This window comes from Pseudoduganella dura (assembly GCF_009727155.1).
GTDB lineage: Bacteria > Pseudomonadota > Gammaproteobacteria > Burkholderiales > Burkholderiaceae_D > Rugamonas > Rugamonas dura.
On the sequence record NZ_WNWM01000002.1, the window covers coordinates 6720345 to 6835687 of the forward strand.

The window sequence follows — 115343 nt, forward strand, 5'->3', positions numbered from 1 at the left end:
GTTCCACGATATTCGCGAGCAGCCCGAATTCGACGCCTGCCTGGCGCCCGACAGCTACGAAACCTCGCAACTGCTGGCCGAACGGCTGCTGGCCGCCGGCTCCACCGGCATCATCTACCCCAGCGTGCGGCACGCCAGCGGCACCAATCTCGCCTGCTTCCGGCCGGCGCTGGTCGGCAACGTTCGCAAAGGCCAGGTGTATCGGTTAACATGGCAGGGCAGCCCGACACCGGCTGTCGAACCCCGATCCATGTAGATATTGAACAGCAATGCAACTCAATCCTGATAAAGATACCGAACTGCGCCAGAAGGTCAACCGCGAGACCGCGCGCCTGCCGTGGAGCGAACTGACGCGCCACTTCGCCTCGGGCAACGTGGTGTGGATCGCGGACGAGCTCGATCTCGTGGAAGTGGCCGTGCGCATCGCCCACGACGACAAGGCCAGCGTGGGCCAGTGGATGGCCGCCGGCCAGATCGCCAAGGTTTCGGACCGGCAGGCGCAGGAATGGCTGGAAACCGATGCCTTGCTGTGGGCCAGCGTGGTGAGCCCGTTCATCCTCGTGCAGCAGCAGAAGAAACTGCACTGATACCGCAGCATTGACCCGGAGGGCGATCCCGATGCTGGCAGCACTCGATGCCCACCTGGCGGACGCCCGCCCCCGCCCGCTGCGGCCGGTCCACCGCCCGCTCGTCGAATTGCTCTACTTCGGCATCAAGGAAGCCCGGGCGTGCCTGTTTGCCGGCCTGTTTTTCCTGGCGATGTTCTGCGTGCCCCGCGCCGGGCTGTTCGGCATTCCCCGCTACGATGTGCTGCTGGCCGTGGCCCTGGGCATCCAGGCGTGGATGCTCGCCGCCCGCCTGGAAACGTGGGACGAAGTGAAAGCCGTCGGCCTGTTCCACGCGGTCGGCTTCGCGCTCGAAGTATTCAAGACGCACGTCGGCTCGTGGAGCTACCCGGACGCGGGCTACACCAAGCTGTTCGGCGTGCCGCTGTTCTCCGGCTTCATGTACGCGGCGATCGGCAGCTACATCATCCAGGCCTGGCGCCTGCTCGACCTGCGCATCCGCCACCATCCGCCGCACCCGATGGCGGCCGCGATCGCCGTCCTGATCTACGTGAATTTCTACACGCACCATTACATCGGCGACTACCGCTGGTACCTGGCCGCCTGCGCGCTGGGCCTGTATGCGCGCACCACGGTGATCTTCCGCCCGCTGGACCGCGACCGCCGCATGCCGCTGCTGCTGGGCTTCGTGCTGACCGGCTTCTTCATCTGGCTGGCCGAGAACCTCGGCACGCTGATGGGCGTGTGGCGCTACCCGAACCAGCTGGGCGCCTGGTCGGTCGTACACGTCAGCAAATGGAGCGCCTGGTCCCTGCTGGTGATCATGACGTTCACGATCGTGGCCAATCTGAAGCACGTGAAAGCGCGGGTGCACGTGCCGGCATAGCAGGATCCTGGACAGCCGCCTGTTCAGGGACAACGATTCAGAGGCAACGATTCACGGGCCGGCCTGGTGTTTCAGCGCATGCGCGGCCTCTTTCAGCAGTGCGTTGGCCTGCTCGCCATCGCCCCGGCGACGCGCCAGTTCCGCAAGCTGCTGCAGCGCGGCCGGATGGCCAAGGCCGGCGGCACGCTCGAGCCAGGCGCGCGCCGCCACCAGGTCGACGGCACCGCCCTCGCCTTCGGCCTGCAGGTTCGCCAGCACGAACATCGCCTCCGGGATGCCGCCCGACGCGGCCTGTTCGAGCCAGCGGCGGGCGGCGGCGCTGTCGGGGGCGGTGCCCTTGCCGTTGCGGACCATCAGCCCGGCCCGGTAGGCGGCATCGGCATCGCCTTCGCGGGCGGCGGCACTGAAAGCGGCCAGGGCCGGCGGCCAGCCCGACGCCGGGCCATGCAGCGCCAGCCGCGCCGCGGCCAGATCGGCGGCCAGGTCGGTCGCGAACGACGGCGCAGCGGCGAACAGGATGCCCGCCAGCGCGAACGCATGGCGCTTCATCGCGCCAGGTCGATCGCGTACAGCGCGAAACCCTTGCCGCCGCCGTCGTCGCCGCGCAGTTCGCGCACGTTCGCCAGCCCGGCCTCGCGCGCCAGCGCTTCCTTGCCCGGCGCGGCACGGAACACCACCGGCCCCTTCGTCGTCACCGGCGCGAAACGCCAGCTGCGGCTGGCGCCGTTGGCCGCGCGGGTCAGCTGCCCCTGCCTGCGGATGTATTCGATCAGCACATCGCGGTTGTTGTCCGGCGCGGCCACGACGGTGCTGCTGCCGTCCAGGCCCGGGAACGCCCCGCCGCCGCTGGCGCGGTAGTTATTGGTCGCGACGAGGAATTCCTGCGCGGGATCGAGCGCGGCGCCGCGGAACCGCAGGTTCCGGATCCGCTTGCCGGGTGGCTGCGTGATGTCGATCTCGTAGCGCAGCTCGTCGCTGGAGGGCACGTCGAAGTTATAGCCGGGGAAGCCGGCATTCACGAGTTCCTGCGGCTCCGCGCGCCGCGGATCGATCGTGTTGAAGCGCCCCGCCGCCTTTTCCAGCCACGCCTTCAGGCCGGCGCCGCTGACCTTCACGCCGTACAGCGCGTTCGGATACAGGTACAGGTCGGCGGCATTGTTCAGCGCGATGCCGCCGGCCTGCACGTCCGTGTAGTCGGTCACGCCGGCCGACCCCGTCTTGAACGGCGACGAAACGGACAACACTGGCAATTGCGCATAGTGCGGCAGGTTCGCCTTCACGTAATCGCGCAGGTAGGCCGCCTGCGCCTGGTTGACGACCTGGATCGCGCTGACGTCGCCCACGTCCGCGAAGTACGTGGACATGCGGAAAGCGGTCTTGCCGATCGCCGTTTTCACGTAACGGATCGTCGCCTCGTGCTCGGCCCGGACCAGCGGCGCGATGGCCGGGTCGCCTGGCACGATGTCGGGCCCGGCCTGGATCGGCCGTGCTTCGACCGCGGTGCGCGTCTTGTCGACCACCCAGGCCTTGCCGTTCCACGCCAGCGAAAGGCCGATCACGCCCAGGTGCTTGCCCCACAGGCCCGCCATCACGGTGGGCACGCCGTGCACCAGGCCTTTCGCCTTGTCCACGCCCGGCAGGTCGAACTGCGGCACGGCACTCGCCGCGTTCGGGAACACCTGGTGCGAATGGCCGATCAGCATCGCGTCGATGCCCGGCACCTGGGCAAGGTGCCAGCTGCCGTTCTCCATCGTCGGCGAGTAAGGGGCGGCATCGAGGCCGCCGTGCGAGATCGCCACCACGAGGTCGGCCCCCCTGGCGCGCATTTCCGGCACGTAGCGCTGCGCCGTTTCGCGCACGCCTTCCGTGGTGACCTTGCCTTCGAGCCAGCGCTTGTCCCATATGAGGATGGTCGGCGGCGTGAAACCGATGATGCCCACGCGCAGCGTCACCGGCACCTGCCGGCCATCCGGCGCGGTCGCGGTGATGCGCTTGTCGATGATCGCGTACGGCGCGAACAGGGGCCGGCCCGACTTCGCGCTGAGCACGTTCGCCAGCACCTGCGGGAACTTCGGCCCGGCGCACCGCTTTGCCGCGTCGACGCCTTCGACATCGAAGCGGCTGCCCGATACCTGGTTCAGGAAAGCGAGGCCGTAATTAAAATCGTGGTTGCCGATGCCGGTGCCGTCGTAGCCCAGCGCGTTGAACGCCTTGTACATCGCCAGCGTTTCGCCGCAATCGAGCGGCTGCACGACCGCCTGGTAGTCCGACAGCGCGGTACCCTGGATCGTGTCGCCGTTATCGAGCAGCACATTGTTCGGGAACTGGGCGCGGGCCCGCGCGATCAGCGTGGCGGTGCGTTCCAGGCCCAGCGACGGTTCGGGGGCGAGCTTGTAATAGTCGTAGCTGACGACATTGCCGTGCAGGTCGGTCGTTTCAAGCACGGCAAACGAGGCCTGCGTGCCGGCCGGGATAGCCTGGGGACGGGCGTGCGGATCAGCTTGAGAAACAGCTTGAGAATCAGCTTGAGAATCGGCGCCAGGCAACGCGGCGCAGCCGGCCAGCAATACCGGCAGGCAGATCAGGACTGGAGTTTTCATGAACGGGCAACGGGACGAAGACGCGCCATCATACGCAACACCCTGCCCTTCGGACAACACCTTGGAAGCCTGCAGGGGCAATGCATCGGGCCGATAGGCCGGTACGGCACACAGGGACCGCGGATGATCCTGGCGATTGTATTTTTAGTAATATCATGTCTCGATTGACCGGTTCCCGATATCGCCTTTCATCAGATACTGCAACCCGCAATGAAAATCCCCGATCGACTCAGCACAGCCGCCGGCCGCGCGGTGATCGCCGCCGTGCTGGCGGCGCTCGTCCCGCCCCACGGTACCGCGCGGGCGCAGGCCGTGCCGGTGGCGGTGAACCAGCCGGCCACGGTGTCGGCCCCGGTGGTGCCGGGCGCGACGGCGCTCGAGCTCCCGTTTGCCGTGGCCGGCGCCGACGGTGTGCGCATCGAGCTGATCGTGCCGGTCGACGGCGCCACGATGACACTGGTCGATCCGGCCGGCAACGTGGCCGTGGCACCCGGCGACCGGCGCGTGACATTCCGCCCCGGCGCGCGGAACACACCGCCGCTGCCGGGCGGCGTGTTCGAGGTCGCCGAACTGCCGGACCCGGCGGATGGCACATGGACGATCCGCCTGGTCTTCCCCGCCGCCGTGCAAAAAACCGTGGCGCTGGGCACGATCTTCGCGCGCTCGCGTTATGCGGTCGGCGTGACGGTGGAGCGCGACACGCTGCTCGTCGGCGAAGATGTGTCGCTGGGCCTGCTGGTGCTCGACGACGGCCAGCCGATCACCGGGCTGTTCCCGACCATCGCGGTCGCCGGCGGCGCGCCGCGGCGGGCTGCCGACGATGGCCGGGGCGGCGATGGCAAAGCCGGTGACGGCGTGTACAGCATCGATCACACGTTCACGGCGCCGGGCGGCTACACGGTAACCGGCAAGGTGCAGTTCGCCACGCCGAAAGGCACGATCCGCCGCACCGCGGCCGCGCAGGTGAAGGCCGTGGCGCCGCTGCTGGACAATGCCCGCATCGCACTCGCCACCCGGCAAGGAGCCGACGGCTGCGTGGCCGCGCTGCAGGTGGACTTCGACTTCAACGTGCGCAAGGCGGCACGCTATGCCACGCTGATCCGGCTGACGGCGCCGAACGGCAAGTCGATCGACGTGCGCAAGTCGGCCGACTTCGGCGTCGGCACCGGCACGGCCACGGCCGCATACAAGGCCGCCGACATCCGCCGCAGGCTGGGCGTGGACGGCCCCTACTCCGTGGCGCTGGTCGACGCGCTGGAACTGGGCGAGGACGCATTCACGCTGGCCTACCGCAAGCGCGCCGCGGGCACGTTCGACGCCAGCCTCGCGCAGCTGTGCGCCGATGCGATCGCGCGGCAGCCGCGATGACGTGCCGTCGCCATATGCCCGCCCGGGCTGCCGTCATCACGGCGATTTACTTCCTGCTCGCCATCGGCGCGGTCCGGGCGTTCGCGCTCGGGCTGCCCGGCTGGCTCGAAACGGCACTGTCGGCACTGGCGGCGCCGGCCGTCATCCTGCTGCTAGCGTGGAATCCACTGCTGGCGCCGTTGGGCCTTACCGCCGGGGAAGCGGTGGTCGCGCCCACCCTGCTGCCCTGCCTGGCAATCGTCGCCCTGTATGCGGCGGTGGTGTGGGCGGTGGCGCGCGCGCTGCAGCGTCGCGGACCGCCGAAATGACTCAATTCGATCGATTGCAAGGTAACTGAACAATCGAGAGCACCCCATGATAAGGTTATCGATAAGACACGGCCTGTTGCGGTTTGTCGACAAACAATATCAACCAATGGGGCAACACGATGATACTGAAACGAATCCTGGGCACCGCCGCCGCCGCAGCGACACTCCTGTGGACCTGCGCGGCGAACGCGACACTGTACAATTTCACCCTCGGTGGCGACTACTCGGCGACCTGGCAGCTCGACTCCCACAGGACCCCGGACCTGATCATTCCCGGCCTGGGCTTCACCTATGCCGACGTGGTCGGCACGTACGCGAACGCGGTCGGCGATCTGGCCGATGTCAGCTTCTTCCATGGCGGATTCGGCGGCGGCCTGAGCCTCGAGGATTATTACGGCGGCACGTACCTGGTGGTTACCGACGGCCCGCAGATCTACAGCGGTACCGAGGACAGCCCGGTATATGTCGCCGGCAGCTGGACCCTGAGTGAATACCAGAGCACGGGCAGCTATACGCTGACCGTCTCGGCAGTGCCGGAACCGGCAACGTACGGCATGCTGCTTGCCGGCGTGGGCCTGGTCGGCATCACGCTGCGCCGCCGGCGTTCCAGCTGATCCGGCTCGTCAATATCCGACCCGATCCGCGTAGCCGAAAATCCGCGTGCCGTAATCCCCGCCCCACTGGTACGTGTACCGGCTCTCGGCCCCGATCTTCATGATGTCGTACTGCTTGCCCACGCCGGGCGGACGATCGGTCGGCAGGCGGCCGCTGAAGAAGCCCCTGTCGGTGGCCAGGTCATAGAAGCGGTACCAGGCGGTGACGCCGGGCCGGTGGACGAAGGGATTCGCACACGCCGGCCGCGTGGCGGCGGGATCGAATGCCGTGTCTTTCATCTGCACCGCACCGCGCCGGTACCATGCGATGCCGGACCTGGCCGCGCCGGCCACCGCCGGCGTCTGCGGCCGGCTCATCAGGAATGCGATGATCAACACGGATTCCTGGCCGCTTTTCGATGGCAATTCGTACGACCGCCCCGTTGCGGGCGCGTAGGTGACCGGATCGTGCTGGGCGCACCAGACCGTCTTGACGCCATCCTGCACGATCTGGGCTTTCAGGATGAAGTCGACCGCCCTGTCGATCGCCGCATGCATGCGTTCGCGCTGCGCCGTCGTGAAAAAATCGCCGGCGAACGGTGCTTTTCGACCGGCAGCGTCGTCGAGCAGTTTCAGCACGCGGATCATCGCGTTGTCGTTGAAGGTAACCAGGTTCGAGTACAGGGTGCCGGTGCGCGCCGGATACACCTGGGGAAAACCACCCGACGGGTACTGCATCGCCAGCAGGAATTCGAGCGCCTTGCGGGCGCTGTAGCGATAGGCCGGGTTGCCGCTGCGGCCGTAGACGTCGGCCAGCACCAGGATCTCGGCCACGGTGGCGCCATTGTCGATGGTGCCCAGCTCCACGCCGTCCGCACCCGACCAGCCGGAGCGCGGCGCCACGCCGTCCCACTTCGCCTGGTACCATGCGGGCATCTTGTAGAAGCCGCCATGCGGCATCTGCCAGGAAACGATGTTGTCCGCCAGTGCCTTGTCGTCGTCGAGCGCGGCAGCCGGGTCGCGGTTGCGGCTGAGCCAGCGCTTGTACGAATCGAGCGCCGTGCCGATCGGGTTGCGCTGCTGCGAAAGCATCGGGGCCGGCGGTTCCACGGCCGGCAAGGCGGTACAGCCGGCGGTCGCCAGAGCCAGTGTGGACAACGTGATGAGGCAATCTCTTCTCTGCATGGGCATCCCGGGGTGGTCGAACCCATTCGAACGGGTTACAGCGATTCTAGTTAATCGTTTAACTCGCGTAAATACGCGAACCGCGCGTGGGCCTGGCCGGCCGGTCGATTGGGAAATTTCGCAAGCGCGGTTGTTGATTCTGGTGGCGCTGTCATCCCTAAATCGGTGAACCAATCGAACCAGGCACTGTCTTACTCCTTGTTGAGATAACTCATGCAAACGAGGAGCGACCATGGACCCCGCTGGCTTTGTCGGACTGTTTCAAGCACTTACTCAAGAGCCGTTAAGCGATCAACAGGTAGTCAACCTGCAGGAGTGGCTCACTGTGTTGTCGTCGCATGCCGATTGCCTCGGCCTCATCGCACAGGCGGCCGGCCAATATCCTTGTCCGCATTGCGGATGCCCGCGGCATCACCGCTGCGGCCAGGCCAATGGCCTGCAACGGTATCGCTGCATGGGATGCAACCGCAGCTACAACGCACTGACTGGCACGCCGCTGGCACGGTTGCGGCATCGCGACAAATGGCTGTCGTATCTGCAGTGCCTGCTCGACTCGCGCACCGTGCGCGACGCCGCCCGGCACGTCGCCGTGGCCCGCTCGACGAGCTTCAGATGGCGTCACCGTTTTATCGCCGGGGTGCGCCGCGAGCGCCCTGCGCAGTTGTCAGGCGTCGTCGAAGCAGATGAGACCTATCTGCTGGAATTGCAAAAGGGTTCACGGCAGTTGAACCGCCCTGCGCGGCGGCGCGGCGGCAAGGCGGCACGCCCTGGCATCAGCCGCGAACTGGACTGCATCCTCGTGGCCCGCGACCGCGGCAGGACGACACACGAATTCGTTACCGGCCGCGGGCCCGTCAGTGCCAGACAGTTGGCGCTGCACCTATTGCCTGTATTGAGTCGTGACGTGCTGCTGATCAGTGACGGCGCAAGGGCCTATGGGGCATTCGCCCGAGCGGCCCATGTCACACACGAAGCCATCAACGTACGGGCCGGTATCTGCGCCCGGCGTGCGATCCACCTGAACAACGTCAACGGCTGGCACAGCCGCTTCAAGACCTGGTTGCGCCGCTTTCACGGCGTGGCGAGCCGCTATCTGGCCAACTACACCGGCTGGCAACGCGTGCTCGATGCTGCCGAACGAACCCTGCCGGCTCATTGGCTGCGAGCCAGTGTCGCCGAAAACGGTCGCTAGAGACCAGCCTGCCAGAAAAGTTCCGTGCCTCGATGCATTGCATAGTTACCGCGAACAGCGCCATTCTGGTAGTGGCGGTGGGTCCAGCCCGGTTCGGCGGCCGGCAGCGATTCGCCATGGGCCTCGTAGGGTATAATCCGAGGTTTGATCGCCCTCAATAGAGACAGAAAAATTATGGAAGCAGAACGCATCAATTCCCTCGCCGCCCAGCTCGCTGACCTGACGGCCCGCGAGAACGAACTTCGGAGGTATCTTTGACTTCGATGTGAAGTCGGAGAAACTGGAACAACTGAACGCCGAACTCGAAGACGCAGCGGTCTGGAACGACCCTAAAAAAGCCCAGGACATGGGCCGCGAAAAGAAAGCCCTCGAAGCCATCGTCGACACGCTGACGAAGGCGCGGAGCGACCTGGGCGACATGGCCGAGCTGTTCGAGATGGGCAAGGAAGAAGCCGACGACGAGACGCTCGAATCGGTCATCGCCGACACCGCCGAAATCGCCAAGGTCATCGAAGGCCTGGAATTCCGCCGGATGTTCAACAACCCGATGGACCCGAACAACTGCTTCGTCGACATCCAGGCCGGTGCCGGCGGTACCGAGGCCCAGGACTGGGCGTCGATGCTGCTGCGCCAGTACGTGCGCTATTGCGAACGCAAGGGCTTCAAGGTCGAGGTGATGGAACAGTCCGACGGCGAGGTGGCCGGCATCAAGACCGCCACGCTGAAGGTCGAGGGCGACTACGCCTACGGCCACCTGCGCACCGAAACCGGCGTGCACCGCCTGGTGCGCAAGTCGCCGTTCGACAGCGCCAACGGCCGCCACACGTCGTTCACGTCGCTGTTCGTCTACCCCGAGGTGGACGACTCGATCGAGATCGAGATCAACCCGGCCGACCTGCGCATCGACACGTACCGCGCTTCCGGTGCCGGCGGCCAGCACATCAACAAGACCGACTCCGCGGTGCGCCTGACGCACGCGCCGTCCGGCATTGTCGTGCAGTGCCAGAACGACCGCTCGCAGCACCGCAACAAGGCCGAGGCAATGGAAATGCTGAAAGCCAAGCTGTACGAAGCCGAGCTGCGCAAGCGCATGAGCGAGCAGCAGAAGCTCGAGGATTCGAAGACCGACGTGGGCTGGGGCCACCAGATCCGTTCCTACGTGCTGGACCAGTCGCGCATCAAGGACCTGCGGACCGGCTTCGAGACGGGCGCCACGAAGAACGTGCTGGACGGCGACCTGGACGATTTCATCGCCGCTTCCCTCAAGCAGGGTGTCTGACCGATGACGAGCCCGAATCCCCGCGCCTTCATCTTCGACATGGATGGCACGATCGTCGACAACATGGCGTTCCACACGAAGTCGTGGGTCGCCTTCTTCGAGCGGCGCGGCCACGAGATCGACCCGGACGATTTCTTCCGGGCGACCGCCGGCCGCCAGGGCCATGAAATCATGCGCACCTACCTCGGCAGCGAGCTGACGAACGAAGCCACGGCACTGCTCGACGCCGAGAAGGAAGAGCTGTACCGCGAGCTGTATGCGCCGCACCTGGAAACGGTGGCCGGCTTCGACCAGTTCATCGAAACCGCGCAGGAGCAGGATGTGCGCCTGGCCGTGGCCACGGCCGCGCCGCCGGCCAACATCGTGTTCACGCTCGATGGCCTCGACCTGCGCCGCCACTTCGACGCGGTCGTCGGCGCCGGCGACGTGGCCCGCGGCAAGCCGAATCCGGACGTGTTCCTGCTTGCGGCCGAGCGCTGCGGCACCGCGCCCGAGCACTGCATCGTGTTCGAGGATGCGCCGCTGGGCGTGGAAGCGGCGCGCCGCGCCGGCATGCGCGCCGTGGTGCTGACCACCACGCTGCCGGCCGAGGCGTTCGCCGAATTCGACAACGTGATCTGCGTCGCACGCGACTTCTCCGAGCTCGACATCGAAGCGCTGTTCGCCGGCCGTCCCGCTGCCACCAACAACATTCAACAAGCACAGTAATCATGACGATCGAAAACCAAGCGGAAACCCAGGACCAGGTACCGGGCCAGGACGACAACAAGATCATCGCCGAGCGCCGCGCCAAGCTCGCCGCGATCCGCGAACAGGGCATCGCCTTCCCGAACGACTTCCGCCCCGAGCACAAGGCGGCCGACCTGGCCGAGCGGTATGCCGGCAAGACGCGCGAGGAACTGGAAGCCGAACCGGTGGCCGTGGTGCTGGCCGGCCGCATGATGCTCAAGCGCGAAGCCGGCAAGAAGGCCGCGTTCGCGACGCTGCAGGATTCATCCGGCAAGGCCTGCGACGGCCGCATCCAGATCTACGCGACGCTGGACGCGACGGGCGAAGCGGCGATGGAAGCGCTGCGCACCTACGACCTGGGCGACATCCTGGGCGTGAAAGGCACGCTGTTCAAGACCAAGACCGATGAACTGACCATCAAGGTCTCCGAGCTGCGCCTGATCACCAAGTCGCTGCGCCCGCTGCCGGACAAGTTCCACGGCCTGGCCGACCAGGAAACCAAGTACCGCCAGCGCTACGTGGACCTGATCATGAACGAGGACACGCGCCGCACGTTCAAGGCCCGCACCGCCGCCATCTCGTCGATCCGCCGCTTCATGCAGGACAACGAGTTCATGGAAGTGGAAACGCCGATGCTGCACACCATCCCTGGCGGCGCGGCGGCGAAACCGTTCATCACGCACCACAACGCGCTGGACATGCAGATGTTCCTGCGCATCGCGCCGGAGCTGTACCTGAAGCGCCTGGTCGTGGGCGGCTTCGACCGCGTGTTCGAGATCAACCGCAACTTCCGCAACGAGGGCGTGTCGATCCGTCACAATCCCGAGTTCACGATGATGGAGTTCTACGCGGCGTACACGGACTACCAGTGGATCATGAACTTCACCGAAGCCGTGATCCGCCAGGCCGCCACCGACGCGCATGGCTCGGCCGTGCTGACCTACGGCGGCCGCGAGCTGGACCTGTCGAAGCCGTTCCACCGCCTGACGATCGTCGGTGCGATCAACAAGTTCGCGCCGCATTACACGAACGAGCAGCTGGACGATGCCGAGTTCATCAAGGCCGAACTGAAGAAGTTCGGCGTGAAGCCGCACGCGCACTCGGGCCTGGGCGCGCTGCAGCTGGCGCTGTTCGAGGAAACCGCCGAGGCGCAGCTGTGGGAGCCGACGTTCATCATCGATTACCCGGAAGAAGTGTCGCCGCTGGCGCGCGCATCGGACACCCGCAAGGGCATCACCGAGCGCTTCGAGCTGTTCATGGTGGGCCGCGAAATCGCCAACGGCTTCTCCGAGCTGAACGACGCGGAAGACCAGTCGGCCCGTTTCCTGGCCCAGGTAGCCGCCAAGGAAGCCGGCGACGATGAAGCGATGTTCTACGACGCCGACTACATCCGCGCGCTGGAATACGGCATGCCACCGGCCGGCGGCTGCGGCATCGGCATCGACCGCCTGATCATGCTGCTCACCGACTCGCCGAACATCCGCGACGTGCTGCTGTTCCCGCATCTGCGCAAGGAAGACTGAGCGGCTACTTCGCCTTCTCTGAAAAAAAGCGCGGTTTACACCGCGCTTTTTTTGCTTAGGGCCGAGCTCGTATCACATCGGTGCCAGGCACCGGGATGCCATGGACGGGCTCGTGTCACATTGGTGCCAGGCACCGGGCTGCCATTAGGCACCGGGCTGCCATTACCTTGAAAACCATTCCCCTCCCTATCGATTTTCACAATGATTGTGAAAACGTTTTCAGTTATTCTCCTGTCAGCTCGATAACAGGCAATAACAGGAGACCGGAAGTGACGAACCAATCGCGCCGCGGCGCATTCAAGACTCTTCTCGCAGGCGCCGGCGCGGTTGCCCTGCCCGCGGCACCGGGACCGGCGCTGGCCCAGTCGGCCCCGACACCGCGGACCGCCGCGGCGTCGACCTCGGCCCGCGGCATCGAAGGCCGGCGCAAGGCCGACCTGGGCGATGGCACGTACATCAACCCGATCATCTCGGGCGACCATCCGGACCCCACGATCCTGAAGGATGGCGAGAATTACTACATGACGTTCTCGTCGTTCTTTTCCTATCCCGGCATCGTGATCTGGCATTCGACGGACCTGGTGAACTGGGCGCCCGTCGGCCCGGCGTTGAAAAAACCGCTGGGCACGATCTGGGCGCTGGACCTGTGCAAGCACGACGGCCGCTACTTCATCTATATTCCGGCGGCCCCGGACGGCAATACCTGGTCGATCTACGCGATCTGGGCCGACCGCATCGAGGGGCCGTGGAGCGATCCGGTCGACCTGAAGATCGCGGGCTGCATCGATCCCGGCCACATCGTGGGCGAGGACGGCCGGCGCTACCTGTTCGTCAACGGCATCCGCAAGATCCGGCTCGCCGACGACGGCCTGGCCACGGACGGCAAGCTGGAAGACGCCTACAAGCCGTGGCGTTATCCGGAAGACTGGGTAACGGAAAACTTCGCGCCGGAAGGCCCGAAACTGCTGCGCCACGGCGGCTGGTTCTATCTCGTGACCGCGGTGGGCGGCACCGCCGGTCCCGTGACCGGCCACATGGTCATCGCGGCGCGTTCGAAGTCGGTCCACGGCCCGTGGGAGCACTGCCCGCACAACCCGCTGGTGCGTACCGTCAGCACCACCGAGCCATGGTGGTCGCGCGGCCACGCCACGCCCGTCGAAGGCCCGGCCGGCGACTGGTGGCTGGTGTACCACGGCTACGAAAATGGCTACCGCACGCTGGGCCGGCAGACGCTGCTCGAACCGATGGAGTGGACGGCCGACGGCTGGTTCCGGGCCAAAGGGGGCGATCTGTCGAAGCCGTTGCCGAAGCCGCGCGGCAAGGACGGGCGGCCGATCAAGGCGGGCCCGAACGGCCAGCCCTTGTCCGACGATTTCACGCGCGACCGGTTCGGGGTGCAGTGGAGCTTCCACGATCCGGCGCCGGACGAAATGCGCCGCGTGCAGTATGTGGGACCCGGCCTGCGGATCGCCGGCAAGGGTTCCTCGCCGGCCGACAGCGCGCCGCTGACCTGCGGCGTGGGGGACCGTTCATACCAGGCGGAACTGGCCCTCGAACTGGAAGGCGATGCGGAGGCCGGCCTGCTGCTGTTCTATAACCACAAGGCGTTCGTCGGCGTCGGCTTCACGCCTGGTTCGATCAAGACGTTCGAGTATGCCGAGGAGCAGCCGTGGATGCGCATCAAGCGCACCACGAAGAGCGTGCGCGTGCGCCTGACCAACATCGAGAACGTGGTCACGTTCCACTACTCGTACGATGGTGGAAGGAGCTGGCTGCTGCACGGCCTGCGGATGGAAGTCTCGGGAATCCACCACAATGTGTTCGGTGGATTCCTGAGTCTCAAGGTGGGGATCTACAGCGCGGGCAAGGGTTTTGTCACGCTGCGCGACTTCAGTTATCACGCGCTGTAGCGGATACCGGTGCCGGCTGCAGCGGTTTCGGCACCATCCACCGGCTTCGGCGCTGAAAACCGGTCGGTCCGCCGCAGCGGTCCGACGTCATGGGCGCCGCCGGTGCTGTTTGAAGATGCCGGCCTTTAAATCACCACGCGATAGCAAGGCACATACGCCTTGCCCGGCAACTTCATCCGGCTCTGCGCCACGAACGATGCCAGCAGCCGGTCCATCGGTTCCATGATCGTCGCGTCGCCGTGGATCTCGAAGTTGCCGTGCGCTTCGATGGCGCGGATGCCGTCGGCCTTCACGTTGCCGGCCACCACGCCGGAGAACGCGCGCCGCAGGTGCGCCGCCAGCGCGTGCACCGGCTGGTTCTTGTGCAGCTTCAGGTTGCGCATGTTCTCGTGCGTGGGCGCGAAGGGGCGCTGGAATTCCTCGTCGATGTGCAATGCCCAGTTGAAGTAGTAGGCGTCGCTGCGGGCCTTGCGGTACTCGCGCACCTGCTTGATCCCTTCCTGCATCTCGCGCGCCACCGATTCCGGGTCGTCCACGATGATCTTGTAGCGCTGCTGGGCCGCTTCGCCGAGCGTGAGGCCGATGAATTCGTTGATCTGCGCGAAGTAGTCGCGCGACGAAGCGGGCCCCGTGAAGATCAGCGGGAATGGAATTTCCGCGTTGTCCGGGTGCAGCAGGATGCCGAGGATGTACAGGATTTCTTCCGCCGTGCCGGCGCCGCCCGGGAACACGATGATGCCGTGGCCGGTGCGCACGAACGCTTCCAGGCGCTTTTCGATATCCGGCATGATCACCAGGTCGTTGACGATCGGGTTCGGCGACTCGGCGGCGATGATGCCGGGTTCCGTGATGCCCAGGTAGCGGCCGTTGGTGAAACGCTGCTTGGCGTGGCCGATCGTGGCGCCCTTCATCGGGCCCTTCATCGCGCCAGGGCCGCAGCCGGTGCAGATATCGAGCGCGCGCAGGCCGAGCTGGTAGCCCACTTCCTTCGAATAATTGTATTCGGCGCGGTTGATCGAATGGCCGCCCCAGCACACCACGAGATTCGGGTTGGTCTGCGGCCGCAGCACGTTCGCGTTGCGCAGGATGTGGAACACCGCATCGGTGATGCCTTCCGTGCTGGCCAGGTCGAACTTGGGGTTGTCCGTCACTTCGTTGCTGACGAAGACGATATCGCGCAGCACCGCGAACAGGTGTTCGTGGATCCCCTTGATCATCTTGCCGTCGACGAAGGCGATGGCCGGCGCGCCCTTGATCTCGAGCTTGATGCCGCGCTCGCGCTGCAGGATATTGATATCGAACGACTGGTAGCGGTCCAGCAGTTCCTTGCCGTCGTCGATGGTGCTGCCGCAATTGAGCACGGCCAGCGCGCATTGGCGGAAGGTCTTGTACAGTCCCCCCTTGCCGCTATCGAGCAGCTTCACCACTTCCGCTTTCGACAGTACTTCGAGTTTGCCTTCCGGAGAAATCAGTGTATCGACAAAGCCTTGTTCCATGATGCGACCATCCTTTAATTAATTATTCCGTAGTGCCCCCGTACGCCTGCCAATATACGACATCGGCGCGATACGGGTAATGCAATCTTTACAAACGGACCACATTGGTGCGTCGCACCACATGAATCGGTCGACAATTTGCAGGGGTACATTACAATGGCGACTTTTTTTCCAGGAGATGCCGCATGAGCGGATCAAGCAAGGCAGTTGACACGGCCATCCCCGAATTCAAGCAGATATTAGGGCATCCCGCTCCGCTCTGGATGCTCTTCATGACCGAATTCTGGGAGCGCTTCGCGTTCTACGGCATTCGCTGGGCACTGGTGCTGTACATCGTGGCGCAGTTCCACGGCGGCGCCTCGTCCGGGGAAGCCGACGCGAACCTCACCTACGGTTCCTACCTCGCGCTGGTGTATGCCGCGGCGCTGTTCGGCGGCTACGTGGCCGACCGTGTGCTCGGTTACCAGCGTTCGATCCTCGTCGGCGCCACGTTCATGGCCGCCGGCCTGTTCATGATCGCGCTGCCCGACCCCACGCTGTTCAAGGTCGGCCTGGCCACGATCATCACCGGTAACGGCCTGTTCAAGCCGAATATCTCGACGATGGTCGGCAAGCTGTACTCGGTCGCCGACTCGCGGCGCGACAGCGGCTTCACGATCTTCTACATGGGCATCAACGCCGGCGCGTTCATCGCCCCGATCCTCACGCAATACCTGGCCCAGTACGTATTCAATACCGGCGACACGCCGGCGTACAAGGTGGTGTTCATCGCGTCCGGCATCGGCATGCTGGTCTCGCTGGTGTGGTTCTACATCGGCCGCGCCCAGCTCAAGGGCATCGGCATGCCCGAGCCGCAGGCGCAAGGCGTGGCCCGCGTGGTATACGTGGTGCTCGGCGCGCTGCTCGTGATCCCCGTCGTCTACGCGCTGCTGGCCGTGGGCGCGCAGCAGCTGCAGGGCGTGCTGACCGTGCTGTTCATCCTGCTGGCGGTGATGCTGCTGGTCGAGGGCTACCGCAACGGCCCGGTCGCGCGCGATAAAGTATGGGCGATGATGATCATCTTCGCGTTCAACATCCTGTTCTGGATGTTCTTCGAGCAGGCCGGCAGTTCGTTCACGTTCCTGGCCGAGAACATCGTCAACCGCACCTTCGGCGACTGGACCTTCCCGACCGCGTGGTTCCAGAGCGTGAACTCGATCGCCATCATCACCTGCGCGCCGATCATCGCGGCGATCTGGATCTTCAGCGCCCGGCGCAACGTCGAGCCGTCCATTCCGCGCAAGTTCGGCCTCGGCCTGATCTTCAACGGCCTGGCGTTCCTGCTGCTGGTGTTCGCGCTGCAGACGATGGTCGTCGACGGCAAGATCCCGTTCTGGACGCTGTTCATGGTCTACGTGATCCAGTCCATCGGCGAGCTGTGCCTGTCGCCGATCGGCCTGTCGATGGTGACGAAACTGGCGCCGACCCGCCTGGTGGGCCTGGGCATGGGCGGCTGGTTCCTGTCGACCGGCATCGGCAACAACCTGTCCGGCATCTTCGCCTCGCACGTGTCCGGCGAGTCGGGCATGTCGGTGGCGTCGGCGCTGTCGGGCTACAACTTCGGCTTCTGGTCGCTGGTCATCGGCGGCGCCATCCTGTTCCTGCTGGCACCGCTGATCCAGAAACTGATGCACGGCGTGAAGTGATCGCGCTGTACGCGTGACGAGACGGCGGCCCTGGGCCGCCGTTTTACCTGGTGCCGTCCTTACTTCGGCGCCAGCGGATGCGCCCGCAGCCAGGCATCCAGCACCGCCGCCGCATCCGCCGGCAAATGCAGCCCCAGCTTCGTGCGCCGCCACAGGATATCCTCCGCCGTCACCGCCCATTCGTGGCGCCGCAGGTAGGCCAGTTCCGCCTCGTACAACCCCGGCAGCACCTGTTCCCCCATGTCCGGCAGCGCGGCGCGCCCCTGCAGCAGCGAATGGATCCGCGTGCCGTAGGCCCTGGCGTAGCGGGCGATCAGCGCGCAGTCCAGCCAGTCGTAGTGCACCTGCAGCCGCGAGCGCCACCCGTCGAATTCGAGCACCGAGCGGCCTTGCGGCTCCGCGCCGAACAGGTCGCCGCCGGGCAGGCAGGTGCCGGCCGTCCACGCACCGGCGCGGTGCCCGAGCGCCTTGCAGACCAGGTCCGCGCCCTCCTCGGCCAGCTTGCGGTAAGTGGTCAGCTTGCCGCCGAACACGGTCAGCAGCGGCGCGAGCCGCTGTGCCGGCGCTTCGTCCAGCTGCAGCCGGTAATCGCGCGTCACGGCGCTGGCCTTGGCCGATGCATCGTCCAGCAGCGGGCGCACGCCCGCGTAGCTCCACACCACATCGGCAGGCTGGACCGGGGCGCTGAAATAATGGCTGGCCACGCCGCACAGGTAGCCGATCTCGTCCTCGTCGATCGCCACCGCGCCGGGGTCGCCGGTGTATTCCACGTCGGTGGTACCGATCAGCGTGAACTCCCCCTCGTAGGGAATGGCGAAGACGATGCGGCCGTCGTCGTGCTGGAACAGGTAGGCGTCGTCGTGTTCGAACAGCCGCCGCACCACGATATGGCTGCCCTTCACCAGGCGCAGATGGGCCGACGCAGGCCGGTGCAGCGCGCCGTCCAGGAACGACGCGGCCCACGGCCCGGCCGCGTTGACGATGCAGCGCGCGCTGATCTGCTTGTGCGTGCCGTCGGGCTTGCGCAGCGTCACACGCCATACGCCGTCTTCCCTGCGCACCTGCGTGCAGGCGGTGCGCGTGAGGATGCAGGCCCCCTTCTGCGCCGCGTCCACGGCGTTCAGCACCACCAGGCGTGCATCGTCGACCCAGCCGTCCGAATAGACGAACGCCTGCTCCAGCGCAGGTTTCAGCGCGCGCCCGGCCGGGTGGCCCGACAGCACGATGCTTTCCGACGCCGGCAGCAGCTCGCGCCGCGCCAGCCGGTCGTACAGGAACAGGCCGGCGCGGATCAGCAGCGCCGGGCGCTGGCCCGTCTGCGGCATCACGAAGCGCAGCGGCCGCATGATGTGAGGCGCTGCGCGCAACAGCACCTCGCGCTCGGCCAGCGCCTTGCGCACCAGGCCGAATTCATAATGCTCCAGGTAGCGCAGGCCGCCGTGGATCAGCTTCGTGGAAGCGGACGACGTGTGCGCGGCCAGGTCGTCGCGTTCGCACAGCGCCACGCACAGACCGCGGCCCGCCACGTCACGGGCGATGCCCGCGCCATTGATGCCGCCACCGACCACCAACACGTCGCAATCGACGTCCTGCCTTGCCGCTGTCATTGGATTCCCCACTCGCTGTAGTTGGCCTTGATATTTCCATGAAGATACGGCTATGAAGATACGATATCAAGGGTTGTCTGTGCAAGGAGGAAAAAGCGGGCGTTTCCCTGCCCGGTTCAGCCACCCTCTCCGTGCCCCTTGCGCTTTTTGACCGTATCGGACTGCTCCTGGGCCGGCTTGATGGCCGGCGGCGGCGCGACCGGCAGCGGAAAACCGAGGAATACCATCACCAGCAGTACCGGCAGCAGGAGGTAGAACAGCGGACGCCGCCAGTTCAGTTTGGACTTGAGCATGATCCTTACCTCGGCACACATGGCGGTTTTTCAAGACCCGGGTGGCATCGCGGGGCAACAGTGTGGTACCCGGGCCACGAACGGCAGCCCGGATGCGCTGGTCTATAATGGCCCGCGCCCAACCCTGCAACCGTGGAAACCAAGTCTTGAGCAATCTTCCTTCCTGGCTGAACCGCCGCAACGCCGTGTTCGGCCTGATCGCCGCCGCTGCCGCCGGTCTTCTCGCCACTCTCGCCCTGCTGGGCTATCTGTTCCTGATCGTGCGGCCGCGCCTGCCCGCGCTCGACGCCGTGATCGACTACAAGCCGAAGATACCGCTGCGCGTGTACACCGCCGACAAGGTGCTGATCGGCGAATTCGGCGAGGAGCACCGCGATTTCGTGCCGGTGAAACAGATTCCGGACATGATGAAGAAAGCCGTGCTCGCGATCGAGGACACGCGCTTCTACGAACACGGCGGCGTGGACTGGCTGCGCGTGCCGGGCTCGATCAAGTCCAACCTGTCGGGCAGCTTCCGCCAGGGCGGATCGACGATCTCGATGCAGGTTGCCCGCAACTTCTACCTGACGCGCGAGAAGGTCATTTCCCGCAAGCTCAACGAAGTGATGCTGGCCTACAAGATCGAGGATGCGCTGTCGAAGGACGACATCCTCGAGCTGTACATGAACCAGATCTACCTGGGCCAGCGCACGTTCGGATTCGGCGCGGCCGCGCAGACCTACTTCGACAAGCCGCTGAAGGAGCTGTCCATCGCGGAAATCGCCATGCTGGCCGGTTTGCCCAAGAATCCGGCGCGCCACAACCCGATCACCAATTTCAAGCGCGCCAAGGTACGCCAGCAGGTCGTGCTGCGCCGGCTGCTCGACGTGGGCTACATCACCGACGCCCAGTATGAAAAAGCCCGCAACGAAACGCTGCGCATCAGCCGCAAGGGCCAGCAATTCGATACCCATGCCGAATACGTGGCCGAACTGGCGCGCCAGGCCGCCTACGACGAATACAAGGAAGAGACCTATACGCGCGGCATCGTGGTGCGCACCACGATCCTGAGCGCCGACCAGGATGCGGCCTATGAGGCGGTGCGCCGCAACGTCATCGCCTACGACCAGCGGCACGGGTACCGCGGGCCCGAGGCATTCATCATGCTGCCGGAAGATGACGCGGAACGCGAGGAGGAGATCGACCGCGCGCTGTCGGCCCGGCCGGCCAGCGACGGCCTGATCCCGGCGGTCGTGCTGTCGGCCAGCACCCGCGAAGTGCGCGCCGAAACGGCCGACGGCGACGACGTGACGATCACCGGCGACGGCCTGAAGCTGGCCGCATCGGCGCTGTCGTCGAAGGCGAAAGAAGGGGTGCGCATCCGTCCCGGCGCGGTAATCCGCGTGGCGAAAGGCAAAAGGAACTGGGCGATCACGCAGGTGCCGCAGGTGGCGGCGGCATTCGTGTCGATCGACCCGGTCAGCGGCGCCTACCGCTCCCTGGTCGGCGGCTTCGACTACAACCTGCAGAAATTCAACCACGTATCGCAGGCGTGGCGCCAGCCCGGTTCGGCCATCAAGCCGTTCGTCTATTCGGCGGCGGTCGAAAAGGGTTACGGCCCGGCCACGCTGATCGGCGACGTACCGCTCGAACTGCCCGGCGGCGCCAACGGCGAGCCGTGGCGCCCGCAGAACGACGACTTCGTGTTCGACGGCCCGATCTCGATGCGCGTGTCGCTGGCCAAGTCGAAGAACGTGCCTTCGGTGCGCATCCTGCGCGCCGTCACGGTGCCGTATGCGCACGACTTCCTGGGCCGCTTCGGTCTCGACCTGACGCGCCATCCGGAAAACCTGACGATGGCGCTGGGCACCGGCGCCGTCACGCCGCTGCAGATGGCCCGTGCCTACGCCGTGTTCGCGAACGGCGGCTACCGCGTGCAGCCCTACCTGATCGCCAGCGTCGAGGACGCGAACGGCAATGTGCTGCGTGCCGCGAAACGGCCGGCCCAGCCGGACGAATCGGCCCGCGTGCTCGACGCGCGCAACGCCTTCATCATGGACAGCATGCTGCACGAAGTGGCGCGCACCGGCACCGGCGCGGCGGCGGTGCAGCGGATCGGCCGACCCGACATCGCCGGCAAGACCGGCACCACCAGCGATGCGTTCGACGGCTGGTTCGGCGGCTACGGCGGCGGCATCGTGGCCGTGGCGTGGATGGGCTACGACGAGCCGAAGTCGCTGGGCGGCCGCGAATTCGGCTCCACGCTGGCGCTGCCGATCTGGATCGACTACATGCGCACCGCGCTGGCCGGGCGACCCATCGTCGAGCGGCCGGTACCCGAGGGTGTGGTGCAGGTGAACGACGACTGGGTGTATGAAGAATATGCGAACGATCCGGCCGTGCGCACGATCGACATCGAACCGGGCATGCCCGATGGCGCGGACCCGATTGATCCGGCCGACGCCGCGGAGCCGGCGCCGCCCGAGCCGGCGCCGTCACCCTATGTAAACTGACGTATCGATCTTCACCACGGGAGTCATCTTGGGCAGCTGGAAGCAGTTATCGCCGTCGCAGTACCACGCGCTCGGCATGGGCGTCGCATTCGGCATGACCGACGTGGGCATGGTACGCGTCTCGAACCAGGACAATTTTCATATAGCTCCCGAACTCGGCCTGCTGGCCGTGGCCGACGGCATGGGCGGCCACGCGGGCGGCGAGATCGCCAGCGCCGACGCCATCACGCTGCTGTGCGGCTTCATCGCCGCCGCATCCGCCCGGGATGGCGCCTTCGATCCCGCCGCCGACCCCGATGCCACGTGGGCCGGCGCCACGACGAAAGCCATGGTCACCGTGCACGACGCCGTCGCATTCGCCAACGCGCGGATCTACGAAGCCAATGTCGCGCGCAACCGGGCCGACGGCATGGGCATGGGCACGACGCTGACCGGCATGTGGCAGCCCGCGCCACACGGCCCGGCCTTCATCTTCCACGTCGGCGACAGCCGGCTGTATTGCTGGCGCGGCGGCAAGCTGGAACAGCTGACCCGCGACCAGACGCTGTACCAGCAGGCGCTCGACGTGGGCGCACCGGGGCCGCTGCCGCCGCGCAACCTGCTGTTGCAGGCGATCGGCCCGACCGCCGCCGTCGACCCGCAGCTGACGGCGCGGGTGCTGGCGCCGGGCGATGTCTACCTGCTGTGCAGCGACGGCCTGTACGGCGATTCGGACGAGGCCGCGATCGCGGCGATCGTTTCCCGCGCCCGCGACGACAATCTCGATGCCTGCTGCGCCGAGCTCGTGGCGATGGCCAGGCGCGACGGCGGCCGGGACAACATTACCGCGCTGCTGCTGCGCTGCCGCGCCGGATAGTCCCGCCCGCGAGAACCGGCGGTACCAGCGCAGCCACAACGTGCGGCCGGTCATGAAAAATCTGTTGTCCGCGGCATTGCAACGGTGTCAGAATCGTTCAAGGTTATTGCTTTTGGACACTACCAAAGCGATAGCATGGCACCGCGCCAGCGTGCGGAAACGCGCCGGCCGCCACGGGTCGCGCCTCGACGCGCGCCGCATATCTGCCTTGAAATCCGATCAATACCACGATGGGGGCATGTCATGGCGACGGTTTCATCATCTGAAGGCGCGGCCGTTCCCAGCCGGACGGTATTGCTTTGGCTGGCAGCGCTGCTGGTCGCCTGGCTGTCCGGGATCGAACCGACGTGGCGCAAGGTACACGACGTGGCAGGCCGTTTCGCGACCGTCAACCTGCAACGCCAGGAGGCCGACCGACAGGTCGCGGCAGCGCAAAACCTGGTGGAAGCGGAAAAAGTGGCGCTGCTCGAACTGGAATCGTTCGAGCGGGCGTACCCCACCCCGGAGAGGCGCGATGCGGAACGTGCAACGCTGTACAGGGGCTTCGTGAAAACCTGGGATATCTTCGGCGGCGGCAGGCTGGCCGAATCGTGCAACCCGGCCAGGCCATGCCAGTGCCGGCTGCCGCCGAAAGTGGCCGGCGACATCCGGGAGGTGACTGTCCACATCCCGAACCTGGCGGGCGCCACAAGCGCGATAAAGCGTGCAAGGGCGATTGCCGGCAGCAACCTGGAGAGCGCGTTCGACCGGCTCCACAATTTCTGTGTTGCCGAAATCCGGCTCGACCAAAAAACCGACAGGAAGCAGCAGGTTCTCCGCGAGCGCCAGGCGGAGATACTGAAAGACGGCGAGGCCGCCTACAGGATCGCGTTGGCCGATGCCAGGACACACGCGGCGAAGCTGGTCACGGACGCCGATGTCAGCTTCGAACTGCTGGGACTGAAATTCCGGGCGACACCGCTGCTCGCGCCGGTTCTCTGGGGCGGATTCGCCATTGCATGGCTCATCGCCGCCCGGAGCGAAGCCGTTGCGGCCTGGACAACGCCAGCCGCCGGGAACGAGCAGGCGCGTCACCGCGCCGGCGGCGTATTCGCGCCCCTCGCCGTGCTGGCATGGGCGATGCTCTTGCGGGTTGCATGGACAGGCATCGCGATCACGGCATACCAGGGCGCAATGACATGGCGGGCACTGGCCGCCATTGCCCTGTGCCTGCTGCTGCTGGCCGGCGCATGGCTCGTCACCCTGCTGCTTTCCATGTCTTTCACGCCAGGTACCGCCGCCGTGCAGCCGGCCGCCGGGGCAAAGCCGGCGATTTTCGCATTCCTGGCGGGCGCAGGGGCATGCGCCGTCGCCTTCTGGCTGCCAGGCCATGTTCTGCGAGCGGCCCATGGCGCATTGCCGATAGTCGTCGTGATCGGAAGCGTGCCTCTGCTGCTTGCCACGCAGTCATGGCTGCGCGGGCTGCCGGCCGGTACGGCCCAGGGCATCACGGGGCGGCGCGCCGTACTGGGCGGCGCCATCGCCGCGGGTCTCGCGGGCATCTTCTGGATGGTGCACGGCAGTACCCCTGCGCAGGCGAATGCAAGGCGCGAGCCCCGCTTCCCGCGCCGGAAAGCGAGTGCGCCAACACTGAAACGGCCCGGGTTCTACCGGAAGGCCGAGGCAAGGACCGGTGCCGCGGTGCTGCATTATGTCAACGGGCAGGGACGAAGCGGAAAAGGCGGCGCGATTCCCAGGCAGCTCTCCGCTTCGGCGGTGCCGCCGTACAAATGGCTGCGCGGCGCGAAAGGCGCCGATTTTCCGTCATGGCTCGTCGACGTGGCGGATCCGGAAAGCCCCGCCAGCGAACGCGCGACGCTGGCCGGAACGGAAAGGGCTGCCTTGTCGACCGCGTCCTGGGCCTTCGAGCAGGCGGCCTTGCGCCTGCTGGCGAAGGATGGCAACCGGCAGGCCCGAGTGTTGCCGGCGTGCGAACTTCTGTTGAACGGCATCCGCCACGATATCGCTTTCAAGCATCGCCATAGCAAGCTGCGCAAGAGAAGTTCGCCAAGTTTCCGCCTGTACGATCTTGCGGCCGGACTGGCGGTCAGATATGATCATCCGCAGGTCCTGCAAGAGCTTACCTTGCGCATCGAACAGGCCGGCCATGCCCTCCTCTTCCGGTCTCGCATCAGGAAATGGGAAGATCGGGGCAGTTCGTGGCACCGGCGCTGGCGCAAGCGCAATGTCCCAATTACCTGGCATTCCGATCAAACGGCAACGGTCTTCTAACGTAAAGATATCCCCCCAGGGGAAGACGAGGGTTCGAATCCCTCCCGACGCCACCCAACGCAGGCACCGGCGCACACTCGGCGGCGGCCCCGGCGGTACGCGCCTGACGGACGACGCCGCAGCGGTGCATCGACTATAATATTGCCTTGCCGCGCCCCTGCGGCCTTCGTTACAGTCAGCCTCCCTGCCGCATGCCTTTCGACCTGACAAAAGCTCTCCCCAAACCCGGCAACCGTTTCGCGCTACCCGCGCTGTACGGTTCTTCCGACGCCTATGCGCTCGCACAGGCGGCGCTCCAGCTGAAAAGCCAGGGCCGCATGCTGGCCATCGTGGTGGCGCAGGCCAGCGACGGCCAGCGCCTGCTCGACGAGATTCCGTGGTTCGCGCCCGAGCTGCGCTGCCACCTGCTGCCCGACTGGGAAACGCTGCCGTACGACGCGTTCTCGCCGCACCAGGACCTGGTGTCCGAACGCCTGGCCACGCTGCACGAGATCCGCAGCGGCCAGTGCGACGTGATGCTGGTGCCGGCCACGTCCGCGCTGGTGCGCATGGCGCCGCCGTCGTTCCTGGCGGCGTACACGTTCTTCTTCAAGAAGGGCGAATCGCTCGACGAGGCGAAGCTGAAGGCCCAGCTCACATTGGCCGGCTATACGCACGTGACCCAGGTGATGTCGCCCGGCGAATATTCGGTACGGGGCGGCCTGATCGACCTGTTCCCGATGGGTTCCGCGCTGCCCTACCGGCTGGACCTGTTCGGCGACACCATCGAAACCATCCGCACGTTCGACGCCGATACGCAGCGCTCGCTGTACCCGGTGAACGAGGTGCGGCTGCTGCCGGGCCGCGAATTCCCGATGGACGAGGCGGCGCGCACCACGTTCCGCAACCGCTGGCGCGAGACATTCGAAGGCGACCCTTCCCGCTCGGTGGTCTACAAGGACATCAAGAGCGGTATCGCTTCGGCCGGCATCGAGTATTACCTGCCGCTGTTCTTCGAAGAGACGGCCACGCTGTTCGACTACCTGCCCGATGGCGCGGACAGCGCCGCGCTGGCGCTGGTGGGCGATATCGACGGCGCGATCCGCCGTTTCTGGAACGATACCGAGAGCCGCTACAAGTTCCTGAAAGCGGACCGCGAGCGCCCGATCCTGCCGCCGGAAGCGATCTTCCTGCGCGACGAGGCATTCTTCACGCTGGCAAAGGCCCATGCGCGGCTCACGATCGGCAAGAGCCCCGACGGCGAGCCGTCCGAACTGTCGGCGCCGATCCCGAACGTGGCCGTCAATCGCCACCTGGACGATCCGCTGGCTAACCTGCGCGCCTACGCGCTGCGCCCGGACCTGCGCGTGATGATCTGCGCCGATTCGAACGGGCGCCGCGAAACGCTGCAGCAGTACTTTGCCGAGTTCGACCTGCATCCCGCGCTGGTCGACGGCTATGCGGGATTCATCGCGTCGCACGACCGCTTCGTGCTGGGCGTGGCGCCGTTGCAGGCCGGCTTCGAACTGCGCGCCGGCGAGACGCTGGTGTTCGTCACGGAAACCGAGCTGTACGCCGGCTCCGGGCGCCGCGTGGGCAAGAAGAAGCAGGAAGCCGTCACGCAGGTCGAGTCGATGGTGCGCGACCTGTCGGAGCTGAAGATCGGCGACCCGGTGGTGCACATCAACCACGGCATCGGCCGCTACATGGGCCTGATCAGCATGGACCTGGGCGAAGGCGAGACCGAGTTCCTGCACCTGGAATACGCGAAGGACACCAAGCTGTACGTGCCCGTGTCGCAGCTGCACGTGATCTCGCGCTACTCCGGCAGCGCGCCGGAAGACGCGCCGCTGCATTCGCTCGGTTCCGGCCAGTGGGACAAGGCCAAGCGCAAGGCGGCCGAGCAGGTGCGCGACACCGCGGCCGAGCTGCTGAACCTGTATGCGCGGCGCGCGGCGCGCCAGGGCCACGCGTTCGAATATTCGTCGAACGACTACGAACGCTTCGCCGAAAGCTTCGGCTTCGACGAGACGCCCGACCAGGCCGCCGCGATCCTGAACGTGATGCGCGACATGACTTCGGGCAAACCGATGGACCGCCTGGTGTGCGGCGACGTGGGCTTCGGCAAGACGGAGGTGGCGCTGCGCGCCGCGTTCATCGCAGTCATGGGCGGGCGCCAGGTGGCGATCCTGGCGCCGACCACGCTGCTGGCCGAGCAGCATGCGCAAACGTTCGCCGACCGCTTCGCCGACTGGCCCGTGAAGATCGCGGAAATGTCGCGTTTCCGCACCGGCAAGGAGATCGCCAACGCGATCAAGGGCATGGCCGACGGCACGCTCGATATCGTGATCGGCACCCACAAGCTGCTGTCCGAGGACGTGAAATTCACGCGCCTGGGCCTGGTCATCATCGACGAGGAACACCGCTTCGGCGTGCGCCAGAAGGAAGCGCTGAAGTCCCTGCGCGCCGAGGTCGACGTGCTGACGCTGACGGCCACGCCGATTCCCCGCACACTGGGCATGGCTCTGGAAGGCCTGCGCGATTTTTCCGTGATCGCCACCGCGCCGCAAAAGCGCCTGGCCATCAAGACCTTCGTGCGCAGCGAAGGCGAATCGATCATCCGCGAAGCCATCCTGCGCGAACTGAAGCGCGGCGGGCAGGTATATTTCCTGCACAACGAGGTCGACACGATCCAGAACCGGCTGGCGCAGCTGACGGAGCTGGTGCCGGAAGCGCGCATCGCCGTGGCGCACGGCCAGATGCACGAGCGCGACCTGGAAAAGGTGATGCGCGACTTCGTGGCGCAGCGCTACAACATCCTGCTGTGCACGACGATCATCGAAACCGGCATCGACGTGCCCACGGCAAACACGATCATCATGCACCGGGCCGACAAGTTCGGCCTGGCGCAGCTGCACCAATTGCGCGGCCGCGTGGGCCGCTCGCACCACCAGGCCTATGCCTACCTGCTGGTGAGCGACCTGCAATCGCTGTCGAAACAGGCGCAGCGCCGGCTCGACGCGATCCAGCAGATGGAAGAACTGGGCAGCGGCTTCTACCTGGCCATGCACGACCTGGAAATCCGCGGTGCCGGCGAGGTGCTGGGCGAAAGCCAGTCCGGCGAGATGCTGGAAGTGGGCTTCCAGCTCTATACCGACATGCTGAACGAAGCGGTACGCGCGCTGAAGGCCGGCAAGGAGCCGGACCTGGCGGCGCCGCTGGCCACCACCACCGAGATCAACCTGCACGTGCCGGCACTGCTGCCGGCCGATTTCTGCGGCGACGTGCACGAGCGCCTGTCGATCTACAAGCGCCTGGCCAACTGCACGTCGCAGGAAGCGATCGACGGCCTGCAGGAAGAACTGATCGACCGCTTCGGCAAGCTGCCGGAGCCGGCCAAGGCGCTGATCGAGACGCACCGGCTGCGAATTTCCGCAAAGACGGTCGGCATTGTTAAAATCGATGCCCATGGAGAGGCAGCGAACCTGCAATTCATGCCGCAACCGCCCATCGACCCGATGCGCATCATCACCCTGATCCAGAAGCACAAGCACATCAAGCTGAACGGGCAGGACAAACTGAAGATCACCGCGAACATGCCGGACCTGGCCGCACGCGTCGCGCAGATCAAGACCGCCATCAAACAACTGACAGCCTGATGAACCAAGTACAAGACATCACGATGAACCTCGTCCTGCAGGGCCTGGACGACTGCTACCCCCGCCTCGAGCGCATCGCCGCCCTGGCGGCGCCGAAGCGCATCGCGCGCGTTTCCGATACCGCGCTGCGCTGCGAAGGCATCAGCTTTTCGCCCGCGCTGCGCCAGACGATCGAAGTGGCCGCCCACGCGGCCAAGCTGGACGCGACCTACATGATGGGCTCGCAGCACCTGGCCGACTACAAACTGGTGGCGATGGACATGGATTCCACGCTGATCACGATCGAATGCATCGACGAGATCGCCGACATGCAGGGCCTGAAACCGCAGGTCGCGGCGATCACCGAGGCGGCGATGCGCGGCGAACTCGATTTCGCCGAAAGCCTGCGCCGCCGCGTGGCGCTGCTCGAAGGGCTCGATGCCTCGGCGCTGCAGCGCGTGTTCGAGGAACGCCTGCGCCTGTCGCCGGGCGCCGAACGCATGCTGCGGGCCGTGCAGGTGGCCGGCCTGAAAACGCTGCTGGTCTCCGGCGGCTTCACCTACTTCACCGATCGCCTGAAACCCCTGCTCGGCCTCGACTTCACGCGCGCCAACGTGCTGGAAATCGTCGACGGCAAGCTCACCGGCAAGGTGCTGGGCGACATCGTCGACGCCGAGGCCAAGCGCGCCACCGTCGAGCAGGTATGCGCCACGCTGGGCATCTCGCCGAACGAGGCGATCGTGATGGGCGACGGCGCCAACGACCTGAAGATGATGGGCATCGCCGGCATGTCGGTGGCCTTCCGCGCCAAGCCCGTGGTGCGCGAGCAGGCCACCGTGGCACTGAACTACGTGGGGCTGGACGGCATCCTGAACCTGCTCGGCTGAATGCAAACAGCCGCCGCCGGCCCCTCTCCCGGCCGGTGGATTACTGCACCACGCCGTTTTCCCGCAGCCGCGCGATGTCGGCCACCGTCATGCCCAGCTGCGCCAGCACGGTATCCGTGTGCTCGCCCAGCGCGGGGCCCTGCCAGCGTACCGCGCCCGGCGTCTCGGACAACTTCGGCACGATGCCGGGCATGGCCACCTCCACGCCGTCGGGGAGCCGGTGGCGCAGGATCATGTCGCGCGCCTGGTAGTGCGGATCGGCGACGATGTCGGCCACCGAGTAGATGCGGCCGGCCGGCACCGCGGCCGTTTCCAGTTCCGCCAGAACGTGTTCGATCGGATGGCGCGACGTCCACCCGGCGATTGCCGCGTCGATCAGCGTGGCCTGGGCGGCGCGGCCGTCGTTCTGCGCGAATTGCGGATCGTCGGCCAGGTCCTGCCGGCCGATCACCGCCATCAGGCGCCTGTAGATCGGATTGCTGTTGCCGGCGATGACCACGTAGGCGCCGTCGCGCGTGGGATAGGAATTCGACGGCGCGATGCCCGGCAATGCCCCGCCGCTGCGCTCGCGCACGTGGCCCAGCAGGTCGTACTCGGGCACCAGGCTTTCCATCAGGTTGAACACGCTCTCGACGAGCGACACGTCGACCACCTGGCCGTCGCCCTGCCCCGTCTTCACGCGCAGGACCGACATCAGCGCGCCCATCACCGCGTGCAGCGACGCGAGCGAATCGCCGAGGCTGACGCCCACGCGGGCCGGCACGCCGCCCGGTTCGCCCGTGGTGTAGCGGATGCCGCCCATCGCCTCGCCGATCGCCCCGAAGCCGGGGCGGTCCTTGTAGGGGCCGGTCTGGCCGTAGCCGGAAATGCGCACCATCGTCAGCTTCGGATTGAGCGCATGCAGCACGTCCCAGCCCAGGCCCAGCTTTTCCAGCGCGCCCGGCTTCATGTTTTCGATCAGCACGTCCGCACCGGCGGCCAGCTCCTTGACGATCGCGATGCCTTCCGGGCTTTTCAGGTTCAGCGCCACCGAACGCTTGTTGCGCGACTGCAGGTACCACCACAGCGATGTGCCATTGTGCAGCTTGCGCCATTTGCGGATCGGGTCGCCGTCGCCGGGCGCCTCGATCTTGACCACATCGGCGCCGAATTCGGCCATCAGCCGCGCCGCGAACGGCGCCGCGATCAGCGCGCCGATCTCGATCACCTTGATGCCTGCCAGGGGTCCGCTCGTTTTCTCTTCCACTTGTGTTCTCCTCCACTTGTTTTTCCAGGTCGTGGGAGGATAGACAACGGCGGCGGTTCCGTCCAGCAGCAAGCTTGCCTAGCCCAGCAATTGCGGATTGCGCTGCCAGCAGGCGAACGTGAGCGCGCTGGCGAAGGTGACCCAGCCGAGGTAAGGCAGCAGCATCGCGCCGGCGAGGCGGTGCACCTTCCAGAACGCGATCGTGGTCGCAAGGATGAGTGCCCACAGCAGCAGCACCTCGGCGAATGCGGCGGCACCCATGTGCCAGCCGAAGAACAGCCAGCTCCACAGGGCGTTGGCGGCCAGTTGCACGAGATACAGGCCGAGCGTGCGCGGCGCGGTCGAGAAGCCGCGCACGCGCCATACCTGCCATGCCGCGATCGCCATCAGCAGGTACAGCACGGTCCACGCGGGGCCGAACACGCCGGCCGGCGGCGCCCAGTCCGGCTTGTTCAGCGCGGCGTAGAATTGCGGCGCATCGCGCGAGGCCCAGGCGCCCAGCGCCGCGGCGGCGAACGTGACGAGCAGCCAGCCGGCCAGGCTCTTGATGTTGACGGCAAGGCGGTGTGTATTCATGGAAGAAGTGCGCTGTTGAGAGAATGCCAACTGTAGCAGGCGCGCCGCGTGCGCGTCGCACGGGCGCGCGGCAGGTCTATAATCGAGGGCATGATCCGCTCCAGCCTCGCCCTCGTTTACATGGTGCTTGCCGTGCATGCCAACGCCGCCCCTGCCACTGCCGCCGCTCCCGCCGCCGACCTGAAGGCCGGCGCGGCGGCATTCAGGGCCTGCGCTTCGTGCCACCAGGTCGGCCCGGCCGCGCGCGGCGCGTTCGGGCCGCACCTGAACGGCCTGTTCGGCCGCCGCGCCGGGAGCACGCAATATGCCTATTCCGCGGCGATGAAGAAATCGCCGGTTGTCTGGAACGACAGGACGCTGGCCGCGTTCCTGCGCGATCCGGACGATGTCGTGCCGGGCACGAAGATGCGCCTCTGGGGTTATTCCGACGAGCGCAAGATCGCCAACCTGCTAGCCTACCTGCGTCAATACCAATAATCATGCCGACCACGATCACGCACCGCCGCACCCGCATCGTTACCCTCGATACCGGCGAGGAGCCGGGTTCCCATTGCCGCCCGGGCGACATCGCCATCCAGCAGGTCGAAGGCGGCTGGACCTTGTGGTTCGTCGGCGACGACGGCAGCATCGAAGGCTACGACGAGCCCTATCCATCGGAGAAGGAAGCGCTGTGGTCGGCCAAGGCCGCCGCCGAGTACAGCGCCAGCGACCAGTCGTAGGCCGGCGGCAGCGCGCCGTGCACCGAACTTGGCAAAATTGCTATAGACTGTGCCTTCCTTTCATACATGGAGTGCACGATGGCTCAGGATCTGGTTCTCGATAACCGCACCGACTCGGCCAAGAGCTGGGCTCAGTGGCTGTACGTGGCGCATGGCCTCAGCGTGCTGTTTACTCTCGGCGCGCTGTCGTTCATTCCGCTGATCTTCAATTACGTGAAACGCCCGGAAACGGACGGCACATTCGTCCACAGCCATCACGGCTGGCAGATCCGCTCGTTCTGGTGGTACATGGTGTGGATGGCGGTGGGCTGGATTCTCGTGTTCACGATCGTCGGCCTGCTGTTCGCGTGGATCGTGTTCGCCGGCGCCTGGCTGTGGAAGGCCTACCGGCTGATCCGCGGCTTCATCGCGCTGAACAACAACGAGCCGATCTGACGACACGCTGACGCCGATCTGATCGGTCCACAGGGAGCCGCGGCCGCGGCTCCCCGCTCTTCCGCAGCACCCTTTTACAGCAGCCTTCTACAGCACCCGCAGGAACGCCACCAGGTCGGCCTTCTCGCCATCCGTCAGCTTCGTTTCCAGCACGAGGTTGAAGAACTCCACCGTGTCTTCCAGCGTGATCAGGCGCCCGTCGTGCAGGTATGGCGGCGATTCCTTGATGCCGCGCAGCGGGAAGGTCTTGATCTTGCCATCGCCCACCGCCTTCATGCCATTCACCATCTGGACCTTGTAGAACCGTTCCGTCTTCAGGTCGTGCATCAGGTTGTCCGTGTAGTACGGCGCCGCGTGGCACGTGACGCACTGGCCCTTGCCGTTGAAGACCGCCTCGCCGCGCAGCTCCTGCGCCGTGGCCTTCTTCGGATCGAGCTTGCCCAGCACGTTCAGCTTCGGTGCCGGCGGGAAGTCCAGCAGCGCCTGGAACTCGCCCATGAACTGCACCTGGCTGCCCCGTTCGAGCACGTTGACGCCCTTCTTCGTGGCGATCACCGGATCGCCGTCGAAATAGGCGGCGCGCTGTTCGAACTCGGTGAAATCCTCCACGGTCTTCAGCGCGCGCTGCGAACCGAACAGGCGCTGCACGTTCACGCCGCGCAGCGTGGGCGTTTCGATCCGGTGCCGCAGTTCCTGAGGCCGGATATCGCCGACCAGGTGCGTGGACCCGTTGGTGTGGCCGTTGGCGTGGCAGTCGAAGCACGTGACGCCACGGCTGGGCCGCACCGAGCGCCGGTCTTCCGTCTGGTTGAACTGCTGCTGCGGGAACGGCGTGAGCAGCAGGCGCAGGCCCTCAATCTGTTTCGGATTGAGGATGCCATTGAAGATCGCGTAAAAATTGTCGATGGTCAGCAGCTGGCCCTTCGACACGTCGCCCATTTCCGGGTGCGTGGTAAGGAAGATCGGCGCCGGGAACTCGGGCAGGATGTGGTCCGGCAGGTCGAAGCCCAGGTCGAAGCGGTTCAGGTCGCGCGCCTCCTGGCGCAGGATCTCGTCGATGTGGAACTGCGGGAACAGCATGCCGCCTTCGGGATGGTTCGGGTGCGACAGCGGCAGGAAGCCGGCCGGATACAGCCCCTTCGCCTTGATATCGTCGGGGCTCATGCCGGCCAGCTGTTGCCAGCTGACGCCCGTCGGCAGCTTCACGCGCACGCCCTCCTGCACGGGCTTGCCGCGGAACATCGTCACGCCCGCCGCGGGACGGTTGGCGAGGTCGTAGCGCTGCGCCAGCAAGTCCTGCTGGCGCCGCTCGATGGCGGGCCGAGCCGCCTTCATGCGTTCCAGCGTGACGTTGAAAGGCTCGGTGATGTCGACCTTCGAATAGCTGGTCGGCGCCTGCGGAGGAGATGGCGGCGGCTTGGGCCTGGCATCCTGCGTCCACACCAGGGCCGGGATCAGCGCGATCGCGGCGGCAAGCGCACTCCTGACGAACAGCTTCGAAGCATTCATCACTCCTCCTTTGTTGTTGTGTAAAAGGGGCTCAGCAATCTCCTGTGTTCATTAAAGCAGTCGGCAACGTCAATTTAAAGGATGGGAACGATTGAATTGATTGATCGCCGGGATAGGCGCGGGCTAAGAGCGCGGTTCAGAGCAGCGCCAGCGCCGCCTCGATGTCGGCGATCAGGTCCGCCGGGTCTTCGAGCCCGATATTGAAGCGCACCAGGATGCCGGCATCCGGCCAGCCGCGGCGCATGCCCTGGATGCGGTACGGCACGCACAGGCTGTTCGGCCCGCCCCAGCTGTAGCCGATCTTGAACAGCTTCAGCGCGTCGACGAACCGGTCGGTCTGCTCCTCGGTATGGCGGGCGTCGAACAGCACAGAGAACAGGCCGCCGGCGCCGGTGAAGTCGCGCTTCCAGATCTCGTGGCCCGGGCAATCCTCGAACGCCGGGTGCAGCACCTTCGTGATTTCCGGCCGCGTCTTCAGCCACGCGGCCACCCTGCGCGCGCCGGCGTCGTGCGCGTCGAAGCGCAGCTTCATCGTCGGCAGGCCGCGCATCACCAGGTAGGCATCGTCGGCGCCGACGCCGTAGCCGAGCCGCATGTGCGACAGCGACAGGCGCTCGTGCAGCTTGTCGTCGCGGCTGATGACAGCGCCCATCAGCACGTCCGCGCCGCCGGACTGGTATTTCGTCAGCGCCTGCACGACGATATCGACGCCGAGGTCGAACGCGCGCAGCGCGATGCCGGCGGACCAGGTGTTGTCCAGCGCGACGACCACGCCCTTCGCCTTCGCCGCCGCGCAGATCGCCGGCAGGTCAGGCACTTCCATCGACACGGAACCCGGCGCCTCGGTCCAGATGAGCTTCGTGTTCGGCCCGATCAGCGCCGCGATGCCGGCGCCCACCAGCGGATCGTAGTAGCGCGCGGTGATGCCCATCGCATCCTGCAGCCAGTTGCCCAGCACGCGGTTGGGGTTGTACACGTTATCGGGCAGCAGCACGTCGTCGCCGGTCTTGAGCAGCGCCAGGTCGACCATCGCGATCGCGGCCAGGCCCGACGGCGCCAGCAGGCAATCCTTGCCGTCCTCGATCTGCGCCAGGCGCGCCTCCAGCGTAAACGTGGTGGGCGTGCCGTGCAGGCCATAGGTGTACGCGCTCTTGTCTTTCCAGTTACCGGAACGCAGCGCCGCCACGTTGGGGAACAGCACCGTCGAGGCATGATGGATGGCGGGCGGGAACGCGCCGAAGCCTGCCGGCGGCTGGTAATCGGCGTGGATCAGCGAGGTCTGCGGGGATTTTTTGGTCGTCATGAATGGGCTCAACTCCAACTGCGCGGGAATAAAAAAAGGCGGACCGCATGGTCCGCCCTTCATTGTAGCCGCTGGCTCGTTGCAGCCTGCGTTCAGCCGGTCAGCCGGAAGCGCCCCCTATCGGGTTACGCTTCCCCCCACAGGTCGTGCGCATCGGCGCGGGTGATCCCGACATCGTAGAACTGCCCGACCGCCAGCTTTTTATTCGGCTCGAACGGCTTCTTGACATGCACCACGCCATCGATTTCCGGCGCATCGGCGGCCGAGCGGCCGATCGCGCCCGTCGGGGTCAGCTCGTCGATCAGCACGCGGACCGTCTTGCCGATCTTGGCCTTCAGGCGCGCCTTCGAAATCTCCTCCTGCAGCAGCATCACGCGGCCGCGGCGCTCTTCGCGCAGCTCTTCCGGGACCGGGTTGGCGATCTCGTTGGCGGTCGCGCCTTCCACCGGCGAGTAGGCGAAGCAGCCCAGCCGGTCGATCTGCGCTTCCTTCAGGAAGTCCAGCAGGTATTCGAACTCGGCTTCCGTCTCGCCCGGGAAGCCGGCGATGAAGGTCGAGCGGATCGTCAGGTCGGGGTTCATCTGGCGCCACTTCAGGATGCGTTCCAGGTTCTTCTCGCCGGAGGCCGGGCGCTTCATCCGCTTCAGCACTTCCGGATGCGCGTGCTGCATCGGGATGTCGAGGTAAGGCAGGATGTGGCCGCCGCTCATCATCGGGATGATTTCATCCACGTGCGGGTAGGGATACACGTAATGCAGGCGCACCCAGGCGCCGTACTGCGCGGCCAGCTGGCCCAGCGCCTCGGTCAGCTGCGTCATGTGCGTCTTGACCGGGCGGCCGTTCCAGAAGCCGGAGCGGAACTTCACGTCGATGCCGTAGGCCGACGTGTCCTGCGAAATCACCAGCAGTTCCTTGACGCCGGCCTTGAACAGGTTTTCCGCCTCGATCATCAGTTCGCCGATCGGGCGCGACACCAGGTCGCCGCGCATCGACGGGATGATGCAGAACGAGCAGCGGTGGTTGCAGCCCTCGGAAATCTTCAGGTAGGCGTAGTGCTTCGGCGTGAGCTTCACGCCCTGCGGCGGCAACAGGTCGATGAACGGCTCGTGCGGTTTCGGCAGGTGCGTGTGCACCTGCGCCATCACCTCGCCCACCGCGTGCGGGCCGGTCACGGCCAGCACCTTCGGGTGGATTTTCTGGATCAGGTCGCTGCCATCGGTATCCTTCTTGGCGCCCAGGCAGCCGGTGACGATGACCTTGCCGTTCTCGGCCAGTGCTTCGCCGATCGCATCGAGCGATTCCTGCACGGCGGCATCGATGAAGCCGCAGGTATTGACGATCACGAGATCGGCGCCGGCGTACGACTTGGCGGTCTCGTACCCTTCGGCGCGCAGTTGCGTGAGGATCTGTTCGGAATCGACCAGCGCCTTCGGGCAGCCGAGCGAGACAAAGCCCACTTTCGGTGCTGGCGATCCATCGGCGGGCTTGGTAAGACGGGAAAGTGGCTGAGATTGCATGTTTTAACAACGAATGTCGGGACCAATCGGCTATTTTACCTGATGTGGGCTGCATGCGATATGGGCAGTGCATGGAAGAACCGGTGTCCGACACCATGAATGGTGTCCGGCACCACATCTTCCGGCTGCGGCATGCCTGTTACAGCCACTGGTCAGAGCCGCAGGGTGGTGGCCTCGTCGAACAGCGAGATGTGGTCGGGCCGTAGCGTGAACGCGCCGCCGGGGCGGCCGTCGGGGACGATGGCGGCCACTTCGCGGCCGTGGAAGCCGTGCCACAGCACGCGGTGGGCACCCATCGCCTCGACCAGCGTGACCGGTGCGCGGCAAGCGCCGTCGGCGCGCACGTCGACATCTTCCGGCCGCACGCCGAGCACCACGCGCCGGCCCTCCGCAGGCGCCTGGCGGAACGGGTAACGGGAGACATCGAGCGCCAGGTGATCGTTGCGGAACCACACGCCGTCCGAGCAATCGAGCCTGCCATGGAACAGGTTCATGCCCGGCGAGCCGAGGAACGTGGCGACGAACAGGTTTTCCGGCGCGCGATAGACCGCGTCCGGCGTGTCGAACTGCTGGATCGCGCCGCCCTTCATGACGGCCATGCGGTCGGCCAGCGTCATCGCCTCGACCTGGTCGTGCGTCACGTAGATCATCGTCGCGCCCAGCCGCGCATGCAGGTGCTTCAGTTCGCGCCGCAGCTCGGTGCGCAGCTGGGCGTCGAGGTTCGACAGCGGCTCGTCGAACAGGAACACGTCGGCCTCGCGCACGATCGCGCGCCCGATCGCCACCCGCTGGCGCTGGCCGCCGGACAGCTCGCCCGGCTTGCGCCCGAGCAGCGGCCCGAGTTGCAGCATCTCGGCCGCCCGTGCAACGCGCCGCGCGATTTCCGCCTTCGGCGTGCCGTTGATGCGCAGCCCGAACGACATGTTCGCTTCCACGTTCATGGTCGGATACAGCGCATACGACTGAAACACCAGCGCGATGCCGCGGTCCTTCGGGTCGGCGTACGTCATGTCGCGGCCACCGATACGGATGCTGCCGGCCGACGCGTCGTTCAGGCCGGCGATGCTGTGCAGCAGCGTGGACTTGCCGCAGCCGGAAGGCCCCAGCAGCACGACGAATTCTCCGGCACCGACATCGAGGTCGAGCGAATCGATCACGTTGCTGGCGCCCAGGCGGATCTGCAGGTTGCGGATGGAAACGTTGGCCATGGAGTGCTTATCCCTTTACTGCGCCGCTGGCGATGCCGCGCACGAACCAGCGGCCGGAGAAGAAATACAGCGCGAGCGGTACCAGCGAAGTGAGCAGCGTGGCGGCCATGTTCACGTTGTACAGGCGCTCGCCGGTCGTGGTGTTGATGATGTTGTTCAGCTGGACCGTCATCGGCAGGTTGTCCGATCCCGCGAACACGAGGCCGAGCAGGAAATCGTTCCAGATGTTGGTCACCTGCATGATCGCGGCCACCGCCATCACAGGCGCCGACATGGGCAGCATCAGCGAATAAAAGATGCGCCAGAAGCCGCCGCCATCGATCCGCGCGGCCATGAACAGTTCCTGCGGCAGCGCCGCGTAGTAATTGCGGAACAGCAGCGTCATCATCGGCATGCCGAACACCAGGTGCACGAGGACGATGCCCGGCAGCGAACTGTACAGGCCAGCCGCCGCCAGTGCCCGCACCAGGGGATACAGCAGCACCTGCCCGGGAACGAAGGCGCCGATCATCAGCACCGCGAACAGCGCGTTGGCGCCACGCGGCCGCCAGAACGACAGCGCATAGCCGTTGACGGCGCCGATCGCGATCGACAGCAGCACGCTGGGCACGGTGATCTTCACCGAGTTCCAGAAGCCGCCGCGGATGCCTTCGCATTCGAGCCCCGTGCATGCCGCCTGCCAGGCGTTGCGCCATGGCTCGAACGTCGGCGCCAGCGGCAGCGCGAAGATGTTGCCGAGGCGGATTTCCGCCATCGGCTTCACCGACGTCACGAGCATCACGTAAAGCGGCACCAGGAAGAACAGCGCCGCCGTCAGCAGGAACGCGTAGATGCCGAGACGCGCCGGCGTGAGCAGCGGCTTGCGCGGTCGCACCCTGGCGGCCGGCGGCAGCACCGCCAGGTCGCAGTCCCGCTTCACCCGCCGCTCCGTTGCAGCGCCCTGCTGCGGGCATAACAGAACGGCGCGACGATGGCCAGCACCGTCAGCAGCAGCACGATCGACGCGGCCGACGCCAGGCCCACGTTGGCGCGGCCGAACAGGTAATCCATGATGAACTTGGCGGGCACCTCGCTGGCCGTGCCGGGGCCGCCCTGGGTCATGGCCACCACGGCGTCGAACAGCTTCACCACCATCACGAACAGCAGGATGAACGCGGTCGACAGCGACGGCCACAGCATCGGCAGCACGATCGACAGGTAGACGCGCCACTTCGGGATGCCGTCGATGCGCGCCGCCTTCCAAAGTTCGGCGTCGATGCCGCGCAGGCCGGACAGCAGCAGCGCCATCACCAGCCCCGAGGCCTGCCACACGGTGGCGATGACGACCGTGTACAGCACGGTTTCCTGCCGCACGATCCAGTCGAACGTGAAGCCGCCGAAGCCCAGCCGCCGCGCCACGCCCTGGATGCCCAGTTCGGGGTTCAGTATCCATTGCCACACCAGGCCCGTGGCCACGAACGACATCGCATACGGATACAGGAACACCGTGCGCAGCGCGCCTTCGCCGGCCACCTGCTGGTCGATGAACACGGCCAGCAGGAAGCCGAGCACCAGGCAGGCGGCGATGAACAGCAGGGCATAGACGGCCAGGTTCTGCAGCGACAGCAGCCAGCGCGCATTGCGGAACAGGCGCTCGTACTGGCCCAGGCCGACGAAGTCGCCGGTCGGGAAGATCCGCGCCGACGACAGCGATACGCGCGCCGTCCACAGGAACGTCAGCACATAGGCGCCCAGCGCGGTGAGCGCCATCGGCAGCAGGGCAAGATACGCCGGGAAGGACGCCAACCCGCACGCCGCGCGGCCGCGCCGCCGGCGCGCCGCTACCACGTGTTGTCCTTCATCGCCTGTGCGAACGCCTGTTGCGCGCGCTCCGGCGTGTCGTCGCGGTTCCAGTAGTTCGTCAGCACGTCCTGCAGCGCCCCGTTCAGATCCGGGTCGAGCAGCATCTCGGTATTGGGCAGTTGACGCGACTTGTCGGCCATGATTTCGATGCCCTTCCTGGCGCACAGGTCCAGCTTCGACATGTCCACGTCGGGCCGGATCGGAATCGAGCCCTTGCGCGCGCTGAACTCGGCCTGCGGGCCGGGCGCAGTCATCACGGTGGCCAGCAGCTTCTGCGCCCGCACCACGTGGGGCTTGCCGGTCTTCGGGAACACGAACGCGTCGCCGGCGACCACGTAGGGCGCCTTCGGCCCGAAGCCGGGAAAGCAGCCGAATTCCCGGCCGGCCACCTGCCCCGCCGTCGTGAACTCGCCCTTGGCCCAGTCGCCCATGATCTGCACGCCGGCCCGCCCGGACACCACCAGCGCCGTCGCATCGTTCCAGTTGCGGCCCGGCGCGCCGGGGTCGGTGTAGGCCCGCAGGCGCCTGAATTTCACCAGAACGTCGCGAAATGCCGGCGAGTGCACGGCCCGCACGTCGCGGTCGCGATAGATCTTCAGGTACAGCGCCGGCCCGCCCACGAGCGCGAACACGGCGTCGAACAGGATCTTTTCCTGCCACACCTGGCCGCCGAATGCGAGCGGTATCAGGCCAGCCCGCTTCAACAGGTCGAGGTGCTGCATGAACTCGTCGAACGTGGCCGGTTCGGCCTTGATGCCGGCCCTGGCGAAGGCCGCCTTCGAGTAGAAGAACCAGGCCGGCATGTGGATATCGACCGGCGCGGCATAGTAATGGCCGTCGACCTTGATGGCGTCGATGATCGTGCGCGGCAGGATATTGTCCCAGTTGCCGCGCGCGGCCACGTCGTCGAGGTTGTTCAGCAGGCCCTGGTCGACGATGTCGCGAAACTGCCTGGAAGTGTTGAACTGCGCGGCCACGGGGGCGTTGCCGCCGACGATGCGGTTGATCGTCGAGGCGCGCGACTGGTCGGCGCCGGCCACCGCCTGGTCGATCCACTGGCCGCCGGCCCGGTTGAACGCGTCGGCGAACTGGCGGATCGCGGCCGACTCGCCGCCGGACGTCCACCAGTGCGACACGGTCGCCTTCAGCGGCGCCGGCACCGGTGCGGCCGCCCGCGCGGGTCCCGCCAGCGTCAGCGCCAGCACCGCCCCCGCGACGGTGCCTGTCGTTGCCTTGCTCATCTTGTCTCCGTGGCGCCTGGGGTGCCTTATTGGTATGTGTTCATGATAAGTGAAACGGGCTCGTCGGCAGAAAAGTTTGCGGGGACCGGTGCAAATTTTCCGCCCGTGGGCAGGATCGCGACCGGCGCCGCAGCGTGTCGCGCGGCGATTGGAATCGATTCCATTTATTGTTGCCAATAGTATCAGCAGCGCAAATGCAGCGTCAACGTGATTGTGCCGGGCGCAACGAGCGCGGGAACGGCATGGCGGCGCATGGGAACATCGTGACGGATGCGAAAACCGGTGTCCGACACCCGGGGGGTGTCCGACACCAGTGTTCATGGTGCGGCGGTGGGAGATCGGTACATCGCAGCGCCACGGCAGGAAACGGCCGGGACGCAAGGCGGCGCAGGCGAACGCCCGCGCCGGTGGCTTACTTCTTGTCGGTGGGCGTGGTGACCGGCGGCACCACGAACGGGAAGGCGCCGAACAGGTTCTTGCTCTGGTTTTGCATCTGTTCCTGCATCTGCACGAACAGGCTCTTGCTCTGGTCGATATAGTTGTTCATCATGCCCTGCATGATCGGGGCCTGCACGTTCATGAACTGGGTCCACATTTCGGGGCTGAACGTCTTGCCGTCGTAATTGGTGGCGCTGGTGGTCAGGCGGCGCTGGATGTCGGTGAACGCCTGGACATTCTTTTCCAGGTAGCTGCCCATCATGCCCTGCATCGCATGCCCGTAGTAGCGGATGATCTGCGCCAGCACGTCGGTAGTGAACATCGGCGCACCGCTGGCCTCTTCCTCGAGGATGATCTGCAGCAGGATGCTGCGCGTCAGGTCTTCGTTCGACTTGGCATCCACCACCGTGAACGGTTCGTTGTCGAGCACGAGCTGCTTCACGTCGGTCAGCGTGATATAGGAACTGGTCTGCGTATCGTAGAGACGGCGGTTGGGATACTTCTTGATCAGGCGTTCGGCAGATTTCTTTACACTACTCATCACAAGTTCCGATTTTGGTCATATTGCGCCGCAGCGCATGCCACGTCGTTTCAAAAAAAAGGCCGCGAAAAAAAAGCGAACGTAGAGTTCGCTTTCACTAGCCCTGCTCACCCTATTATAGAGTGAAATTTTAGAGGTATGTATCCATCGGCGTATGAAATCGGCATGAAAAGAGGTGGAAACAGCACTTATTGCAACGCAACGAAAATAAGCGCTGGACAAAACAGCATGGCATCCGCGCTTATTCCCGTCAATTTCGGGATATTCCCGTTCTCAATCGGCCTTTTCCTTGACGTAACGGCCGGGTGCCGGCTCGACTGGCTTGAACGTTTCGTTGCCGAGCTCCGTGCGCGGTGCGACATCGTCGCCGCCATGCTCGGCCAGGAACGCGGCCCACAGCGGCCACCAGCTGCCCGGGTGCTCGACGGCCCCGGCGATCCACTGTTCCGGATCTTCCGGCCGCTCGTCGTTGACCCAGTAGCTGCGCTTGTTCTTCGACGGCGGATTGATCACCCCGGCGATGTGCCCCGACGCGCCCAGCACGAAGCGGTTGGCCGTGCGCTCTTCCGGGTTCAGGATGTTCATCGACGCATAGGCCGACGTCCATGGCACGATGTGATCTTCCCGGGAGCCGTACACGAAGGCCGGCGCGGCAATCGCCGTCAGGTCGACCTTTTCGCCGGCGACCGTCAGGCGGCCCGGCTCCTTCAGCCTGTTTTCCAGGTACGTATTGCGCAGGTACCAGCAGAACATCGGCCCCGGCAGGTTGGTCGAATCGGAATTCCAGTACAGCAGGTCGAACGCGGCGGGTTCGTTCCCTTTCAGGTAATTCGCCTGCACGTAATTCCATACCAGGTCGTTCGGCCGCAGGCTCGAGAACGTGCTGGCCAGGTCGCGCCCGGCCATCAGGCCGCCCTGCGCCAGCGCCTGCTCGCGGATACGCACCTGCGGTTCGTCGACGAACACGCTCAGCACGCCCGTATCGGCGAAGTCCAGGAAAGTCGTCAGTAGTGTCAGGCTGGCCGCCGGCTGCTGGCCGCGCGCGGCCAGCACCGCCAGCGCCGTCGACAGCAGCGTGCCGCCGACGCAGAAGCCCAGCAGGTTCAGCGTTTCCTCGCCGGTGATTTCCTGTACCGCGCGGATCGCCTCGATCACGCCCTTCTCGGTGTAATCGTCCCACGATGTTTTCGCCAGCGTGGCATCGGGGTTGCGCCACGAGATGATGAAGACGGTATTGCCCTGTTCGACCGCATAGCGCACCAGCGAACTGGCCGGTTGCAGGTCGAGAATGTAGTACTTGTTGATGCAGGGCGGCACCATCAGCAGCGGCCGCTGTTTCACCGTATCGGTCAGCGGCTTGTACTGGATCAGCTGGAACAGCGGGGTTTCCAGCACGACCTGGCCTTCGGTGACCGCCAGGTTGCGCCCCACCTCGAACGCCTTGTCGTCGGTCAGCGAAATATGCCCCTTCTGCATATCGGCCAGCATGTTCTTCAGGCCGCGGGTCAGGCTTTCGCCTTTCGATTCCAGCAGCGCCTGCTGCGCTTCGGGATTGGTCGCCAGGAAGTTCGCCGGCGACATCGCATCGACTACCTGCTGGATTGCAAAGCGGATTTTCTGCTTCTGCTGCGCGGATGCCTCGACCGCCTCGGCCATCGCCACCAGGAACTTGGCGTTCAGCAGGTACGCCGCCGCGCTGAAGGCGGTAACGGGATTGCCGGTCCAGGCCGGCGCCGCGAAACGCCGGTCTCGGATTTGCGGCGTTTTACCTTCGAGGAACTGTTGCCAGAGCACGCCGAACTCGGCCATATACTCGTTTTTCAGCGTTTCCAGGACATCCGGCTTGACCGTCGCGCCGGCTTCGCGCAGCAGCGCGGCACCCGGCAGTTGGACGTTCGCCAGGGCGTCCGGGTTGGCCATCCAGGATTTCCACTGTTCGGGGTTCATCCAGCCGGCCAGTGTCTGTGCGTCGGGCATATTCATGTATATTCCATTGAGAATTGTTTGTGATTCCAATCGAAACTACCGATGCTGATCATTGCTATTGCCTGGATTTACGTCGTGCTGCTGATGTCGCTGACCGAGCCGACGGTTGTCGCAGGCATCATGACTTTCCTGATGTATTGCGTTGTGCCTCTGGGGATTTTACTCTATGTCACGGGCGGAAAGGGGCGTCGCGCCCGGCGACTGCGCGCGCGGGAGCGCGAGCGCGCTGCTGCAAGCGAGCCCGACTGAATTTACCCGGATTTGCTTCAGGGCGCTGTTCGCATTAACTGTGCAATGCTCCAAGGAACGGAACTTTTTCAGCAAGCTGGTCTTTGGCGATGGCTTCCGGCGACGCCCACGCGCAGCCATTGGGCCGGTAGCGCCAGTTGGGCCGCATCGAGCACGCGTTGCCAACCGGTGTAATTGGCCAGGTAGCGACTGGCAACGCCATTGAAGCGGCGCAGCCAGGTCTTGAAGCGGCTGTGCCACCCGTTCACGTTATTGAGGTGAATCGCGCCCCGGGCACGAACGCCGGCGCGAACATTGAGGGCTTCGTGGGTAATATTGATTGGCCGCCCGGGCAAAAGTTCCGTAAGCCTTGGCACCATCGCTGATCAGAAGAACGTCACGGCTCAACACCGGCAGTAGATGCAGCGCCAGCTGCCGCGCACTGACCGATCCACGCCCGGTAACGAACTCGTGCGTCACCCTGGCACGGTCGCGAGCGACCAGGATGCAGTCCAGTTCGCGGCTGATACCGCGGCGTGCCGCTTTGCCACCACGCCGCCGCGCCGGGCAGTCGAGCTTTCGCGAGCCTTTTTGCGATTCCAGTAAATATGTTTCGTCCGCCTCGACCATGCCTGCCAGTTGCGCCGGGCGCTCGCGGCACACACCGGCGATAAACCGGTGGCGCCATCGGAAGCTTGTCGAACGGGCGACGTCGACGCGCCGGGCCGCATCGCGCACGGTACGCGAATCGATCAGGCACTGCAGATATGGCAGCCATTTGTCGCGATGGCGCAATCGTGCCAGCGGCGTGCCGGTCAGCGCGTTGTAGCTGCGCGTGCACGCCATGCAACGATAACGCTGCAGGCCATTGGCCTGGCCGCAGCGATGCCGCCGCCCGCAGCCACAGTGCGGGCAAGGGCACGCGCGGGCGGCCAGTTGAACAATGCCGAGGCAATTGCCACGCGACGACAGTGCCGCGAGCCACGCCTCCAGGCTGGCGACCTGTTGATCAGTCAGTTGCTCCTGGATGAGTGCTTGAAACAGTCCTGCAAAGCCGGCGGGATCCATGTTCGCTCCTCGTTTGCATGAGTTACCTCAACAAGGAGTAAGACAACGACCAGTTCGACTGGTTCCCCGATTTAACGCTAACAGCGCCTACTTCAGCCAGATGAGGCTGGCCTGCCGGCCCGTCACGCCGTCGCGCCGGTAGGAATAGAACCGCCCGGAATTGGAAACGGTACAGAAATCGCCGCCCCACACGCGCGGTACGCCCACGCCGGCCAGCGCGATGCGGGCCAATGCATACAGGTCGGCGAAGAATTTGCCCGGCCGCAAATTCATCGGCGCGAAGGCGGCGCGCACCAGGGCCTCGTCCGCGCCGGGGTGCTGCAGGAAGGCATCGAGCACGTCCTGCCCCACTTCGAAGCGGTTCGGGCCGATCGCGGCGCCCAGCCAGGCCATCAGCTCGCCGGCGCCGGCCGCGCGCATCGATTCCACCGTGCGTTGCAGCACGCCGTCGGCCAGGCCGCGCCAGCCGGCATGCACCGCGGCCACCATGCGGCCCTCGGCGTCGCACAGCAGCACCGGCAGGCAGTCGGCCGTGAGGACCGCGCATACCACGCCCCGTTCGCGGGTGAAGCTGGCATCGGCGATCGGCGGTGCCGCATCGGTATCGTGCGTGCCCGCATCGACCACGCGGGTGCCGTGCACCTGCGCCAGCCAGACCGGCTCTGACGGCAGCTCGGCGCGCAGGATATCGCGATTGCGCTCGACGCATTTGGGTGCATCGCCCACGTGCGTGCCCAGGTTCAGGCCGCCCTTGCCCTGCCCGTCGTCATACGGCGCCGGGCTGACGCCGCCGCGCCGCGTGCTGCACAGCACGCCGACGTTGTCCGGCAGGTCCGGCCAGTCCGGTAGCAGCCACTGGGTGCCGCCTGTCCCGTTTCTCGTGTTCATTCGTCGTCGTAATCCTCGTCGTGGTGGCCGGATTCCACGTCCGGATCCGTTTGCAGCGCGGCTTCGTCGATGCCGCATTCCTCCAGCAGCGCGCGGAAGTCGTCGGCAAGCGGAATCTCCCACTCGCAATGCTCGCCCGTGGCCGGGTGCACCAGGCCGAGGCGCCGCGCCTGCAGCGCCTGGCGGTGGAAGGCGCCGTTCAGGTGCGGCTTGCCATATACATAGTCGCCCACCAGCGGGAAGCCCAGGTGCGCCATGTGCACGCGGATCTGGTGCGTGCGGCCGGTTTCGAGACGGCACTGCACGAGGCTGACCGGCCGGCGCTCCAGCTCGCCCGAGATCAGCCGTTCATAGTGCGTGATCGCCGGCTTGGCACCGAGGCCCGTGGACACGGCCATCTTCACGCGCTCGCGCGGGTGGCGGCCCATCGGCGCATCGATCGTGCCGGACAGCCGCGGCGTGCCCCATGCCAGTGCCCAGTATTCGCGCTTCACGCTGCGCGCCTGCAGCTGGCGCACCAGGTCCGTCTGCGTCGGCAGGTCCTTGCCGATGACCATCAGGCCGCTGGTATCCTTGTCCAGCCGGTGGACGATGCCGGCGCGCGGTACGCCGCCCAGTTGCGGCCAGCGGTGCAGCAGGCCGTTGAGCAGCGTGCCGGACCAGTTGCCCGCGCCCGGGTGCACCACGAGGCCGGCCGGCTTGTTGATGACGATGAGGTTGGCGTCTTCGTACACCACGTCCACGTCGATCTGCTCCGGCGCGAACGCCACGTCTTCCGGCGCGGCCTGCGGCAGCACGATGATTTTTTCATCGCCGTACACGGTGGCGCGCACCTTGGCCGGCTTGCCGTCGACGGTGACGAAACCGTCCTCGATCCAGCTTTGCAGGCGGCCGCGCGAGAACTGCGGCACCAGCTTCGCGATCACCTTGTCGAGGCGCTCGCCGCAGGCGTCCGGCGTCAGGCGCAGTTCGATCGGCGCCAGCGGATCGGCGGGTGCCTCGTCGGCGAGAAGTTCGTCGGCCAGCACGTCGCCGTCGAAATCGGCGTCAAAATCGTTATCGGACGGTTGTTGGGCCGGATTCGGCTCAGGATTCAATATCACAGCATTCCCATCGGCTATAATCAGCCAGGTCGTATCTTGTTTAAACGTCTTCTTGCACGAGAACATGCAAAAAAAATTGAAGGTAGTAGCAGCATCCGTTTTATTCGCCAGTCTCTCGGCTTGTAGCCTGTTACCGGAACAATCGGATGAGACCAAAGGCTGGTCCGCTTCGAAATTATACTCGGAGGCCAAGGAAGAATTGGCCGGACAGCATTACGAGCGGGCGATCCAGTTGTTTAACAAGCTGGAAGCGAGCTATCCGTTCGGCGTGTACGCGCAGCAGGCGCAGATGGAAGTCGCCTATGCCTACTACAAATCGCAGGACCAGGCGCAGGCCCTGGCCGCTGTCGAACGCTTCATCAAGCTGCATCCGAACCATCCGAATGTCGACTACATGTACTACCTGCGCGGCCTGATCAACTTCAATGACCAGATCGGCCTGCTCAATTTCGTCTACGAGCAGGATCCGGCGGAGCGCGACCCGAAAGCCACCCGCGAGGCGTTCGCCGCGTTCAAGGCGCTGGTCGACAAGTTCCCGGAAAGCCAGTACGCGCCGGATGCGATCGACCGGATGAAATACCTGATCAACGCGATGGCCACGTACGAAGTCTACGTGGCGCGCTACTACTACCGGCGCGGCGCCTACCTGGCCGCCGCCAACCGGGCGATGGACTCGGTGCGCGAATACAGCGACTCGCCGGCGATCGAGGAAGCCCTGTGGATCATGATTCGCAGCTACGACAAGCTGGGCAACGTCGCCCTGCGCGACGACGCGACACGCGTCTTCAAGCAGAACTTCCCGAACAGCAAGTTCCTCGACGAAGGCGCACCGAAACCGGAGCGCAAGTGGTGGAAGTTCTGGTCGGCTTCGTAAGCTGACCGGTTACGGTCGAGGCCGTGTCCACCCCGCGGTCAAGCCCGGGGTCAAGCCCCGTCCCTGGATACGAGCTCGACGATAGCTGCCATTTTATGGTTCAGTTCGTGTCCATCTTCTCGCCTGGCGCCATGGTGGACACGAACGGGCTGTGACGCCTCAGGCCACCTGCCGCCGGAACACCCAGCGGTCGTCGTTCGACGCCTCGGGCGCGAACGCGTAGCCGTCCATATCGAACGCCTTCAGTGCCTCGGGATCGACGATGCCGTTCAACGCCGCGTAGCGGGCCAGCATGCCGCGGGCACGCTTGGCGTGGAACGAGATGATCTTGTACCTGCCATTCTTGTATTCCTCGAACACCGGCGTGACCACACGCACGCCCAGCTTTGCCGGCCGCACCGACCTGAAATACTCTTCCGAAGCGCAATTGACGAGCCACCGCGCGTCCTGCGCCTCGGCGGCGCCGTTCAGTTCCTGCGTGATCAGGTCGCCCCAGAATGCATACAGATCCTTGCCGCGCGCGGTTTTCAGGCGCGTGCCCATCTCGAGCCGGTGCGGATGGATCAGGTCCAGCGGGCGCAGCAGCCCGTACAGGCCGGACAGGATGCGCACGCGCCCCTGCGTGTAGTCGAGCTGCTGCGCGTTCAGGGATCGCGCATCGAGGCCGTCGTATACATCGCCGTCGAACGTCATCACGGCCTGGCGCGCCTGCGTCGTATCGGGCGTCCAGGAAGCGTAGCGGCCCACGTTCAGCGTGGACAGCGCGTCCGACAGGTCCATCAGTTCGGCCAGTTCGTGCGGCGCGAACTGGCGCATCCGCTCGATCAATTGCGCCGAGTGATCCAGGAACGCGGGGCGGGTGGCGATGTCGGTGGTGGGGGGCGTCTCGAGGTCGAGACTCTTTGCGGGGGAAAGCACTATCAGCATATGATTCGAAACCAGCCATTCAAGACAAGATAATTTCCGCCATGATACCCGTTTTGCCCGACACTCCGCCTCCCGCCCGGCCGCAGCGCATCGTCATCGATACCAATGTCTGCCTCGACCTGTTCGTGTTCCACGATCCGCGCTGGGCCGCCCTGCTGGCCGCGATCGAGAGCGGCGCCGTCGAGGCGATCACGCGCGCCGACTGCCGCGACGAATACCACGTGGTGCTGCACTACCCGCACCTGCCGCTGGACGAAGCCACGCGGCCGGTCAGCGCCGCCCGTTTCGATGCGCTGATCAAGGTTGTGGCGCCGCCCGAATCCGGCGTGCGCCTGCCGGTCTGCACCGACCGCGACGACCAGAAATTCCTCGAAGTGGCGCGCGATGCCGATGCGCAGGTCCTGATCACGAAGGACAAGGCGCTGCTGAAGCTGGCCCGCCGGCTGCGCAACGCCGGCATGTTCGCCGTCGTCCCGCCGGAAAAATGGCCGCTCGCCGCCGCACCCGATGCTGCGCTAGAATGAACCCGAGCACACCGTTCGCATACAGCCATGGATCGCCGATGAGCAGCCCGACCTTCAGCCCGACCAGCAGCGTGACCAGCAGCCCGACCACCCCACCCCCGGCAGCGACGACTCCGGCAGCGGAACCATCGCCGCCAGCGACGTCGGCGGCGACACCCGCGCTGGCCACGCGCCTGCCGGCGGTGGGCACCACCGTGTTCACCCGCATGTCGAGCCTGGCCGCCGAACACGATGCCGTCAACCTCGGCCAGGGCTTCCCGGACTTCGCCTGCGATCCGAAGCTGGTGGAAATGGTGGCCGAGGCAATGCGCGCGGGCCACAACCAGTACCCGCCGATGACGGGCGCGCCGGCGCTGCGCCAGGCCATCGCCGCCAAGATCGCGGCCCTGTACGGCCACGCGTATGACGCGAACGCCGAGATCACCGTGACGGCCGGCGCGACGCAGGCGCTGACGACGGCGATCCTGGCGGTGGTCCACCCGGGCGACGAGGTGATCGTCATCGAACCGGCCTACGACAGCTACATGCCGGCGGTCGAACTGGCCGGCGGCGTGGTGGTGCCGGTGCAGATGGCGCTCGACGACGCCGGCTACCACATGCCGTGGGATCGTGTCGCGGCCGCCGTGACGCCCAGGACGCGCCTCATCGTCGTCAACACGCCGCACAACCCCACCGGCAGCGTGCTGCGCGATGCCGACCTGCAGGTGCTGGCCGACATCGTGCGCGGCACAGGCATCCTCGTGCTGTCCGACGAAGTCTACGAACACATGGTCTACGACGGCCACCGGCACGCGTCGATAAGCCGCCACCCGGTGCTGGCGGCGCGCAGCTTCGTCGTTTCCAGCTTCGGCAAGACCTATCACACCACGGGCTGGAAGATCGGCTACGTGGCGGCGCCCGCGCCGCTGATGGTGGAATTTCGCAAGGTGCACCAGTACAACGTGTTCAGCGTGAACGCGCCGATGCAGCACGGGATCGCCGCCTACATGGCCAACCCGGCGCCGTACCTGGAACTGCCGGCGTTCTACCAGAGAAAGCGCGACCTGTTCCGCGCCGGCCTGGCGGGCAGCCGGTTCGAGCTGCTGCCGGCGGACGGCACCTATTTCCAGTGCGTGCGCTACGGCGCCATCTCGGCCATGCCGGAAGCGGCGTTCGCCGAATGGCTGACCACGGAAATCAAGGTGGCGGCCATTCCCGTATCGCCGTTCTACCGCCAGGCGCGCGAATCGGGCATCGTGCGCTTCTGCTTCGCCAAGAAGGACGAAACGCTGGCGCTGGCGCTGGGGCGGCTGGCACGTATCTGAATCCACATCCAAGTCGGAGTCCACGCCCATGGGATTGCATGCGCTGAACGACCTGCCGGAACCGGACGGGACGGCCCGCCCGGCGGCACCGCCCTCGGTGCTGCGCGCGCTGAACGCCGTGCAGCACCGCCTCGACGATATCGGCCGCGCATCGCCGCACGTCGACCCGGCCGAGCTGCGTGCCACGGCGCGCGACCTGCTGCATGCGATCGACCTGTCCGCCGACGTGGCGCTGGCCTGCGTGCTGCGCAACCAGGTTGCCGGCAGCTACGCGATGCGGCACAGCATCGAGACGGCCGTGGTGGCGGCACTGGTGGCGCGGCACATGCACATGCGCCCGGCCCCGCTGCTGTCGCTGGTGTCGGCGGGGCTGGCGCTCCATGCCACCGGCCGCCACGGGGCGGACGAGAGCAATCGCGCTCATGGCCACGATCACGGTCGCGCGCACGACCATGACAGTGCCCGGGCGGCGCACGGCACCCGGGCCGGCGAACCGGACTGGTTCGCGAACCTGCTGGCCGACCATGCGCCGGAGCCGCTCCACGACCGCACCGCCGGCACCGACGCGGAAGCGGCCGCCCACCTGCTGCGCATGGCGGACCGCTACTGCGCCGGCATCTCGCCGCGCAATTACCGCCGCGCGCTGCTGCCGGACGACGCGCTGGCGCGCGTGCTGGAGCTGTCGCCGGACCCCGAACTGACGGCGGCCTTCGTCCAGCAGATCGGCCCCTACCCGCCCGGCACCGCGGTGCGGCTGGGCGGCGGCGAACTCGGCGTGGTTACCCACCGCGACGGCGGCCGGGCCGAGATCTTCTGTTTGCGCGACGGGACCGGGCGCCAGTTTTCCATGCCGCTCCCCCGGCGCGTGGGCGAGGACGGCTGCACGATCGCCGCCGCCCTGTGCGAGGACGACATCGACCTGCCGATCTCGATGAAACAGGTATGGGGACCGCTGGCCAGCCTGTGAAGGGCGACCGGGAAGGACCGGCAAACCCGGCCCGGCAAGCATTGGCCTGGAAGCTTGCCTACTGCACCTGCGCCAGCCGCCGCTCGACGAATTCCTGCAGCGCGGGCGACAGGCCGGCCGCCCGGGCCTTCTGGTACGCCTCGCGCGCGTTGGTCCGCAGATTTTCCGCCTGCAGCGAGATGCCCAGGCCCATCCACCACACGCCGTTGGCGGGCCGCAGCCGCAGCGCGGCCTCGTATTGCGCGACGGCTTCGCGGTGCCGGCCCTGCTTCTGCAGCACGCCGGCCAGGAAAGCGATGTAGTCGGCATCGCCGGCCGCATGGGGCAGCGAGCGCAGCAGTGTGGCGTCGGCCGCGCCGCCCCGTTCCAGTTGCAGCCGCGCCAGTACCATCGCCAGCTGCGGCTGGTTCGCATCCAGGCCCAGGCCCAGCTGGGCGTGGCGCATCGCCTCGTCGGCGCGGCCGTTTTCCAGCAGCAGGCCCACCAGCGTCTGCCGTGCCGCCTCGTGGCGGGGATACGCCTGCACCGCGTGTTCGAGCGCCGCCACGCCTTCGGTCAGGCGGCCTTCCTGCAAGGCCGCCAGCGCGCGGCGGTAGGCGTTTTCCCCTTGCTGCTGCGACGTCAGCGTGGCGCCCTGCCCGGCCGGCGGCTCCGCCACGCGTTCCGGCGCCACGGCGCGTTCGGCGCGTTCGGCGCGTTCGGCGCGATCGGCATGGTCCGCACGTGGCGTCCGGGGCACGGCCGGGCGGGCCTGCGGCGCTTCCCGGGCCGCCGGCACCGCCGCTCCGGCAGGCACCGTCAGGGCTTGCCCGGTGGCCGGGGCCTGGGGCGTTGCTTCCGACGGAACGGTGGGATCGGGCTCGGGCGCGGCAACAGGCGCCGTGGCGGCCGGCGCATCGACAACCGCCGCAGCCGGCGCAACGACAACCGGCGCGGCAGGCGCCAGGACCACCGCGGGGACGGGAGGGGCCAGCGGCACGGGCGCCGGCCGGTTCAGGTAATACCATGCTCCGGCGCCGGCTGCGACGATCAGCACGCCGATCCCCGCGCCGACGGCGATGGCCGTACGCGATGTGTGCCCGGCGGCGACGGGGCGCACGTCGGCGGCGGCCTGGCGCGCGCCATTGCCGCCGCGCGCGTCGAGGTCCTGCAGCATTTTATTTATCAAGCTCATCTATTCAAGGTCATCGAGTGAAGCTCATCTTGTCAATGCAACGGTAATGCCGCCCGCCGCCGCCGCGAGCGCGGCCACGCCGGCCAGCCAGGCCCAGCGCAGCGAACGCAGCCTGCCGAGGCCGTGCGATGGCCGCGCGCCGATCGTATCGCCGGCGGCCAGCGCCACGTGCCGGTGGTCGGCCAGGTGGCGGCCTTCGCCATACGCCAGCATCAGCGCCTTGTGCGCGACGATGTTGACCAGCCGGGGAATGCCGCCGGTGGCGCGGTAGATGCGCCGCACCGCGCGCTGGCTGAACAGCCGCGCACCGCCGAAGCCGGCCACGCGCAGCCGGTGCGCCAGGTAGTAATCCAGGTCGTCGCGCGTCAGGGCGCCGAGGTGGTAATGAAAGGTGATGCGCTGCGCCAGCTGCCGGATCTTGGGGCTGGCCAGGTGGGCGTTGAGTTCAGGCTGGCCGAACAGCACGATCTGCAGCAGCTTGCGCTTTTCCGTTTCCAGGTTCGTCAGCAGCCGCAGCGCCTCCAGGCTTTCCAGCGGCAGCGCCTGCGCCTCGTCCAGGCACAGCACCACGTGCTTGCCGCGCGCGGCAAGCTCCAGCAGCCGGAAGGTCAGCGATTTCACCAGCTGGTGCTGGTCAACGTCGCGCGGCAGTTCGATTTCCAGCTCGTCGGCCAGCGCCATCATCAACGCGCGCGGCTCCAGGTAAGGGTTGGGCACGTAGGCGGTGACGAATTCGTCGCCCAGCGTGGCCATGAACTTGCGGCACAACAGCGTCTTGCCGGTGCCCACTTCACCGGTGATCTTGATGAAGCCCTCGCCGTTGCGCGCCGCCACCAGCAGCGTGTTCAGCCCTTCCTGCGAATGCGGGCTGCCGAAGAAGAAGCTGGTGTCCGGCGTGATGGAAAACGGCACCTCGCGCAGGCCGAAGTGGGCTTCGTACATCAGCGGCTCCGCTGCGGGTCGAGGCGCTCGATGCGGCGCATCGTTTCCTGCATGTCGTTCGTCATGCTGGAGGCATCGTCGACGATCGTGGGCTTGATCAGCACGACCAGCTCGCGCTTCTGGCTGATGCTGTCCTTGTTGCGGAACAGCGCGCCCAACACCGGCACGCTGCCCACGCCGGGCAGCTGCGACTGGTCGCTGGTGGTGGCCTGGCGCATCAGGCCGCCGATGGCGACGATCTCGCCGTTGCGGCCGCGCACCAGGCTGTCCATCTCCGAGGTGGACGAGGCCGCCAGCGGCAGGTTCAGCGACCCGGCCTCGCCCAGGTTCACGCTCTTGTTGATCGTGGTGACCGAGCTCACCGAAGGGTGCACGTGGAGCATCACGTGCCCGTCCTCGTCGATCTGCGGCGTCACGTCGAGCAGCACGCCGGAGAAGAACGGCTGCACGGTGACGTTCGGCGTCGTCGTGTTGCCGGACACGTTCGAATTCGTCGTGGTGCTGATGCCCGTCACATAGAACTCGTCGGTGCCGATCTTCAGCACGGCCTTCTGGTTGTTCAGCGTGGCGATGCGCGGGCTGGACAGCACGTGCACCGTGCCCTGCGATTCGAGGAACGAAATCATCGCCGAGAAATTGCTGGTCTGGATCGCCAGGCCGAACATCGTGCCCAGCGCATCGGCGGCGCTGCCCAGCGAAGCCCCGGGTGTCGACGTGAAGCCGGTGTCGCCGGCGCTGCTCTGGCCGATCGCACCGTTGATGCCGCGCCGCACCAGGTTGGTGCCCGGCGAGATCACGCCGATGCCGCCGGCGCTGTTGCCGCCCTGACGGAACGCCGCCCAGTTGACGCCCGTCTGGAAACCGCTGTTCAGCTGCACCTCGAGGATCTTGGCTTCCAGGATCACCTGCCGCTCGACGGCCAGGCGGGTGGCCTTCAGGTACTCGTCCACGTTGCGCAGCTGGGCCGGCAAGGCGCGCACCAGCACCACGCCGGACTGCGGCGAGATGATCACGCTGCGGCCGTCGTCGCCGCTGCCGACGATCGCTTCCAGCGCCGCCTTCAGGTCGCCCCAGAAATCGGTCTCGGAAGTCATCTTGACATTGCTGGCATCGTCCTGGGTCGTCTGGACACCGGTCGGCTGCCCCGTCTGGGTCTGCGAATTGCCCTGCTGCCCGCCCTGCTGGCCGTTCTGGCCGGATTGGTTCGCGGTGCTGACGGTGTTGATCGACGTGGACGACACGCGCAGGTTCGAGCTGCCGCGCCGGCTGCCGGTCAGGTAATTCACCTTGAACATGCGGGTCTGGATCGTCAGCGGGCGGATGTAGATGCGGTTGCCTTCCACCTTGTAGTCATAGCCGTACAGTTCGCGGGCGGCGTCCAGCGCCTCGAAGATCGTCACATCCTTCAGGTTGGCCGACAGCGTGCCGGTGACTTCGGGCGAGACCAGCATGTTGTAGCGGGTGCCGGTGGCGATCGAGTTGAAGAACTGCTGGGCGGGCACGTTGTTGAGCGCCACGTTGAAGCGCTCATCCAGCACCGCGCGGGCTTTCGGCAGGCTGGCCGCCAGCTTCGGCGCCGGTGGCAGCAGCGCCGCCTCGACCGCGTCCGGCGCGGCGCCCTGCCGCGCCGCCGCCCTGGCGGTGGCGTCGCGCATCTCGCCGCTGATCGTGTCGTACGTATCGCGGCGGCCGGCGGTGTCGCAGCCGGCCGCCAGCAGCACCACCGCCGCGCCAATCGCCAGGGTTCGCATCGTTCGCTTCATTTGCATGGTCTGTTTCATTGTCTTCATTGTTGTCCTGCCTGCCGGGCCGGCGTGGCGCGCCTCCCGGACGGGTCGGGATGGAGGCGCAGCACTTCGCGCGTCTTGCCGCGCCGCAGCACCACGCGGTCCTCGCCCACCGATTCCACCACCGCGCCGCCCAGGCGGCTGCCCTGCCGCACCATTTCGCCACTAATCACGGCAATACGGCGCCCGCCTGGCTCGCGCGAGACGAGGATCGATTGCAGTGTGGGCCCGGGCGGCGCGGCCGGCGGTGCCTCGGCGCCCGCCGCCAGCGCGTCGAGGCCGGGCGGCGGCAGGGTCGGGTCGGCCACCTGGGTCCGCGCCCCGGCGGCCGTCGGCAGCATCAGGGCGGCGGCAAGCGTCATCATGGCAAGCGGGTTCACAGGGCGATCCATTCATTGTCCAGGCTCAGGGTATACAACGTCAGCGTCAGCGTCGCCTTGTCGTGCAGCGAGGCATCGAGCACCGCCCGGCCCCAGTACAGCCGGGCCGGCAGCCGCTCGAGCGCCGCCATGTAGGCCACCATGTCGGGATAGGCGCCCTGCAGCACGATGCGCACGCCGTGGCGGTACAGCAGCGGCTCCGCCGGCAGTAATGGCGCAGACCCCGGCGCAGACCCCGGAGCGATGGCCGCCCCTGCTGCTGCGCCGGGCGGCGTCGTCGACAGCGCGGTCGGGGGCAGCGCCGGGCCGCCGGCGAAACCGTCTTCCGCGTCGGCGAAATGGCCGTCGGTGGTGCCGGCCGGCGCCAGCGTGCGCAACGACAGCAGCTTGAGCTTGCCGTTCTGCTGCACCATCTGCTGCAGCAGCACGCTCATCCGGTCCGGCTGCACGAGCGCGCCCTGGGTGGTGCGCAGGCTGGCGCGCAGCCGCTCGTTGCCGGCGCGCACGGCCGCCAGCCGCTTGCGCGCATCCGCATCCGGATCGGCCCGGGCCGCCGCCGTCTTTTGCGCGATTTCCAGCTCGATGCCGGCGATCTGCGCGTGCTGCTCCAGGAGCATGCCCCGCAGCGTGCGTTCGCGCGCGCCGGCCGGCTCGATGAAGCCCATGTAGGCAATGAAGATCACCGCCGCCACGGCCGCCAGGCAAGTCATCGCCCGTTCGCGCAGCGACAGCGCATCGATGCGCGCCGTCCATTTCAGCCACAACGCCTTCATCGGGCCACCTCCGTGCGGGCCTGCAATGTGAATTCCACATACGGCGGGGGCGCCGCCGGGCCATCGGCGCCGGCCGTGGCGGGCAACGCGACAGCCGTGCCGGTCGACCGCACCGGCCCGCCCAGCCGCACTTCCGGCACTCCCGGCCGCACGATCTCCACCCGGGCGAACGCCTTGCCGCGCAGTGCCGGCTCGCGCGCCAGGCCGTTCAGGTAGCCCGGCAACAGTTCGGCGCGCAGCGACCGGCCGCTCAGGCCGATGTCGGCGTTGGCGCCGCCGATGTCGATGCCGGTCAGCCACAGACCGCTGACCCGGGTGCGGGACAGCGCCTGGAAATACGCCGAATAGCCGCGTGGATCGCCGACCCGGTTCTGTTCCAGTATATCGGTCACGCCGCGCAGTGCCGCCTCCTCCGCCTCGCTGCGCGCCAGTTCCTGCGCCACCGCCGCATCCTTCGGCCGCGGCACCAGCCCGGCCAGCGTGGTTTCCTTGCGTTTCTCGGCTTCCCGCACCTGCTCCCCGAGCTCGGCCGATTCGGCTTCGAGCGTGGCGACGCGGCCGTGCGCCGCCACGGCCAGCGCCACCGATCCGGTCAGCGCCGCGCCCACGATCAGCGCCAGCGAGTTCGCCGTGAAGTAGCGCTTTTCCTTGCGAAAGCGCGGGTTGAACAGGTTGATCTGCTGGCTCATGCCACGGCGCCCTCATCGCGCAGCCCGCCACCGAGCACGGTAAAGAAGCGCGCCTGCTGCGCGGCATCGCGCAGTTCGGGCACCTTGTCGAGATCGAACACGGTATCGAGGTCGAGCGGATCGACCGGCAGGTACAGGTTGGCGGACAGGTAATCGTGCAGGCCGGAGCTGCCGGTGGGGGCCAGCACCAGCTTCGATACCGCCACATACTGGAACTGCCGCTCGAAATTGTCCAGCGAACGCTGCAGTTCAAGGGCGATGCGGTCGTACAGGTTTTGCCGCTGCTCCAGCGGGCCTTCCACCTGGCCCAGCGTGATGTCCATCCGGCGCGCCAGGTACAGCTCGCCGCGGAAGGTCACCGTGAGCAGGCCGCCGTGCTCGTCGAACGCCAGCATCGCCAGGCCGCGCCCTGCCGGCTCCAGCAGCGCGGACACGTTGCGCTGCGCGATTTCCGGGATGTCGATGGCACCCAGGTCCACTTTCGCCTCGACATACAGGTTCTGCAGCGCCTCGATGATGCCGTTGCGGGCCGCCACGGCGAACACCTGGTGGTTATGCGCGGGGCCGTTCGGCGCCACCGGGATGTCCAGCACGTCGATGGTGGCTTCCGGCACGGGGAAGTCGATCATGTCCTTCAGGCGCCAGCCGACGGCCGTCTTCAGCTCGTCGGCCGGCACGTTCGGCGCTTCCAGCGCCAGCAACTGGTATTCGCCGGGCACCAGCACGCTCGTGCACAGGTGTTCCGCCGCGCCGAGCTCGCGGCCGACGCGCGCGATCAGGCCGGCCGCCTCGGCGCGCGTGCAGGGGTGGAAGGCGGCCGCCAGCACCGCCGGCTTGCCGGCGGCCTTGTCATCCGGCCGGTCTCCCACCGTGCGCCGCACGACCGCCGCCGTCACGCCCGCCGCGCCGGCATTCACCGCCAGCCAGCCTTCCTTCTTTTTCGCCTTGTGCCAGAAAGCCATCGCGCCTGTTCCGATATCGGGTGATGCTTGAAAAAAACATTGCAGTTACTTGATTATATTCAAGATTCCAGTGTGTTCCGGTAGCAAAACGCTATTTTCGGCGGATTTTTTGTCCCGGAAGCCACGAACGCCTAATAAATTTCACGCAAATAGATGTACGGGTTCGGTGGCCGCGTGCCATAGATGAGCTTGCCGCGCATGCTCGGCAGCCAGACCGGCAGCGCCACCCCCTCCCTGGTACTGACCCACATGTAAACCGAGCCGTTGCTGCCGGCGGCCGGCGCGGCCAGCATGACGGTGCCCGCGCCGTCGACGAGCGTCGCGGACGCGAGCCTGTTGACCGTCAGCGCCAGCTTGCAGGCTGGACCGTTGGCCAGCTTCTCGCACTCGGAAAAGCGCACGTCGGCCGACGTGAACGCCGACGTCGAATCGGTGCTGGCGTCGACCCATTGCCCGGCAAAAAATTGCGCCTTGACGGCAATGTTGCGCGCTCCCGCCGCCGAGCCCTCGGAATCCGGTACGAACAGGCGGCCGGCCACGATCCGCACCCCGCCTTCGACGGCCGCGGCGCGCTGCGACGTGACCGCATCCGTGCCGCTGCTTTCGGTCGCGCGCAGGTAGACGGAGACCGGAGAGGGCGACGTCGTCGACGCGGTAGGCGAATAGGCCAGCGCCGCCGGAAACGCGTACGTGGGCGCGATGGTGGCGACGCCGCCGGTGAATGCGCTGGCGGCGATCGCCTTGTTCGACAGCGTGGAATACACGGTGCCGGACGACGTGGTGGAGGACGGCGAACGCTGTGCGGTCGTGCCGTTCGGCGCCGTGAACGGCGCCAGCGCCACGTCGCGCGCCAGCTCCAGGCGGTAGTTGTTCAACGCCGCGCCGGTGGCGCTGCGCGCCGTCACGACCGTGGTGAACGGCTGCAGCGAATAAGCCATCGTGTCGATCTTCGCCGCCGGCACCGGCACCGGTTTCGGATCGGGGCACTGGGCAGCCGCCAGGCAGGCCATCGGCCCGGTGACCACGGTATCGAAGTGATCCGCGTAGAACCGGCCCACGTTGATCGGCGTGCCATCCACGCTGCCGCTGCCGAGGTACGAGCCCTTCTCGATCGCGCTGTTCTGCAGCAGCTCTTCCGCGGTCGGCATGATCATCGACTCGACGCGGATCACGCCCACGTCGTCGAAGATGAACGTGCTGCCGGTGGCGATGCCGGCGCTGAACGGCCCGAAGGTGGCGTTCTTGCCCAGCGACAGCTTGCCGACGGGTTCTTCGTCTTTCGTGCGCGTCACCATCGCCGCGATCGGGCTGCCGTCGGCCGTGGTCGCCGCGCCGACCACCAGCTTGATCTTCACGGGGTCGTCCTCGCGGCCGAAATTGGGCGCCGGCGTCGACAGGTCGACCATCATCGCCCGCACCGTCATCGTGAACGGCGTGCCGGCCGTCACGAAGCGCGGATCGGCGGCGCTGGCCGGGTCGCCGGCCTTGTTGGTCGACTGCGCCAGCAGCAGCAGGCGGTTCGGCTTCGACACGAAGGCGCCGGTGGAGCCCAGCCGGGCCTGGTTGTCGGTAACGAACAGTTCGATCCGCCCCACATCCGGGTAGCGCAGCAGGAAATCGGCCGGGTCGTCGTCGTCGCTGGCCGTGGTGGCCCGGCTCGACGGCGAACCGGCGGGATAACGGATATTGCTGGCCGTGCTCCAGGCCGCGGAGTTCTGCGCCGGTATCGCGCCGTTCGGCTCGCAGGCGGGCAGCGTCACCGTGCCGCTGCGCAGGTTGTAGCTGCCCTTGGTGCCGGCGGTGGTGGAGGGATTGTGGCAGCTCAGCGCGAAGCGCATCGGCAGCGTGGTTTCCGTGCTGGCCAGCGCCGTGGGCACGTCCTTCGCCACGTAGGTGATGAACGTGCTGAGGTCCTTGTTGGCCAGCACGAAATCCGGCGTCAGGCGCTTGCACGGCTGCTGCGCATGCCCGAACGCGCGGTTGTGCACGCATTCCTTGTCGGTGAACACGAAGACCGGCGTGAACGTCTGGTTGCCGACCCGGGTGCTGACGGTCGACGTGTCGTTGCCGTCGTAATAGTCGAACAGCTTGCCGCCCACCGTCACGCCGAACGACACCAGGCCGCTGGCCGACAGGCCGGGCGTCACCGTCAGCGTGATCGGCGGCAGCGTCGTATTCTTCGTCACGAGGCCGGAATAGGTACAGGTCAGCAGTTGGCCCTGGACGGCGCAGCTCCATCCGGAGCCGCTGGCGCCGCCGTAGATGAGCGCGGCCGGCAGCGTGCCGCTCACCGTCAGCGGCCCGCCCTCGTCCATCGGCCCGTTGTTCACCACGCTGATCGTGTAGGTGGTGGCGGAGGACGGCACCAGCGGCCCGTTCAGCGTCAGCGTCACGCCGCGGTCGGTCGCCGGCACGTTCGGCGCGGCGATCACCTCGGCATTGAGGAGCACCAGGTCGTTGCCGGAGGTGTACAGCGTCTTCGCCGACTTCTGGCCGCCGGCGATCACCGGCGACTTCACCGTGTACACGTCGAAGTCGATGCCATAGGAATACTGGTCGGCGTTGACGCTGCTGATCGAATTGAACTGGTTGCCCGTCGGATTGTACAAGTCGGCCTGCTCGACGCCGTTGTACTGCAGCGTTTCGCCGCCGCCCTGCAGTGTGCTGTCGCCTTCCCACGTGATGTGGCCCACGCGGCCCGTGAGGCTGCCGATCGGGTTCGGGGTCAGGAAATTGGCCAGCGTCAACTCCACCGACGAATTGCGGATGTACTGGAAGCCTTCGTACACGTTCAGCACGCGGAAGGTTTCCGAGCTCTGGCTGTAGACGACCAGCAGCTGGAAGCCGCCCAGCACGCCCTGCACGGCGCAGAACAGGTCCTTGTTGATGGTCAGGCCGCCGGCCGTGTAGCTGGCGTTGCCGCGCGCCTTGACCTGGTCGGTGACATCGGCCGCGCCGCCGAAATAGTTGTAGCCCACCGTCGCCGACGCATAACGCCGGTTGGCCGGCGCCGAGATCGCCTTGCCGTCGAACGTGACCGCGTAGTCGGCCGTGCCGCCGGACCCGGCCCAGTACAGGTAGGCCGCCAGCACGGTGCTGCCGTTCGGTATGCCCGACAGGTTCATCGTCACCGACTCCGCCGTGGAGCAGGCATTGGAGTTGTTCGATGCCGTGCGCAGCGTCTTCTGCGTGCCGGTCATGTTGATGTTGCCGGCGAAACTCTTGAACAGCGTGATCGGCGTGTCCGCCAGCGCCGGTGCGCACAGCAGCATCGCCAGCGCCGGCAAAGCGCCGCGCAGCACGGAGAGCATCGACAGGATGGACCGGATCGCCGCCGTCACAGCACCACCCGCACCACGCGCTGCACGTAATCGACGCCCGGCGCCGCGTTCGGGCACGCACCGTTGGCCGGCTGGTTGCAGGCCGTGGCGGTGATCGTCGTCTGGGTCAGCGTCGTGACGCCGTCGGCCATCACGTTCGGCGGCGCCTGCACGCACGTCACCGATACCGTCATCTGCGACAACGTGCCGGGCGCCGTGAAATTCGCGCCGCACGCGCCGCCGCCCGCCTGCTGCTGCTGGTACAGGCCGTACTCGATGCCCGTGCGAGCCGCTTCGTAGGCGCGGGTACCCAGCAGGTCGAGCGCCGACGCCTGCTGCTGCGCGGTCGCGAACGTGACGATCGCCGCGCCGATGCCGGACAATACGACGAGCAGGAAGATCGCCGTGACGATGCTGACGCCGCGGCTGCGGGCCAGGTGACGGGGGTAATGGGCTGCGGTCAGGGCTCGCGGCTCGCACTCGATGGGCGTTTCGATGGTCATTGCTTCGATTTTCACGGCATGGATTTTCACGGCCGGTTCCTCAGGGATTGTCCAGCTGGGTCTGGCGGCTCAGCTGCGCGCGTTCGCCGTTGGCGTGCTGCAGCGTCAGAACCAGCGTCATCAGCGAGCCGGCGTTCTGCCCGCGCAGCGGGTTGTTGCTGAAGTTGCACCCGCCGACCATTGTGGTCAGTATCGGCGGCGTGGCCGTATCGTTCAGCGCCGCCAGGTTGCCCACGCCGGGCACGATGCGGCGCGTGAAATAGCGCTGCAGCGTGCCGGCGCCGTTCGCCGCCGGCGTGCACAGATAGGTGACGGTGCCGGTGACGACCTGGAAACTCTGCGACGGCGATACCGTGTCGCGGAACTTGTTGGCCTGCAGCGTGACCCGGCTGCCGTTGACGGCGGCGACCTGCGAAATATTGTCGGCGGCGCCGTCGAACGCCCACGCGTAGGCCGGCAGCGCATCCGTGTTGGCGATCGCGATGTAGTCGCCCGCCACGATGGCCTGGCGGCCCGCCGGTGCCGTGCCGACCATGTCGAACCCGTTGCTGGCGCCGCTGAAATCGAGCGGCAGCAGCGTGTCCGGCGGACGATCGTTGACGTCGATATAGCGGCCGCCCGCCTTGGTCAGCAGGAACTGGATCGCGACCGGGTTGGTGAACACCGTCACCGTGTGCGGCAGCGCAAGGCGCAGCTCGCGCGTCATGCGGCGCAGCGCCAGGTCGGCCGCGTCGGCCATGTCGGCGCGCGCCTGCGTGTCCACCTGGCTGCGCACCGGCATGCGGATGAAGATCGCCACCATGCCGGCGATGATGCCGGTGATGACGATGACAATGATCGCCTCGACCAGCGTGAAGCCGCGCTGGCGCCGGGTGAGCGCGCGGCCGGTATCAGTTGTTGGGCGCATAGCGGGTCCGGTAGGTCTCCAGCGTCACCGTGCCGTTGCCGTAGGCGACATTGACGAGGATGCGCAGCGATGCCGTGGCCGGCACGGCACTGGCCGCCGGTCCGAGCGCCACTTCCGCGATCGTCACCGTCGCGGCATAGCCGGCGGGGAACGGATTGCCCGCGACATCGGTCGCGTAGGCCGCCGGCGTGCCGTAGGCCGTCACGTAATCGTTAACATTATGGAACGGGCGGGCGCCATCGCCCGCTTCCTTGCCGACCGCTTCGGGTATCGTGCACTGCGCGGACGACGTGGCGGACTGGTAGACCTCGGGTTCGCTGATGTCGCACCACGAAAAGCGCGCCGCGCGGATCTCGTCGACCAGGCTTTCGGCGATCGCCATCGCCTGCTTGCGGGCGATCGGATCGGCGCCGCTGCGGGTGTTCAGGCTGATCGCGCCGAGCACGCCGACCACGGCCACGCCGACGATGACGATGAACATGATCAGCTCGATCATCGTCAGGCCGCCCTGGCGCATGCGGTATTGCCGCTGCCGCATCGGGTATATCATCGAGTAAAGCCCGTTTCGGGTTCGACCAGCGTATCGCGGCTGGCGCCGCCGCCGCTCACGCGCACGGCCAGCCGGTTGACGAACGTGCTGGTGACCGCGGCCGCGCCGTCAGCGGCGTTGAACGGCCGCCCGGCGGGATCGAAGTAGAACATCGGCGTCGCGCTGATCGTCAGTCCGTTCGGCACGCCTTCGCAAGCCCAGTCGTTGAAGTTGGCGCACCGCGCGAGCGTGGCGGCGCTGCCGCTGTTGTTGCGCGCGGCCGGCGTCGCCCTGGCGGTGCAGGCCGCATCGTAGCACAGGGCCACGCTGGCGCCATCGAGGCGCACGAACACGTTGCGGTTCTGGGCGATCGCCTGCTTCTGGGCGTAGCGCACCAGGGCCTTGACCTGCTGGGAATAGCTGGCCACGTCGAACGTGCCGCGGTCGAAGAAACGGGGAGCGGCGATGGCGCCGAGGATGCCGACGATGACGATCACGAGGATCAGTTCGACGAGCGTGAAGCCGCGCTGCCCGGAAAAGGGTCCGGGCAGCCGGGCACCTGGATGCGGCGGGCGGAAAGAAATCACTGTATCGGTCGATGGAATAGTGAAATGCAACGGTATCAGCAATCGTCCAGGCCGGGCGCCGCGCCCACCTTGCCGGTCGCGGCCTCGGCGCCCATGTCGGCGATGCGTTGCAGGGCCGTGGCCGCCAGGATGCCCAGTACCACGATGACGGCCGTCAGTTCGATCATCGTGAAACCGCCCTGGCCGTGTGCCGCCGCACCGCCCGTTCGTATCCGCTTGGCTGTCATGGCGATAGGAAGTGAGGGTTGAAATGGCACCAGCCCCGCGCGGAAATCCGCGCGGGGCTGGCCGTCATCGGGTCGCCGTCATCGGGCGAGGCATGCCGATCAGCAGTTGCCCAGCGTAGGCGCTCCGCTGACCGCGCCGGTGGCGGCAGTGTACGTGAACGCGCACGTGGCCTTCTTCGGCTCGGCGATCGTTACCACGCCGTCTACGGTAGTCAACTTGTAATCGTTGGCATCCAGGCCGGCCGCCGTGGCGATCGATACCGCGGTCGGGTAGCCGTTCAGCACGGCGATATCGGTACTTTCGAGCACAACCTTGGTCGCGGCGGTGTCGCCGTTGACCAGCCACTGGGCACGGGCGATCGCCACGGCGCTCTGCACCGAGCCGCGGGCGCCCTGCATCTTGGCGCGGCGCGCGTCGCCGCTCATGTCGGCGAACTTCGGCAGCGCGGTCGCCGCGAGGATGCCGAGGATGACGATGACGACGATCAGTTCGATCAGGGTGAAACCGCCTTGGCCGCGGAGGGAGGACGAGTGCGACAGGGAAGCTTGTTTGAATTGCATGAGAATCTCCAACGTAACAAAAAGAATGTTGTGACGGAAGCGACACAAAAATGCTTTTTACATTCTGTTCAACCGTCTACCTGGTGAAGGGCGACGCTCAGTTTCCCTGGCGTTCCTGGCGGCTTGGCGTTGTTCGTGGGCAAGCAAAGTGATTCTACACGGAAACTCCAACGTGCATAGCGCATGTCGGAAAAAGTTGTATTGCCGCTGAACAAATATACAAGGGTTCGTTGTTTTCTGTCGAAAAACCAGCTTCCGGCAGGGATTTCCTTGTCATTTCGTCGATCCATTTCGCCCCGGTAGCCCGGCGGCGTGCTCCGCAGCAGCTTGACGGGGTTGCTTCCCACCAGTGCCTGCACCGCCGCCGTGTCGCCGGCCAGTTGCGCTGCCATGGCCTTGCCCGCCAGTGCCGTGCGCATGCCGGCCACGTGGTAGCGCACGCCCGCCAGTTCGGCCTCGGCCCGGTAGCGCAACAAATAGCAGGACAGCACGCCCGCCAGGCTGCCAAAGACGACGACGCACACGGCGAACTCGAAGCGCGTCGCGCCCCCCTGCCGGCGCACGGCGGGTGCGCCCGCGCATGCGACCCTGTTTCCGGGCACGGCCGCCATCACGTCAATGCAGGGCCGCGCGGCCCAGATTCCAGATCGGCAGGAAGATGCCCAGCGCCAGGATCAGCACCATCACGCCCAGGAAGGTGATCAGGATCGGCTCGATCTGCGCGGACAGCGTCTTCAGTTCGTAATCGACCTCGCGCTCGTACATCAGGGCGATTTCATCCATCAGTTCGTCGAGCGACCCGGATTCCTCGCCCACGGCAATCATCTGCAGCACCACCGGCGTGAAAATGCCCGCCGTGACCGAGGTGCGCAGGATGCTTTCGCCCCGTTCCACGCTCTCGCGCATCTGGTCCACGCGCTGGCTCAGATAAGCATTGTCGACGGTCTGCGACACCACGGTCAGCGCCTGCACGATCGGCACCCCGCTCTTCGACGACAGCGCGAAGCTGCGCGCAAAGCGCGCCATCGTGCCCTTGTGGATGATCTTGCCCGCGATTGGCACCCGCAGCTTCCAGCGGTCCCAGCGCAGCTCTCCCGCCGGGGTGCGCACCCAGCCGCGCAGCGCGACCGCCGCCGCCGCCGCGCCGCCGAACAGCATCCACCAGTACTGCGTGGTGAAGCCCGACGTGGCGATCAGGATGCGGGTCATCAATGGCAGCTCGGCATTGAAGCTCTTGAATACCTGCACGAACTGGGGAATCACGAACATGTTGACGATGAACATCGCGATCACCATCGCGATCACCACGAACATCGGATAGCGCAGCGCGCTTTTCACGCGGCCGCGCATGTCGCGGTCGAATTCCAGGTGCTCGAACAGGCGCAGCATCACTTCGTCGAGACGGCCCGTCATCTCGCCCACGCGCACCATCGACAGGTAGAAGTTGTTGAACACGGTGGGGTGGCCCCGCATCGCCACCGACAGCTCGCGGCCGGCGTCGAGCGATTCGCGCAGGTCGCGGATCACCTTGGCGAACGCCGGCGACACGGCCGATTCCTGCAGGCCCGCCAGGCCGCGCATGATCGGCACCCCCGACTTGAGCAGCGTGTACATCTGCCGCGAAAACAGCTGCACATCGAGCGACGTGACCTTTTTTTCCATCAGGCGTGCCCAGAAACCCTCGCCGGCCGCCTTCGCCGGCGCGCGCGTGGGCGCGATCGAGACGGGCGTGGCGCCCGAGCCCAGCAGCTGGTCGGCCACGGCCCCGCTATCGGCCGCTTCCAGCACGCCCTGCAACAGCTGGCCGCGCGGGTCGCGCGCCTTGTACGCGAAATAAGGCATCAATCCTCTTGCTGGTTACTGATCCGCATCGCCTCGGCGATGGTGGTGCGGCCCTGCACCACCAGCTGCACGCCGTGCCGGCGCAGCGTCTGCCCCGCCATTTCCATTTGCGCCGCCTTCAGGAACGTCGCCGGATCGGGGTCGTTGGCGGCGTCCACGACGGCATTGGTCATCTCCAGCAGCTCGTAGACGCCGGTCCGGCCGCGGTAGCCCATGCCGTTGCAATGCGAACAACCCTTGCCGTGGAAATAGCGCGCCATGTCGACCTTGTCGTTCAGTTCAAGGCTCAGCCATTCGCGCTCGGTCGGTGTCGGCGTGTAGGGCTGCGTGCAGCTCTCGCAGATCACGCGCACCAGCCGCTGGGCCAGCACGGCCTGCAGCGAGCTGGCCACCATGTAGCGCGGCACGCCCATGTCCATCAGCCGCAGCGGCGTGCTGGCGGCGTCGTTGGTGTGCAGCGTGGACAACACCAGGTGGCCCGTCATCGCCGCACGCAGGCCGATCTGCGCCGTTTCCTGGTCGCGCATCTCGCCCACCAGCACCACGTCCGGGTCCTGCCGCAGCGCCGAGCGCAGCACGCGGGCGAAGCTCAGGGCGATCTTTTCGTTCACCTGCACCTGGTTGATGCCGGGCAGCCGGTACTCGACCGGGTCCTCGACGGTGATCAGCTTTTTCTCGACCGAGTTCAGCTCGGCCAGCGCACTGTACAGCGTGGTCGTCTTGCCGGAACCGGTCGGCCCGGTCACCAGCACCAGGCCGTTCGGCCGCGCCACGATCGCGCGGAACTTCTCCATCAGCGGCCGCGGCATGCCGATCGCATCGAGCCGCAGGTTCGCGCTGCCTTGCGACAGCAGCCGCATCACGATCGATTCGCCGTACTGCGTGGGCATGGTCGAGATTCGCACGTCGATGCGGGTGTTTTTCACGCGCACGGCGAAGCGGCCATCCTGCGGCAGGCGTTTTTCCGAGATATCGAGATCCGACATCAGCTTCAGCCGCAGCGCCAGCGCCGGCGCGATCTTGATATCGGCCTGGGTCTGCAGGTGCAGCACGCCGTCGATGCGGAAGCGGATGTGCAGGCGGCTTTCCTGCGGCTCGATGTGGATGTCCGAGGCGCGCACCTGGGCGGCATCGTCGAACACCGACTGCAGCAGCTTGACGACGGGCGCCTCTTCCAGGTTCGGATTGGCCGCCAGTGCGCCGAAGTCGACGGAGCTGTCGCCCATCTCCTCTTCCAGCTCGCGGGCCAGGTCGGTGATGTCCTCGGTGCGCCGGTAGATGCGGTCGATCGCCGCCAGCACCTCGGTTTCGTTGACGACCGCCAGTTCGATGTTCTGCTTGACGATGCGGGCAATCTCGTCATAGGCGAACAGGTCGGTCGGATCGGAAATACCGACCAGCATGCCCGAGTCGCGCTGTTCGAGCACCAGCGCGCGGAAACGCCGTGCCTGGGTCTCCGGCAGCAGGCGCACCAGCTCCGGGTTGATGTTGTAGAACTTCAGGTTGATATATGGAATGTTCAGCTGGCGCGCCAGCGCGCCGGCGATCTGCTCTTCCGTGACATAGCCGCTGTCGATGAACACGCGGCCCAGCTTGCGCCCGCTGCGCTTCTGCTCCGCCAGCGCCAGGCCGAGCTGCTCCTCGGACAGCAGTTTTTGCTGGACCAGGATCTCCCCGAGCCTTACTTTTTCCGGCCTTGCCATATACGCGCTGCTCCCATCTTCAGGTTCGTCACCGGTTCGATGACCATAGCCGGCCATTGTAGATCGAAATATTGCCCGCAAGCTAGAAAACCCTGCTCCCGCACTGGCGCCGGGCGTCGGTTCTTTGCTACAGTGGCGAATCGTCAATGCAAAATCCTTACCGAATGCCCGAACCGGCCCTGCGCTTGAGTCATGTCGTCAGACGCCACAGCGGGCGAACCGTGCTCGACGGTGTCGACCTCGCGCTGGCGCCCGGCGAAATCCTCGGCATCGCCGGCGTCAACGGCGCCGGCAAGACCACGCTGCTGCGCTGCCTGCTGGACTTCTGCGCCATCGACAGCGGCGCCATCGCGATCTTCGGCCTGGCCAGCACGCTCCCGGCAGCGCGCCGTCAGCTGGCCTACCTGCCGGAACGCTTCAGCCCGCCGGCACACCTCACCGGCGGAGAATTCCTGGCCCACGTCGCCGCGCTGCACGGGCGGCGCCCGGACGGGGCCGCCACCACGGCGATGCTGCAGGCACTGGAACTCGATGCCGGCGCCCTGCGGCGCACCGCGCGCCACTATTCGAAGGGCATGACGCAAAAGCTCGGCCTGGCCGCCACGCTGCTCCTCGACAAGCGCCTGTACGTGCTGGACGAACCGGCCAGCGGGCTCGACCCGAAAGCACGCGCGCTGTTCAAGCGCGCCGCGTCGGCACAGCGCGCCGGCGGCGCGGCGATCCTGCTCACGTCGCACGCGCTGGCCGACATCGGCGAGCTGTGCGACCGCATCGCGATCCTGGACGGCGGTCGCATCCGCTTCGCCGGCACGCCGGACGAGTGCCTGCGCCACTACGGTGCCGCCTCGCTGGAACAGGCATTCCTGGACGCGGTCGGCTGACATGTACTTTACCCACTTCGGCCTGCGGCAGGCGCCGTTCTCGATCACGCCCGATCCCGCATTCTTTTATGGCGGCAACACGCGCGGCGACATGCTGGCGGCGCTGCTGTACGCGGTGGCGCAGGGCGAAGGTATCGTCAAGGTGACCGGCGAGGTGGGCAGCGGCAAGACGATGCTGTGCCGGATGCTCGAGCGCCGCCTGCCGGCGCACGTGGACGTGCTGTGGCTCGTCAATCCGAGCCTGGGGCCGTCCGAGGTGCCGTACGCGATCGCCGCCGAACTGGGGCTCGACGTGTCGGGACGCCGCGGCGACCAGGCGCTGCGCCAGCTGAACGACGAGCTGATCGCGCGCCACGCGGCCGGCCGCCAGGTGGTGCTGCTGATCGAGGAGGCGCAGGCGATGCCGCTCGAGACGCTGGAAGCGGTGCGACTGCTGACGAACCTGGAAACGGCACGGCACAAGCTGCTGCAGATCGTGCTGTTCGGCCAGCCCGAGCTGGACGCGCACCTGGCCCTGCCGCGCATGCGGCAACTGGCCGAACGCATCACGCACAGCCTGTTCGTGCCCGCATTGCCAACGGCCCAGGTCGGCGCTTTCCTGGCCTTCCGGCTGCGCGCGGCGGGCCACCGCGACGGCGCGTTGTTTACCGCCGCGTCAACGCGGCGCATCGCGCGGGCGTCACGCGGTATCATTCGGCGTGTCAACATCCTGGCGGACAAGGCGCTGCTGGCCGCGTACGCGGACGACGCGGCGGTCGTGCAGCACCGCCACGTGCGCCTCGCCGAACGCGAATGCAGCTTCGTTTCCTCGCACCGGGCGGCGCCGGGGCCCGCGCGCCGGCTCGCCGCCGCGGCGCTGGGCGCGGCCTTGGTGGTATTGTCGCTGTGGTGGGCATGGCCCGCACTGGCGTCGCTGCTGGGCGGGCTCGGCTTGCGCGCGTTTGCACATCCGGCGGGTTTGTCATTATGATCGACCCTGCAGCCGCGCTGCACCACGTCTCCTGGCCAACGCAACCGTTCAACACAAGCGTCCGACGCAACCGTTCGACGCAAATGGGCAACGCAACTTTTCAACGCAACTTCTGAATCTGACCGGCAACCATAACAATGAAAAAAGTCGCTGCCACCATGCTTTGTTCGCTGCTCGGCGCCTGCGCCGCGCCAAAGCTGCCCGTGTCGCCGGCCCACGTGACCGAGGCGCCCCGCCCGGCCGGGGCGATTCCCGAACCGGTGCAGCACAGCGCCGCGCTGCCGCGGCCGCAGGCGGCCGCGCGGGCGGAGACCTTCAGCGTCACCGTGCACCGCGCGCCGGTGGAATCGGTACTGTTCGCGCTGGCCCGCGATGCCGGCATGAACGTGGACGTGCACCCGGCGATCACCGGCGTCGTCACGCTGAATGCCCTCGACCAGACCTTGCAGCAGTTGCTGGAAAGAATTTCCCGGCAGGTCGACATGCGCTACGAGATCGACGGCAGCACCTTGCTGGTGTTGCCGGACGAAGCGCACTGGCGCAATTACCGCATCGATTATGTCAATATCGCGCGCAGTACCAGCAGCAACGTCAATATCGCCACGCAGATATCAACGACCGGCGGTTCGGCGGGTACCAGCGTCACGGGCTCGAACACGGGCGCCGGTACGCTGCCGGCGGCCGGCACGAGCATGTCGTCCGGCAATAACAACTCCACGACCGTCGTCACGAACCGGGCCGACAACAACTTCTGGTACAACCTGGAAAAGAACATCCGCGACATGCTGCGGCCAACCAACCTGAACGACCCGCTGGCCGATCCGCTGGCGCAACTGCGCGAACAGACGGCCATGATGGCCGCGCCGGGCGGCGGCGCCCAGCAGGCCGGACAGCAACCGGGCCAGCAGCCCGGCCAGCCGAGTAACCAGCAGGGCGCGGCGCAAGGCGGCGGTTACCAGCCGGCCTACACGGCGCCGGGCGGTGCCACGCAGCCGGCGGACGCCGGCTACCCCGGCGTGCAGGCCGGCGCGGCGCAGGGACGCGCGGCGGCCCAGCGCATCGCCCCGTCCGTCATCGTCAACCCGGAAGCGGGCATCGTCACCGTGCGCGCCAGCAGCCGCCAGCACGACAAGGTGCGCGAATTCCTCGACACGCTGCAGGCCGCGGCCAAGCGCCAGGTGATGATCGAGGCGACCATCCTCGAGGTGCGCCTGTCCGACCAGTACCAGCAAGGGATCAACTGGCAGCGCATGGCCAGCGGCGGCGCCGTCTTCGGCCAGGGCAACATGGACTCGAACCGGCCGCTGACGGGCGTCAACGCGAACAGCAACGGCATGTTCAGCCTGACCTACTTCAACCCGCTGAGCGCGATCGGCAACATCCGCACCGCCATCCAGCTGCTGGAATCGTTCGGCAAGGTGCAGGTGCTGTCGAGTCCGAAGCTGAGCGTCTTGAACAACCAGACGGCGCTGCTGAAAGTGGTCGACAACAACATCTTCTTCACGCTGAAGGTCACGCCCGCCGTGACCAATTCCAGCGGCGGCATCGCGTCGCCGGCCACCTATGAATCGCGGGTGGAGACGGTGCCGGTCGGCTTCGTGATGAGCGTGACACCCCAGATTTCGGACGAAGGCGAAATCACGCTGAACGTGCGGCCCACCATCACGCGGATCGTCGACCAGGTGCCCGATCCGAATCCGGAACTGGCGCGGCTCGGCGTCACCAGCAACGTGCCGGTGATCCAGGCGCGCGAGCTGGAATCGGTGATGAAGCTGTTCAGCGGCCAGACCGCGGTGATGGGCGGCCTGATGCAGGATTCCGTGGACAATACCAAGGATGGGCTGCCGTTGCTGTCGCGGGTGCCGCTGCTCGGCAACCTGCTGTCCTACCGTAACGAAGGAACCAGCAAGACCGAACTGGTGATCTTCCTGCGCGCCGTCGTCGTCAGGGATGCCAGCATGGAAGGCGATTACCGCGACCTGCGCCACCTGTTGCCGGGCAAGGAGCCGCTGAACCGCGAACCGTATGGCGTCACGCCGCCGGCGGTGTCGCCATGAGCCTGCTGATGCAAGCCCTGAAGAAAGCCGAGCGCGCGCGCCAGAGCGGCCTGCAGGAGGAAGACCTGCGGGACGCGCCGTACATGGAGCACGGCACCGCCGACACGCCGGCCGGGAGCGGCGCGGGCATCGACAGCCCGGGCATGGGCAACGCGGCCATCGACGGCCCGGCGCCGGCCTTCGGCGGCGGCCTGGAACTGAGCCTGGAACCGCTCGATGCGCCGGCGCGCGCCGAACCGGCGCCGCCGCTGCCGTCGTCACCGCCGCCGCCGCCGCCGATCCAGCCGGCAGTGGAGGCAACACATAACCCGGTACCGCCGCAGGCCCGCCACGAAGGCGCGCGCGCCCGCACGGACAGCGCCGAGATTCCCGTCGCCGACGCCCGTGCCGCCGCCAGCCCGGCCGGCGCGATGCCGGACAACCGCCGCGGTTCCGCCCAGCCCGAACGCCGGGCGGTCCCGCGCAGCACGGCAGGAAGAAACGACAACACGTCCGGCATCGACATGGGCCAGCTGCGCCTGGCCGGGCTCGCCGCCATCCTCGTGATCGTCGCCGGCACGTTCGGCTATGTGTACTGGCAGGCCGTGAGCGGACCGGGCCCCGGCGCCAGCCTGCCGATGGTGCCGATGCCGCCGCCGAGCGCCACCGGCGCCACCAATGCCACGGCCGATGGCGGCATCCCCGTCGCCCCCGCCGTTCCGCCGTTCGGTCCATTGGGCACGCCCGCCCCCGGCACCGATGCCAACGGTAACAGTAACGGTAACGGCGCAGGGTACGGTGGCGGCAGCGCCGCCGCCCCGGCCACGACACAGGCATTGCCCGACGCGGTGCCGCCGGCGGCTACGCCGGTGCCGGCCGACCCGCTCCCGGCGGCCTCGCGCGGCCGGCGCGCCGGCAGCACAGCCGGCCCCACGGCCGCGCAGCTGGCGGCGATCGCCGACCCCGAGGCGCGCCGCGAAGCGCAGCGCGATGCGGACGAACGTGCCGACCGCGAGGCGCGCATGCAGGCGCAGTCGCTCTACGCGGGGGCACCCGACAACGTCCCGCCGCCCGGCGCGTCCGCGCCGGCCTACGCGCCGGCCGGCACACCCGCCGCGGACGTTCAGGTGGCACGCGGCGCGTCCGCCCCGGCGATCAACCCCGCGGTGCAGGCCGGCTACGCCGCGTTCGGCGCCGGCGACCTGGCCACGGCGCGCCTGCAATACGCGGCGGCACTGCGCCAAGACCCGAACAACCGCGATGCGCTGCTCGGCAGCGCGGTGATCGCCGCGCGCGAACGGCGCGACGACGACGCCGCCGGCTTCTACGCCCGCCTGCTGGCCGCCAATCCGCGCGATGTCGAGGCGATCGCCGGCCTGGCCGGGCTGCGGCCGGGCGACGGCGACCGCGCCGAGATCCGGCTCAAGGGCGTGCTGCGCAACAACCAGGACGCGCCGTCGGTTCACTTTGCACTGGGCAACCTCTATGCGCGCCAGGGCCGCTGGCAGGAAGCCCAGCAAGCCTATTTCCGGGCGTGGTCCGCGGCACCGGACAACGCCGACTATGCGTTCAACCTGGCCGTCGGCCTCGACCGCCTGAACCAGGGGCGCCTGGCGCGCGACTATTACGGGCGGGCGCTTGCGCTGGCCGCCGGCGGCGCGGCCGCCTTCGACCGGATGGCGGTGCAGCGGCGCATGCAGGAGCTGGCCCCGGCCGGCGCTGCCGCGGCCGCTCCCCTGACGGTGCCGGCACCCGTGCCGGCCGATGCCCAGGTGCCGGCCGCGCGCGTGGGGAATTGAGCACGATGGCGGAACCGTTAAAGCTGCCGATCGGCAAGCTACTCATCGACAAGGGCGTGATCAGCGAGGATCAGCTGCGCATCGCGCTGATCGAGCAGAGGCGCGAGCGCGAGCCGCTCGGCAAGCTGCTGGTGGGCATGGGCTTCGTCACCGAAGCCACGATCCGCGAGGCGCTGTCGGAAAACCTCAACACCCAGTCCGCCGACCTGAACAGCCTGGTGGTCGACGCGATCGCGCTGAAGCTGATCCCGAAGGACGTGGCCAAGCGCTACAGCGTGTTCCCGATCGTCTACGAGCGCGACAGGGACAATCTCGTGCTGGCGATGTCCAATACCAGCAACATCGTCGCGCTGGACCAGATCCACGCCATGCTGGTCAAGGGCATCACGATCACGCCGCTGCTGGTCAACGATTCGGACATCGCCCGCGCGATCGACCAGTATTACGGCTTCGAGCTGTCGATCGACGGCATCCTGCAGGAGATCGAAACGGGCGATTCGAATTACCAGGGCACGTCCGACGAATACAGCCACCCGATGGTGCGCCTGATCGACGCGCTGCTGGCGGACGCGGTGCAGAACGGCGCCTCGGACGTGCACTTCGAACCGGAACAGAGTTTTCTACGCATCCGCTACCGCATCGACGGCATCCTGCGCCAGATCCGCAGCCTGCACAAATCGTACTGGCCGGCGATGGCCGTGCGGCTGAAAGTGATCAGCAACATGAACATCGCCGAGACCCGCGCGCCGCAGGACGGCCGCATCGCGATCAAGTTTTCCGGCCGGCAGATCGACTTTCGCGCCAGCGCCCAGCCCACCACGCACGGCGAGAATTTCGTGCTGCGCGTGCTGGACCGCCAGAAAGGCATCGTACCGCTCGACGGGCTGGGACTGGCCGAGCACGAACTCGACGTCCTGAAGCTGATGATCGCCCGTCCCGACGGGCTGATCCTCGTGACCGGCCCGACCGGCAGCGGCAAGACCACCACGCTGTATTCGATCCTGAACCACATCAACACCGAAGGCGTCAACATCATGACGCTGGAAGACCCGGTCGAGTACCCGATGAACATGATCCGCCAGACCTCGGTGAACGAATCGGCCAAGCTGGGCTTCGCGGACGGCATCCGCTCGATCCTGCGCCAGGACCCGGACGTGATCCTGGTCGGCGAGATCCGCGACAAGGAAACCGCCGACATGGCGCTGGCCGCCGCGATGACGGGCCACCAGGTGTATTCGACGCTGCACACCAATTCCGCGGTGGGCGCGATTCCCCGCCTGCTCGACATCGGCGTGATCGCCGATGTGCTGGCCGGGAACATCATCGGCATCATCGCGCAGCGCCTGGTGCGGCGGCTGTGCATGCATTGCCGCGAAGGCTTCGAGGCGGACGACCTGGAGCGCCGGCTGCTCGGGCTCGAGTCCGGCGATGCCCTCGCGACCCGCAGCCCGGTCACGATCTACCGCGCCGTGGGCTGCGAGCGTTGCGCGCACCAGGGCTACAAGGGCCGCGTGGCGATCATGGAACTGCTGAAAATGAACGCCGAGCTCGATGAACTGGTGGCACGCCGCGCCGCGGTGCGCGAACTGCGCGCCGCGGCCCATGCGGCCGGCTTCCGCTCGCTGGTGGACGACGGCATGCGCCGCGTGCTGCAGGGCGTGACGACGATCGACGAGATCTCGCGCGTGGTCGATCTGACGGACAGGCTGGCCTGATGCCGCAATTCATCTACCGCGCCATGGATGCCGCCGGGCAGATCGTGCCGGGCAATATGGACGCGCTGAACGTGCCCGACCTGGAGCTGCGCCTGCACCGGATGGAGCTGGACCTGATCGACTGCCGGCAGTCGCGCCAGAAGGTGATCGCGCTCGGCCGCCGCAAGATCGACCGGCGCGACCTGATCAACTTCTGCTTCCACATGGAGCAGATGGCCAGTGCCGGCGTGCCGATCCTCGACGCGCTGAACGACCTGCGCGACTCGATGGACCATCCGCGCTTCCGCGAAATCATCACCGACCTGATCGAGAATATCGAGGGCGGCATGCCGCTGTCGAGCGCGCTGCGCAACTATCCCGAGGCATTCGACCAGACCTTCACGGGCCTGGTGCGCGCCGGCGAGGAAAGCGGCAAGGTCAACGAAGTGTTCCGCAACCTGGCCGACAGCCTGAAGTGGCAGGACGAACTGGCCGCGCAGGCGAAGAAGATCATCACCTATCCCGCCATCGTGTTCGTGGTGGTCACGGCCGTGACGTTTTTCCTGATGATCTACCTGGTGCCGCAGCTGACGAGCTTCATCCGCAACATGGGGCAGGAGCTGCCGCTGCACACCCGCGCCCTGATCGCCATCTCGAACGTGTTCATCGGCTACTGGCACGTGCTGCTCGCCCTGCCCGCCGCGCTGTGGTTCGGCGGGCGCTGGTGGCTGCGCCGCAACGAGCGCGCCGCCTTCGCGTTCGACCGCGTCAAGCTGCGCGTGTGGCCCGTGGGGCCGGTGCTGCACAAGATCATACTGGCGCGCTTCGCCACCTTCTTCGCGATGATGTACGGCTCGGGGATCACCATCCTCGAGTGCATCCGGCTGTCCGAGGGCATCGCCGGCAACCGGGTCGTGGCGGCGGCGCTGCGCCGCGCCGCGCAGCTGATCTCCGAAGGACACAGCGTCAGCGGCGCGTTCGGCCATACCGGCGTGTTCCCGCCGCTGGTGGTGCGGATGCTGAAAGTGGGCGAAGCCACCGGCGCGCTCGACGGCGCGCTGCGCAACGTGGCCTATTTCTACAACCGCGAAGTGCGCGAGCAGATCGAGCGGGTGCAGTCGATGATCGAACCGACGATGACGGTGGTGCTGGGCCTGCTGCTGGGCTGGATCATGCTGTCGGTACTGGGCCCGATCTACGACACGATCAGCGCGATCAGGATCTGACATGTTGGCGAAACAGCTTTTCTACCTCACCAGCGACCAGCTGCATGCCTACCAGTGGCAGCGCGACACGTTGTCGGGACCGGACGTGTTCGCCGCCACGCGCGCCGGGCTGGACGATTTCATGGCTTACCTGGACCGCCAGGGCGCCCGCCCCGCCTGGCTGCTGACCGACCTGATCGAGGAGGATTTCACCCGGGTGCTGCTGCCGCACGTGCGCGGCCGCAGTGGCCGCACGCTGCGCGAACGCCGGCTGCTGCAGCACTACCGCGACACGCCCTACCGCACGGCCATCGTGCAGGGCCGCAGCGAAGAAGGCCGCCGCGACGACGTGGTGGTGTTCACGGCGCTGACCAACCCGCTGCTGCTGACTCCGTGGGTCGACGCGATGGAACTGATGCAGACGCCGCTGGCCGGCATCTACTCGTGCGCGCGGCTCGGCAGCGAGGTGGTGCGCAAGATGGAGGTGCGGCAGCGGCACGTGCTGCTCGTCACCCGGCACACGGCGGGCGTGCGCCAGACCTATTTCCGCGACGGCGCCGTGAAGTTCTCGCGGCTCGTGCAGGGCACGCCGGGCGAGGACCCGGTGCGCTCGCTGGCGGCCGAGACCGCGAAGACGCAGCAGTTCCTCACCAGCGTGCGCCTGCTCGAGCGGGGCAACGTGCTGCACGTGCTGATCCTCGCCGAAGCGGCCCAGGTCGAAGCCCTGGGCCGGCAATGTACCAGCCGCGCCGAGACGATCTACCGCATCGTGCCGCTCGACCCGCCGGTATCGGCCGAGCAGCCGATGCAGGTGGCCGAATCGCTGCTGCTGACCATGCTCGGCAAGCATGTCCTGCCGAGCCACTTCCCCACCGGCGCCGCCGGCAACTACTACCGGCTGTGGCGTGCCCGGCTGTCGCTGTACGCGTCGAGCGCCGTGCTGGCCGTCGCCGGCCTGGCGTGGACCGTCGTCAACCTGGCCTCTTATACGGTTGCGCACGGCAATACGGAAGGTTTCCGTTCCGAAACGGCCCACTACCGCGCGAATTACCAGCGCAGCATGTCGAGCATGCCGCCGGCGGTCGACAAGACCGCCAACATGCGCGCCGCCGTGCAGATCGACCGCGTGGTCGCCAGGCAGGGGCCGTGGCCGCTGCACATGCTGGGCATGGTCAGCGCGGCGCTCGACAAGTCGCCCCGCATCCGCATCACGCAGCTCGACTGGCGCGCCCGCGTGCCGGGCGCCGAAAGCAGCCAGTCGCCCGGCGCCGCCGGCACGCCGGCGCTGGTCGCGCCCACCTCGTCGCTGGCGCTGGGCATTCCCGCGGCGCCGGCGCAGACACTGCGGCTGCAGGCCGAAGTCATCTCGGCGCCGGACGACTATCGCCGGGTGCTGGGCGACATGAACGCCTTCGCGCAGCGGCTGGCGGGCATGCCGCGCATGTCGGTCGAAATCGTCCAGCTGCCGTTCGATATCCGCCCGAACGTCAAGCTGTCCGGCACCGCCGGCGCGGCCGGCGCGAAACCGGATCAAAACAAGTTCACGCTGGACCTCACATGGAATCCCTGAACGCCGCCGCCCCCGCCGCCCGGGCGCCCTTCATTGCGCGCCGGGCCTTGCCGTACTGGATCCGCGACTTCGCCGTGGTGCGCCCGGCGGTGATCACGTTCGCGGCCGTCACCCTCGTCAGCGTGGCGTGCGCGCTGGCCAGCCACCTGCAGCTGGCGCAGGCGCGCCAGGACGAACGGCAGGCGCACGACATGCGCGACGCCGCCCGGCGCCGTTTCCTGTATGCCGAATCCGAGAAGCAGGAGATCCGCTCGTACCAGCCGCTGTTCGTCGAATTGCAGCGGCGCCATTTCGTCGGCGCCGAAAACCGCCTCGACTGGGTGGACGCGATCCGGCAGATCCAGGAACGCCGGCGGCTGTTGCCGCTGACGTACGAGATCGACCCGCAGCAACCCTACAAGCTCGAAGGCCGCCTGGCCACCGGCGACTACCAGCTGCGCGGCAGCCGGATGACGGTGCACATGGACCTGGTGCACGAGATGGACCTGTTCCAGTTCCTGGTCGACCTGCGCCAGCACGGCGTGTTCACGGTGCAGCAGTGCTCGATGCGGCGCACCGCCGGTACCGGCGCGGCCAGCGCGGCCGCCGCGCCGGCGGGCAACCTGTCGTCGGACTGCACGCTGCACTGGCTGACACTGACACCCGGGGTGCGCCGCGCCGCGGGAGCCGCCCGATGAGCCGCGCATTGCATCGCCCGGCCCGGCCCGGCCTGTCCGCCGCCCTGCTGGCCGCGGCACTGTGCCTCGCCGCCCCGCCGGTATCGGCCCAGTACACCGAACCCGCGCTGGGGCGCCTGTTCACGGCCCCGGACGAGCGGATGCGGCTCGACCGCGACCGCGCCAGCGCGCCCACCGTGGCGCAGCAGGCGCAGGCGCAAATCCAGGTCCAGGAGCAGCAAGCCGCGGCGGCCGCGATGACCGGGCCGGCCGCGGGCACTCCGGCGCCGCCGCCGGCGCCGCTGCGGCTGACCGGCGTGGTGCGCCGCAGCGACGGCCGCGCCACGGTATGGATCGACGACGAGCCGCGCGAGACCACGCTGGCCAGGTACAAGGCCGGGGGCGCGATCCCGGTCGAGACCCCGCGCGGCAGCGTGCTGGTCAAGCCCGGCCAGAGCGTCGACCCGAACGATGGCACGATCCGCGAACCGCGCTGACCCGCGCCGCCAGGGCGGCGCCGCGCTGCTGCTGCTGCTGGCGGTGAGCAGCGTGGGCTTTGCCGCGCTGCTGATCTCCGCGTTCGGCCGCAGCGACGTGGAACGGGTGCGCGAACGGCGCACGCTGGCCGTGCTGGCACAGGCGGCCGACGCGCTCACCGGCTTCGCCAGCACGCACGGGCGCCTGCCGCGGCCCGCCATCTCCGCCACCGACGGGCGCGAGCGTCCCGAGGCTTGCGCCGACGAGGCCGCGTGCAGCGGCTTCCTGCCATGGGTGGCACTGGGCGTGGAAGGCGCGGACAGCTGGGGCAAGCGGCTGCGCTACAGCGTCACGCCGCAATACACGGTCACGCCGCTGCGGCGCCTGTCGGCCATTGCCACCAAGCGCGTCCAGACCCGCGACGGCGACGGCAACCTGCGCTACGAGGCCGGGCAGGCGGAGTGCCAGGTCTATGCGCAATGCCTGCCGGCCGTGGTGTATTCGCACGGCCGCAACAACCTGGGCACCAGCGTGGCCGGGCTGTCGCAGGCCAACGGCGCGCAAGGCAATCTCGACGAGATCGCCAACGATCTCGCCACCACCGGTTTCATCCGGCGCGCCGCTTCGACGGACCCGGCCGTTCCCGGCGGCCCGTTCGACGACCTGCTGGTGGCCGTTCCACTCGATACGCTGTATGAAAGGATGTCGGCGGCGCGCACGCTGCCATGAAACGATGAGAACCACCTGCCCGAACACCAAGGCGCACGGCCGGTCCGCGCACTGCAAGCCGACGCGTTGCCAGCCCGGTTTTACGCTGGTCGAGATCGCGATCGTGCTGGTCGTCGTCGGCCTGCTGATCGGCGGCCTGATCACGCCGCTGTCCACCCAGCTCGAACAGCGCCGCACGGCCGACACGCAGCGGGCGATGGAAGACGCGCGCGACGCGCTGATCGGCTTCTCGGTGCGCAACGGCTACCTGCCCTGCCCGGCCATCTCCGCCGCCAACGGGCTGGAAGACCGCGCCGGCGACCGCTGCACCAATGAACGCCGCACCGGCTTCCTGCCGTGGGCCACACTCGGCATGCCCAAGCTCGACAGCTGGGGCCATCTGTTCCTGTACAGCGTGACGCCGGAGTTCGCCGACAGCGCCGCGCGCTTCCGCCTGTCGACCCCGCGCGACATCACCGTGGCCACGCGCGACGCCGCCGGCAACCTGGTCGCGGCCACCGCGCCGAACGACATTCCCGCCGTTATCGTATCCGCCGGCAAGAACGGCTACGGCGGCTTCTCCGACCTGGGCGTGCGCGCGGCCGATGCCGGCACCGGCAATGCGGACGAAAAAGTCAACATGAACCCGGCCGGCATGGCTTACATCGCGCGCGGCGCCAGCGAAAATGCGGCATTGCCGGGCGGCGCCTATGACGACCTGGTGATCTGGGTATCGCCCAATATCCTGTTCAACCGGATGATCGCCGGCGGCAGGCTGCCATGACCGTTCGCGCATGACCGCCGCTCCATGACCGCGGCAATCCGGGCGATCGCCGCAAGCGTGCTGAAGGAAGCACTGCGCAGCCGCCTGCTGTGGCTGCTGGCGGCGCTGGCGCTGGGCGCCACCGGCCTGGCCGGATTCCTGCAGGCCGTGGTGCCGTCCGGTGGCCATGCCACGGGCACGGCCCTGCTGGCAGCCTTGCTGCGGCTGGCCGCGGCCGGCGTGGTGGCGATCTTCACCGTGACATCGATCGTGCGCGAATACGGCGACAAGCAGGTGGAATTGCTGATCGCGCTGCCGTACCCGCGGGCGGCCTGGCTGCTGGGCCGGCTCGCCGGCAGCGCCCTGCTGGCACTGCTGCCGGCCGCCGTGGCCGGTGCGCTGGTGGCGCTGGTCGCACCGGCGGCGCAGGCGGCGCTGTGGACCGCGTCGCTGCTGGGCGAACTGTGGATCGTGGCCGCGTTCGCCGTGTTCTGCACGCTCACGCTGCAGCACGCGCTGCCGGCGCTGTGCGCCACGGCCGGCTTCTACCTGCTGGCGCGCAGCGTGACGGCGCTGCAGCAGGCCGGCCACGGCGGCGCGCCCGATGCCGGCCAGCGTGCCATCGCCGCCGGCACCGACGCACTCGCGTTCCTGCTGCCGCGGCTCGATGCGTTCGCGCGCAGCGAGTGGCTGCTCTACGCGGCCGGCGGCGCGGCCGACCTCGGGCTTGTGGCCGCGCAGACCGCCGTGTATGTGGCGCTGCTGTCGGGTGCCGCGCTGTTCGACCTGTACCGCAAGGAATTCTGATGGACCGCCGCGCTCCGGTCCGCGTCAACGCGCTGCTGATCGGCGCACTGGTCGCGCAGTGCGCGCTGCACGCCATCGTGCCCGCGCCGGCGGCGCCGGCCCCGCTGCTGCCCGCGCCGCCGCCCGCGGCCGCGCTGCGCCTCGCCAGCCTGGGCGACGGGCCGGCGGCGGCCCGCCTCGTGATGCTGTACCTGCATGCGTTCGATGCCGGCATCCCGTTGCGCGAGCTCGATTACGGCCATGTGGCCGGCTGGCTCGAGGTCGCGCTCGCGCTCGATCCGCGCAGCCGCCAGCCGCTGCAGGCGGCCGCGCAGGTCTACGCCGCCGTGGCCGACCCGGTACGCGTGCGCATCATGCTCGGCGTCGTCGAGCGCGCGTTCGCCGCCGATCCCGCGCGCCGCTGGCCCGAGATGGCGCAAGCCGCGGTGATCGCCCGCCACCGGCTGCACGACATGGCGCTGGCGCGGCGCTATGCGCGGGCGGTGCGGCTGCATGCGCCGGCGGCACCGCCATGGGCGCGCCAGCTCGAACTGTTCATCCTGCAGGATATGAGCGAGCTCGACAGCGCACGCGCGGTGGCCGGCGCACTGCTGAGCGACGGCACGATCACCGACCCCAACGAGATCCGGTTCCTGGAACGACGGCTGCGCGAACTGGAGCGGGCTGATGCGCGCGAGCAACGCTAGCAGGTGCGCAGAGCGCGGCGGGCCTGTAAGATGCGCCTATCGAAAGCATCAGGGAGTACCATCTTGCAACTCGTTACACAATCCGCCGGGCGGCTTCGCCAGGCAACGCGGGCCGGCGGCTTCACGCTGGTCGAGATCGCGATCGTGCTGGTCATCATCGGCCTGCTGCTGGGCGGCGTACTGAAGGGCCAGAGCCTGATCGACAACGCCAAGGTCAAGAACGTGATCCAGCAATCGACGTCGCTGCAGGCGGCCGTCAATGCCTACCAGGACAAGTTCCGCGCGCTGCCCGGCGACGACGCGCAGGCCACCGCGCACGTGCCGGGTACGAGCGGCAACGGCAACGGCGACGGCCAGATCGCCGAATACCAGCTGGCGCCGCAGCATCTCGCGCTGGGCGGCTTCATCACCGGCTCGTTCAACGGCACCACCGATTTCATGACCAGCGCGCACGGCGGCGCCGTCTACGTCTACAACGACGTGGTGGCCGGCCGCGGCGGCAATGGCATCCGCCTCGACAACCTGCCCGACAGCTTCGCCGAACAGATCGACGCGAAGCTCGACGACGGCAAGCCGGACACCGGCACCGTGCGGGCCACCGGGCCTTACACCAACAACGGCACGATCGTGACGCGCACGGCGGTGTTCTTCTAGACTTTCTACTGCCGGGCTCGTGTCAACGGGCCCGGCCCCACGAGCCTGGCCCCACGCTACGCGCCCGGCGGCATCACGCCGTCCGGAATCCCGGCTGCTCCGTGAACCGCCGCACATGGTGATCGACATCGCCCAGCGTCAACCCGATCGCCGTCAGCCGCTTGAACCAGTGCGATGCCGGCAGCTCGTCGGTGACGCCCATGCCGCCGTGCAGCTGCACGGCCTGCTGGCCGACGAAGCGGGCCGCCTCGCCGACCCGCGCCTTGGCGGCGGACACCACCCGCCGCCGCTCTCCGTCATCCGGCGAATCCACTTTCGCGGCGGCCAGCATGGCCATCGAGCGCGCCTGTTCCAGGTGGATGAACATGTCCGCCATCCGGTGCTGCAGCGCCTGGAAGTTGCCGATCGGCACGCCGAACTGTTTTCTCGTTTTCAGGTAATCGAGCGTGACGGCGAACAGCGCATCCATCGCCCCCACGGCCTCGGCGCACAGCAGCGCCGTGCCGTAGTCGGCGGCCGCTTCGAGGATGGGCCAGCCCGCGCCCGGCATGCCCAGCGGCGTGGCCGGCGCATGGTCGAAGGTGATGGCGGCGGCGCGCCGGCCGTCGATCGTGCGGCCGTCGCGGATCGCCAGGCCCGACGTATCGGCTTCGACCAGCAGCAGCGAGATGCCGTCGCGCTCGCGCTGCCCGCCATGGCTGCGCGCCGACACGATGAACACATCGGCCTGCCCGCCATGCTCGACCACCGTCTTCACGCCCGATACCGCGGCCGCGTCGGCCGGGCCGGTGGCTTTCGCGGCGATGTCGGCCAGGTCGTGGCGCGACTGCGCCTCGCCCAGCGCGCAGGCCAGCTTCAGTTCTCCCGCCGCCACCCGCTCGAGCAGCGCTTCCTGCCCGCCGGCCAGCGTCAGGAAACGCGCACCCAGCACGGTGGCGAAATACGGCTCCACCACGAGGCCGCGGCCCAGTTCCTGCATGACGCCGAACAGGTCCGCCGCCGTGCCGCCGAAGCCGCCCTGCGCTTCCGGCACCGGCAGCGCCGTCATGCCCAGTTCCACCAGCGTTTTCCACGCTTCGGGCGACGTGCCCGATGGCGAATGGACGATCCTTTTCCGGTCTTCGAACGTGTAGTCGCGTTCGATCCAGCGGCGCAGCGCATCGGCGACCTGCCGCTGCTCTTCCTTCAGTTCAAAGTCCATGGCGCCTCCTCACAGTCCCAGAATCATCCGCGCGATGATGGTTTTCTGGATTTCATTCGAACCGCCGTAGATCGACGTCTTGCGGTAGTTGAAGTAGTACGCCGCCAGCGGCGCAGTATCGGCCACCAGCGCGGGTGAAAGCGCGTTGTCGCCGCCCGCCGCGTGCTCGCGCCGGCCTTCCAGGTAATCGGTATCGAACGGCAGCGCCGCCGGCCCCGCCGCCTCGACCATCAGCTCGGTCAGCAACTGCTGCACTTCGGTGCCCTTCACTTTCAGCATCGAGGCCTGGGGACCGGGCGCCTTGTCCTCCTGCGCGATGGTGCGCAATACCGTGACTTCCAGCGCCATCAGTTCGATTTCCACCTGCGCGACCTTCGCCGCGAGCTGCGGATCGTCCAGCAGCGGCCGGCCACCCTGCTGCTGCTTCATCGCCAGCTCCTTCAGGAAACGCAGTTCGCGCTTGCTGCGGCCCACGGCGGCGATACCGGTGCGCTCGTGGCCCAGCAGGTACTTGGCGTAGGTCCACCCCTGGTGTTCCTTGCCGACCAAATTCGCCGCGGGCACGCGCACGTTGTCGAAGAACACCTCGTTGACCTCGTGCTCCTCGTCCAGCATGATGATCGGCCGCACCGTGATGCCGGGGCTCTTCATGTCGATCAGCAGGAACGAGATGCCTTCCTGCTTGCGCGCCGCCGGATCGGTGCGCACCAGGCAGAAGATCATGTCGGCATGCTGGGCCAGCGTGGTCCAGGTTTTCTGGCCGTTGACGACGTACTCGTCGCCGTCGCGCACGGCGGTGGTCTTCAGCGAGGCCAGGTCGGAGCCGGCGCCTGGTTCCGAGTAGCCCTGGCACCACCAGTCCTCGCAGTGCAGGATGCGCGGCAGGTAACGGGCCTTCTGCTCGTCGGTGCCGAACGCCATGATGACGGGCGCCACCATGTTGACGCCGAACGGCAGGATCTGCGGCGCGCCGGCCAGCGCGCATTCGTCGTCCCAGATGTGGCGCTGCACGGCGTTCCAGCCGGTGCCGCCATGCTCGACCGGCCAGCCCGGCGCGGCCCAGCCCTGCGCCGCCACGATCCTGTGCCAGCGCACGTAGTCGTCCTTGGCCAGCCGCAGGTGGCCGCATACCTTGCGCCGCAGGTCCGGCGGCAGGTTCGCGTCCAGAAACGCGCGCACCTGCAGGCGGAACGCTTCGTGTTCGGCGGAGTAATTCAGGTCCATGCTGTCTCCTCGATGGAAGCCGGCCCCGCCTGTTGTCGACGATTAGCACGGTCGTTCCATGGTACAGCAGGGAACCCGGCATGGCCACACCGGAAACAGCGCGTCAGGTGCACATCCTGTCGCGGCTGTCCTCGTGGACCTGGGCCAGCCACGCCGCGACGACCTTGAAGCGGCCGATCGCGCCCGCGTCGCGGTGGCTCAGCAGCCACAGTTCGCGGAATACCTCGGCACGGTCGGACAGCCGCACCAGGGCTTCGTCGCCGCCCACGATGCATGGCAGCAGTGCCAGGCCGGCGCCGGCACGGCAGGCATGCACCATCGTCGACAGGCTGTTCACGCGCAGCGCGATGCGCGGCGCCGGTTCGAGCCGCGCCATCCAGCGCATCTCCGGCAGGTGCGCCTTGGCTTCCTCGTGCGCGATCCACGGCTGCCGGCCCCATGCTTCGCGCGGCACGCCGGCGAAGCGCGGCGCGCCGTAGACGGCCCAGCCGATGTCGCCCAGGCGGCGCATCAGCACGGCCGCGTCGTCGACCGGCTGGGCCAGGCGCAACGCGAAATCGGCCTCGCGGCGGGTAAACGAGATGTTCTGGTTGTCCGCCATCAGTTGCACTTCCATTTCCGGGTGCCGCTCCGCGAAGGCGGGCAGGTGGCGCACCAGCCAGTGATCGAACAGGAAATCGATCGCCGACAGCCGCACCGGACCGGCCAGGCTCTCGGCCTCCCGGGTCGACGCCAGCAGCATGCTCTGCACGCTGCCGTATACGCCTTCGCCGTAGCGCACGAACACCTGGCCGGCCTCGGTCAGCTGCCAGCGCGTGGTGTCGCGCGAGAACAGGCGCAGGTTCAGCGCCTTTTCGGCGGCCGCGATGCGGCGGCTGATGGTCGAGCCGTCCACGCCCAGCTCGCGTCCCGCCGCGCTCATGCTGCCCGAGCGCGCCAGCGCCAGGATCAGCGGAATGTCGTTCCAGTCGAAGTCGATCGCCATTGGTACCGGTTGTCGTTATGCCTTCCGGCAGATCCGCATTTTTGCAAGGCGGCTTTGCAGCCTTGCCCATTCTCAACACCCGCCCCGTCCCCTACCATGCTCTTCATCGCAGGACGAACGGCAGGCAACGAATGAGACTGCTGCGATTCTGGCACACGACAATGGATCATCCAATTACCAAGAAGGAAGAAAAAATGAAAACGCAAAACGACAACGACATCAGCCTTTCCCGCCGCTCGGCCCTGCTGGGCAGCACCGGCCTCGCCGCGCTGGCCGCGCTGCCGCTGGCCGCCGCCTTCGGCACGGACGCGCAGGCCGCGCCGGCGAAACCGGTGCGCAAAAGCGCCAGCACGTTCACTACCCGCGATGGCGTGGAAATCTACTACAAGGACTGGGGCAGCGGCCAGCCGGTCGTGTTCAGCCATGGCTGGCCCCTGAACTCGGACAGCTGGGAATCGCAGATGATCCACCTGGCCAACAACGGCTTCCGCGTGATCGCCCACGACCGCCGCGGCCACGGTCGCTCGAGCCAGCCCTGGGACGGCAACGACATGGACCACTATGCCGACGACCTGGCCCAGCTGATCGAACTGCTGGACCTGAAGAACGCGATCCTGGTCGGCTTTTCGACCGGCGGCGGCGAGGTGGCGCGCTACGTGGGCCGCCACGGCACGAAGCGGGTGGCGAAACTGGCGCTGGTCTCGGCGGTGCCGCCGATCATGGTGAAAACCGCCGACAACCCGGGCGGCCTGCCGCTGGAAGTGTTCGACGGCATCCGCAACGCCCAGCTGGCGAACCGTTCGCAGCTGTACCTGGACATTCCGTCCGGCCCGTTCTACGGCTTCAACCGGCCGGGCGCGAAAGTGTCGCAGGGGCTGGTGCAGTCGTGGTGGATGCAGGGCATGATGGGCGGCCACAAGAATACCTACGACTCGATCAAGGCCTTCTCGGAAACCGACTTCCGCGCCGACCTGGCGAAATTCGACAAGCCCACGCTGGTAATCCACGGCGACGACGACCAGATCGTGCCGATCGACGCCGCCGGGCGCGCCTCGGCGAAGATCGTCAAGGGTGCGAAGCTGATCGTGTATCCAGGCGCGCCGCACGGGCTGACCGATACGCACAAGGACAAGGTCAACGCCGACCTGCTGGCGTTCGCCAGGGCCTGATCCTTGCCGCCGGTGGTGGCGCCGGCGGCAGCATCGTCAGGACCGGATGAAGCGTCGATTACCGGCTCAGGAATTCGCCGGCTTTCCCGCGACTTCCGGACAACCCTGCCCGGCGCCGGCTCGTTGCGCGCCGCTCTTCACGCCGTTCATCGCCGCCGAATCCAGGCTGCTGCGCCAATCGAGATCGGTCATTTTTTCCGTGTCGAGCTGGTTACGGTGCAACACGATGTCGCGGCTGCGGCTCAAGCCGATGCCGACGGTGCCGGCGCATGCGCCGTCCACGCTCACCGTGTTGTCACCGACCTGCGTGCCATCGGCGGAGCGCAGGTACATCGCATGGCCGCTCCAGCCCGGCGTGAGTTCGCGCAGATGGAACGTATTGCGCACGATGCGCGCGAACGGGCCATAGCTGAGCAGCGCGAAGGGTGGTCCGCCGGCCGTCGTGGCGTCGAGCATGGCGTCGATCCGGTTGTCGCGCACCAGGTTGCCGCTGCCGGCAATCTCGATTGCACTGAGCACGCCGCTGAACTGCATGTTTTCCACGACGAAGCCGGTATCGCTGAAAACGTCGTCCGTGTCGACGGGCATGTCGGGATAGGCATTCCCGGGGGAACTGCCCCGGTCCATCAGCGTGACGCCGGCGCCGGCCCCTTCGATACGCCCGTTATGGACGCGGATCTTCTGGCCTGTCCCCCACACGCCCCGGTAGCGGCGTGTGCCCGACATGCGCAGCGTGTGACCGCGGAAATCGAGATCGACATTGCTGGCGCGGATGTCGATCATCCTGCCGGCGCAGTCGTGCGCGGATGGAGAACAGGCGAACTCGTAATCCCGGTCGAGGCAGTACTTGCCGGGGCGGACGATTTCCATCGGCCGCATGACGGAGATACTGTCGTCCCGACGCAGCACCTCGCAATCGCCGGCGCCCTGCGCCGCCGCAGGAACGTCCTTGGGAACCTTGCTCCAGGCTTCCCACGCCGGGCGCATCCCCAACCCCTGCTTGACGCCTTCGCTCAGGAAAAACCAGATCAGGCGCGGGGGACTTATTTCCTCGTGGGCGCTCACGGGCGCCGCCATGGCGATCGCCAGAATCGCCGCGGTGCCGACAACATGCTTCAGGTACATCGTTTGGTTCCTCGTCAAACCGTTACTGTTGACACGATCTCGCGAATCGCCGCAGTGCCGGCGGCAATTGACGCGAGCCGGACTCCATGCCGTTCCTGACGAAATAGCCGTCTTCGTTGGACGGCGCCAGAGTTTTTAGTGCGGCAATCAAACTTCCACGCGTTCGAATGTTTCGAGCGAAATGCGGCCGATGGAATTTTATATTCCCTCGACAGACGGCCTGTCGGTACCAGTCCATCCGGGACTGCACATAATAAATTGAGCGTCGGATTAAATATATAGCTATACGAAAATATATTTTTATTAACAACTGTAGCGGCGTGGCGCGAGGAATCAGAGTGACGCTTCAACAGAGATTCCTGAGGATTGCAACTTGCTTCGGACTGGCGCCTGCCTCCGCGCAGGGCATCTTCCAACGTGTTATTCGCGAAGTCATGGCATGTTACGGGAATTTAAAACCGACAGGAAAACGTCACGCGTGGAAACCCCGTATCCGGCGCGGATATTCCCTGATTTCCACCACCGGTTACCCGATCGGCCCTGTCCGCACAGCCGGCGATTAATGCGCCTGGCGCGCCGATCATCTTGATGACTGCTTCGGCTCCCCTGATTGACACCCTTCGGGGCAGTCCCGATACTCGACTCCCACCCAAGGCTGCAACTGGCCCGCGACCGGCGCACCACGCCTGGCGGGCCCATGCGCCCACCAGGCGCGTGCGGCGTGACGGCCGGCCATCGCTGCACCACCACGGCCTCGGCGCGAGGAGACGCGCCGGCAAAAGCAACCAGCTCGCGCAGTGCGGATATGCCAGGCATCCGGACAGCGCGTCCATCGTCGTTCGACCATGATAACAATGGGGATTCAATGAAACGTACCTTTGCACCGATCGCACTGCTGACCCTCGGGCTGATGCATTCCGCATTCGCCGACGGGGGCAGGAAACTCGAAAAACTCGATCGCGGCGCCGTCGCCATCGCGGCCGGCACGGATGTCTTCGTCAGCTGGCGCGTGCTCGGCACCGACGAGCCGGGCACGCTGTTCAATATCTATCGCGACGATGTCAAGCTCAACGCGGAACCGCTGGAAGTGAGCAATTTCACGGACACGGCCGCCCCCGCCGGGGCCCGCTACCTGATTCGTCCGATCGTGAAGGGCAAGGAAAAGAAGGGCCAGGAAGAATACGCGCTGTCCACCTGGACGGAGCCCGTGCTGCGCATCCCGCTGGACAAGCCCGCCGACGGCGTCACCCCGACCGGCCAGGCGTACAGCTATGAGATGAACGACGGCACGCCGGCCGACCTGGACGGCGACGGCAAGTACGAACTGGTCGTGAAATGGCAGCCGACCAATGCCAAGGACAACTCGCAAAGCGGCTACACCGGCAACACCTACATCGATGCCTATCGCCTGGACGGCAAGCGCCTGTGGCGCATCGACCTGGGCCGCAATATCCGCGCCGGCGCCCACTACACGACGATGGTTGCCTATGACCTGGACGGCAACGGCAAGGCCGAGGTGATGCTGAAGACGGCCGACGGCACGGTCGACGGCCGCGGTACCGTGATCGGCGACGCCGCCGCGGACTACCGCAACAGCGCCGGCTACGTGCTGGCCGGACCGGAATTCATCACCGTGTTCGACGGCCGCACCGGCAAGGCGCTGGCCACCGCCGACTACCTGCCGGCGCGCGGCACGGTGGCCTCGTGGGGCGACAACTACGGCAACCGCGTCGACCGCTTCCTGGGCGGCGTCGCGTACCTGGATGGCAGCCGCCCGAGCGCGATCTTCTCGCGCGGCTACTACACGCGCGCCGTGATCGCCGCCTGGGACTACCGCGACGGCCAGCTGACCAGCCGCTGGGTATTCGACACCAACAACGAAGGCGCCGAGGCGCGCGGCCAAGGCGCGCACTGGTTCTCCGTGGCGGATGTGGACAGCGACGGCAAGGACGACATCATCTACGGTGCCGCCACGATCGGCAGCGACGGCCACCTGCTGTACAGCACCGGCCTGTGCCACGGCGACGCGCTGCATGTCGGCAAGCTCGACCCGGCCCGCCCCGGCCTGCAGGCCTACATGGTCCACGAGAGCCCGTCGTGCTACAAGGGCAACGGCGCCAGCTTCCACGACGCCGCCACCGGCAAGTTGCTGTGGGGCGCGCCGGCCACCGTCGACGTGGGCCGCGGCGTCTGCTACGACATCGATCCGGCCTATCCGGGCGCGGAGTGCTGGGCCTCGCGCGGCGGGCTGTTCAACGTGAGCGGCCAGCAGATCTCGGCCAATCGCCCGAGCAGCATGAACTTCGCCAGCTGGTGGGACGGCGACCTGCTGCGCGAAGCGCTCGACGGCACGTCGATCTCCAAGTGGAACCCCGCGGCCTTCACGCTGGAGACCCTGCTGAACGGCGCCACGTACAACGCGGCATCGAACAACGGCACGAAGGCCACGCCCGTGCTGTCGGCCGACATCCTCGGCGACTGGCGCGAGGAAGCCGTGCTGCGCACGGCGGACAACACCGAACTGCTGGTGTTCTCCACCACGATCCCGACGACGCACCGTATCCCCACGCTGATGCATGATGCGCAGTACCGCGTGCAGGTGGCCGCCCAGAACTCCGGCTACAACCAGCCGCCGCACACGAGCTTCTACATCGGCGAAGGCGTGACGCCGCCGGCGCAGGCAACCGTGACAGTGCAGGAGTAAGCGCGCAGGAGCAAGCGTGCAGCATGGCGCCGCCGGCGGCCCGGGACCGGACCGCCGCGCTCAGCCGTTCGTGCGTGCACGGCGGCCCGCTCGGTGATACAGTTGGTCGCATCATGACCGACACCACTCTCGCCGCCGACGCGCCGCTGTACATCGTCCTCAATGCCGGTTCCGGCGCCTCCGAAAAGGAGGAGCGCCGCGCCGCCATCGAGGAAGTGCTGACAGCCGCGGGCCGGCGCTACCACCTGCACCTGGTGGAAGACGGCAGCGAGCTCGACGATGCTGCGATCGCGCATGCCGGCCAGGCCTGCGCCAACGGCGGCATTCTCGTGGCGGCCGGCGGCGACGGCACGATCAACGCCGTGGCGCGCCAGGCCGTCGCGCACGGCTGTCCGTTCGGCGCCCTGCCGCAGGGCACGTTCAATTATTTCGGCCGCACGCACGGCATTTCCGAGGAATTGTCCGACGCCGTGCATGCGCTGCTGACGGCCACCGTCCAGCCAGTGCAGATCGGCTCGGTAAACGGCCGGATCTTCCTCGTCAATGCCAGCATCGGGCTGTACCCCGAATTGCTGGAAGAGCGCGAGCAGGACAAGGCCCAGTTCGGCCGCAGCCGCGTGGTGGCCTTCCTGTCCGCCCTGAAAACCATCCTGTCGCCCCACCGCCGCCTGCGCCTGACACTGGAAGCGGAAGACCGCACGATGCACCTGCGCACGCACACCCTGTTCGTAGGCAACAACCGGCTGCAGATGGAACAGGTGGGCCTTACCGAGCTCGCGCCCGAGGTGGCCGAAGGCGAGCTGGCCGCCGTGGCGCCCAAGCCGGCGGGGCGCCTCGGCATGCTCGGTCTGGTGCTGCAGGGGGCCCTCGGCCGGCTGGCCGATACCGGCGACGTGGTCGCCTTCGGCTTTCGCCGCATGACCGTGCGCACGCCGTTCTACGGGCGCCGGCGCGTCAAGGCCGCCGTGGACGGCGAAGTGCTCACGCTGACGACGCCCCTGCACTTCGAAGCGCTGGATGGTCGGCTGCGGCTGCTGGTGCCCGCCGCGCGCAATCTCGTCAAGGATTGAGCGAGCCCGAAAGCGGCAGGATACCGGTGCCGGCAGAGTACTGGTGCCGGACACTTTTTCCCGGACGATCTACCCGGAAAAAGGTGCCGGACACCGATTTTCCAAGCCAACAGCCTATTCCACGGCGATCGGCAGATCCCGCCCCTCCACCGCCACGTTCCCCGCGAAATCCGCCGCGTAGATCCGCAGCGTGTAGTTCCCCGGCGCGATCCCCGACACATCCCACGAGCCCGGGCTGGCCTGTCCGCCCTGCAGCGTATTGTTCAGCGCATAGGCGAAGTGCGTGGCCTTGCTGCCGTAAACGGTGATGCCGCTGCTGGCCGCGTAAGCCAGCTTCACGGCATCCGGGTTGCGCGGCAACCGGTCGTACACCTGGGTGATGCGCGGCTGCTCGTAGCCGGCCGCCGGCGTGCCGTCTTCCCGCAGCAACTGGTAACCCAGCTTGTACAGGCCGAGCCGGCGCCGCTCCAGGTTGCCGTCCATCTGGTCCCACGCATCGACGACGATATCCACCTCGCCCACCGAGCGCGGCACTTTTATGCGGCGCGGCGGCGCCTGTTCTTTTTCCCGCGCTTTCCTGCCAGGCCTGCCGGTTTTTTCACGCGGCGCACCGAGCCGCTTGCCGCCGTCGGCCAGCAGCACGATGCCCTGGATGCGCGGCGCCACGGTGTCGCGCAGGCCCACGAACGGCAGCGTCAACGGATTTTCCACGCCGCCGGTGGGAAAGTAATCCAGGTGCACGTGCGCCATGCCGTTGATCGTGCCGAGCGTGTCGCCCGCCGCGAAACGCGTGCCGCGCCGCACGCGTACCCGTTCGGGCTTGCCGCGGCCGCCCGCAAGCACCTCGAAGCGCGCGTCGAGCGCCTTGTCGCGCCGGTCGCGGCCCACCTTCATGTGGATGTACGACAGCGTGCCCACGCTGATGCCTTCGCTCAGCGTGGCATAGCCCCAGTTCGGGTACGGGTCCGTCACCTTCGCCGGCGCCACCGCCACGACCTGCGCGCCCACGTCGGCCCGCACGTCCAGCCCCATGTGGAAGTGGTCGCGGCTGTCGCCTTCGAAATTGCCGCGCACCTCGCCCATCACGCCCACCACCTCGTGCGGCGCATCCTGCGGCAGCACGGGCCACGGCATCGGCTTGGCGCGGCGCGGCGTGGCGGCGCGCGTGCGCGGCACCGGCGCGGGCTGCCCGTCCACCGGCGGCGCCAGTCGCACCACCGCGAAGCCCAGCCCCTCGGCCACGACCACATTGCCGTCGCGCTGCACGGTCACGCCGCGCGGACCGGCGAGATGCACCGTGCCGTCGCTGCCGTAGCCCGGCTCGGCCGGGCGGTCGAAGTCGGCAAGGGCCTGGTAGCCGCCGTCCGGCCCGATCTGCAGCACGCGGCCGGAGCCGGCCGTCACATACAGGAAGCCGTCGCGCGTGGCGGCGATGCCCACCGGCCGCCGCAACAGCGCGCGGCGTTCGCCTTCGGGCGGTTTCGCGACGGTCGATACGTTGCCGCCGGCATCGATGCGCCGTACCGCGTGGTTGCCCGTGTCGGCGACGAACAGCGTGCCGTCGGCGCCGACCGCGATGCCGCTCGGCGTATCGAACAGCGCGGCGACGGCCGGGCCATCCTGCCCGCCGGGCCGGCCGCCGCCGGCCACCGTCGTCACCGCGCCGTCCGGCGCGATGCGGCGGATACGGTCGTTGTAGGTGTCGGCGACATACACCACGCCGGCATCGTCGACCGCGATGCCTACCGGGCCGTTGAAGCGCGCGGCATCGCCCTTGCCATCCGCGAAGCCCGGCTGGCCGTTGCCGGCCAGCGTGGTCACGGCGCCGTCCGGGGCGACCCTGCGGACCGCGTGGTTGCCCGTATCGGCCACGTACAGGTTGCCCAGGTGATCGAGCGCCAGCGCGGAAGGCGTATGGAACCGTGCGGCCGCGCCCTTGCCGTCCGCGTAGCCTTCGCGCCCGCCCGCCAGCGTGGCCAGCGTGCCGTCCGGGGCGATGGTGCGGATACGGTTGTTGTCGCCGCCGTCGGCCACGTAGATGGTGCCGCGCGGGGCCACCGCCACGCCGAACGGGTCGGCGAACGCGCCCCCGCCCGGCGGACCGTCGCCCGGGCCGGCCGCGCCGTTGCCGGCCAGCGTGGTCACGCGGGCGGTCCAGAACCGCTCGGTGCGCGCCTGGGCCGGCGTCAGCACGCCTGTCGCCACGGCGTCTTTTCTAGCCGGGCCGGGCGTCGGGCCGGCGGCGTAATCGATGGTGTAGTACAGGACACCGGCACCGGCGACGAGGATGGCGCCGGACAGCGCGCCGATGAGGAGCTTTCGATTCACGTGCGTTACCGTTCGTTGCGGAAAGCGCAAGCTTAGCAGGAACCCCTGCCGCGCGCCGACCGCGGGCGGCGGCGACTAGAATGTTCCCGCTCCCCCAGATTCAGCCATGAAAGGAATGCCATGAGCAGCAAGCCCACTTCCACGGAAACCGGCGGCGAACGCCCCGTTCTCACGACCCGCCAGGGCCACCCCGTGCGCGACAACCAGGCGTTGCGCTCGGTCGGCGAACGCGGCCCCGCCACGCTGGAGAACTACCAGTTCATCGAGAAGATCACCCACTTCGACCGCGAGCGGATTCCGGAGCGCGTGGTGCATGCGCGCGGCACCGGCGCACACGGCTATTTCGAAGCCTACGGCACGATCGGCAGCGAACCGGCGTCGAAATACACCTGCGCGCGCGTGCTGAACGAAACCGGTGTGCAGACCCCCGTGTTCGTGCGCTTCTCCAGCGTGATCGGCAGCAAGGATTCGCCGGAAACGGCGCGCGACCCGCGCGGCTTCGCAGTCAAGCTGAAAACGCTGGATGGCAACTGGGACCTGGTCGGCAACAACCTGAAGATCTTCTTCATCCGCGACGCGATCAAGTTTCCCGACATGATCCACGCGTTCAAGCCCGACCCGGTGACGAATCGCCAGGAGCCATGGCGGTTCTACGATTTCGTGTCGAATTCCCCGGAAGCGCTGCACATGGTCACCTGGGTCAAGAGCCCGTGGGGCATTCCGGCCAACTACCGTGAAATGGAAGGCTCGGGCGTCAACACCTACAAGCTGGTGAACGACCAGGGCGTGGCGCACCTGGTGAAGTTCCACTGGCAGCCGAAACAGGGCGTGCGCAACCTGACCGCGGCGCAGGCCGCCGAGATCCAGGCGCACGACACGGGCCACGCCACGAAGGACCTGTACGAGGCGATCGAGCGCGGCGATTATCCGGAATGGGAATTCGCCGTGCAGGTCATGAGCGACGACGACCATCCCGAACTCGATTTCGACCCGCTGGACGACACGAAGCGCTGGCCGGAGGACCAGTTCCCGCTGCTGCCGGTAGGCCGCATGGTGTTGAACAGGAACCCGGACAACGTGTTCGCGGAAACCGAGCAGTCGGCGTTCGGCACCGGCGTACTGGTCGACGGCATCGACTTCTCCGACGACAAGATGCTGCAGGGCCGGACCCTGTCGTACTCGGATACGCAGCGCTACCGCGTGGGTCCCAATTACCTGCAGCTGCCGGTCAACGCGCCGCAGGAAGGCGCCCGCGCCCGCACCAACCAGCGCGACGGCCAGATGGCGTACGCCGTCGACGATGGCGGCACCAACAAGCACATCAACTATGAGCCGAGCAGCCTGGGCGGCCTGCAGGAGGCGCCGAAACCGGCCAGGGAATACCGCCAGTGGGTCGAAGGCCACCTGGGCCGCTACCAGACCAGCCGCACGCTGGACGACTATCGGCAGGCGGGCGAGCGCTGGCGCACGTTCGAGGAGTGGGAGCGCGACGAACTGGTGAAGAACCTGGGCGACGACCTGCGGCAGTGCCCGGAAGTGATTGCGCTGCGCATGGTGTGGCATTTCTGGCACTGCGACGAAACGTACGGCCGCCGGGTCGCCGAAGCGGCCGGCATCGACCTGGAAAAGGCCCGCGCGCTGCAGCCACTGCCGGGCAAGCCGGCGCCGAAGCAGCATCGTGCCGTGCCCGCCTATACGGATGGTACGCCGGAGGGTACGGCCCGGCAATCGGAGCCCGCAACGGCGAAGTGATGTCGCTGCCCGGCCGGTCCGTCGCGGCGGACCGGCCGGGCTCCGGCTAACCGAGCAGATCCTCGATCGTCACCGGCAGCGACCGCACCCGCCTGCCGGTGGCGTGGTACACGGCGGCGGTAATGGCCGGCGCCACCCCCACCAGCCCGATCTCTCCCACGCCCCGCGCGCCGTACTCGTTCAGCGCCGTATCCGGATAATCCAGGAACGTCACATCGACTTCCGGTGCATCGGCATGCGTGACGACGATATAGTCGGCCAGGTTGCCGTTCACGGGCGCGCCGTGGCGCGAGTCGTAATGGGTCTGCTCGAACAGCGCCATGCCCACGCCCATGTGCACCGCGCCCTCGATCTGGTTGCGTGCCGTGCGGGCGTTGACGATCCTGCCACCGTCGATCACGGAGACCACGCGCCGCACCGCCAGCCGGGCAATCGCCGGCTGCCACGCCACCTCGACGAAATGGGCGCCGAACGAGCGGATCGACAGCGCCTTCGCGTTCGCGTCGGTCGAACTGCCCTTCGACACGCCCTGCCCCTCGACCCGCTCCACGCCGGCACGCCGCAGCACATCCTCGAACGCGAGGCCGCCGGGCATCACGCGCCCTGCGTCGAAAGAAGCTTCGCCGCCTTCCGCCGCGCGGCCCGCCACGTCCAGCAACTGCCGGATCGCGTGCCGCGCCGCCATGATCACCGCCGGCACCAGCGATGCCGTGGCCATCGAGCCGCCGGAAACGGGCCCCGGCGGCAGGTCGGTGTCGCCGATTTCCACCTCGATGCGCGCCACGTCGACACCTGTTTCATGGGCAGCCATCTGCGCCAGCACCGTGTACGTACCGGTGCCGATATCCTGCGTGGCCGACCGCACGCGCACCTTGCCGTCGTCATGGAAGCCGACCGACACCTGGGCCTTGCCGCGCATGCCGGGCCAGGTGGCGCTGGCCATGCCCCAGCCGAGGATCGTGTCGCCGTCGCGCATCGCGCCGATGCCGGGATCGCGGCGCGCCCAGCCGAACTTTTCGGCGCCCAGCTCCAGGCACTCCTTCAGGTGGCGCGACGAGAACGGCACGTCCTTCGATTCGTCGCGCGCGGTGTCGTTCAGCAGCCGCAGCGCCACCGGGTCCATTTCAAGCCGGTCGGCCAGCTCGTTCATCGCCGACTCGACCGCATACATGCCCGGCACCACGCCCGGCCCGCGCATCGCCGTGTTGACGCCGAAGTCGCGGCGGCAAGCCGCGCCCGTCACCCGCAGGTTCGGCGCACTGTAGATGTAGCCGGTCGCCTCGCCGCACGATTCCTCCGAAACGCCGGCGCGCGAGTCGTGGTGGATGAAATCCTGCCGCAGCGACAGCAGCCGCCCGTCATCGAGGGCGGCCAGCCGGATGCGCTGCTGCGTGTTGGTACGGTGCCCGACATTGCGGAACATCATCGCACGGGTCACCACCAGCTTGACGGGGCGCCCGGCCACCCGGGCCGCCTGCGCAGCCAGCAGCGAATGCGTCCACGGCCACAGCTTGCCGCCGAAGCCACCGCCCAGGTACGTGGCGACGACGCGCACGTGCTCTTCCGGCACCTGCAGCATCGCGGCCAGCACGCCGCGGTGGTTGACCACCGCCTGCGTGGTCTCGTACACGGTGAGCCGATCGCCTTCCCAGCGCGCCACGGTGGCATGCAGCTCCATCGGGTTATGCGTTTCGATCGGCGTCCGGTAGGTTTCGTCGAGCCGCACCGGGGCCTGCGCGAACGCGCCTTCGGGATCGCCGCGTTCGGTGACCACTTCGGGCGCGTCGTCCGGCGTCATGTCCATGCGCACGTCCGGCGGCCCGGCGGCGTATTCCACGCGCACCGCGCGCGCCGCGTCGCGCGCCTGCTCGAACGTATCGGCCAGCACCAGCGCCACGAACTGGCCGTAATAGCGCACCTCGTCGTCCTGCAGCGGCGGCACCTTCTCGTCGAGCTGCAGCCTGCTTTTTTCCGGCAGGCGGGCGATGCGGCCGATCGTGTCCTTCGTGTGGATGGCGTGCACGCCGGGCATGCCCCGGGCGGCGCCGCAGTCGATGTGGCGCACCGTCCCGACGGCGATGGTGGCACACACGGGAACGGCCACCAGCATGTCCGGGAAATGGTGATCGGCCGTGTAGCGGGCGTGGCCGCTGACCTTCAACGGCCCTTCGATGCGCGGCAGGCCGGCGCCGATCATGTCGCCGTTCATTGCAGCGCCTCCCCGGCCACGTTCCTGATCGCCTGCACAATGCAGCGCCGCGCCAGCTCGATCTTGAAGGCATTGCCTTCGCGCGGCCTGGCGTCGCGCAGGGCGGCCGCGGCCGCGGCTTCGACGTTCGCCAGCGTCAGCGGCTGGCCCGCCAGCATGTGCTCGGAGACGACCGCGCGCCATGGCCGCGTGGCCACGCCGCCGAGGCCGATGCGGACCTGCTCGACGATGCCCCCGCTCACCCGCAGCAACACGGCGCACGAGGCCAGCGCGAATTCGTACGATGCGCGGTCGCGCAGCTTCAGGTAGCCCGTGCGGGTGCCTTCGGCCAGCGGCGGCAATGTCACGTGCGTGACCAGGTCGCCCGGTACGAGCGGCGTCTCGATGTGCGGCGTATCGCGCGGCAGCAGGTGGAAGTTGGCGATCGTGACCTGCCGCCCGCCATGCAGTCCGGCGATGTGGATGCGGGCATCGAGCACGACCAGGGCCACGTTCATGTCCGACGGATTGCTGGCGATACAGTGCTCGCTGGTGCCGAGCAGCGCGAGGTTGCGGTTGAAGCCGTCCATCGCATCGCAGCCACTCCCCGGCTCGCGCTTGTTGCATGCCATCGCCGTGTCGCGGAAATACACGCAGCGGGTGCGCTGCAGGAGGTTGCCGGCCGTCGTCGCCATGTTGCGCAACTGGCCGGAAGCGCCGGACAGCAGCGCTTCGGACAGTACGGCATAGCCGTGCCGCACCCGTTCGTCGTGCGCCAGGTCGCTGTTGCGCACGGTGGCGCCGATCGACAGGCCGCCGTCGGGCGCCGCCTCGATGCGGTCCAGCCCCAGGTGCCCGATCTGCACCACGTGGGCGGGATGTTCGATATCGAGCTTCATCAGGTCCAGCAGGGTCGTGCCGCCGGCCAGGTAGCGCACGGCGGCGCCCTGCTGCGCGGTCGGCGACGAGGCGCCCAGCAGCACCGCATCCTCGATGCTCGACGCGCGGCGCAATTCGAACTGCCTCATTTGCCGGCCTCCCCGCGCACCTGCTGGATCGCCGCCACGATATTGGCGTAGGCGCCACAACGGCACAGGTTGCCGCTCATGCATTCGCGCACGGCGGCATCGTCCCCGCCGCATGGTTCGTCGAGCAGCGCCACGGCGGACATGATCTGCCCCGCCGTGCAGTAGCCGCACTGGTAGCCGTCGTGCTGCACGAACGCGGCCTGCATCGGGTGCAGCCGCTCCGGCGCGCCGAGGCCCTCGATGGTGGTCACCTCGTCGCCCTGGTGGGCCATCGCCAGCGCCAGGCAGGCATTGATGCGGCGGCCGTTGACATGTACCGTGCAGGCGCCGCACTGGCCGTGATCGCAGCCCAACTTGGTGCCGGTGAGGTGCAGGTGATCGCGCAGGTAGTCGAGCAGCGTGGTGCGCACGTCCACGTCCATCGCCTGCTCGACGCCGTTGACGACGATGGCGGGCCCGATCGCCACCGCCGGCCTGACTGCTTGCATGGGAGTCCTTTCCGCCTGGAGACCCAGGCTTCTGAAACCCGACTACACGCAAAAAAACCGACATGCGGCGCACGATTGCCTTCCCGGCAATGTTTCTTCGAACCGGGGTCAGACCCCGGTTTCTGGAAAGATTGCAAAAAACTGGGGTCAGACCCCGGTTTCAGGAAACTGGTTGCAGGACACTTACGATCTCTGAGCAATATCTCAAGTACCAGTTCCGCTGATGTAAAGTTTTTGCAAAAAAAAAGCCCGCCAAGCTGGCGGGCTGAAGTCTATTTCCTTGGAGGAGAATAGAGGAGACAGGTCAATTATGCTGCACCGCGCCATCGCGTGCAACGCGTTTGTCGTGATACTGGTTATTGCTGAGCCTCATAACTATAAATAGTCACCGATCTGAGCAATGCGGCGGCGCCATCGGGTTATCGCCGGGGCGATCACCGGAGGTATCGCCGGGTTATTGCATCAGGTATGGACAAAAAAAAGGGGAGCCCGGTCGGGGCCCCCCAGTTCATCCCTGCTGAGGATGATCAACGTTCGGCGTACGGCAGCACGCGCGATGCAAGACGGGTGTCGGTTTTCAGCAGGCTCACTTCATCCGACATGATGTGCACCGCTTCGAGCAGCAGCACATCCTTGGCGTTCTTGGCGGCCTTTTCCGCTTCCAGTTCGGCCGCCAGCGACCGTTCGTCGCCCTGCAGGCCATCGTCGGTGCGGCTGACGCCCTTCATCGAGGCGGCGGCCTGCTTGGCCTGCTTGGCGCCGGCCGGCTTGGGCGTGATCGCATTCTTGGCCGTCGGGTCGGGGACCAGGATCGGATCGTCCGCGGACGGCGCGGCGGCCAGCCGGGCGTCGCGCTGCTTGGCACGCGCTTCCTGCTCGTCGCGCTCCTTGCGACGGTCCTTCTCGTTCAGCGAGATCAGGTTTTCCTTGCGCTGCTTTTTCACGTAGTTGACGTCGTCCACCAGGAACTGGAAGTCCTTGTCCTTCGCCACCCGCGCCTCGTGCTTCTTCGTCAGCAGCGGCACGATATCCTTTACTTCGCCGGCCGGGATGTAGACGGCAGGCTTGATCACCGTGTACGGCAGCGCGTTGTCGTAGCTCGACTCGCCGAAGTTCTCGGCATCGGACAGCTGCGGCAGCTTGATGTCCGGCGTGACGCCGCGCAGTTGCGTGGTGCCGCCGTTGATGCGGAAGAATTGCGCCACCGTCATCTTCAGCTCGCCGAGGCGGGCCTTGTCCTTGTCCTGCGCGAAGCGGTCCAGGCTGATCAGCGTCTGCACCGTGCCCTTGCCGAAGCTCGGTTCGCCGATGACGATGCCGCGGCCGTAATCCTGCACGGCGGCGGCGAAGATCTCGGACGCCGACGCCGACCCACGGTTGATCAGCACGCCGATCGGACCGTCCCAGGCCAGGCCCGGCAGGGTATCGTTCTCCACCTCGACACGGCCTTCGGCGCTGCGCTGCTGCACCACCGGGCCCTTGTCGATGAACAAGCCCGTCAGTTCGACCGCCTCGGTCAGCGAACCGCCGCCGTTGTTGCGCAGGTCGATCAGCACGTTGTCGACCTTGTCCTTCTTCAGTTCGGCCAGCAGGCGGGCCACGTCGCGCGTAGCGCTCTTGTAATCCTTGTCGCCGCGGCGGCGCGCCTCGAAGTCCTGGTAGAAGGTGGGCAGCGAGATCACGCCGATGCGGCGTTTTACCGTGCCATCCTTCACTTCCATGATCGTTTTCTTGGCCGACTGCTCTTCCATGCTGATCTTCTTGCGTGTGAGCGCGATCATGACCGGCTTGGCATCCGGGCCGGCATCGCCGGGCAGCACCTGCAGGCGCACCTTGGAATCCTTCGGCCCGCGGATCTGCTGCACCACGTCGTCGATGCGCCAGCCCAGCACATCGGTGATCGCGCCATTGTCGCCCTGCGCCACGCCGACGATCCGGTCGCCCACCTTCAGCTTGCCGGACATGCCGGCCGGGCTGCCGGTGACGATCTCGCGGATCACCGTGTATTCGTCACGCGTCTGCAGCACCGCGCCGATGCCTTCCAGCGACAGGCGCATCTGGATATCGAAATTGTCGGAAGCGCGCGGGCCCAGGTAATTGGTGTGCGGCTCGATCGACATCGCATACGCGTTCATGAAGATCTGGAACACATCCTCGCTGTTGAGCTTGCGCGAGCGGCCCAGGTAGTTCTCGTAGCGCTTGTCCAGCGTCTCGCGGATCGCCTTGTCGTCCTTGCCGGCCAGTTTCAGGCGCAGCCAGTCGTTCTTGACACGCTTGCGCCACAACTCCTTCACTTCCGCCTCGCTCCTGGTCCATTCGGCCTTTTCGCGATCGTACTGGTAGCTTTCGTCCAGCGTGAAATCGGGCTTGGTCTTCAGCAGCTCGCGGGCATAGGCGATGCGCTCGTTGAAACGCTGCTGGTAGAGATTGTAGATGTCGAACGGCATCTGCAGGTTTTCGCCGACGATCGCATCGTCGAGCCGGGCCTTGGCACCGGCGTATTTATCCAGGTCGGCCTGCACGAAGAACAGCTTTTCCGCATCCAGCGACTTGAAGTAGCGGTCGTAGATCTTTTCCGACATCGCATCGTCGAGCGGCTGCGCCTTGTAGTGATAGCGCGACAGCACGCGCGACGCCCACAGCGCAGCCTGCGTCTGCTGGGCAGCCGGCTTCAACTGCTCGGTGGCGGCCTTGTCGGCGGGGGCGGCGTGACCGTAGGCGGACAGGATAGCCAGCGATATCGCGGCCAGCAGCATTTGCTTCTTCATCGGCATACTCCAGATTCTAAAATGACGATTCGCGGGCGGACACGACTATTCCAGCCCGCTTTCGGCTTATTCTACAGGAGAGCGCGCGACGATTCGCCACCTACGCTTAAGTACGGATTAAAGTTTCCACCGGAATTCAGATATGGATGACCGGATTGCAAATACTTGTAAATCCGGCACGCGAATAGATCAAGATCGCTTCGCCATCCAGTATCGGGTTATCAACCGGTCAATGGCCGGCCGAATAAAAACACCGCCCGCACGCCTGCCGGTAACGCTCGTTGCCGCCGATGGATATCTGCGCACCCTCGCGGATGCGGTTGCCATGTTCGTCGACCCGGATGTTCATCGTCGCCTTCTTGCCGCACGTGCAGATGTTCTTCAGTTCCTCGATCGAATCGGCCAGCGCCAGCAGGTAGACCGAGCCGGGGAACGGCTCGCCGCGGAAATCGGTCCGCAGGCCGTAGCAGATCACCGGAACGCCCTTCACCTGTGCCAGCTGGTGCAGCTGCTGCACCTGCTGCACGGTGAGGAACTGCGCCTCGTCGACGAGCACGCAGGCGGCCCGGTCGATGGTGAGGAAATTGGTGGCCGCGTCATAGGTGTCCACTTCGCGCTGCAAGCCGAGGCGGGACGTGATCCTGCCCACGCCGAAACGGTCGTCGATCGCCGCCGTGAACAGCCGCACGGCCTGGCCCTGCTCTTCGTAGTTATGCGCGACCTGCAACATCGCTGTCGATTTGCCCGCGTTCATTGCGGAGTACCGGAAATAAAGTTTTGCCACTGCTGACCTGCTGAATGATTTGAATGCGGGATTATAAAGCAGCGCCCGCCGGCGGAGGCCATTGCGGGCAGCGCACATTCCCGGGGCCCGTGCTTGCACTGCACGCAGCATAGCGGCCGGCGCCGCCGCGATTGACGGAGCCTGAGCTGCCGCTAATTTGCAACCGGTGACAAACCGAGACACTTTGCGCCATAGAACCAGACACTTCGCCTTTTTTTTGGGCATAGACTCGTTTCTCCCACCGACTGGGGTGCGAAGCGGCCGATATCGATTGCACAAGTTAGCCACGGTCGACATGCGCCGGCAGTCCGCGGGCCGATCCGTGACTATTTGAAGGAGGCACCATGCAAACCGACCAGAAAGCAGATCATCCGTCCGTGACGGCCGCCACAGGCCCCGCATCGACCGAGCCGCCCAAGGGGGCGGCGGCCCCTGGCTGCGCCATCAACCCGTACGCGCTCGCCGAAGTCATGTCGGGCCGGCGCATCGACTGGCGCCGGGTCGACGACAAGCCCGCCCTGCTGGAGCAGATCCTCGACATGCCTTACGCGGAACTGTTCGATCCGCAATTCGGCGGCCCGCTCTACATCGGCGGAGCAATGCAGGAAGACGGCAGCATGAAGGCGCAGCGTTCGCCGCTGCTGGACGTGGAGCGCCCGCCCGCCCACGACGACCTGGAAAACCCGCCGGTCGGCGAGCTCGGCGGGCTCGTCACGCTGAAGGCGGTCGCCACGGCGCTCAACCTGAATACGCTGGACGAACTCGGCGTTCGCTGCATCGACTGGAGCACCATCAGCAAACTGCATCTCACGCTGGACGTGCCGCCGGCGGTGCGCATCCTGCGCATGGCGCGCAACTATGTTCCCGCCCTGGTGCGCGTGATCAGCCACGATCCCGCGCTGGAACGGGGCAATTCGCAGGACTGGACACCGCCGGGCGGCAGCTGGCAGGACGCCGGGCGCTTCTTCAACGAGACTGCGGAGCTGTTCGATCCGGTGCAGGGCGCGGTGGCCAACTGCTACTACATCGCGGCCCTGTCGGCCGTCGCCTGGTCGCAGCCCTACCGGATCGCGCACCAGACGCGCGCCACGGGCCTCGGGCAGAACGAGTTCTTCGACCGCGTTACCTTCCACAAGCCCGACGGACAGGGCCTGGACCGCGAGATCGAAGTGAGCGAAACCGTGCCCAGGACGGGTTCGGGCGGCTTCATCTATGCCCGCTCCAGCGAGGATGGCGAAGCGTGGCCGGCAATCTACGAAAAGGCGTTCGCAAAGCTCAAGACGGGAACCACCACGGACCACCCGGACATCACCTCCACGGGTTGGGGAGATTGCGTGTGGGCAACCGCACAGCTGACGGGCGGCAACCGGGCGTACTTCGACACGGCGAGCCGGACGGCCGAACAGCTATGGACCATTTTGCGCAGCAACTGCCTCAGCTACCGCACGTTCCGGCCGATGACCGCCTGGACCTACAGTTCCGGCGCGGCCTCGCCCGACCATGTGGACTACAGCGACGCCAACGTCGTCGGGTCGCACTGCTACACGGTGCTGGGCTGGGCCTACCGGAACTGCCGGCGCTACATCCTGCTGCGCAACCCCTGGGGCAACACCGAAGCCACCGTCGGTTCGCTCGACGCCACCGTCCACGCCTACGACGTGAGCTGGTGGCGGCCGATCACGCTGCGCGACACGGACGGGATATTTGCGATGGAAATCAATACGTTCAAGAAGTACTTCGCGGGCTTCGGTGTGGTGAGCTGAAATGCCGGCTGAGTTGCCGGCCGAGTTGCAGCTTGCCGGCAGCGCCGCGCAACGCCTGGGCACCGGACCGCCGCGTGCTGAACGCGCCCCGCGGCGGTACCGGTGTCCAAGAATCCGGTTTCCGGTCCGGCGGCGGCCGGGCCGGCTTCCCGGTCGTTCCAACGCTCCCTGCCGCTGGCACCGGGCTGCGAATCGGCGCATACTGGCATGGCACCGTCCTCGTCGCATCATCCACTGCAACGATCTTGCGGCGCCGCCACGACCGGCCCCGCGCAAGGAGACAGTATGCCAAGCACGCTGGAACGCTCTCCCGTGGCCGCGCTGTATGGCCTGATCGGCAACACCCCGCTGGTCGAAGTGACCCGCCTCGATACCGGCCCTTGCCAGCTGTTCCTGAAACTCGAATCCCAGAACCCGGGCGGCTCGATCAAGGACCGCATCGCGCTGTCGATGATCGAGGCCGCCGAGCGCGATGGCCGGCTGCGGCCGGGCGGCACGATCATCGAAGCCACCGCCGGCAATACGGGCCTCGGCCTCGCGCTCGTCGGCCGCATCAAGAACTACCGGGTAGTGCTGGTGGTGCCGGACAAGATGGCCACCGAAAAGGTATTGCACCTGAAAGCCCTGGGCGCCGAGATCCACATCACCCGCTCCGATGTCGGCAAGGGCCACCCCGAGTATTACCAGGACATGGCCGCCCGCATCGCCGCCGACATCCCCGGCGCGTTCTATGCCGACCAGTTCAACAATCCCGCCAATCCGCTGGCGCACGAAACCACCACCGGCCCGGAAATCTGGCAGCAGGCGGGCCAGCAGCTCGATGCGATCGTGGTGGGCGTGGGGTCGTCGGGCACGCTGACCGGCCTGTCGCGGTATTTCGCCAGGGCCAATCCGCAGCTGGAATTCGTGCTGGCCGACCCGAAAGGCTCGATCCTCACCGAGTTCCTGCGCACCGCCAGGGTGCCGCCGACCAGCGGCTCGTGGGCGGTGGAAGGCATCGGCGAGGATTTCGTGCCGTCGATCGCCGACTTTTCGCGCGTGAAGCACGCGTACACGATCACCGACCGGGAAAGCTTCGACAGCGCGCGCGAACTGGTGCGGGCCGAAGGCATCATCGGCGGCTCGTCGACCGGCACGCTGCTGGCCGCGGCCCTGAAATACTGCCGCGAGCAGACGGCGCCGAAACGCGTGGCGACCTTCGTCTGCGACACGGGGACCCGCTACCTGTCGAAAATGTACAACGACGGCTGGATGTTCGACCAGGGCCTGATCGAACGGGCGCCCACCGGCGATTTGCGCGACCTGATCGGCCGCCGCTACGATGCCGGCGAGGTGGTCAGCGTGGCGCCGTCGGACACGCTGCTGGTGGCGTTCAACCGCATGCGCGCGGCCGACCTGGCGCAGCTCCCCGTGATCGAGAACGGCACCCTGGCGGGCATCATCGACGAGTCGGATCTGCTGCTGAAGCTGAGCGATCACGCGCAGGAATTCGCCGGCCGGGTGGGCGACACGATGACGACCCGGCTGGAAACGCTGCACCCCGGCGACAGCGTGCAATCGCTGCGCGGCACGCTCGACCGCGGCCTGACCGCCGTGGTGGCCGACGACCGCCAGTTCTACGGCATGATCACCCGCTACGACCTTCTCAACCACCTGCGCAGGACGCTATCGTGACCGAGACCAATCAAGAACAGCAAACCCGGCAGCAAAACGAACAGCACGGCGGCGACCGGCCGGACCGGCAGCACCTGGCCACGCGCGTGATCCACGCCGGCCAGTACCCCGATCCGTCGACCGGCGCGATCATGCCGCCGATCTATGCCACGTCGACCTTCGTGCAGCAAAGCCCCGGCGTGCACAAGGGCCTGGACTACGGCCGCTCGCACAACCCCACGCGCTGGGCGTTCGAGCGCTGCGTGGCCGACCTGGAAGGCGGCGCGCAAGGCTACGCGTTCGCCTCCGGCCTGGCGGCGATCTCCACGGTGCTCGAACTGCTCGACGCCGGCTCGCACATCGTGGCCGGCGACGACATGTACGGCGGCAGCTACCGCCTGTTCGAGCGGGTGCGCCGCCGCAGCGCCGGCCACGAATTCACGTATGCCGACCTGACCGACCCGGAAAACCTGCTCGCCGCGCTGCGCCCGGAAACGAAGATGGTGTGGGTGGAAACCCCGACCAATCCGATGCTCAAGCTGGCCGACCTGGCGGCCATCGCCCGCATCTGCCGCGAGCGCGGCATCATCGCCGTGGCGGACAACACGTTCGCCAGCCCGATCGTGCAGCGCCCGCTGGAACATGGCTTCGACATCGTCGTGCACTCGGCCACCAAGTACCTGAACGGCCACTCGGACATCATCGGCGGCATCGCCGTCGTGGCCGGCGAGGAGCGGCAGGCCGCATGGCGCGAGCAGCTCGGCTTCCTGCAGAATTCCGTGGGCGCGATCCTCGGTCCGTTCGACAGCTTCCTGGCCCTGCGCGGCGTGAAGACGCTGGCGATCCGCCTGGAACGCTACTGCGCCAGCGCGCTCGAACTGGCGCAGTGGCTGCACGAACAGCCGAAGGTGCGCAAGGTGTTCTACCCCGGCCTTGAAACGCACCCGCAGCACGAACTGGCGCGGCGCCAGATGGAAGGCTTCGGCGGCATCATCTCGATCGACCTGGCCACCGACCTGGCCGGCGCGCGGCGTTTCCTGGAGCGCTGCGAAGTGTTCGCGCTGGCCGAAAGCCTGGGCGGCGTGGAAAGCCTGATCGAACACCCGGCGCTGATGACGCATGCGACGATCCCGGCCGCTCAGCGCGCGCAACTGGGGATCGGCGACGGCCTGGTGCGCCTTTCCGTGGGCATCGAGGACGTGGGCGACCTGCGCAGGGACCTGGCCGGCGCGCTGGCCGCGATCTGAGCGGCCGGCCCGGCCCGCGTTCCCGCGCGGCCGATCGGGTGCCCCGCTAATCCGGCCGCCGCGCTTCGTCCTTGCCGAACACGCGCTGGACGAAATTTTCCAGCGCGCGGAACACGCCTTCGACGCCGAAGCCGGCGATGAACGACAGCGCCGACCCGGACAGCGCCCACGCATCGAGCAGGCCTTTCGATTCGCCGGGCGCCGCGCCGGAAGGGTTGATGAACAGGCCGATGCAGGCGCCGATGGTGCCGCCCAGCGCCAGCTGCAGCAGCGCCAGCGTCGAGTCGCGCGGCGACAGCAGGCTTTCCCGCATGCGTTCCCACAACCGGCGCAGCACGGCAGCGCCCGCGCCCAGCACGCCGTAGGCCAGCGGCAGCAGCGACGTGCCCACCACCAGGGTGACGATCCGGGCCATTTCCTCGGTGCCGCGGCGGCGCACGTTCAGCTCTTCCGGGTCCTGCGTGGGCGGCGGCTCGAAGCGGTAGAACGCGCCGTAGAACGCCCGCCACGGGGCCAGCCACTCGCGCAGGTTCATCCGCACTGCGCGGCGCTCCTCGCGCAGTGCCTCGGCGCGGGAGCAGTACTGGTATTCCTCCGTGGTGCGGTAGCGCGGCGTTTTGTCCGGGTCCGCCAGCGTGCAGAAGCGCACCGGTTCCGGATCGCGCGCCAGCCTGCCGGTGGCATCGGCCGCCATCAGCCGCGCGCGCTCGTCGGCCGTGTATTTCAGTTCGGCGGTGGAGATCTCCGCGCGCAGTTCGCTCGTGTGCCGGCGCACCACATCGAGGTGGCCGAGGATCACGTTCCCCGCCGCCACGTGCCACGACAGCACGCAGGTGAACGCCAGGGACGACAGCAGGAACAGCACGAGCCACAGCATGCGCCGGTTGAAGTTGATGGCCACGCCGATCAGGCCCGGGTAGGCGTAACGGGCCAGCGTGACGCGCGTGGGCTTGTCCCACAGTTCCCCGCCCTGCCGTCGCTGCGCCAGTACCGCCGGCGGCGCTTCCTCGCCGCTGCGCCTGAACAGGTCGCACAGCAGGCGGCGTACCTTGTTCAACTTCTTGCGCCGGTCTTCCTCGCCAACGACGAGGATCGTGAACGCCACGGTGAGCCCGGTCGCCGGGCGCGCCACGGCGTTCAGCATGTCCTTCGCGCGCATCAGGGCCACGGCCTGCGTCAGGCGCAGCACGGGGTCGGTGGCGGGGGCAAGCCCGATTTCGCAGATGGTGCCGATGATCAGCGCCGGGTCGGCCCCGGTTTCGGCGCGCAGGTCCTTGTCCCAGCGGCCGGAGATATGGTCGAGCAGCAGGAAGACTTCGTACAGCTCGCGCACGAAAATGAATTCCTCGAGCCGCACCCTTTCGCCATCGCCCGGCGCAGGGTCGGGTGGCGGCCCGGGTGGCGGCCCGCGGGTTGGACCAATTTCTTCGGGGGTTGTGGACATGGCCTCCTCCACCGTGCTGGTGAGGCCATTCTACGCCCGCGCCGCCCGCCCGATGGCCGGCGGCGTCAGCCGCTTTTGCGCAAACGAGACACTGGCGTGCGCACTACAGCCCCGGAATCACGGCCCGGAATCACAGCCCTGAATCACAGCCCTGAATCACAGCCCTGGATGGTACTGCCGCTCCAGCTGCTTCAGCACGTCTTCCTTGTAGAACAGCACGTCCTTGAACTCGCCGCGCGCATACATCTCCGCCTGGTCGCTGAAGTGCGGCGACGCCGGATCGCCGCTCTGCCCGCCGGCCAGGATGCTTTTCGCGCGGATCTTCGGCCCGAACTCGACGGCGGCCACGAAGCTGTTGCCCCGGTCGCCGTAGATGCGCTTCGTGGTTTGCGGCGACGTCATGCCGTACGCCGCCAGCGCGCCCCAGTTGCCGGAGGCATAGGGCACCGGGATGCTGGGCTTGCTGTCGTCGAACGGCTGCACGATGTCGCCAGTGAGCCGCTGGAACCGGTTGATCTCGCCCCATGGCGTGCGCCACGTGCCGAACGCGCTCTCCAATCTTGCCGACGCGCGCGACAGCGCCTCCAGCCGCTGCACCGGCGTGAGGCGCTTCTCGGCATATTCGAGCACCGGCATGCCCTCCTCCTTCGCCGCCGGTCCATGGGTCTTCACCAGGTCCTGCAGCCAGTAGATGCCCAGCGACGTGGGCACCGACGTCAGTGAATAGCGCATGTCCCAGTCGCGCAGCTCGGCGACCTGGCCCGCCAGGCCGGCCTTTTGCAGCGAGCTTGCCGGGGTTTCATCGTAGGCCTGCACCAGCAGCGGCAGCAGCGGCTCGAACGCCGTCAGGCGGCTGTCGTAGGCCGCCGCGATCAGCGATTCCAGCGTGAAATCGTTTTTGTTTTCCAGCACGCGCACGGCGTGGATGCCGCGCGGGTTTTCCGGGTTCATCGACATGTAGGCGGGATAATCCTGCCTGCGCGGGCTGTATTGCCCGGCCGCCGAATAGGGCCAGTTGTTCGTGTTCTGGATCCAGCCGTTCTTCGGATTGAACAGGCGGATGGTTTCCTCCACGCTGTGCAGGCCCTTCCAGTCGGTGGCCGGATCGCTGCCGTCCACCGGTTTCGTGTAATCGAAGCGCGGGTCGCGTTTCGGAATGAAATTGCCGTGGAAATAGGCGATATTGCCGTCCGCATCGGCATACACGGTGTTGTTCGACGAATTGGTGCGCAGCGCCATCGCCTTCCAGAACGCCTTGTAGTCGCGCGCCTTGGTGCGCAGGTACGACTGCTGCAGCGCCTTCAGCGGCTCGTTCATCAGCGCCACGGACACCCACTTGTCGCCCTCGCGCCGCACCACCGGGCCATGGTGCGTGAAATAGGCGGTGACCTTCTTTTCCGCCATGCCGCCGATGACCTTGAACGGCAGGGTGATCTCCACCTCCTTCACCTGGCGCAGTTCCTTGCCGTACTGGTACCAGTACTTGCCGTCCTTCCTGACGACGGTTTCCAGGAACTCGTCGATGACGTCGCCGCCGCCGGACGTGTGCATCCAGCCCAGCCGGTCGTTGAACCCCTGGTAGACGAAGAACTGGCCCCACGTGACGGCGCCGTAGGCATTGAGCCCCGCCTCGCTGACCACGTGGATCTCGGGCCGGAAGTAGAACGACGTGTGCGGATTGATCATCAGGAGCGCGTTGCCGCTGCTGCTGATCTTCGGCGCGATGGCGAAGCCGTTCGAGCCGCCCGGCTCCTTGTCCAGGCCGCCGCGACCGGACGCCGACGGGGATTCCTGCAGAGGCGCGGCGGCCAGCACCGGGATATCCGCGTAAAAACGGTGCAGCGCCGGCACGTCCACTTCCTCGATGTCGCCGCCGATGCTGCCTTCCGAGAAGCTCAGCGCCATCCACGGCTCGAAGCGCGCGATCAGTTGCGGCCGCACCTGCGGGTGCGTGTGCAGGTACCAGTTCAGGCCATCGGCCCAGGCGTTCATCAGCCCCTTCAGCCATGCCGGGCTGGCCTTGTACTGCGCCTTGAGCCCTTCGGGACGGATGAACAGCTTCATCCGCAGGTCTTCATACAGCGCCTTTTCGCCGTCCACCTCGGCCGTGCGGCCCAGCGCGGTGATGAAATTGCGCTCCACCCGCCGGAAATCGTCTTCCGCCTGCGCGAACAGCATGCCGAAGACCGCATCCGCATCCGTCTTGCCGTACACGTGCGGGATGCCCCACCTGTCGCGCAGGATCGTCACGCGCTTGGCCTGCGCCTGCAGGCGCAGCACCTCGGCGGCATCGAGCTTCGTGGCCGCCGGCCCGGCGGGAGCCGCCAGCGCAGCGATCGGAAGGAGGCAGGCAATTGCGACGGCGGTTCTCGGCATTTCAGGACCCTTCATGGCGGTGGATTGGGTGATGCGGGATGCGGCGTGTTGCGGTTACATATATAAAAGGTCGAAGATAAAGACCGGCCCGTCATGGGCCGCTCCACGATGCAGCGGACTACGATGCGTCGACCAGCTGTTCGATCCGGTCGCGCAGCCCGGCATTCTCGGCACGCAGCGCGGCATTCTTTGCCTTCAGCTCGGCCACTTCCGCGCGCAGGTGCTCGACTTCCGTCAGCGGCTGGCCCGGCTGCGATGGTGTCTCGCCACCATCCTCCCACGGGGCCGGCTTCGCCGGCTTGGCCGGGCGGGATGCGGCGCGCTGGTCGCGCACTTCCTTCGCGGCCTGCTGCAGCGATTTCTTGCCGCCGGCGACGGCGCTGACCTGGTCTTCCGCCGGCAGCGACGCCACGGTGGCCGCGGCGTTGATCGAGATCGTGCCGGTGCGCACGGCTTCCACCAGTTCCGGCGTGGCCGTCTTCTGGATCTTCTCGATCTGCGAGATGGTATTGCTGGACAGGCGCGCGGCGCGCGCGATGTCCTCGCGCGACGTGCGCACCTTCGGCGCGGCCGCTTCGGCATCGGAGTCGGGCGGCGCGATGGCCGCATCTTCCGCCCTGATGCGCGCGGCGTCGGCTTCCAGCCGCTTGGCCAGGATATCCTTCTTGCGCAGCGCGAGCACGCCGCGCTGGAAGTCGGACACGCTGCGGCGGCCCAGGTGGTTGTCGATCATCCACAACATCACGTCTTCCATGCTGCCGAAGCGTTCGTTCTGCACGACCTTGAAGGGAATGCCGTGTTTCTGGCAGATGGCATAGCGGTTATGGCCGTCGACGAGCACGTCGTTCCACAGCACGAGCGCATCGCGGCACCCTTCGGCCAGCAGGCTGCGCTCGAGCGCATCGTGCTCGGCCTCGGTCAGCGGCTCGATATAGGCGCGCAGACTGTCGTTAATCTGGATTTGCATTGGCGGTGTTCCTTGAAAAAGCAAGCGGCACGCCGTTGGCGTGCCGTCCAGCATGCTACACCAATGGGGCGGGTGGCGGAAGTTCGGGGTGGCGGGATCGAAGGCTCCTCGGGACATGCACGGGGGCTCTGGAAGTTAGCGTGCGGACATGTCATAATGCCGGGCTGTGCCCCGGTGGTGAAATTGGTAGACACACCGGACTTAAAATCCGTTGCCTGCAAGGGCGTGCCGGTTCGATTCCGGCCCGGGGCACCAGTCTACATGCGGGTTTCAAGCGAAGTGACCACTATCAAAACGCTTGAACGTTTTTCCGCAATCCTGACTCTTTTCCGCCATAATGTTAAATGCCTCTTTCTGAGGCATGCGGAATTGTGTCATAAATCACCGCGGCGGATGCTCCCCGGGATCGCTAGGCCTCATCCCTCGAACCGTTCACCATCCTGCCGAGCGCCCGCTCGATCGCCTCCCAGTGCTCGTCCAAAACGCACGCCGTGAACGGTGGCGAGTGGGTCGTTTCCAGCTCGTCGGCAAGGTCTCGCAGCGCGTCGCCAGCCTCTTCGATCGACATCCGTTCATTTTCTTCCATGTGCCCTCCCACGCGAATGGTTGGCGGGCGCCACTGGCGCAGGTTGATCCGCGTCAAAGGCTGAGCAGCTTAGAAGGTAAAAGTCCAGTTTGCATTCCACGACTGCTGAGTGCATCATCTATATAGTTAACTACCTTGCTATACACTGCAAGGAACTCATTAGCTATCGTAGCCTGATCTTCGGCCAATTCCAAACATCCACCTCGACAGTGATCTCGATCATGCTTAAGATAGTCTCAACAAACGAAACTGATATTACAGGACTAAGTAGTTTCACCGGAATACAAAAGCGCTTGACTGAGGCCTGCGAATGGCTAAAAAGAAATGGCGTGCAAGTTTCCAACACTCGTGTTGGTAGGTATCTAAAAATCCTAAGGGAACTAAATGAGGCACGAGCGAATAATTCTTTAGACGCTTACCATGAAAAAAATGGTCATGTATGGATAAATGCAGCCTTCGAAAGCGAGGAATTAATTTGGCTCTATAACAGCCTTAAAGAACACAGTAACGAAAAAGTTATTGAGCGATTAAAACTTGCTGTGAAAGGTAATGACCTGTTTGCTACAGACGAATCAGATAATGCGAGCGGCCGCAACTTTAGCTTGGAGTTATCGACCGCTGGTGCGTTTGCTGCTACAGGATCTAGCGTCGACTTCGGTGGCGAGGCGGATGTCAGGGTTCTATTTCATGAACGTGAGTTATTTATCGAGTGCAAACGCCTCAAATCTGCCAACAAGGCTGAGAAGCGAATAAAGCATGGCTTTGAGCAGCTCAAAAAAAGATACTCTACAGCAAACTCCGCAAAAGCAGCTCGCGGAATCTTAGTGCTTTCTATAAGTAAGCTTGCTAACGAGGGCTTTAATTTATATAAGGGAAAGAACCCCATCGAGTTGTCTCAACAGCTCCAAGCGGAA

The 115343-nt window shown here is 66.9% G+C and carries 98 protein-coding genes, 1 tRNA gene and 1 pseudogene (2 of these 100 cut by a window edge); 48 read left to right on the forward strand and 52 right to left on the reverse strand.

The annotated features are described in order from the left end of the window. The 3 genes in view from GJV26_RS28965 to GJV26_RS28975 are tightly spaced (at most 31 nt apart) and all read left to right on the forward strand, a layout consistent with a single transcriptional unit that may run on beyond the window. Window positions 1–256, forward strand: partial view of an RES family NAD+ phosphorylase gene (locus GJV26_RS28965; RefSeq protein WP_189441784.1) — the final stretch only. Its footprint begins 440 nt before the window's first position; only the last 256 of its 696 coding nucleotides appear in the window; the start codon falls outside the window, past its left edge; the stop codon is at window positions 254–256. Window positions 257–269: 13 nt separating this feature from the next. Then, on the forward strand, window positions 270–587 hold the full coding sequence (locus GJV26_RS28970; protein WP_155712016.1) for a DUF2288 domain-containing protein: 318 nt from the start codon (window positions 270–272) through the stop codon (window positions 585–587). Window positions 588–618: 31 nt separating this feature from the next. After that, entirely contained in the window at window positions 619–1452 is an 834-nt protein-coding gene (locus GJV26_RS28975; RefSeq protein ID WP_155712017.1) for a DUF817 domain-containing protein, read from the forward strand. Window positions 1453–1503: 51 nt separating this feature from the next. Here the strand turns inward: GJV26_RS28975 and GJV26_RS28980 are convergent, their stop codons facing one another. Beyond that, the gene (locus GJV26_RS28980) at window positions 1504–2001 is read right to left on the reverse strand and encodes a tetratricopeptide repeat protein (protein WP_155712018.1); all 498 of its coding nucleotides are present in this window, start codon (window positions 1999–2001) and stop codon (window positions 1504–1506) included. Continuing rightward, window positions 1998–4052 carry a bifunctional 2',3'-cyclic-nucleotide 2'-phosphodiesterase/3'-nucleotidase gene (locus GJV26_RS28985; RefSeq protein ID WP_155712019.1) on the reverse strand — a complete coding sequence of 685 codons (2055 nt, stop codon included), beginning with the start codon at window positions 4050–4052 and terminating at the stop codon, window positions 1998–2000. Before GJV26_RS28985 ends, GJV26_RS28980 begins: the two co-directional genes overlap by 4 nt. Before the next feature lie 210 nt (window positions 4053–4262). Between GJV26_RS28985 and GJV26_RS28990 the strand changes: the two genes are divergently transcribed. From GJV26_RS28990 to GJV26_RS29000, 3 genes are all read left to right on the forward strand, one after another. Beyond that, complete coding sequence (locus tag GJV26_RS28990; RefSeq protein ID WP_155712020.1) at window positions 4263–5420, forward strand: choice-of-anchor X domain-containing protein; 1158 nt, start codon at window positions 4263–4265, stop codon at window positions 5418–5420. A 14-nt stretch (window positions 5421–5434) separates the two neighbouring features. After that, window positions 5435–5728 (forward strand): hypothetical protein, encoded by a 294-nt coding sequence (locus GJV26_RS28995; RefSeq protein WP_155712021.1) that lies wholly within the window; start codon window positions 5435–5437, stop codon window positions 5726–5728. A 119-nt stretch (window positions 5729–5847) separates the two neighbouring features. Then, entirely contained in the window at window positions 5848–6342 is a 495-nt protein-coding gene (locus GJV26_RS29000; protein WP_155712022.1) for a PEPxxWA-CTERM sorting domain-containing protein, read from the forward strand. 9 nt (window positions 6343–6351) lie between these two features. Here GJV26_RS29000 and pelA read toward each other — a convergent pair whose 3' ends face one another. Continuing rightward, a complete protein-coding gene (gene pelA, locus GJV26_RS29005; protein ID WP_216643181.1) occupies window positions 6352–7479 on the reverse strand; it encodes a pectate lyase in 1128 nt (375 codons plus the stop codon). Between the two features lie 259 nt (window positions 7480–7738). Here pelA and GJV26_RS29010 point away from each other — a divergent pair, with 259 nt between their 5' ends. The 5 genes from GJV26_RS29010 (at window position 7739) to GJV26_RS29030 (ending at window position 14139) form a co-directional block, all read left to right on the forward strand. Then, the gene (locus tag GJV26_RS29010; RefSeq protein ID WP_155712024.1) at window positions 7739–8698 is read left to right on the forward strand and encodes an IS1595 family transposase; all 960 of its coding nucleotides are present in this window, start codon (window positions 7739–7741) and stop codon (window positions 8696–8698) included. A gap of 174 nt (window positions 8699–8872) precedes the next feature. Continuing rightward, window positions 8873–9977, forward strand: a protein-coding gene (prfB, locus tag GJV26_RS29015; RefSeq protein WP_155712025.1) for a peptide chain release factor 2 whose coding sequence is annotated in 2 segments (ribosomal slippage) — window positions 8873–8953 and window positions 8955–9977 — 1104 coding nt in all. Because the reading frame shifts where the segments join, the coding sequence is not laid out codon by codon here. 3 nt (window positions 9978–9980) lie between these two features. After that, window positions 9981–10685 (forward strand): HAD family hydrolase, encoded by a 705-nt coding sequence (locus GJV26_RS29020; protein WP_155712026.1) that lies wholly within the window; start codon window positions 9981–9983, stop codon window positions 10683–10685. A 2-nt stretch (window positions 10686–10687) separates the two neighbouring features. Further along, complete coding sequence (lysS, locus tag GJV26_RS29025; RefSeq protein WP_155712027.1) at window positions 10688–12229, forward strand: lysine--tRNA ligase; 1542 nt, start codon at window positions 10688–10690, stop codon at window positions 12227–12229. 269 nt (window positions 12230–12498) lie between these two features. After that, window positions 12499–14139, forward strand: a complete 1641-nt coding sequence (locus GJV26_RS29030) for a family 43 glycosylhydrolase (protein WP_189441785.1) — start codon at window positions 12499–12501, stop codon at window positions 14137–14139. Between the two features lie 125 nt (window positions 14140–14264). Here the strand turns inward: GJV26_RS29030 and ppnN are convergent, their stop codons facing one another. After that, window positions 14265–15635: a nucleotide 5'-monophosphate nucleosidase PpnN gene (gene ppnN, locus GJV26_RS29035; RefSeq protein WP_155712029.1), complete on the reverse strand. Its 1371-nt coding sequence runs from the start codon at window positions 15633–15635 to the stop codon at window positions 14265–14267. A gap of 185 nt (window positions 15636–15820) precedes the next feature. Here ppnN and GJV26_RS29040 point away from each other — a divergent pair, with 185 nt between their 5' ends. Continuing rightward, entirely contained in the window at window positions 15821–17320 is a 1500-nt protein-coding gene (locus GJV26_RS29040) for a peptide MFS transporter (RefSeq protein ID WP_155712030.1), read from the forward strand. A gap of 59 nt (window positions 17321–17379) precedes the next feature. Here GJV26_RS29040 and glpD read toward each other — a convergent pair whose 3' ends face one another. Together glpD and GJV26_RS29840 are read right to left on the reverse strand one after the other, a co-directional pair. Continuing rightward, window positions 17380–18927 (reverse strand): glycerol-3-phosphate dehydrogenase, encoded by a 1548-nt coding sequence (glpD, locus tag GJV26_RS29045; RefSeq protein ID WP_155712031.1) that lies wholly within the window; start codon window positions 18925–18927, stop codon window positions 17380–17382. Window positions 18928–19043: 116 nt separating this feature from the next. After that, window positions 19044–19220, reverse strand: a complete 177-nt coding sequence (locus tag GJV26_RS29840) for a hypothetical protein (RefSeq protein ID WP_173346304.1) — start codon at window positions 19218–19220, stop codon at window positions 19044–19046. Between the two features lie 107 nt (window positions 19221–19327). Here GJV26_RS29840 and GJV26_RS29050 point away from each other — a divergent pair, with 107 nt between their 5' ends. The 5 genes from GJV26_RS29050 (at window position 19328) to serB (ending at window position 29343) form a co-directional block, all read left to right on the forward strand. After that, entirely contained in the window at window positions 19328–21712 is a 2385-nt protein-coding gene (locus GJV26_RS29050) for a penicillin-binding protein 1A (protein WP_155712032.1), read from the forward strand. 28 nt (window positions 21713–21740) lie between these two features. Next, on the forward strand, window positions 21741–22568 hold the full coding sequence (locus tag GJV26_RS29055; RefSeq protein ID WP_216643182.1) for a PP2C family protein-serine/threonine phosphatase: 828 nt from the start codon (window positions 21741–21743) through the stop codon (window positions 22566–22568). A 243-nt stretch (window positions 22569–22811) separates the two neighbouring features. Further along, entirely contained in the window at window positions 22812–24839 is a 2028-nt protein-coding gene (locus GJV26_RS29060; RefSeq protein WP_155712033.1) for a hypothetical protein, read from the forward strand. 191 nt (window positions 24840–25030) lie between these two features. Continuing rightward, window positions 25031–28477, forward strand: coding sequence for a transcription-repair coupling factor (gene mfd / locus GJV26_RS29065; protein WP_155712034.1), 3447 nt, complete (start codon window positions 25031–25033; stop codon window positions 28475–28477). Between the two features lie 23 nt (window positions 28478–28500). Then, window positions 28501–29343, forward strand: a complete 843-nt coding sequence (gene serB, locus GJV26_RS29070) for a phosphoserine phosphatase SerB (RefSeq protein WP_155712804.1) — start codon at window positions 28501–28503, stop codon at window positions 29341–29343. A gap of 40 nt (window positions 29344–29383) precedes the next feature. On the opposite strand, the gene GJV26_RS29075 is transcribed toward serB, so the two are convergent. Next, on the reverse strand, window positions 29384–30589 hold the full coding sequence (locus GJV26_RS29075) for a CaiB/BaiF CoA transferase family protein (protein WP_189441787.1): 1206 nt from the start codon (window positions 30587–30589) through the stop codon (window positions 29384–29386). A 78-nt stretch (window positions 30590–30667) separates the two neighbouring features. Further along, window positions 30668–31165: a TspO/MBR family protein gene (locus GJV26_RS29080; RefSeq protein WP_155712035.1), complete on the reverse strand. Its 498-nt coding sequence runs from the start codon at window positions 31163–31165 to the stop codon at window positions 30668–30670. 90 nt (window positions 31166–31255) lie between these two features. Between GJV26_RS29080 and GJV26_RS29085 the strand changes: the two genes are divergently transcribed. From GJV26_RS29085 to GJV26_RS29095, 3 genes are all read left to right on the forward strand, one after another. Then, window positions 31256–31642, forward strand: coding sequence for a c-type cytochrome (locus GJV26_RS29085; protein ID WP_371866542.1), 387 nt, complete (start codon window positions 31256–31258; stop codon window positions 31640–31642). Between the two features lie 2 nt (window positions 31643–31644). Continuing rightward, a complete protein-coding gene (locus GJV26_RS29090; protein ID WP_155712036.1) occupies window positions 31645–31884 on the forward strand; it encodes a hypothetical protein in 240 nt (79 codons plus the stop codon). Between the two features lie 78 nt (window positions 31885–31962). Continuing rightward, a complete protein-coding gene (locus GJV26_RS29095; RefSeq protein ID WP_155712037.1) occupies window positions 31963–32319 on the forward strand; it encodes a DUF4870 family protein in 357 nt (118 codons plus the stop codon). An 87-nt stretch (window positions 32320–32406) separates the two neighbouring features. On the opposite strand, the gene GJV26_RS29100 is transcribed toward GJV26_RS29095, so the two are convergent. From GJV26_RS29100 to phaC, 9 genes are all read right to left on the reverse strand, one after another. Beyond that, window positions 32407–33828 carry a cytochrome B6 gene (locus tag GJV26_RS29100; protein ID WP_155712038.1) on the reverse strand — a complete coding sequence of 474 codons (1422 nt, stop codon included), beginning with the start codon at window positions 33826–33828 and terminating at the stop codon, window positions 32407–32409. A gap of 136 nt (window positions 33829–33964) precedes the next feature. Then, window positions 33965–35131, reverse strand: coding sequence for a cystathionine beta-lyase (locus GJV26_RS29105; protein WP_155712039.1), 1167 nt, complete (start codon window positions 35129–35131; stop codon window positions 33965–33967). Between the two features lie 125 nt (window positions 35132–35256). Further along, window positions 35257–36648, reverse strand: coding sequence for a 30S ribosomal protein S12 methylthiotransferase RimO (gene rimO, locus GJV26_RS29110; RefSeq protein ID WP_155712040.1), 1392 nt, complete (start codon window positions 36646–36648; stop codon window positions 35257–35259). 152 nt (window positions 36649–36800) lie between these two features. Continuing rightward, on the reverse strand, window positions 36801–37856 hold the full coding sequence (locus GJV26_RS29115; RefSeq protein ID WP_155712041.1) for an ABC transporter ATP-binding protein: 1056 nt from the start codon (window positions 37854–37856) through the stop codon (window positions 36801–36803). Between the two features lie 7 nt (window positions 37857–37863). Next, on the reverse strand, window positions 37864–38757 hold the full coding sequence (locus GJV26_RS29120) for a carbohydrate ABC transporter permease (protein WP_155712807.1): 894 nt from the start codon (window positions 38755–38757) through the stop codon (window positions 37864–37866). A 14-nt stretch (window positions 38758–38771) separates the two neighbouring features. After that, complete coding sequence (locus GJV26_RS29125; RefSeq protein WP_155712808.1) at window positions 38772–39605, reverse strand: carbohydrate ABC transporter permease; 834 nt, start codon at window positions 39603–39605, stop codon at window positions 38772–38774. 71 nt (window positions 39606–39676) lie between these two features. Continuing rightward, complete coding sequence (locus tag GJV26_RS29130) at window positions 39677–40939, reverse strand: ABC transporter substrate-binding protein (protein WP_155712042.1); 1263 nt, start codon at window positions 40937–40939, stop codon at window positions 39677–39679. Between the two features lie 412 nt (window positions 40940–41351). Beyond that, a complete protein-coding gene (phaR, locus tag GJV26_RS29135) occupies window positions 41352–41918 on the reverse strand; it encodes a polyhydroxyalkanoate synthesis repressor PhaR (protein WP_155712043.1) in 567 nt (188 codons plus the stop codon). Between the two features lie 273 nt (window positions 41919–42191). Then, a complete protein-coding gene (gene phaC, locus GJV26_RS29140; RefSeq protein WP_155712044.1) occupies window positions 42192–43901 on the reverse strand; it encodes a class I poly(R)-hydroxyalkanoic acid synthase in 1710 nt (569 codons plus the stop codon). 45 nt (window positions 43902–43946) lie between these two features. Here phaC and GJV26_RS29145 point away from each other — a divergent pair, with 45 nt between their 5' ends. Continuing rightward, window positions 43947–44153, forward strand: coding sequence for a hypothetical protein (locus tag GJV26_RS29145; protein WP_155712045.1), 207 nt, complete (start codon window positions 43947–43949; stop codon window positions 44151–44153). 68 nt (window positions 44154–44221) lie between these two features. Here the strand turns inward: GJV26_RS29145 and GJV26_RS29150 are convergent. From GJV26_RS29150 to GJV26_RS29160, 3 genes and pseudogenes are all read right to left on the reverse strand, one after another. Further along, a pseudogene (locus GJV26_RS29150) lies at window positions 44222–45200 on the reverse strand (IS1595 family transposase). Window positions 45201–45287: 87 nt separating this feature from the next. After that, window positions 45288–46088: a peptidoglycan editing factor PgeF gene (gene pgeF, locus GJV26_RS29155; protein ID WP_155712046.1), complete on the reverse strand. Its 801-nt coding sequence runs from the start codon at window positions 46086–46088 to the stop codon at window positions 45288–45290. Further along, window positions 46085–47191, reverse strand: a complete 1107-nt coding sequence (locus GJV26_RS29160) for an RluA family pseudouridine synthase (RefSeq protein WP_229427916.1) — start codon at window positions 47189–47191, stop codon at window positions 46085–46087. Before GJV26_RS29160 ends, pgeF begins: the two co-directional genes overlap by 4 nt. Window positions 47192–47255: 64 nt before the next feature. On the opposite strand from GJV26_RS29160, the gene GJV26_RS29165 reads away from it, so the two are divergent. After that, window positions 47256–48065: an outer membrane protein assembly factor BamD gene (locus GJV26_RS29165; RefSeq protein ID WP_155712048.1), complete on the forward strand. Its 810-nt coding sequence runs from the start codon at window positions 47256–47258 to the stop codon at window positions 48063–48065. Window positions 48066–48224: 159 nt separating this feature from the next. Here the strand turns inward: GJV26_RS29165 and yaaA are convergent, their stop codons facing one another. Further along, window positions 48225–48992, reverse strand: coding sequence for a peroxide stress protein YaaA (gene yaaA, locus GJV26_RS29170; RefSeq protein WP_155712049.1), 768 nt, complete (start codon window positions 48990–48992; stop codon window positions 48225–48227). Window positions 48993–49033: 41 nt separating this feature from the next. On the opposite strand from yaaA, the gene GJV26_RS29175 reads away from it, so the two are divergent. The 3 genes from GJV26_RS29175 to GJV26_RS29185 are packed head-to-tail and all read left to right on the forward strand — an operon-like array spanning window position 49034 to window position 51787. Beyond that, complete coding sequence (locus GJV26_RS29175; protein ID WP_155712050.1) at window positions 49034–49516, forward strand: putative toxin-antitoxin system toxin component, PIN family; 483 nt, start codon at window positions 49034–49036, stop codon at window positions 49514–49516. Window positions 49517–49554: 38 nt separating this feature from the next. Next, window positions 49555–50820, forward strand: a complete 1266-nt coding sequence (locus GJV26_RS29180) for a pyridoxal phosphate-dependent aminotransferase (protein WP_155712051.1) — start codon at window positions 49555–49557, stop codon at window positions 50818–50820. A 28-nt stretch (window positions 50821–50848) separates the two neighbouring features. Then, on the forward strand, window positions 50849–51787 hold the full coding sequence (locus GJV26_RS29185; RefSeq protein ID WP_155712052.1) for an HD-GYP domain-containing protein: 939 nt from the start codon (window positions 50849–50851) through the stop codon (window positions 51785–51787). A gap of 58 nt (window positions 51788–51845) precedes the next feature. On the opposite strand, the gene GJV26_RS29190 is transcribed toward GJV26_RS29185, so the two are convergent. The 17 genes from GJV26_RS29190 to GJV26_RS29270 form a co-directional block, all read right to left on the reverse strand. After that, window positions 51846–52943, reverse strand: coding sequence for a tetratricopeptide repeat protein (locus tag GJV26_RS29190; protein ID WP_155712053.1), 1098 nt, complete (start codon window positions 52941–52943; stop codon window positions 51846–51848). 42 nt (window positions 52944–52985) lie between these two features. Further along, complete coding sequence (locus tag GJV26_RS29195) at window positions 52986–53903, reverse strand: ExeA family protein (protein WP_155712054.1); 918 nt, start codon at window positions 53901–53903, stop codon at window positions 52986–52988. After that, window positions 53903–55672, reverse strand: coding sequence for a pilus (MSHA type) biogenesis protein MshL (gene mshL, locus GJV26_RS29200; RefSeq protein ID WP_443094236.1), 1770 nt, complete (start codon window positions 55670–55672; stop codon window positions 53903–53905). Before mshL (GJV26_RS29200) ends, GJV26_RS29195 begins: the two co-directional genes overlap by 1 nt. 17 nt (window positions 55673–55689) lie before the next feature. Then, complete coding sequence (locus GJV26_RS29205) at window positions 55690–56082, reverse strand: MSHA biogenesis protein MshK (RefSeq protein WP_229419493.1); 393 nt, start codon at window positions 56080–56082, stop codon at window positions 55690–55692. Beyond that, window positions 56067–56843 carry a type II secretion system protein GspM gene (locus tag GJV26_RS29210; protein ID WP_155712055.1) on the reverse strand — a complete coding sequence of 259 codons (777 nt, stop codon included), beginning with the start codon at window positions 56841–56843 and terminating at the stop codon, window positions 56067–56069. The genes GJV26_RS29205 and GJV26_RS29210 overlap by 16 nt, the downstream gene beginning before the upstream one ends. Next, on the reverse strand, window positions 56840–57532 hold the full coding sequence (locus tag GJV26_RS29215; RefSeq protein ID WP_155712056.1) for a PilN family protein: 693 nt from the start codon (window positions 57530–57532) through the stop codon (window positions 56840–56842). Before GJV26_RS29215 ends, GJV26_RS29210 begins: the two co-directional genes overlap by 4 nt. Further along, entirely contained in the window at window positions 57529–58494 is a 966-nt protein-coding gene (gene pilM / locus GJV26_RS29220) for a type IV pilus biogenesis protein PilM (protein WP_155712057.1), read from the reverse strand. The genes GJV26_RS29215 and pilM overlap by 4 nt, the downstream gene beginning before the upstream one ends. Window positions 58495–58625: 131 nt before the next feature. Further along, window positions 58626–61835, reverse strand: a complete 3210-nt coding sequence (locus GJV26_RS29225) for a DUF6701 domain-containing protein (protein WP_155712058.1) — start codon at window positions 61833–61835, stop codon at window positions 58626–58628. Next, window positions 61832–62347 (reverse strand): agglutinin biogenesis protein MshP, encoded by a 516-nt coding sequence (locus GJV26_RS29230; RefSeq protein ID WP_229427917.1) that lies wholly within the window; start codon window positions 62345–62347, stop codon window positions 61832–61834. The genes GJV26_RS29225 and GJV26_RS29230 overlap by 4 nt, the downstream gene beginning before the upstream one ends. Window positions 62348–62357: 10 nt before the next feature. Beyond that, on the reverse strand, window positions 62358–63224 hold the full coding sequence (locus GJV26_RS29235; RefSeq protein ID WP_155712059.1) for a prepilin-type N-terminal cleavage/methylation domain-containing protein: 867 nt from the start codon (window positions 63222–63224) through the stop codon (window positions 62358–62360). Then, the gene (locus GJV26_RS29240; RefSeq protein WP_155712060.1) at window positions 63208–63762 is read right to left on the reverse strand and encodes a type IV pilus modification PilV family protein; all 555 of its coding nucleotides are present in this window, start codon (window positions 63760–63762) and stop codon (window positions 63208–63210) included. Before GJV26_RS29240 ends, GJV26_RS29235 begins: the two co-directional genes overlap by 17 nt. Before the next feature lie 8 nt (window positions 63763–63770). Beyond that, the gene (locus tag GJV26_RS29245; protein ID WP_229427918.1) at window positions 63771–64340 is read right to left on the reverse strand and encodes a pilus assembly FimT family protein; all 570 of its coding nucleotides are present in this window, start codon (window positions 64338–64340) and stop codon (window positions 63771–63773) included. Between the two features lie 35 nt (window positions 64341–64375). Then, window positions 64376–64567, reverse strand: a complete 192-nt coding sequence (locus GJV26_RS29250; protein ID WP_155712061.1) for a type II secretion system protein — start codon at window positions 64565–64567, stop codon at window positions 64376–64378. Between the two features lie 99 nt (window positions 64568–64666). Beyond that, the gene (locus GJV26_RS30590; RefSeq protein WP_155712062.1) at window positions 64667–65128 is read right to left on the reverse strand and encodes a type II secretion system protein; all 462 of its coding nucleotides are present in this window, start codon (window positions 65126–65128) and stop codon (window positions 64667–64669) included. A 68-nt stretch (window positions 65129–65196) separates the two neighbouring features. Further along, window positions 65197–65739, reverse strand: a complete 543-nt coding sequence (locus tag GJV26_RS29260; RefSeq protein WP_155712063.1) for a hypothetical protein — start codon at window positions 65737–65739, stop codon at window positions 65197–65199. A 4-nt stretch (window positions 65740–65743) separates the two neighbouring features. Next, window positions 65744–66970 (reverse strand): type II secretion system F family protein, encoded by a 1227-nt coding sequence (locus GJV26_RS29265; RefSeq protein ID WP_155712064.1) that lies wholly within the window; start codon window positions 66968–66970, stop codon window positions 65744–65746. Further along, window positions 66970–68673, reverse strand: a complete 1704-nt coding sequence (locus tag GJV26_RS29270; RefSeq protein WP_155712065.1) for a GspE/PulE family protein — start codon at window positions 68671–68673, stop codon at window positions 66970–66972. The genes GJV26_RS29265 and GJV26_RS29270 overlap by 1 nt, the downstream gene beginning before the upstream one ends. 221 nt (window positions 68674–68894) lie before the next feature. Here GJV26_RS29270 and GJV26_RS29275 point away from each other — a divergent pair, with 221 nt between their 5' ends. From GJV26_RS29275 to GJV26_RS29340, 14 genes are all read left to right on the forward strand, one after another. Next, a complete protein-coding gene (locus GJV26_RS29275) occupies window positions 68895–69554 on the forward strand; it encodes an ABC transporter ATP-binding protein (protein WP_229427919.1) in 660 nt (219 codons plus the stop codon). Window position 69555: 1 nt separating this feature from the next. Beyond that, the gene (locus GJV26_RS29280; RefSeq protein WP_155712066.1) at window positions 69556–70524 is read left to right on the forward strand and encodes an ExeA family protein; all 969 of its coding nucleotides are present in this window, start codon (window positions 69556–69558) and stop codon (window positions 70522–70524) included. A 137-nt stretch (window positions 70525–70661) separates the two neighbouring features. Continuing rightward, entirely contained in the window at window positions 70662–72581 is a 1920-nt protein-coding gene (mshL, locus tag GJV26_RS29285; protein WP_155712067.1) for a pilus (MSHA type) biogenesis protein MshL, read from the forward strand. Beyond that, window positions 72578–74359 carry a tetratricopeptide repeat protein gene (locus GJV26_RS29290; protein WP_155712068.1) on the forward strand — a complete coding sequence of 594 codons (1782 nt, stop codon included), beginning with the start codon at window positions 72578–72580 and terminating at the stop codon, window positions 74357–74359. Before mshL (GJV26_RS29285) ends, GJV26_RS29290 begins: the two co-directional genes overlap by 4 nt. 5 nt (window positions 74360–74364) lie before the next feature. Continuing rightward, window positions 74365–76074, forward strand: a complete 1710-nt coding sequence (locus GJV26_RS29295) for a GspE/PulE family protein (RefSeq protein WP_155712069.1) — start codon at window positions 74365–74367, stop codon at window positions 76072–76074. Next, entirely contained in the window at window positions 76074–77279 is a 1206-nt protein-coding gene (locus GJV26_RS29300) for a type II secretion system F family protein (RefSeq protein ID WP_155712070.1), read from the forward strand. The genes GJV26_RS29295 and GJV26_RS29300 overlap by 1 nt, the downstream gene beginning before the upstream one ends. Window position 77280: 1 nt before the next feature. Continuing rightward, window positions 77281–78828: a hypothetical protein gene (locus GJV26_RS29305; RefSeq protein WP_229419494.1), complete on the forward strand. Its 1548-nt coding sequence runs from the start codon at window positions 77281–77283 to the stop codon at window positions 78826–78828. After that, window positions 78816–79505: a hypothetical protein gene (locus GJV26_RS29310; protein ID WP_229419495.1), complete on the forward strand. Its 690-nt coding sequence runs from the start codon at window positions 78816–78818 to the stop codon at window positions 79503–79505. Before GJV26_RS29305 ends, GJV26_RS29310 begins: the two co-directional genes overlap by 13 nt. Then, a complete protein-coding gene (locus tag GJV26_RS29315; protein ID WP_155712071.1) occupies window positions 79502–79981 on the forward strand; it encodes a hypothetical protein in 480 nt (159 codons plus the stop codon). Before GJV26_RS29310 ends, GJV26_RS29315 begins: the two co-directional genes overlap by 4 nt. After that, window positions 79956–80690, forward strand: a complete 735-nt coding sequence (locus tag GJV26_RS29320) for a hypothetical protein (protein WP_155712072.1) — start codon at window positions 79956–79958, stop codon at window positions 80688–80690. The genes GJV26_RS29315 and GJV26_RS29320 overlap by 26 nt, the downstream gene beginning before the upstream one ends. A gap of 4 nt (window positions 80691–80694) precedes the next feature. After that, window positions 80695–81453, forward strand: a complete 759-nt coding sequence (locus GJV26_RS29325) for a type II secretion system protein (protein WP_155712073.1) — start codon at window positions 80695–80697, stop codon at window positions 81451–81453. 24 nt (window positions 81454–81477) lie between these two features. Then, window positions 81478–82239, forward strand: coding sequence for an ABC transporter permease (locus GJV26_RS29330; protein WP_155712074.1), 762 nt, complete (start codon window positions 81478–81480; stop codon window positions 82237–82239). Next, window positions 82239–82925, forward strand: a complete 687-nt coding sequence (locus GJV26_RS29335; RefSeq protein ID WP_155712075.1) for a hypothetical protein — start codon at window positions 82239–82241, stop codon at window positions 82923–82925. The genes GJV26_RS29330 and GJV26_RS29335 overlap by 1 nt, the downstream gene beginning before the upstream one ends. 63 nt (window positions 82926–82988) lie before the next feature. Further along, on the forward strand, window positions 82989–83579 hold the full coding sequence (locus tag GJV26_RS29340; protein ID WP_229419496.1) for a prepilin-type N-terminal cleavage/methylation domain-containing protein: 591 nt from the start codon (window positions 82989–82991) through the stop codon (window positions 83577–83579). Between the two features lie 73 nt (window positions 83580–83652). Here GJV26_RS29340 and GJV26_RS29345 read toward each other — a convergent pair whose 3' ends face one another. The 3 genes from GJV26_RS29345 to GJV26_RS29355 all read right to left on the reverse strand — a co-directional run bounded on the left by GJV26_RS29345 (window position 83653) and on the right by GJV26_RS29355 (window position 86989). Further along, window positions 83653–84780 carry an acyl-CoA dehydrogenase family protein gene (locus GJV26_RS29345; RefSeq protein ID WP_155712077.1) on the reverse strand — a complete coding sequence of 376 codons (1128 nt, stop codon included), beginning with the start codon at window positions 84778–84780 and terminating at the stop codon, window positions 83653–83655. Between the two features lie 9 nt (window positions 84781–84789). Beyond that, complete coding sequence (locus tag GJV26_RS29350) at window positions 84790–86004, reverse strand: acyl-CoA dehydrogenase family protein (protein WP_155712078.1); 1215 nt, start codon at window positions 86002–86004, stop codon at window positions 84790–84792. A 103-nt stretch (window positions 86005–86107) separates the two neighbouring features. Then, window positions 86108–86989, reverse strand: coding sequence for a LysR family transcriptional regulator (locus GJV26_RS29355; RefSeq protein WP_155712079.1), 882 nt, complete (start codon window positions 86987–86989; stop codon window positions 86108–86110). A gap of 194 nt (window positions 86990–87183) precedes the next feature. Between GJV26_RS29355 and GJV26_RS29360 the strand changes: the two genes are divergently transcribed. Continuing rightward, window positions 87184–88158, forward strand: coding sequence for an alpha/beta fold hydrolase (locus GJV26_RS29360; RefSeq protein ID WP_155712080.1), 975 nt, complete (start codon window positions 87184–87186; stop codon window positions 88156–88158). Window positions 88159–88224: 66 nt separating this feature from the next. Here the strand turns inward: GJV26_RS29360 and GJV26_RS29365 are convergent, their stop codons facing one another. Then, window positions 88225–89283 carry a right-handed parallel beta-helix repeat-containing protein gene (locus GJV26_RS29365; RefSeq protein ID WP_155712082.1) on the reverse strand — a complete coding sequence of 353 codons (1059 nt, stop codon included), beginning with the start codon at window positions 89281–89283 and terminating at the stop codon, window positions 88225–88227. Window positions 89284–90148: 865 nt separating this feature from the next. Here GJV26_RS29365 and GJV26_RS29370 point away from each other — a divergent pair. After that, a complete protein-coding gene (locus GJV26_RS29370; RefSeq protein ID WP_155712083.1) occupies window positions 90149–91987 on the forward strand; it encodes a rhamnogalacturonan lyase in 1839 nt (612 codons plus the stop codon). A 113-nt stretch (window positions 91988–92100) separates the two neighbouring features. Continuing rightward, window positions 92101–93057 (forward strand): diacylglycerol/lipid kinase family protein, encoded by a 957-nt coding sequence (locus GJV26_RS29375; protein ID WP_155712085.1) that lies wholly within the window; start codon window positions 92101–92103, stop codon window positions 93055–93057. A gap of 114 nt (window positions 93058–93171) precedes the next feature. Here the strand turns inward: GJV26_RS29375 and GJV26_RS29380 are convergent, their stop codons facing one another. After that, the gene (locus GJV26_RS29380) at window positions 93172–95385 is read right to left on the reverse strand and encodes an NHL repeat-containing protein (protein WP_189442180.1); all 2214 of its coding nucleotides are present in this window, start codon (window positions 95383–95385) and stop codon (window positions 93172–93174) included. A 120-nt stretch (window positions 95386–95505) separates the two neighbouring features. On the opposite strand from GJV26_RS29380, the gene GJV26_RS29385 reads away from it, so the two are divergent. After that, window positions 95506–97137, forward strand: coding sequence for a catalase (locus tag GJV26_RS29385; protein ID WP_155712087.1), 1632 nt, complete (start codon window positions 95506–95508; stop codon window positions 97135–97137). 46 nt (window positions 97138–97183) lie between these two features. Here GJV26_RS29385 and GJV26_RS29390 read toward each other — a convergent pair whose 3' ends face one another. From GJV26_RS29390 to GJV26_RS29410, 5 genes are all read right to left on the reverse strand, one after another. Continuing rightward, window positions 97184–99346, reverse strand: a complete 2163-nt coding sequence (locus GJV26_RS29390) for a xanthine dehydrogenase family protein molybdopterin-binding subunit (protein WP_155712088.1) — start codon at window positions 99344–99346, stop codon at window positions 97184–97186. Beyond that, window positions 99343–100353 (reverse strand): FAD binding domain-containing protein, encoded by a 1011-nt coding sequence (locus GJV26_RS29395; protein WP_155712089.1) that lies wholly within the window; start codon window positions 100351–100353, stop codon window positions 99343–99345. The genes GJV26_RS29390 and GJV26_RS29395 overlap by 4 nt, the downstream gene beginning before the upstream one ends. Further along, window positions 100350–100841: a (2Fe-2S)-binding protein gene (locus tag GJV26_RS29400; protein ID WP_155712090.1), complete on the reverse strand. Its 492-nt coding sequence runs from the start codon at window positions 100839–100841 to the stop codon at window positions 100350–100352. The genes GJV26_RS29395 and GJV26_RS29400 overlap by 4 nt, the downstream gene beginning before the upstream one ends. Before the next feature lie 527 nt (window positions 100842–101368). Next, window positions 101369–103609: a carboxy terminal-processing peptidase gene (locus GJV26_RS29405; RefSeq protein ID WP_155712091.1), complete on the reverse strand. Its 2241-nt coding sequence runs from the start codon at window positions 103607–103609 to the stop codon at window positions 101369–101371. Between the two features lie 229 nt (window positions 103610–103838). Next, window positions 103839–104393, reverse strand: coding sequence for a thymidine kinase (locus GJV26_RS29410; RefSeq protein ID WP_189442182.1), 555 nt, complete (start codon window positions 104391–104393; stop codon window positions 103839–103841). Window positions 104394–104737: 344 nt separating this feature from the next. Between GJV26_RS29410 and GJV26_RS29415 the strand changes: the two genes are divergently transcribed. The 3 genes from GJV26_RS29415 to GJV26_RS29425 all read left to right on the forward strand — a co-directional run bounded on the left by GJV26_RS29415 (window position 104738) and on the right by GJV26_RS29425 (window position 109056). Then, a complete protein-coding gene (locus GJV26_RS29415; protein WP_155712093.1) occupies window positions 104738–106156 on the forward strand; it encodes a C2 family cysteine protease in 1419 nt (472 codons plus the stop codon). Window positions 106157–106441: 285 nt separating this feature from the next. Further along, window positions 106442–107830 (forward strand): pyridoxal-phosphate dependent enzyme, encoded by a 1389-nt coding sequence (locus GJV26_RS29420; protein ID WP_173346305.1) that lies wholly within the window; start codon window positions 106442–106444, stop codon window positions 107828–107830. A gap of 74 nt (window positions 107831–107904) precedes the next feature. Further along, the gene (locus tag GJV26_RS29425; protein WP_155712818.1) at window positions 107905–109056 is read left to right on the forward strand and encodes a trans-sulfuration enzyme family protein; all 1152 of its coding nucleotides are present in this window, start codon (window positions 107905–107907) and stop codon (window positions 109054–109056) included. 46 nt (window positions 109057–109102) lie between these two features. Here the strand turns inward: GJV26_RS29425 and GJV26_RS29430 are convergent, their stop codons facing one another. The 3 genes from GJV26_RS29430 to GJV26_RS29440 form a co-directional block, all read right to left on the reverse strand. After that, window positions 109103–110500, reverse strand: a complete 1398-nt coding sequence (locus tag GJV26_RS29430; protein ID WP_155712094.1) for a hypothetical protein — start codon at window positions 110498–110500, stop codon at window positions 109103–109105. Between the two features lie 156 nt (window positions 110501–110656). Next, on the reverse strand, window positions 110657–112876 hold the full coding sequence (locus tag GJV26_RS29435; RefSeq protein WP_155712095.1) for a penicillin acylase family protein: 2220 nt from the start codon (window positions 112874–112876) through the stop codon (window positions 110657–110659). Window positions 112877–112994: 118 nt separating this feature from the next. Continuing rightward, entirely contained in the window at window positions 112995–113843 is an 849-nt protein-coding gene (locus GJV26_RS29440) for a hypothetical protein (protein WP_155712096.1), read from the reverse strand. Window positions 113844–114011: 168 nt separating this feature from the next. On the opposite strand from GJV26_RS29440, the gene GJV26_RS29445 reads away from it, so the two are divergent. Beyond that, a tRNA-Leu gene (locus tag GJV26_RS29445) sits at window positions 114012–114098 on the forward strand. A 154-nt stretch (window positions 114099–114252) separates the two neighbouring features. Here the strand turns inward: GJV26_RS29445 and GJV26_RS29450 are convergent. Further along, window positions 114253–114429, reverse strand: a complete 177-nt coding sequence (locus GJV26_RS29450; protein WP_155712097.1) for a hypothetical protein — start codon at window positions 114427–114429, stop codon at window positions 114253–114255. A gap of 221 nt (window positions 114430–114650) precedes the next feature. Between GJV26_RS29450 and GJV26_RS29455 the strand changes: the two genes are divergently transcribed. After that, window positions 114651–115343, forward strand: the 5' portion of a protein-coding gene (locus GJV26_RS29455) for a hypothetical protein (RefSeq protein WP_155712098.1). The gene runs 246 nt beyond the window's last position; 693 of the gene's 939 nt are visible here — the first part of the coding sequence; its start codon is at window positions 114651–114653; its stop codon lies off the right edge, out of view.

Coding starts and splice junctions, on each gene's coding strand:
- GJV26_RS29840 (WP_173346304.1), bottom strand. CDS start 19,220: ATGCTCAAGTCCAAACTGAACTGGCGGCGTCCGCTGTTCTACCTCCTG.
- GJV26_RS29325 (WP_155712073.1), top strand. CDS start 80,695: ATGAGAACCACCTGCCCGAACACCAAGGCGCACGGCCGGTCCGCGCAC.
- GJV26_RS29435 (WP_155712095.1), bottom strand. CDS start 112,876: ATGCCGAGAACCGCCGTCGCAATTGCCTGCCTCCTTCCGATCGCTGCG.
- GJV26_RS29185 (WP_155712052.1), top strand. CDS start 50,849: ATGGGATTGCATGCGCTGAACGACCTGCCGGAACCGGACGGGACGGCC.
- GJV26_RS28990 (WP_155712020.1), top strand. CDS start 4,263: ATGAAAATCCCCGATCGACTCAGCACAGCCGCCGGCCGCGCGGTGATC.
- GJV26_RS29400 (WP_155712090.1), bottom strand. CDS start 100,841: ATGCAAGCAGTCAGGCCGGCGGTGGCGATCGGGCCCGCCATCGTCGTC.
- rimO (WP_155712040.1), bottom strand. CDS start 36,648: ATGCAATCTCAGCCACTTTCCCGTCTTACCAAGCCCGCCGATGGATCG.
- GJV26_RS29290 (WP_155712068.1), top strand. CDS start 72,578: ATGAGCCTGCTGATGCAAGCCCTGAAGAAAGCCGAGCGCGCGCGCCAG.
- GJV26_RS29300 (WP_155712070.1), top strand. CDS start 76,074: ATGCCGCAATTCATCTACCGCGCCATGGATGCCGCCGGGCAGATCGTG.
- GJV26_RS29395 (WP_155712089.1), bottom strand. CDS start 100,353: ATGAGGCAGTTCGAATTGCGCCGCGCGTCGAGCATCGAGGATGCGGTG.
- GJV26_RS29125 (WP_155712808.1), bottom strand. CDS start 39,605: ATGGCGCTCACCGCGCTGGGCGCCTATGTGCTGACGTTCCTGTGGACG.
- GJV26_RS29355 (WP_155712079.1), bottom strand. CDS start 86,989: ATGGCGATCGACTTCGACTGGAACGACATTCCGCTGATCCTGGCGCTG.
- yaaA (WP_155712049.1), bottom strand. CDS start 48,992: ATGCTGATAGTGCTTTCCCCCGCAAAGAGTCTCGACCTCGAGACGCCC.
- GJV26_RS29010 (WP_155712024.1), top strand. CDS start 7,739: ATGGACCCCGCTGGCTTTGTCGGACTGTTTCAAGCACTTACTCAAGAG.
- GJV26_RS29320 (WP_155712072.1), top strand. CDS start 79,956: ATGGCACGATCCGCGAACCGCGCTGACCCGCGCCGCCAGGGCGGCGCC.
- GJV26_RS29270 (WP_155712065.1), bottom strand. CDS start 68,673: ATGGCAAGGCCGGAAAAAGTAAGGCTCGGGGAGATCCTGGTCCAGCAA.
- GJV26_RS29265 (WP_155712064.1), bottom strand. CDS start 66,970: ATGCCTTATTTCGCGTACAAGGCGCGCGACCCGCGCGGCCAGCTGTTG.
- GJV26_RS29060 (WP_155712033.1), top strand. CDS start 22,812: ATGGCGACGGTTTCATCATCTGAAGGCGCGGCCGTTCCCAGCCGGACG.
- GJV26_RS29100 (WP_155712038.1), bottom strand. CDS start 33,828: ATGAATGCTTCGAAGCTGTTCGTCAGGAGTGCGCTTGCCGCCGCGATC.
- pgeF (WP_155712046.1), bottom strand. CDS start 46,088: ATGAACACGAGAAACGGGACAGGCGGCACCCAGTGGCTGCTACCGGAC.
- pilM (WP_155712057.1), bottom strand. CDS start 58,494: ATGGCTTTCTGGCACAAGGCGAAAAAGAAGGAAGGCTGGCTGGCGGTG.
- GJV26_RS29305 (WP_229419494.1), top strand. CDS start 77,281: ATGTTGGCGAAACAGCTTTTCTACCTCACCAGCGACCAGCTGCATGCC.
- GJV26_RS29345 (WP_155712077.1), bottom strand. CDS start 84,780: ATGGACTTTGAACTGAAGGAAGAGCAGCGGCAGGTCGCCGATGCGCTG.
- GJV26_RS28995 (WP_155712021.1), top strand. CDS start 5,435: ATGCCCGCCCGGGCTGCCGTCATCACGGCGATTTACTTCCTGCTCGCC.
- GJV26_RS29040 (WP_155712030.1), top strand. CDS start 15,821: ATGAGCGGATCAAGCAAGGCAGTTGACACGGCCATCCCCGAATTCAAG.
- GJV26_RS29210 (WP_155712055.1), bottom strand. CDS start 56,843: ATGAAGGCGTTGTGGCTGAAATGGACGGCGCGCATCGATGCGCTGTCG.
- GJV26_RS29280 (WP_155712066.1), top strand. CDS start 69,556: ATGTACTTTACCCACTTCGGCCTGCGGCAGGCGCCGTTCTCGATCACG.
- GJV26_RS29440 (WP_155712096.1), bottom strand. CDS start 113,843: ATGCAAATCCAGATTAACGACAGTCTGCGCGCCTATATCGAGCCGCTG.
- GJV26_RS29175 (WP_155712050.1), top strand. CDS start 49,034: ATGATACCCGTTTTGCCCGACACTCCGCCTCCCGCCCGGCCGCAGCGC.
- GJV26_RS29315 (WP_155712071.1), top strand. CDS start 79,502: ATGAGCCGCGCATTGCATCGCCCGGCCCGGCCCGGCCTGTCCGCCGCC.
- ppnN (WP_155712029.1), bottom strand. CDS start 15,635: ATGGAACAAGGCTTTGTCGATACACTGATTTCTCCGGAAGGCAAACTC.
- GJV26_RS29115 (WP_155712041.1), bottom strand. CDS start 37,856: ATGGCCAACGTTTCCATCCGCAACCTGCAGATCCGCCTGGGCGCCAGC.
- GJV26_RS29450 (WP_155712097.1), bottom strand. CDS start 114,429: ATGGAAGAAAATGAACGGATGTCGATCGAAGAGGCTGGCGACGCGCTG.
- GJV26_RS29390 (WP_155712088.1), bottom strand. CDS start 99,346: ATGAACGGCGACATGATCGGCGCCGGCCTGCCGCGCATCGAAGGGCCG.
- GJV26_RS29095 (WP_155712037.1), top strand. CDS start 31,963: ATGGCTCAGGATCTGGTTCTCGATAACCGCACCGACTCGGCCAAGAGC.
- GJV26_RS29415 (WP_155712093.1), top strand. CDS start 104,738: ATGCAAACCGACCAGAAAGCAGATCATCCGTCCGTGACGGCCGCCACA.
- GJV26_RS28970 (WP_155712016.1), top strand. CDS start 270: ATGCAACTCAATCCTGATAAAGATACCGAACTGCGCCAGAAGGTCAAC.
- GJV26_RS29310 (WP_229419495.1), top strand. CDS start 78,816: ATGGAATCCCTGAACGCCGCCGCCCCCGCCGCCCGGGCGCCCTTCATT.
- GJV26_RS29190 (WP_155712053.1), bottom strand. CDS start 52,943: ATGCTGCAGGACCTCGACGCGCGCGGCGGCAATGGCGCGCGCCAGGCC.
- mshL (WP_155712067.1), top strand. CDS start 70,662: ATGAAAAAAGTCGCTGCCACCATGCTTTGTTCGCTGCTCGGCGCCTGC.
- GJV26_RS29085 (WP_371866542.1), top strand. CDS start 31,256: ATGATCCGCTCCAGCCTCGCCCTCGTTTACATGGTGCTTGCCGTGCAT.
- GJV26_RS29000 (WP_155712022.1), top strand. CDS start 5,848: ATGATACTGAAACGAATCCTGGGCACCGCCGCCGCCGCAGCGACACTC.
- mshL (WP_443094236.1), bottom strand. CDS start 55,672: ATGCAAATGAAGCGAACGATGCGAACCCTGGCGATTGGCGCGGCGGTG.
- GJV26_RS29090 (WP_155712036.1), top strand. CDS start 31,645: ATGCCGACCACGATCACGCACCGCCGCACCCGCATCGTTACCCTCGAT.
- GJV26_RS29195 (WP_155712054.1), bottom strand. CDS start 53,903: ATGTACGAAGCCCACTTCGGCCTGCGCGAGGTGCCGTTTTCCATCACG.
- GJV26_RS29295 (WP_155712069.1), top strand. CDS start 74,365: ATGGCGGAACCGTTAAAGCTGCCGATCGGCAAGCTACTCATCGACAAG.
- GJV26_RS29215 (WP_155712056.1), bottom strand. CDS start 57,532: ATGAGCCAGCAGATCAACCTGTTCAACCCGCGCTTTCGCAAGGAAAAG.
- GJV26_RS28980 (WP_155712018.1), bottom strand. CDS start 2,001: ATGAAGCGCCATGCGTTCGCGCTGGCGGGCATCCTGTTCGCCGCTGCG.
- phaR (WP_155712043.1), bottom strand. CDS start 41,918: ATGAGTAGTGTAAAGAAATCTGCCGAACGCCTGATCAAGAAGTATCCC.
- GJV26_RS29350 (WP_155712078.1), bottom strand. CDS start 86,004: ATGGACCTGAATTACTCCGCCGAACACGAAGCGTTCCGCCTGCAGGTG.
- GJV26_RS29020 (WP_155712026.1), top strand. CDS start 9,981: ATGACGAGCCCGAATCCCCGCGCCTTCATCTTCGACATGGATGGCACG.
- GJV26_RS29205 (WP_229419493.1), bottom strand. CDS start 56,082: ATGGATCGCCCTGTGAACCCGCTTGCCATGATGACGCTTGCCGCCGCC.
- GJV26_RS29080 (WP_155712035.1), bottom strand. CDS start 31,165: ATGAATACACACCGCCTTGCCGTCAACATCAAGAGCCTGGCCGGCTGG.
- GJV26_RS29375 (WP_155712085.1), top strand. CDS start 92,101: ATGACCGACACCACTCTCGCCGCCGACGCGCCGCTGTACATCGTCCTC.
- GJV26_RS29145 (WP_155712045.1), top strand. CDS start 43,947: ATGCTGATCATTGCTATTGCCTGGATTTACGTCGTGCTGCTGATGTCG.
- mfd (WP_155712034.1), top strand. CDS start 25,031: ATGCCTTTCGACCTGACAAAAGCTCTCCCCAAACCCGGCAACCGTTTC.
- GJV26_RS29330 (WP_155712074.1), top strand. CDS start 81,478: ATGACCGCGGCAATCCGGGCGATCGCCGCAAGCGTGCTGAAGGAAGCA.
- GJV26_RS29240 (WP_155712060.1), bottom strand. CDS start 63,762: ATGCGGCAGCGGCAATACCGCATGCGCCAGGGCGGCCTGACGATGATC.
- GJV26_RS29050 (WP_155712032.1), top strand. CDS start 19,328: ATGGCCCGCGCCCAACCCTGCAACCGTGGAAACCAAGTCTTGAGCAAT.
- GJV26_RS29405 (WP_155712091.1), bottom strand. CDS start 103,609: ATGAAGAAGCAAATGCTGCTGGCCGCGATATCGCTGGCTATCCTGTCC.
- GJV26_RS29235 (WP_155712059.1), bottom strand. CDS start 63,224: ATGCGCCCAACAACTGATACCGGCCGCGCGCTCACCCGGCGCCAGCGC.
- GJV26_RS29365 (WP_155712082.1), bottom strand. CDS start 89,283: ATGTACCTGAAGCATGTTGTCGGCACCGCGGCGATTCTGGCGATCGCC.
- GJV26_RS29370 (WP_155712083.1), top strand. CDS start 90,149: ATGAAACGTACCTTTGCACCGATCGCACTGCTGACCCTCGGGCTGATG.
- serB (WP_155712804.1), top strand. CDS start 28,501: ATGAACCTCGTCCTGCAGGGCCTGGACGACTGCTACCCCCGCCTCGAG.
- GJV26_RS29385 (WP_155712087.1), top strand. CDS start 95,506: ATGAGCAGCAAGCCCACTTCCACGGAAACCGGCGGCGAACGCCCCGTT.
- GJV26_RS28985 (WP_155712019.1), bottom strand. CDS start 4,052: ATGAAAACTCCAGTCCTGATCTGCCTGCCGGTATTGCTGGCCGGCTGC.
- GJV26_RS30590 (WP_155712062.1), bottom strand. CDS start 65,128: ATGCAATTCAAACAAGCTTCCCTGTCGCACTCGTCCTCCCTCCGCGGC.
- glpD (WP_155712031.1), bottom strand. CDS start 18,927: ATGACAGCGGCAAGGCAGGACGTCGATTGCGACGTGTTGGTGGTCGGT.
- GJV26_RS28975 (WP_155712017.1), top strand. CDS start 619: ATGCTGGCAGCACTCGATGCCCACCTGGCGGACGCCCGCCCCCGCCCG.
- GJV26_RS29105 (WP_155712039.1), bottom strand. CDS start 35,131: ATGACGACCAAAAAATCCCCGCAGACCTCGCTGATCCACGCCGATTAC.
- GJV26_RS29260 (WP_155712063.1), bottom strand. CDS start 65,739: ATGGCGGCCGTGCCCGGAAACAGGGTCGCATGCGCGGGCGCACCCGCC.
- GJV26_RS29335 (WP_155712075.1), top strand. CDS start 82,239: ATGGACCGCCGCGCTCCGGTCCGCGTCAACGCGCTGCTGATCGGCGCA.
- GJV26_RS29250 (WP_155712061.1), bottom strand. CDS start 64,567: ATGACAGCCAAGCGGATACGAACGGGCGGTGCGGCGGCACACGGCCAG.
- GJV26_RS29360 (WP_155712080.1), top strand. CDS start 87,184: ATGAAAACGCAAAACGACAACGACATCAGCCTTTCCCGCCGCTCGGCC.
- GJV26_RS29180 (WP_155712051.1), top strand. CDS start 49,555: ATGAGCAGCCCGACCTTCAGCCCGACCAGCAGCGTGACCAGCAGCCCG.
- GJV26_RS29130 (WP_155712042.1), bottom strand. CDS start 40,939: ATGAGCAAGGCAACGACAGGCACCGTCGCGGGGGCGGTGCTGGCGCTG.
- GJV26_RS29420 (WP_173346305.1), top strand. CDS start 106,442: ATGCCAAGCACGCTGGAACGCTCTCCCGTGGCCGCGCTGTATGGCCTG.
- GJV26_RS29430 (WP_155712094.1), bottom strand. CDS start 110,500: ATGTCCACAACCCCCGAAGAAATTGGTCCAACCCGCGGGCCGCCACCC.
- GJV26_RS29165 (WP_155712048.1), top strand. CDS start 47,256: ATGCAAAAAAAATTGAAGGTAGTAGCAGCATCCGTTTTATTCGCCAGT.
- phaC (WP_155712044.1), bottom strand. CDS start 43,901: ATGAATATGCCCGACGCACAGACACTGGCCGGCTGGATGAACCCCGAA.
- lysS (WP_155712027.1), top strand. CDS start 10,688: ATGACGATCGAAAACCAAGCGGAAACCCAGGACCAGGTACCGGGCCAG.